The sequence below is a fragment of the Sinorhizobium sp. 22678 genome (assembly GCF_052044265.1).
Classification (GTDB): Bacteria; Pseudomonadota; Alphaproteobacteria; order Rhizobiales; family Rhizobiaceae; genus Sinorhizobium; species Sinorhizobium meliloti_A.
Genome location: NZ_JBQEMS010000009.1, coordinates 109,927 through 225,269 on the forward strand (window position 1 = coordinate 109,927; position 115,343 = coordinate 225,269).

General features: G+C 63.4%; 85 protein-coding genes (1 of these 85 running past the window's edge). 43 read left to right on the forward strand and 42 right to left on the reverse strand.

Annotated features, from left to right (window positions below):
• Positions 1 to 109: 109 nt before the first annotated feature.
• From ACTJKL_RS15530 to ACTJKL_RS15540, 3 genes are all read left to right on the forward strand, one after another.
• A complete protein-coding gene (locus ACTJKL_RS15530) occupies positions 110 to 883 on the forward strand; it encodes an amino acid ABC transporter substrate-binding protein (protein ID WP_440853235.1) in 774 nt (257 codons plus the stop codon).
• Positions 884 to 1,028: 145 nt separating this feature from the next.
• Positions 1,029 to 1,709 (forward strand): amino acid ABC transporter permease, encoded by a 681-nt coding sequence (locus ACTJKL_RS15535; RefSeq protein ID WP_003535752.1) that lies wholly within the window; start codon positions 1,029 to 1,031, stop codon positions 1,707 to 1,709.
• A complete protein-coding gene (locus tag ACTJKL_RS15540) occupies positions 1,706 to 2,467 on the forward strand; it encodes an amino acid ABC transporter ATP-binding protein (protein WP_440853236.1) in 762 nt (253 codons plus the stop codon). The genes ACTJKL_RS15535 and ACTJKL_RS15540 overlap by 4 nt, the downstream gene beginning before the upstream one ends.
• A 15-nt stretch (positions 2,468 to 2,482) precedes the next feature.
• Here ACTJKL_RS15540 and pyc read toward each other — a convergent pair whose 3' ends face one another.
• Both pyc and ACTJKL_RS15550 read right to left on the reverse strand, forming a co-directional pair.
• Entirely contained in the window at positions 2,483 to 5,941 is a 3,459-nt protein-coding gene (pyc, locus tag ACTJKL_RS15545) for a pyruvate carboxylase (RefSeq protein ID WP_440853237.1), read from the reverse strand.
• Between the two features lie 131 nt (positions 5,942 to 6,072).
• Positions 6,073 to 6,813, reverse strand: a complete 741-nt coding sequence (locus tag ACTJKL_RS15550; protein ID WP_003535227.1) for a helix-turn-helix transcriptional regulator — start codon at positions 6,811 to 6,813, stop codon at positions 6,073 to 6,075.
• A gap of 378 nt (positions 6,814 to 7,191) precedes the next feature.
• Here ACTJKL_RS15550 and ACTJKL_RS15555 point away from each other — a divergent pair, with 378 nt between their 5' ends.
• Entirely contained in the window at positions 7,192 to 8,949 is a 1,758-nt protein-coding gene (locus ACTJKL_RS15555; RefSeq protein WP_440853238.1) for a glucan ABC transporter ATP-binding protein/ permease, read from the forward strand.
• 192 nt (positions 8,950 to 9,141) lie between these two features.
• On the opposite strand, the gene ACTJKL_RS15560 is transcribed toward ACTJKL_RS15555, so the two are convergent.
• The 3 genes from ACTJKL_RS15560 to ACTJKL_RS15570 all read right to left on the reverse strand — a co-directional run bounded on the left by ACTJKL_RS15560 (position 9,142) and on the right by ACTJKL_RS15570 (position 20,410).
• Positions 9,142 to 10,299 (reverse strand): OpgC family protein, encoded by a 1,158-nt coding sequence (locus ACTJKL_RS15560; RefSeq protein ID WP_018098744.1) that lies wholly within the window; start codon positions 10,297 to 10,299, stop codon positions 9,142 to 9,144.
• 287 nt (positions 10,300 to 10,586) lie between these two features.
• Positions 10,587 to 19,085 (reverse strand): cyclic beta-(1,2)-glucan synthase, encoded by an 8,499-nt coding sequence (gene ndvB / locus ACTJKL_RS15565; RefSeq protein WP_440853239.1) that lies wholly within the window; start codon positions 19,083 to 19,085, stop codon positions 10,587 to 10,589.
• A gap of 419 nt (positions 19,086 to 19,504) precedes the next feature.
• Positions 19,505 to 20,410: a LysR family transcriptional regulator gene (locus ACTJKL_RS15570; RefSeq protein ID WP_018098742.1), complete on the reverse strand. Its 906-nt coding sequence runs from the start codon at positions 20,408 to 20,410 to the stop codon at positions 19,505 to 19,507.
• Positions 20,411 to 20,523: 113 nt separating this feature from the next.
• Here ACTJKL_RS15570 and hglS point away from each other — a divergent pair, with 113 nt between their 5' ends.
• Genes hglS through ACTJKL_RS15590 form a run of 4 tightly spaced genes read left to right on the forward strand, consistent with a single transcriptional unit; the run spans position 20,524 to position 26,172 of the window.
• Positions 20,524 to 21,924 (forward strand): 2-oxoadipate dioxygenase/decarboxylase HglS, encoded by a 1,401-nt coding sequence (gene hglS / locus ACTJKL_RS15575; RefSeq protein ID WP_440853240.1) that lies wholly within the window; start codon positions 20,524 to 20,526, stop codon positions 21,922 to 21,924.
• Between the two features lie 10 nt (positions 21,925 to 21,934).
• Positions 21,935 to 23,356 carry an FAD-binding oxidoreductase gene (locus tag ACTJKL_RS15580; protein ID WP_440853241.1) on the forward strand — a complete coding sequence of 474 codons (1,422 nt, stop codon included), beginning with the start codon at positions 21,935 to 21,937 and terminating at the stop codon, positions 23,354 to 23,356.
• Between the two features lie 34 nt (positions 23,357 to 23,390).
• Entirely contained in the window at positions 23,391 to 24,923 is a 1,533-nt protein-coding gene (gene amaB / locus ACTJKL_RS15585) for an L-piperidine-6-carboxylate dehydrogenase (protein WP_440853242.1), read from the forward strand.
• A gap of 16 nt (positions 24,924 to 24,939) precedes the next feature.
• On the forward strand, positions 24,940 to 26,172 hold the full coding sequence (locus tag ACTJKL_RS15590) for a pyridoxal phosphate-dependent aminotransferase (RefSeq protein ID WP_440853243.1): 1,233 nt from the start codon (positions 24,940 to 24,942) through the stop codon (positions 26,170 to 26,172).
• Positions 26,173 to 26,247: 75 nt separating this feature from the next.
• Here ACTJKL_RS15590 and relB (ACTJKL_RS15595) read toward each other — a convergent pair whose 3' ends face one another.
• Complete coding sequence (relB, locus tag ACTJKL_RS15595; protein ID WP_018098737.1) at positions 26,248 to 26,796, reverse strand: type II toxin-antitoxin system RelB family anti-toxin; 549 nt, start codon at positions 26,794 to 26,796, stop codon at positions 26,248 to 26,250.
• 145 nt (positions 26,797 to 26,941) lie between these two features.
• Here relB (ACTJKL_RS15595) and aptA point away from each other — a divergent pair, with 145 nt between their 5' ends.
• Entirely contained in the window at positions 26,942 to 28,279 is a 1,338-nt protein-coding gene (gene aptA, locus ACTJKL_RS15600) for an omega-aminotransferase AptA (protein WP_440853244.1), read from the forward strand.
• A 75-nt stretch (positions 28,280 to 28,354) separates the two neighbouring features.
• Here aptA and ACTJKL_RS15605 read toward each other — a convergent pair whose 3' ends face one another.
• The 13 genes from ACTJKL_RS15605 to ACTJKL_RS15665 all read right to left on the reverse strand — a co-directional run bounded on the left by ACTJKL_RS15605 (position 28,355) and on the right by ACTJKL_RS15665 (position 44,346).
• Entirely contained in the window at positions 28,355 to 29,626 is a 1,272-nt protein-coding gene (locus ACTJKL_RS15605) for a glycerate kinase type-2 family protein (protein ID WP_338283682.1), read from the reverse strand.
• Positions 29,627 to 29,732: 106 nt separating this feature from the next.
• On the reverse strand, positions 29,733 to 31,388 hold the full coding sequence (locus ACTJKL_RS15610) for a GMC family oxidoreductase (protein WP_440853245.1): 1,656 nt from the start codon (positions 31,386 to 31,388) through the stop codon (positions 29,733 to 29,735).
• A 237-nt stretch (positions 31,389 to 31,625) separates the two neighbouring features.
• Positions 31,626 to 32,399 carry a 3-ketoacyl-ACP reductase gene (locus tag ACTJKL_RS15615; RefSeq protein ID WP_440853246.1) on the reverse strand — a complete coding sequence of 258 codons (774 nt, stop codon included), beginning with the start codon at positions 32,397 to 32,399 and terminating at the stop codon, positions 31,626 to 31,628.
• A complete protein-coding gene (locus tag ACTJKL_RS15620) occupies positions 32,396 to 33,916 on the reverse strand; it encodes a GMC oxidoreductase (protein ID WP_440853247.1) in 1,521 nt (506 codons plus the stop codon). Before ACTJKL_RS15620 ends, ACTJKL_RS15615 begins: the two co-directional genes overlap by 4 nt.
• Complete coding sequence (locus ACTJKL_RS15625) at positions 33,913 to 35,025, reverse strand: ABC transporter ATP-binding protein (protein ID WP_440853248.1); 1,113 nt, start codon at positions 35,023 to 35,025, stop codon at positions 33,913 to 33,915. The genes ACTJKL_RS15620 and ACTJKL_RS15625 overlap by 4 nt, the downstream gene beginning before the upstream one ends.
• A 3-nt stretch (positions 35,026 to 35,028) precedes the next feature.
• Positions 35,029 to 35,910: a carbohydrate ABC transporter permease gene (locus ACTJKL_RS15630; protein ID WP_018098731.1), complete on the reverse strand. Its 882-nt coding sequence runs from the start codon at positions 35,908 to 35,910 to the stop codon at positions 35,029 to 35,031.
• Positions 35,910 to 36,788: a carbohydrate ABC transporter permease gene (locus tag ACTJKL_RS15635; protein WP_018098730.1), complete on the reverse strand. Its 879-nt coding sequence runs from the start codon at positions 36,786 to 36,788 to the stop codon at positions 35,910 to 35,912. Before ACTJKL_RS15635 ends, ACTJKL_RS15630 begins: the two co-directional genes overlap by 1 nt.
• Positions 36,789 to 36,999: 211 nt before the next feature.
• Entirely contained in the window at positions 37,000 to 38,244 is a 1,245-nt protein-coding gene (locus ACTJKL_RS15640; protein WP_018098729.1) for an ABC transporter substrate-binding protein, read from the reverse strand.
• Between the two features lie 158 nt (positions 38,245 to 38,402).
• A complete protein-coding gene (locus ACTJKL_RS15645) occupies positions 38,403 to 39,911 on the reverse strand; it encodes an aldehyde dehydrogenase family protein (protein WP_100672662.1) in 1,509 nt (502 codons plus the stop codon).
• Positions 39,911 to 40,690 carry an enoyl-CoA hydratase/isomerase family protein gene (locus ACTJKL_RS15650; RefSeq protein WP_440853249.1) on the reverse strand — a complete coding sequence of 260 codons (780 nt, stop codon included), beginning with the start codon at positions 40,688 to 40,690 and terminating at the stop codon, positions 39,911 to 39,913. Before ACTJKL_RS15650 ends, ACTJKL_RS15645 begins: the two co-directional genes overlap by 1 nt.
• Entirely contained in the window at positions 40,683 to 42,305 is a 1,623-nt protein-coding gene (locus ACTJKL_RS15655; protein WP_018098726.1) for an acyl CoA:acetate/3-ketoacid CoA transferase, read from the reverse strand. The genes ACTJKL_RS15650 and ACTJKL_RS15655 overlap by 8 nt, the downstream gene beginning before the upstream one ends.
• A complete protein-coding gene (locus tag ACTJKL_RS15660; protein WP_018098725.1) occupies positions 42,305 to 43,306 on the reverse strand; it encodes a 1,5-anhydro-D-fructose reductase in 1,002 nt (333 codons plus the stop codon). The genes ACTJKL_RS15655 and ACTJKL_RS15660 overlap by 1 nt, the downstream gene beginning before the upstream one ends.
• Positions 43,303 to 44,346, reverse strand: coding sequence for a LacI family DNA-binding transcriptional regulator (locus ACTJKL_RS15665; protein WP_100672658.1), 1,044 nt, complete (start codon positions 44,344 to 44,346; stop codon positions 43,303 to 43,305). Before ACTJKL_RS15665 ends, ACTJKL_RS15660 begins: the two co-directional genes overlap by 4 nt.
• Positions 44,347 to 44,623: 277 nt before the next feature.
• On the opposite strand from ACTJKL_RS15665, the gene ACTJKL_RS15670 reads away from it, so the two are divergent.
• On the forward strand, positions 44,624 to 45,793 hold the full coding sequence (locus tag ACTJKL_RS15670; protein WP_440853250.1) for a dihydrodipicolinate synthase family protein: 1,170 nt from the start codon (positions 44,624 to 44,626) through the stop codon (positions 45,791 to 45,793).
• A gap of 211 nt (positions 45,794 to 46,004) precedes the next feature.
• Here the strand turns inward: ACTJKL_RS15670 and ACTJKL_RS15675 are convergent, their stop codons facing one another.
• Positions 46,005 to 48,068, reverse strand: coding sequence for a M3 family metallopeptidase (locus ACTJKL_RS15675; protein ID WP_440853251.1), 2,064 nt, complete (start codon positions 48,066 to 48,068; stop codon positions 46,005 to 46,007).
• A gap of 333 nt (positions 48,069 to 48,401) precedes the next feature.
• Here ACTJKL_RS15675 and leuB point away from each other — a divergent pair, with 333 nt between their 5' ends.
• Positions 48,402 to 49,514 carry a 3-isopropylmalate dehydrogenase gene (gene leuB, locus ACTJKL_RS15680; protein ID WP_440853252.1) on the forward strand — a complete coding sequence of 371 codons (1,113 nt, stop codon included), beginning with the start codon at positions 48,402 to 48,404 and terminating at the stop codon, positions 49,512 to 49,514.
• Between the two features lie 130 nt (positions 49,515 to 49,644).
• A complete protein-coding gene (locus ACTJKL_RS15685) occupies positions 49,645 to 50,352 on the forward strand; it encodes a phosphatase PAP2 family protein (protein ID WP_275597109.1) in 708 nt (235 codons plus the stop codon).
• A gap of 98 nt (positions 50,353 to 50,450) precedes the next feature.
• Here ACTJKL_RS15685 and ACTJKL_RS15690 read toward each other — a convergent pair whose 3' ends face one another.
• The gene (locus ACTJKL_RS15690; RefSeq protein ID WP_275597108.1) at positions 50,451 to 52,340 is read right to left on the reverse strand and encodes an MFS transporter; all 1,890 of its coding nucleotides are present in this window, start codon (positions 52,338 to 52,340) and stop codon (positions 50,451 to 50,453) included.
• Positions 52,341 to 52,612: 272 nt separating this feature from the next.
• Between ACTJKL_RS15690 and ACTJKL_RS15695 the strand changes: the two genes are divergently transcribed.
• From ACTJKL_RS15695 to ACTJKL_RS15705, 3 genes are all read left to right on the forward strand, one after another.
• Positions 52,613 to 52,783: a hypothetical protein gene (locus tag ACTJKL_RS15695; protein ID WP_018098718.1), complete on the forward strand. Its 171-nt coding sequence runs from the start codon at positions 52,613 to 52,615 to the stop codon at positions 52,781 to 52,783.
• 113 nt (positions 52,784 to 52,896) lie between these two features.
• Positions 52,897 to 53,931 (forward strand): aspartate-semialdehyde dehydrogenase, encoded by a 1,035-nt coding sequence (locus ACTJKL_RS15700; protein ID WP_003531790.1) that lies wholly within the window; start codon positions 52,897 to 52,899, stop codon positions 53,929 to 53,931.
• Between the two features lie 172 nt (positions 53,932 to 54,103).
• Positions 54,104 to 54,925, forward strand: a complete 822-nt coding sequence (locus tag ACTJKL_RS15705; RefSeq protein WP_275599935.1) for a lytic murein transglycosylase — start codon at positions 54,104 to 54,106, stop codon at positions 54,923 to 54,925.
• A gap of 95 nt (positions 54,926 to 55,020) precedes the next feature.
• Here ACTJKL_RS15705 and ACTJKL_RS15710 read toward each other — a convergent pair whose 3' ends face one another.
• The gene (locus ACTJKL_RS15710; protein ID WP_440853253.1) at positions 55,021 to 55,704 is read right to left on the reverse strand and encodes a carbonic anhydrase; all 684 of its coding nucleotides are present in this window, start codon (positions 55,702 to 55,704) and stop codon (positions 55,021 to 55,023) included.
• A gap of 159 nt (positions 55,705 to 55,863) precedes the next feature.
• Positions 55,864 to 56,745 (reverse strand): pyridoxal kinase PdxY, encoded by an 882-nt coding sequence (gene pdxY, locus ACTJKL_RS15715; protein WP_100672649.1) that lies wholly within the window; start codon positions 56,743 to 56,745, stop codon positions 55,864 to 55,866.
• Positions 56,746 to 57,028: 283 nt separating this feature from the next.
• Here pdxY and ACTJKL_RS15720 point away from each other — a divergent pair, with 283 nt between their 5' ends.
• On the forward strand, positions 57,029 to 61,816 hold the full coding sequence (locus ACTJKL_RS15720) for an NAD-glutamate dehydrogenase (protein WP_440853254.1): 4,788 nt from the start codon (positions 57,029 to 57,031) through the stop codon (positions 61,814 to 61,816).
• A 125-nt stretch (positions 61,817 to 61,941) separates the two neighbouring features.
• On the forward strand, positions 61,942 to 63,333 hold the full coding sequence (locus ACTJKL_RS15725; RefSeq protein WP_440853255.1) for an MFS transporter: 1,392 nt from the start codon (positions 61,942 to 61,944) through the stop codon (positions 63,331 to 63,333).
• A gap of 335 nt (positions 63,334 to 63,668) precedes the next feature.
• Here the strand turns inward: ACTJKL_RS15725 and purH are convergent, their stop codons facing one another.
• The 4 genes from purH to htpX form a co-directional block, all read right to left on the reverse strand.
• The gene (gene purH / locus ACTJKL_RS15730; protein WP_440853256.1) at positions 63,669 to 65,279 is read right to left on the reverse strand and encodes a bifunctional phosphoribosylaminoimidazolecarboxamide formyltransferase/IMP cyclohydrolase; all 1,611 of its coding nucleotides are present in this window, start codon (positions 65,277 to 65,279) and stop codon (positions 63,669 to 63,671) included.
• A 141-nt stretch (positions 65,280 to 65,420) separates the two neighbouring features.
• Positions 65,421 to 67,106, reverse strand: a complete 1,686-nt coding sequence (locus ACTJKL_RS15735) for a heparinase II/III family protein (protein ID WP_379938366.1) — start codon at positions 67,104 to 67,106, stop codon at positions 65,421 to 65,423.
• A 167-nt stretch (positions 67,107 to 67,273) separates the two neighbouring features.
• Positions 67,274 to 68,686 carry an RsmB/NOP family class I SAM-dependent RNA methyltransferase gene (locus ACTJKL_RS15740; protein WP_440853257.1) on the reverse strand — a complete coding sequence of 471 codons (1,413 nt, stop codon included), beginning with the start codon at positions 68,684 to 68,686 and terminating at the stop codon, positions 67,274 to 67,276.
• Positions 68,686 to 69,645 (reverse strand): zinc metalloprotease HtpX, encoded by a 960-nt coding sequence (gene htpX / locus ACTJKL_RS15745; RefSeq protein ID WP_440853258.1) that lies wholly within the window; start codon positions 69,643 to 69,645, stop codon positions 68,686 to 68,688. Before htpX ends, ACTJKL_RS15740 begins: the two co-directional genes overlap by 1 nt.
• A gap of 130 nt (positions 69,646 to 69,775) precedes the next feature.
• Between htpX and ACTJKL_RS15750 the strand changes: the two genes are divergently transcribed.
• On the forward strand, positions 69,776 to 70,030 hold the full coding sequence (locus ACTJKL_RS15750) for a DUF1674 domain-containing protein (RefSeq protein WP_324762554.1): 255 nt from the start codon (positions 69,776 to 69,778) through the stop codon (positions 70,028 to 70,030).
• A gap of 169 nt (positions 70,031 to 70,199) precedes the next feature.
• On the opposite strand, the gene acs is transcribed toward ACTJKL_RS15750, so the two are convergent.
• Entirely contained in the window at positions 70,200 to 72,149 is a 1,950-nt protein-coding gene (acs, locus tag ACTJKL_RS15755; RefSeq protein ID WP_100672642.1) for an acetate--CoA ligase, read from the reverse strand.
• Between the two features lie 276 nt (positions 72,150 to 72,425).
• On the opposite strand from acs, the gene ACTJKL_RS15760 reads away from it, so the two are divergent.
• Positions 72,426 to 73,124 carry a DUF1013 domain-containing protein gene (locus ACTJKL_RS15760; protein ID WP_440853259.1) on the forward strand — a complete coding sequence of 233 codons (699 nt, stop codon included), beginning with the start codon at positions 72,426 to 72,428 and terminating at the stop codon, positions 73,122 to 73,124.
• 102 nt (positions 73,125 to 73,226) lie between these two features.
• Here ACTJKL_RS15760 and ACTJKL_RS15765 read toward each other — a convergent pair whose 3' ends face one another.
• The gene (locus ACTJKL_RS15765) at positions 73,227 to 75,134 is read right to left on the reverse strand and encodes a propionyl-CoA synthetase (RefSeq protein ID WP_440853260.1); all 1,908 of its coding nucleotides are present in this window, start codon (positions 75,132 to 75,134) and stop codon (positions 73,227 to 73,229) included.
• Between the two features lie 111 nt (positions 75,135 to 75,245).
• Positions 75,246 to 75,905 (reverse strand): YggS family pyridoxal phosphate-dependent enzyme, encoded by a 660-nt coding sequence (locus ACTJKL_RS15770; protein ID WP_100672640.1) that lies wholly within the window; start codon positions 75,903 to 75,905, stop codon positions 75,246 to 75,248.
• A 266-nt stretch (positions 75,906 to 76,171) separates the two neighbouring features.
• On the opposite strand from ACTJKL_RS15770, the gene leuS reads away from it, so the two are divergent.
• From leuS to holA, 3 genes are read left to right on the forward strand one after another with little or no spacing between them, the layout of a single operon-like run.
• The gene (gene leuS / locus ACTJKL_RS15775; protein ID WP_100672639.1) at positions 76,172 to 78,802 is read left to right on the forward strand and encodes a leucine--tRNA ligase; all 2,631 of its coding nucleotides are present in this window, start codon (positions 76,172 to 76,174) and stop codon (positions 78,800 to 78,802) included.
• The gene (locus tag ACTJKL_RS15780; protein WP_100672638.1) at positions 78,789 to 79,334 is read left to right on the forward strand and encodes an LPS assembly lipoprotein LptE; all 546 of its coding nucleotides are present in this window, start codon (positions 78,789 to 78,791) and stop codon (positions 79,332 to 79,334) included. The genes leuS and ACTJKL_RS15780 overlap by 14 nt, the downstream gene beginning before the upstream one ends.
• Positions 79,335 to 79,346: 12 nt before the next feature.
• Positions 79,347 to 80,378, forward strand: coding sequence for a DNA polymerase III subunit delta (gene holA / locus ACTJKL_RS15785; protein WP_440853261.1), 1,032 nt, complete (start codon positions 79,347 to 79,349; stop codon positions 80,376 to 80,378).
• Between the two features lie 9 nt (positions 80,379 to 80,387).
• Here holA and ACTJKL_RS15790 read toward each other — a convergent pair whose 3' ends face one another.
• From ACTJKL_RS15790 to hemE, 8 genes are all read right to left on the reverse strand, one after another.
• Complete coding sequence (locus ACTJKL_RS15790; protein ID WP_100672636.1) at positions 80,388 to 81,278, reverse strand: ParB/RepB/Spo0J family partition protein; 891 nt, start codon at positions 81,276 to 81,278, stop codon at positions 80,388 to 80,390.
• Positions 81,279 to 81,310: 32 nt separating this feature from the next.
• Positions 81,311 to 82,105 (reverse strand): ParA family protein, encoded by a 795-nt coding sequence (locus ACTJKL_RS15795; protein ID WP_100672635.1) that lies wholly within the window; start codon positions 82,103 to 82,105, stop codon positions 81,311 to 81,313.
• 14 nt (positions 82,106 to 82,119) lie between these two features.
• Positions 82,120 to 82,761, reverse strand: a complete 642-nt coding sequence (gene rsmG, locus ACTJKL_RS15800) for a 16S rRNA (guanine(527)-N(7))-methyltransferase RsmG (RefSeq protein ID WP_440853262.1) — start codon at positions 82,759 to 82,761, stop codon at positions 82,120 to 82,122.
• A gap of 8 nt (positions 82,762 to 82,769) precedes the next feature.
• Positions 82,770 to 84,647 carry a tRNA uridine-5-carboxymethylaminomethyl(34) synthesis enzyme MnmG gene (gene mnmG / locus ACTJKL_RS15805; RefSeq protein ID WP_440853263.1) on the reverse strand — a complete coding sequence of 626 codons (1,878 nt, stop codon included), beginning with the start codon at positions 84,645 to 84,647 and terminating at the stop codon, positions 82,770 to 82,772.
• 109 nt (positions 84,648 to 84,756) lie between these two features.
• Entirely contained in the window at positions 84,757 to 86,076 is a 1,320-nt protein-coding gene (mnmE, locus tag ACTJKL_RS15810) for a tRNA uridine-5-carboxymethylaminomethyl(34) synthesis GTPase MnmE (protein ID WP_440853264.1), read from the reverse strand.
• 345 nt (positions 86,077 to 86,421) lie between these two features.
• A complete protein-coding gene (gene rho, locus ACTJKL_RS15815; protein WP_010970587.1) occupies positions 86,422 to 87,687 on the reverse strand; it encodes a transcription termination factor Rho in 1,266 nt (421 codons plus the stop codon).
• Between the two features lie 196 nt (positions 87,688 to 87,883).
• Positions 87,884 to 88,426 carry a protoporphyrinogen oxidase HemJ gene (hemJ, locus tag ACTJKL_RS15820; protein ID WP_275597096.1) on the reverse strand — a complete coding sequence of 181 codons (543 nt, stop codon included), beginning with the start codon at positions 88,424 to 88,426 and terminating at the stop codon, positions 87,884 to 87,886.
• A 10-nt stretch (positions 88,427 to 88,436) separates the two neighbouring features.
• A complete protein-coding gene (hemE, locus tag ACTJKL_RS15825) occupies positions 88,437 to 89,468 on the reverse strand; it encodes a uroporphyrinogen decarboxylase (RefSeq protein ID WP_440853265.1) in 1,032 nt (343 codons plus the stop codon).
• A gap of 405 nt (positions 89,469 to 89,873) precedes the next feature.
• On the opposite strand from hemE, the gene ACTJKL_RS15830 reads away from it, so the two are divergent.
• From ACTJKL_RS15830 to dnaQ, 5 genes are all read left to right on the forward strand, one after another.
• A complete protein-coding gene (locus ACTJKL_RS15830) occupies positions 89,874 to 90,695 on the forward strand; it encodes a pyruvate, water dikinase regulatory protein (protein ID WP_440853266.1) in 822 nt (273 codons plus the stop codon).
• 48 nt (positions 90,696 to 90,743) lie between these two features.
• Entirely contained in the window at positions 90,744 to 91,343 is a 600-nt protein-coding gene (locus ACTJKL_RS15835) for a Maf-like protein (protein ID WP_440853267.1), read from the forward strand.
• Complete coding sequence (locus ACTJKL_RS15840) at positions 91,336 to 92,196, forward strand: shikimate dehydrogenase (protein ID WP_100672627.1); 861 nt, start codon at positions 91,336 to 91,338, stop codon at positions 92,194 to 92,196. Before ACTJKL_RS15835 ends, ACTJKL_RS15840 begins: the two co-directional genes overlap by 8 nt.
• Complete coding sequence (coaE, locus tag ACTJKL_RS15845) at positions 92,193 to 92,777, forward strand: dephospho-CoA kinase (RefSeq protein ID WP_440853268.1); 585 nt, start codon at positions 92,193 to 92,195, stop codon at positions 92,775 to 92,777. Before ACTJKL_RS15840 ends, coaE begins: the two co-directional genes overlap by 4 nt.
• Positions 92,778 to 92,990: 213 nt before the next feature.
• Positions 92,991 to 93,719 (forward strand): DNA polymerase III subunit epsilon, encoded by a 729-nt coding sequence (dnaQ, locus tag ACTJKL_RS15850; protein WP_440853269.1) that lies wholly within the window; start codon positions 92,991 to 92,993, stop codon positions 93,717 to 93,719.
• A 167-nt stretch (positions 93,720 to 93,886) separates the two neighbouring features.
• Here the strand turns inward: dnaQ and secB are convergent, their stop codons facing one another.
• Positions 93,887 to 94,396: a protein-export chaperone SecB gene (gene secB, locus ACTJKL_RS15855; RefSeq protein ID WP_026169012.1), complete on the reverse strand. Its 510-nt coding sequence runs from the start codon at positions 94,394 to 94,396 to the stop codon at positions 93,887 to 93,889.
• Between the two features lie 166 nt (positions 94,397 to 94,562).
• Positions 94,563 to 95,129 carry an FxsA family protein gene (locus tag ACTJKL_RS15860; protein ID WP_440853270.1) on the reverse strand — a complete coding sequence of 189 codons (567 nt, stop codon included), beginning with the start codon at positions 95,127 to 95,129 and terminating at the stop codon, positions 94,563 to 94,565.
• Positions 95,130 to 95,263: 134 nt separating this feature from the next.
• Between ACTJKL_RS15860 and ACTJKL_RS15865 the strand changes: the two genes are divergently transcribed.
• From ACTJKL_RS15865 to gyrB, 5 genes are all read left to right on the forward strand, one after another.
• Positions 95,264 to 95,965, forward strand: coding sequence for a Tim44/TimA family putative adaptor protein (locus ACTJKL_RS15865; protein WP_018098687.1), 702 nt, complete (start codon positions 95,264 to 95,266; stop codon positions 95,963 to 95,965).
• Positions 95,966 to 95,982: 17 nt separating this feature from the next.
• Positions 95,983 to 97,101, forward strand: a complete 1,119-nt coding sequence (gene mltA, locus ACTJKL_RS15870; RefSeq protein WP_440853271.1) for a murein transglycosylase A — start codon at positions 95,983 to 95,985, stop codon at positions 97,099 to 97,101.
• Positions 97,094 to 97,660, forward strand: coding sequence for a Smr/MutS family protein (locus ACTJKL_RS15875; protein WP_100672620.1), 567 nt, complete (start codon positions 97,094 to 97,096; stop codon positions 97,658 to 97,660). The genes mltA and ACTJKL_RS15875 overlap by 8 nt, the downstream gene beginning before the upstream one ends.
• On the forward strand, positions 97,657 to 98,034 hold the full coding sequence (gene relB, locus ACTJKL_RS15880; protein ID WP_003531717.1) for a type II toxin-antitoxin system RelB family anti-toxin: 378 nt from the start codon (positions 97,657 to 97,659) through the stop codon (positions 98,032 to 98,034). The genes ACTJKL_RS15875 and relB (ACTJKL_RS15880) overlap by 4 nt, the downstream gene beginning before the upstream one ends.
• Before the next feature lie 135 nt (positions 98,035 to 98,169).
• Positions 98,170 to 100,605, forward strand: coding sequence for a DNA topoisomerase (ATP-hydrolyzing) subunit B (gyrB, locus tag ACTJKL_RS15885; RefSeq protein WP_324762569.1), 2,436 nt, complete (start codon positions 98,170 to 98,172; stop codon positions 100,603 to 100,605).
• Positions 100,606 to 100,702: 97 nt separating this feature from the next.
• On the opposite strand, the gene ACTJKL_RS15890 is transcribed toward gyrB, so the two are convergent.
• Positions 100,703 to 101,299 (reverse strand): nitroreductase family protein, encoded by a 597-nt coding sequence (locus ACTJKL_RS15890; protein WP_127710510.1) that lies wholly within the window; start codon positions 101,297 to 101,299, stop codon positions 100,703 to 100,705.
• Positions 101,300 to 101,464: 165 nt separating this feature from the next.
• Here ACTJKL_RS15890 and gabD point away from each other — a divergent pair, with 165 nt between their 5' ends.
• Both gabD and hpaI read left to right on the forward strand, forming a co-directional pair.
• Positions 101,465 to 102,919, forward strand: coding sequence for an NADP-dependent succinate-semialdehyde dehydrogenase (gabD, locus tag ACTJKL_RS15895; protein ID WP_440853272.1), 1,455 nt, complete (start codon positions 101,465 to 101,467; stop codon positions 102,917 to 102,919).
• Positions 102,920 to 103,052: 133 nt separating this feature from the next.
• Positions 103,053 to 103,853 (forward strand): 4-hydroxy-2-oxoheptanedioate aldolase, encoded by an 801-nt coding sequence (gene hpaI / locus ACTJKL_RS15900; RefSeq protein ID WP_100672616.1) that lies wholly within the window; start codon positions 103,053 to 103,055, stop codon positions 103,851 to 103,853.
• A 258-nt stretch (positions 103,854 to 104,111) separates the two neighbouring features.
• Here the strand turns inward: hpaI and ACTJKL_RS15905 are convergent, their stop codons facing one another.
• Positions 104,112 to 104,990, reverse strand: a complete 879-nt coding sequence (locus ACTJKL_RS15905) for a GntR family transcriptional regulator (RefSeq protein WP_100672615.1) — start codon at positions 104,988 to 104,990, stop codon at positions 104,112 to 104,114.
• A gap of 137 nt (positions 104,991 to 105,127) precedes the next feature.
• Here ACTJKL_RS15905 and ACTJKL_RS15910 point away from each other — a divergent pair, with 137 nt between their 5' ends.
• From ACTJKL_RS15910 to ACTJKL_RS15950, 9 genes are all read left to right on the forward strand, one after another.
• The gene (locus ACTJKL_RS15910; RefSeq protein ID WP_440853273.1) at positions 105,128 to 106,663 is read left to right on the forward strand and encodes a UxaA family hydrolase; all 1,536 of its coding nucleotides are present in this window, start codon (positions 105,128 to 105,130) and stop codon (positions 106,661 to 106,663) included.
• Positions 106,664 to 106,723: 60 nt separating this feature from the next.
• Complete coding sequence (locus ACTJKL_RS15915; RefSeq protein ID WP_411922073.1) at positions 106,724 to 107,743, forward strand: aldo/keto reductase; 1,020 nt, start codon at positions 106,724 to 106,726, stop codon at positions 107,741 to 107,743.
• A gap of 106 nt (positions 107,744 to 107,849) precedes the next feature.
• Positions 107,850 to 108,839, forward strand: a complete 990-nt coding sequence (locus ACTJKL_RS15920) for an ABC transporter substrate-binding protein (protein WP_018098677.1) — start codon at positions 107,850 to 107,852, stop codon at positions 108,837 to 108,839.
• Positions 108,840 to 108,951: 112 nt separating this feature from the next.
• Positions 108,952 to 110,505: a sugar ABC transporter ATP-binding protein gene (locus tag ACTJKL_RS15925; RefSeq protein ID WP_440853274.1), complete on the forward strand. Its 1,554-nt coding sequence runs from the start codon at positions 108,952 to 108,954 to the stop codon at positions 110,503 to 110,505.
• A gap of 33 nt (positions 110,506 to 110,538) precedes the next feature.
• A complete protein-coding gene (locus tag ACTJKL_RS15930) occupies positions 110,539 to 111,513 on the forward strand; it encodes an ABC transporter permease (protein WP_029958994.1) in 975 nt (324 codons plus the stop codon).
• 46 nt (positions 111,514 to 111,559) lie between these two features.
• On the forward strand, positions 111,560 to 112,576 hold the full coding sequence (locus ACTJKL_RS15935) for a zinc-binding alcohol dehydrogenase family protein (protein WP_440853275.1): 1,017 nt from the start codon (positions 111,560 to 111,562) through the stop codon (positions 112,574 to 112,576).
• Between the two features lie 265 nt (positions 112,577 to 112,841).
• The gene (gene phaZ, locus ACTJKL_RS15940; protein ID WP_411922069.1) at positions 112,842 to 114,116 is read left to right on the forward strand and encodes a polyhydroxyalkanoate depolymerase; all 1,275 of its coding nucleotides are present in this window, start codon (positions 112,842 to 112,844) and stop codon (positions 114,114 to 114,116) included.
• Between the two features lie 149 nt (positions 114,117 to 114,265).
• Complete coding sequence (locus ACTJKL_RS15945; protein ID WP_026169010.1) at positions 114,266 to 114,691, forward strand: DUF2852 domain-containing protein; 426 nt, start codon at positions 114,266 to 114,268, stop codon at positions 114,689 to 114,691.
• A gap of 88 nt (positions 114,692 to 114,779) precedes the next feature.
• Positions 114,780 to 115,343 carry the 5' portion of a M48 family metallopeptidase gene (locus ACTJKL_RS15950; RefSeq protein ID WP_275597086.1) on the forward strand. It continues 192 nt past the right edge of the window, so the window shows 564 of its 756 coding nt (coding positions 1–564); it begins with the start codon at positions 114,780 to 114,782; the stop codon falls past the right edge of the window.

A 115,343-nucleotide genomic window follows, 5' to 3' on the forward strand; every position in this document is an offset into this window, starting at 1 on the left:
CATCGAAACCGTTCGGAATTGGTCTTTTATACGCTTGGAAACTGGCGGGTTTATGCGAAATTCGCTGCAATCCGGATGACGGCCGGAGAACCAGAACTGGAAAACAACCATGAAACTCCTTCCGATGCTTTTTGCTGCCGCCCTCCTGCAACTCGCCGCCTTCGTTCCCGCTGAGGCGGGGCAGAACCTGGACGAGGTCAAGTCCGCAGGCGTGCTGAAGATCGGCACCGAGGGCACTTACGCCCCCTTCACCTATCATGACGCGAGCGGCGCTCTCGTCGGCTTCGACGTCGAGATCGGCCAGGAAGTCGCCAAGCGCCTCGGCGTCAAGCCGGAATTCCTGGAAGGCAAGTGGGATGGCCTGATCGCCGGCCTCGACGCAAACCGTTACGACGCGGTCATCAACCAGGTCGGCATCACCGAGGAACGCAAGAAGAAATACGACTTCTCCGAACCCTATATCGCCTCCAAGGCGGTGCTGATCGTCCGCGGCGACGACGAGGAGATCAAGGACTTCGCCGACCTGAAGGGCAAGAAGTCGGCACAGTCGCTGACCAGCAACTTCGGCAAGCTCGCGCAAGCCTCGGGCGCAGAGCTCGTCGGAACCGACGGTTTCGACCAGTCGATCCAGCTCGTGCTGACGGGCCGGGCCGACGCGACCATCAATGACAGCCTTTCCTTCCTCGACTTCAAGAAGCAGAAGCCGGATGCGAATGTGAAGATCGCCGCCGAAAAGCCCGATGCCGATTATTCGGGCATCATCATCCGCAAGGGCGAGCCGGAGCTGCTCGAAGCGATCAACAAGGCGCTGGCCGAGATCAAGGCCGACGGCACCTATGAGAAGATCTCGCAGAAATATTTCGGCGCCGACGTTTCGAAATAGGGCCTGCGGAAGCGCGACCGGTCGAACAACCGCCCCCGCTCTTCAAGTTGCACGGATGTGGGCTTCACACCTTTCCCCATCCTGCTTATGAATCGCGATCCGTCCCGGCATCCGGGACGGATCGCGTGTTTTGAAAGGTTCTCCCTTGCCCCACTGGCTTCAACTGATGGCGGATTCGTTGCCGGCCCTGCTCTGGGCGGGGCTGATCTTCACGATCCCGCTAACGCTCCTCTCCTTCACCCTCGGCCTGGCTCTCGGCCTTGTCACCGCCGTCGTCCGGCTGTTTGCTCCGGCTCCTTTCGCGGCCGTGGCCCGGTTTTATGTGTGGGTGATCCGCGGCACGCCGCTGCTCGTGCAGCTCTTCGTCATCTTCTACGGCCTGCCGAGCATGGGCATACTGCTCGACGCCTTTCCCGCAGCGCTGATCGGCTTCACGCTCAATATCGGCGCCTACAGTTCCGAAATCATCCGCGCGGTGATCTCGTCGGTTCCGAGGGGGCAGTGGGAAGCGGCCTATTCGATCGGCATGAGCTGGAGCCAGGCGATGCGCCGGACGATCCTTCCGCAGGCGGGCCGCGTCGCCGTTCCGCCGCTGTCGAACACCTTCATCTCGCTCGTCAAGGACACCTCGCTCGCCGCCGCGATCACGGTGCCGGAGCTATTCCAGACGGCGCAGCGCATCGTCGCCACCAGTTATGAACCCTTGATCCTCTACATCGAAGCCGCCCTGATCTATCTTGTCATGAGTTCCGTCCTTTCGGCGCTGCAGGGGAAACTGGAGCAGCGCTTCGCCCGCTATGGCGGCTTCCTGGAGGCGCGCGCATGATCGAGCTCTTCCACATCGTCAAGCGCTTCGGCACCAACACCGTGCTGAACGACATCAGCGTCTCGCTCGCGGAAGGCAGCGTGACTGCGCTCGTCGGACCGTCCGGCGGCGGCAAGAGCACGCTGCTGCGCTGCGTCAACCTGTTGGAGATCCCGACGGCGGGGGCAATCCGCCTCGGCGACGACCGGCTCGAATTCGCGGAAGGCCGGAAGGTCGGCTGGCAGGCGATCCAGAGACTGCGCCGTCAGACGGGAATGGTGTTCCAGAACTTCCAGCTTTTCCCGCACCAGACGGCGATCGGCAATGTGATGGAAGGCCTCGTCACCGTCCTCAAGTGGCCGGCCGACCGGGCCCGCACCCGGGCGCTCGAGCTGCTGGAGAAGGTCGGAATGGCGCATAAGGCGGATGCCTGGCCGGCCACGCTATCCGGCGGCCAGCAGCAACGCGTCGCGATCGCCCGGGCACTTGCTCCCTCGCCGCGCGTGCTCCTTTGCGACGAGCCGACCTCGGCGCTGGATCCGGAACTGGCGGAAGAAGTGGTGGAGGTCCTGAGCCGCCTTGCGCGGGAAGGCACCACGATGATCATGGCGACCCACGACCTTCGCCTCGCCTCCCGCGTCGCCGATCACGTCGTCTTCCTGGATGGCGGCGTCGTCGTCGAAAGCGGTCCCCCGCGCAAGATCTTCTCGACGCCGGAGCGCGAGCGGACGAAGCGATTCATCGCCTCCCTGAGCGCGCCGATGAGCTATGACATTTGAGGCATCGGGCGGTGCTTAACCCCCGAACACGACCAGCAGATCTTTCGCATCGATCTGATCGCCGGCCCTTACCAGCACCTCGGAAATCACGCCGTCCTTCTCGGCATGAAGCGCCGTCTCCATCTTCATCGCCTCGATGGAGAGCAGCACGTCGCCGGCCTTGACCGATTGGCCGGAGACCACCGCGACGGTCGAGATCACGCCCGGCATCGGCGCGCCGAGATGGGCGGCGTTGCCGGCTTCCGCCTTGCGGCGGACGGCGGCCGAGGCGCCGCGATTGCGGTCGGGTACCTTGATGGACCGCGGCTGACCGTTCATTTCGAAGAACATCTTGACCATGCCCTTCTCGTCGATCTCGCCCTGCGCCTGATTGAGGATGACGAGCGTCTTGCCCTTTTCGATGTCGGCGAAGAGTTCCTCACCCGGCGCCATGCCGTAGAAATAGGCGGGCGTCGGCAGCACGCTGACCGGGCCGTAGGTTTCGCAGGCTACCGCATAATCGGTGAAGACCTTCGGATACATGAGGTAGGAGGCGAACTCGAAATCGGTCACCTCACGGCCGAGCTTCTCCTCGATGCCCTTGCGCTCGGCGTCGAGATCCGCGTCTTCGAGAAGCGAGCCCGGACGCGCGTCATAGGGCTCTTCGCCCTTGAGCGCCTTCTTCTGCAGCGCCTCCGGCCAGCCGCCCGGCGGTTGGCCGAGATCGCCCTTGAGCATGGAGACGACCGATTCCGGGAAGGCGATGTCCTTGCCCGGATTCTCGACATCGGCGACCGTCAGATCCTGGGAGACCATCATCAGCGCCATGTCGCCGACGACCTTGGAAGACGGCGTCACCTTGACGATATCGCCGAACATCCGGTTGGCGTCGGCATAGGCCTGCGCCACCTCGTGCCAGCGGGTCTCGAGGCCGAGCGAGCGGGCCTGCTCCTTCAGATTGGTGAACTGGCCGCCCGGCATCTCGTGCAGATAGACTTCCGAAGCCGGTCCCTTGAGGTCGCTTTCGAAGGCCGCATATTGATGGCGTACCGCCTCCCAATAGAAGGAGATGCGGCGGATCCATTCCGGATCGAGGCCCGGGTCGCGCTCCGAGCCGGACAGCGCCTCGACGATCGAGCCGAGGCAGGGCTGAGAGGTGTTGCCGGAGAGCGCGTCCATCGCCGCATCGACGATGTCGACGCCGGATTCGACCGCCGCGAGCACGGTGGCCGCGGCAATGCCCGAAGTGTCGTGGGTGTGGAAATGGATCGGCAGATCGGTCGCTTCCTTCAGCGCCTTGAACAGCACCCGGGCGGCGGCCGGCTTCAATAGCCCGGCCATGTCCTTGACGGCGATGATATGGGCGCCGGCCTTTTCCAGTTCGGCGGCGAGCGCCGTGTAGTATTTCAGGTCGTATTTCGGCCGGGCGGAATTGAGGATGTCGCCGGTATAGCAGATCGCCGCCTCGCAGATCCTGTCCTCCTCGGCCACCGCATCCATCGCGACGCGCATGTTCTCGACCCAGTTCAGGCAGTCGAAGACGCGGAAGACGTCGATGCCGCCTTTCGCGGCCTGGCGGACGAAATATTTGACGACATTGTCCGGATAGTTCTTGTAGCCGACGCCGTTGGCGCCGCGCAGAAGCATCTGCAGGAGCAGGTTCGGCGCACCCTCGCGCACCATCGCCAGCCGCTCCCACGGGTCCTCTGTCAGGAAGCGCATCGAGACGTCGAAGGTCGCGCCGCCCCAGCATTCGAGCGAGAAGAGGCTCGGCAGCGCCCGCGCATAGGTGCCGGCGATGCGGGCGATATCGTAGGTGCGCATGCGTGTGGCGAGCAGCGACTGGTGGCCGTCACGCATCGTGGTGTCGGTGATCAGCACCTCCGGCTGCGCCTTCACCCATTCGGCGAATTTCTTCGGACCGAGCTGATCGAGGCGCTGCTTCGTACCGGGCTTCACCTCGCCGCCGATGAACGGCACGACCGGCGCGGCGATATCGTCGGAGGGCTTCGGCCGGCCCTTGACTTCCGGATGGCCGTTGACGGTGACGTCGGCGAGATAGGTGAGAAGCTTGGTGGCGCGGTCCTGGCGCTTGACCTGCTGGAACAATTCCGGCGTCGTGTCGATGAAGCGCGTCGTATAGCTGTTGTCCTGGAACTTCGGGTGGCTGATGATAGCCTCGAGGAAGGTGAGGTTGGTCGCCACGCCGCGGATGCGGAATTCTCTCAGCGCACGGATCATCCGCTGGATCGCTTCGCCCGGGTTCGGCGCCCAGGCAGTGACCTTCTCGAGCAGCGGATCGTAGTAACGGGTGATCACCGCCCCGGAATAGGCCGTGCCGCCGTCGAGGCGGATGCCGAAGCCGGTGGCGCCGCGATAGGCGGTGATGCGGCCATAATCCGGAATGAAGTTCTGCTCCGGGTCTTCCGTCGTGATACGGCACTGCAGCGCATGGCCGTTGAGGCGGATGTCCTCCTGGCGCGGCACGCCCGATTCCGCCGCACCGATGGCGAAGCCGTCGAGAATGTGGATCTGCGCCTTGACGATGTCGATGCCGGTGACGACCTCGGTGACCGTGTGCTCGACCTGGATGCGCGGATTGACCTCGATGAAGTAGAACTTGCCGGTGTCGGAATCCATCAGATACTCGACGGTGCCGGCGCCGACATAGTTGGTCGCCCGGGCGATCTTCAGCGAATAATCCGCGAGTTCCTGGCGCTGCGCATCATCGAGATAGGGCGCCGGCGCCCGCTCCACGACCTTCTGGTTGCGACGCTGGATCGAGCAGTCGCGCTCGAAAAGGTGGACGACGTTGCCGTGCGTGTCGCCGAGGACCTGGCTTTCGACGTGACGGGCGCGCTCGACCAGCTTTTCGAGATAGACCTCGTCCTTGCCGAAGGCGGCCTTGGCCTCGCGCTTGGCCTCGGTCACCTCGCGGATCAGGTCCTTGGGGTCGCGGATCGCCCGCATGCCGCGGCCGCCGCCGCCCCAGGACGCCTTGAGCATGACCGGATAGCCGATCTCCTCGGCCAGTCGCTTGATCTCTTCCGGATCGTCCGGCAGAGGCTCGGTCGCCGGTACGACCGGCACGCCGATCGAGATCGCCAGGTTGCGGGCCGCGACCTTGTTACCGAGCTGGCGCATCGTCTCCGGCTTGGGGCCGATGAAGGTGATGCCGTTCTGAGCGCAGGCTTCGGCGAATTCCGGGCTTTCGGAGAGCAGGCCATAGCCCGGGTGTATGGCGTCGGCGCCGGACAGCTTGGCGACGCGGATCACCTCGTCGATCGACAGGTAGCTCTCGATCGGGCCGAGGTCGCGGGGAAGGTGCGGCCCGCGCCCGACCTGATAACTCTCGTCCGCCTTGAAGCGGTGCAGCGCCAGCTTATCCTCCTCAGCCCATATCGCGACCGTTTTAAGCCCCAGCTCATTGGCCGCGCGGAAGACGCGGATGGCGATTTCGGAACGGTTGGCAACAAGGATCTTGGAAATGGACAAGTCGGACTCCTCATAGACTTGGACACGCGGGAATGCTGCACCCGCGAAAAGAACTATTAGCGAGTCAAGGAATGAAGCGCAATTTCAGATGCGACACGAATGCTGACCCATTCGGTCAGGAGCGCGGGTCGTCAGGAGATCAGTCCCAGGCGGAAGGCGATCGCCACGACGTGATGCCGGTTCTTCGCCTTCAACTTTTCCTGGATGCCGTTCATGTACCAGTCGACCGTGTGGCTGGAAATGTCGAGGACCTTGCCGATGTCGTTCGATGTCATGCCGTCGGCGAGATAGTGGAGCGCCTCCATTTCGCGCCGCGTCATCTGGACTTCGACGCGCGAGACGAGTTCCGCCATGATCTCCGGATCGGTGAGTTCGAGCAGCTTCCAGAACAGCCGCTTGGCGATGGCGTCGAAAAGGCTCAACTCCACCGGGCTCAGGTCGACCACCCGGCCGCCCACGGTCAGGTTGCCCATGAGCCCGCGCCGGCCGTGCACCGGAAAGATATAGCCGTCGAAGAGGCCGTGATTGCGGGCCTCGACCATCATGCTTTCCATGCGCTTGCGGTGCGGGTCCGAGCGGAAGGCCACGAGCGTGTCGCGCCAGCGGAAGCCGCGCTGGGCATGCCCGAGGAAGCGGATAGTCGGATCAATGACGACGTATTTCTTGCGGATGTAGATCTGCGGCCAGCCCTCCGGCCAGCGTCCGGCCAGAAGAAGTCTCAGCGGATTCTCGTGCGGTTTCGGCTGACGCACGATGCCGTAGAAGTCGAAACCGCACCGGTCGAGCAGCCGCTCGAACTCAGGCAGGATCTCCTCGCGCGTCTTCATCTCTTCCAGTAGCGCCAGAAACTGTACGAGCAACGTAATATTCATAGAGCATCCTCGAATCAAAAACGCGCCGCGCAACCCGCCAGGCCATATGAATACGCCGTTCAGAAGCCATTCATGTTGCAACCGCGATAATTCTTCATATCACGCCCGGTCTTGCAGGAAACCTGCAAAAACTCGGAGTCGAGGCATCAAGATAGCCAACGATGGATCATCCCGCCAACCCTCCCATGGTATCGGATGATCCTTCTCGCTGATCCGCCCCGTCTACCGCGTTTTTTGGGAAGAACGCAAAGGCCGTCACCCGCGGCTTTGCCGGCACGCAAGGTGGATGAAAATCATCTTGCCGTCGGTTCAAGACGCAACGCATCGCCGCATCGTGCCGTTGCGGCGCCAATTCCGATACCCGAAAGGGGTGAGACAGTGTCCTTGTTTCAGGTGTATGCAAGAGCGCTTCAGTATCTTGCTGTCCACAAGTTTCGCGTCGGGGCGATCGTCATAGCCAATATCGTCCTGGCTGCCATCACCATTGCGGAGCCGATTCTGTTCGGCCGAATCATCGACGCGATCTCCTCACAGAAGGACGTCGCGCCGATGCTGCTCCTGTGGGCGGGCTTCGGCGTCTTCAATACGATCGCCTTCGTGCTCGTTTCCCGCGAGGCGGACCGTCTCGCCCACGGTCGCCGCGCTTCGCTCCTGACCGAAGCCTTCGGCCGGATCGTCTCGATGCCTCTCTCCTGGCACAGCCAGCGCGGCACTTCGAACGCGCTGCACACGCTCCTGCGAGCCTGCGAGACGCTCTTCGGTCTCTGGCTCGAATTCATGCGGCAGCATCTGGCGACGGCAGTGGCGCTCGTGCTTCTCATTCCGACCGCCTTTGCCATGGACGTCCGTCTGTCGCTCATCCTCGTCGTGCTCGGTGCTGCCTATGTGATGATCAGCAAGGTCGTGATGAGCCGCACGAAGGAGGGTCAGGCTGCCGTCGAGGGACATTACCACACGGTCTTCTCGCACGTGTCCGACTCGATCAGCAACGTTTCGGTGGTTCACAGCTACAACCGCATCGAAGCTGAAACGCGCGAGCTGAAGAAGTTCACGCAGCGCCTGCTGTCGGCCCAGTATCCGGTGCTCGACTGGTGGGCTCTGGCGAGCGGCCTCAACCGTATTGCCTCGACCATCTCGATGATGGCGATCCTCGTCATCGGCACCGTTCTGGTGCAGCGCGGCGAGCTCGGCGTCGGCGAGGTGATCGCTTTCATCGGCTTCGCCAATCTGCTGATCGGCCGCCTCGACCAGATGAAGGCCTTCGCCACCCAGATCTTCGAAGCGCGCGCCAAACTCGAAGATTTCTTCCAGCTCGAGGATTCCGTGCAGGACCGCGAGGAGCCGTCCGATGCCGGGGAACTGAAGGGTGTCGTCGGCGAGGTCGAATTCAAGGACATTTCCTTCGACTTCGCAAACTCCGCCCAAGGCGTGCGCAACGTCTCGTTCAAGGCCAGGGCCGGCCAGACGATCGCCATCGTCGGCCCGACCGGTGCCGGGAAGACTACGCTCGTCAACCTCCTGCAGCGGGTCCACGAGCCGAAGCACGGCCAGATCCTGATCGACGGCGTGGACATCGCGACCGTCACCCGCAAATCGCTGCGCCGGTCGATCGCCACGGTCTTCCAGGATGCCGGCCTCATGAACCGCTCGATCGGCGAAAATATCCGCCTCGGCCGTGACGACGCCTCTTTGGACGAGGTGATGGCAGCCGCCGAGGCCGCCGCCGCGAGCGACTTCATCGAGGACCGCCTCAATGGCTACGACACGGTCGTCGGCGAACGCGGCAACCGGCTGTCGGGCGGCGAACGCCAGCGCGTCGCGATTGCCCGCGCGATCCTGAAGAACGCGCCGATCCTGGTGCTCGATGAGGCGACCAGCGCGCTCGACGTCGAGACCGAGGCCCGCGTCAAGGATGCCATCGACGCCTTGCGCAAGGACCGGACGACCTTCATCATCGCCCACCGCCTGTCGACGGTGCGGGAAGCCGATCTGGTCATCTTCATGGATCAGGGCCGGATCGTGGAAATGGGCGGCTTCCACGAACTCAGCCAGAGCAACGGCCGCTTCGCGGCACTGCTTCGCGCCAGCGGTATCCTCACGGACGAGGATGTCCGCAAGAGCCTTACGGCGGCGTGATCGCCTCACCGCTCACCGGATCTACAACGAAATCCCCCGGATTCCGGGGCATTTCTATGTGACCGGGAAGGTCGCGACATCCGCGAGCGTCATGAGCGCCAGGGCAAATCATCGAACGGTTGTGCGGTCTGTGATGACCGCCGCCGCGCCGGGAGGGGGCGACTCTCCTCCCGGCGTGCGGATAAGGGTCCCTCACGCCGCCTTCAGCGGCGGCGCCACGGAGACCTCCTTCAGCCATTCGAGGTAATAGGCATAGGCGAAGTGCAGGCCGATGCCGCCGATGACGAAGATCGTGCCGATGATCCGGTCCCGGTCGGTGACGAGAAGCAGCACCTGGCCCGCCATTGCGAGGATCGTCCCGAAAATGAAGACGGCAAGCGAATGGCGCCCGATCATCACCAGGGGGTGGTTGCTTCCGACCCGCGTCAGCCGGCTGAAGACGGGGACGGTTGCGAGAATATAGGCAAGCGCCAGCACATGCAGCAGCCGCGTCAGCGACAGGAAGGTCTTGTCGAAGCCCGTCAGCACCGCAGGCAGGCCGAAGGAGAGATCGATGTTCCACCAGGAAAACAGCACCCAGAAGGCGGAAATCGCGAGATAGGCGACGGAAAGGCCGAGAAGCCAGGGGCTCCGCGGGAGACTCCCGCCCCGCCGCACATGGCTCATGCACAGAATGCCGATCACGAACAGGAACTGCCAGGACCAGGGATTGAGGAACCAGTAGCCGTCGTCGAGAAAGTTATAGGGCACCATTTTGAAGCAGCCGGCAGCGAGCCAGAGCGTCGCGGAAAACGCGAACAGCAATCGGGGGCGCACGGCATTCAGCCACAGAAACCCGGGCAGCAGCAGGAACAGCACCGCATACATCGACAGAATGTTGTTGTAGCCGAGCTGGTGCCCGAGCAGCACCATGGCGACGATCCCTTGCTCCGTCTGCTCGACGATCGGCCGGATGTTGATCTCGCCGATCAACTCCTGACGGCCGAAATAGAGAGCGCCGCCGGCGAAGATCGCAAGCGTCACCACGCTCGTCATGATGTGCGCGACATAGAGCGCCAGGGCGCGCCGCCATATCTTCAGCGTGAGGGCGAGCCGGCCGCCGGCCAGGAACTTGCCGGAATAGGCCGCCCCCACCGACAGGCCGGAAATCAGCACGAAGGCCTCCGCCGAATCGGAAAAGCCGAAGTTCTTGTGGGTCAGATATTCGAGATACTGGCCCGGTACATGGTTGACGAAGATGGTCAGCAGGCAAAGTGCCCGAAAAACGTCGAGGCGTGTGTCGCGCCCGGTCGGCATCGGAGGGGCGACCCCTCTCTGATCGTTGCCGCCCTCAAAGGTCTTCTGCAGCATGCGCGTTGATATCCGGGATTTGGCGCCCCGCCCCACCCCTGTTGAAACCGGCGCCGCCGTGCCGCCCCGATGCGGGCGGCGCCGACGCCATGAATGAATGGCGAACCTGACACGGCAAAGAAAAGCCGGCCTTGCCTCCGAGCGGGACGAGGAAATGTGTGTACCGTTTTGCGCCCTGCATTCCGCTCGACTTGTTGGATCGGATCACGATTGCTTTGGGTCGTTCGATCCAAGTCATCGTGATCCAGGAAAACAAAGCCGGTTCAGCTCGTGCTTCAAGCCGGCAGCTACAGCAAAACCCCTTCATGCGCGTTTTCTGTGACACTATTATTTACGCTTACGACCGGTTCGCCACTTTTTGGATCGCGGCTGACGGAAATCCGGTGCGTGGTGCCGTTCACGCGCACTTCGGCCGAATAGCCCGGCCATTCGGAGGGTAGGACGGGCCGGATCAAGAGCTTGTCGCCCCGCTTGCGGATGCCGAGAATCCCCTCGACACCGGCGCGGTAGAGCCAGCCGGCGGAGCCCGTGTACCAGGTCCAGCCGCCGCGGCCGGCAAGCGCGCCTTCTCCATAGATATCGGCAGCAACCACATAGGGCTCGACACGATAATGCTCGGCGTCCTCCTGGCTGAGAGCATGCGACACGGGGTTGAGCATGCTGAAGGTGCGCCAGGCCTCTTCCGCCCGCTCCTGGGCGGCGAATGCCAGCACCACCCAGGTGGCCGCGTGGGTATATTGCCCGCCATTCTCCCGCACGCCCGGGGGATAGGCCTTGATGTAGCCCGGGTCCTGCTTCGTCGTCTCGAGCGGCGGCGTGAACAGCCGGATGATGCGCTTTTCGGGATCTACGAGCTCCGCCATCACCGCGTCCATCGCGCGCAGCGAGCGCTCCTTGTCGCCCTCTCCCGAAAGCGTGCTCCAGGATTGCGCGATCGAATCGATGCGGCACTCGCCGTTCTCCGCCGATCCGAGCGGCGTGCCGTCGTCGTAATAGCCGCGGCGATAGTAATCGCCGTCCCAGCCTGCCTGTTCGAGCGCATCCTTCAGTGCTTCCAGATGCCGCTCCCATAGGGCCAGGCGCGGCTTGTCCTTGCGGGCACGGGCATAGGGCAGGAACGCGCGCAGGGTGCCTGCCAGGAACCAGCCGAGCCAGACGCTCGTGCCCTTTCCGGCCTCCCCGACACGGTTCATGCCGTCGTTCCAGTCGCCGCCGAGAATGAGCGGCAGACCGTTGGCGCCGGTCCGGCGAATGGCGAGATCGACCGCACGGGCGCAATGCTCGTAGACGTCGCCCACCTCGTCGGCCACATCCGGCTTGTAGAAGCTGTCGTGCTGGCCTTCTTCCAGAGCCGGCCCGGTGATGAAAGGAACTTTCTCCTTGAGGATGTCTTCCTCGCCGGTGACGGCGCAATAATGCGCAACCGCATGAGCGAGCCAGACCACGTCGTCCGAGATCATCGTGCGGACGCCCGCGTCCGTGCCGGGCAGCCACCAATGCTGCACGTCGCCTTCGACGAACTGCCGCGCCGCGGCATTGAGGATCTGCGCACGGGCAAGCGCCGGCCGATGGATGAGGAAGGCAAGCGTATCCTGCAGCTGATCGCGGAAACCGAAGGCACCGCTTGCCTGGTAGAAGGCCGAGCGTGCCATGATCCGGCAGCCGAGCGCCTGGTAGGGAAGCCAGTGGTTGATCATGTGGTTGAAGGCGCGATCGGGCGTCTCCACCTTCACGACTCCGGTGAAATCACCCCAGAACGCCTTCGCCGCCTCGAGCGCAACGTCGAAACTGTCCGCCCTGAGTTCCTCCAGCACCGCCCGCACCTGATCGGAATTGTCGGCATCACCGAGGAAGAAGGTGACCTGTCGCTCCACGCCCGCCTCGATCGTCAGATCCGTCGCGAGCGCCGCGCAGGCATCCCCGTCCACATCCGTCGATCCGGTGAGCTCGGCGCCGGCGATCACTGCCTGCGGGGCGAGGATTCCTCCGGCCCGGCCAAGGAATTCCCGCCGGCTCGCCGTATAGCCGGCGATATCTCCGTCGCTGGCGAAGAACGCGCACCGGCCCGGATAGTCGATGCTGTAGGGATTGGTGGCGACGAGCGTCTTCGCGCTTTCGTCCCACTCGCTGAGGACGAAGGGCGCGGTACGGCTGCGATTGTTGCCGAGCACCCATTCCGCGTAGCCGTAGATGCGCAACTTGCGAGCGGCCGAACTGCGGTTGCGGATCGTCAGCCGGACGAGCTTGGCCGGAAGGCTCCTGTGGACCGTATGCATGGCCTCGATCTCAAGCTCGTCCTGCGTGCTGAGAAAGCGCGAATAGCCGAGGCCGTGACGGGTCTCGAACCGGGCGGACTTGCGTCGCGACAGTGCGGCATAGGGCGTCAGCACCGCGCCGCTTGCCATGTCGCGCACGAAGATCGCCTCGCCCGGACGATTGACGACCGCGTCGTTGGTCCAGGGCGTCAACTGATAGTCGCGCGAATTGCGGCTCCAGGAGAAGGCCGCACCTTCGGCGGAGATATGGAAGCCGAATTGCTCGTTGGAGATGACGTTGATCCAGGGTTGCGGCGTCGCCTCGCCTCCGCGCAGCCGCACGGCATATTCGCGGCCGTCCTCGGCAAAGCCGCCGAAACCGTTCCAGTAATCCAGGTCGCCGCCGTCGAGTTCGACCGCCACCGGCTCGTCGGTCTCCCGTATCACCGGCAGCAGCATCTCGGCGCCCTCCTCCTTCTTTTCGGAAGGTTTGGAGTAGAGCGATGTGGCGCGGGCTATCTGATCCGAGATCGTGCCGTTGCGGGCATGGAAGACGGCCCGCGATGCCGAGATCAGCGTTGACCAGGTTTCCGGTTCCATCAGGTCCCGGCGCACCGCAAAGATGTGCTGGCGCGGGCCGTCCGAAAGGCCGCGAAGCCTCAAATTCTCGCACATGGAGTCGAGCGTGTGCTGCAGATCCTGCGCATAGGAGGAGGCGCGCTCGTTGACCACCACCAGATCGGCGGTGATGCCGCGAGCTCTCAGATATTCCTGCGCCCGCAAGGCCTCGCGGGCGATGCCCAGATCGCCGTCGTCGTTGATCCTGAGGCAGAAGATCGGGAAATCGCCGGAGATCGCCAGCGGCCACAGCGCCGATTGCGAGGCAAGCCCGGTCTTGACGGTCTCCGCGTCGGCGCGAAGGTGCATATCCGGATAGACGAGATAGCGGCCGAGCATCTGGAAGCTCGCGGCCTCCTTCGAGGTGATCCCGACATGGCGCATCTGCACCTGGCTGCGGGTCCAGGCATGGATGAGCTCGTGATTGAAGGTTTCCGGATGCCGGTAACGGTCGATCGCCCGATCGACGCCTTCCCTGTCCGGGGCGGCGATCGTCCAGAAGATGACGCTCACCTTCTTGCCCGCCGGCACGCGTACGACGCGACGGAGCGACACGATCGGATCGAGCGTGAAGCCGTCGGTACCGGAAAGCGTGGCGCCCGGGTCGAATGCGGCCGCCTCGGCAATCGTGCGGCCCTGGCCGAGGAAGCGCCGGCGATCGGTCTCCGCCTGCGTGTGGCGCTCGCTGCCGGCATTGTCGGTGACGAGATGGGCGACCTCGATGTCCGGATCGCCGGGGCTGCGCTTGTTGCGCGAGACCCATATCACGTCTCCGTGACGGCTGATCTCGGTGCGGATGAACATCTTCGAGAAGGTCGGGTGCGAGCTGTCGGCATCGTCCATGGCAAGCACGGGCTCGGCATAAGACGTCACCTCGATGAACCGGTCTTCCGTACCCGTGTTGAGCAGGATAACCCGACGGCCTTCGGCATCGTGCTCGGTGGCGACGATGCATTCCACCTCGCTTGTCAGATCGCCGACGGTCTTGACGTATTCGGCCTTGTCGTCGCCGAAGCGGGTAACGGTCTTTTCGCCCGGCGCACGCCGGGGTTCGGCCGTCGCCGACCACCAGTCGCCCGTCACCGTGTCGCGAAGGAAGATGAAGGTCCCCGTCCTGTCCTCGACCGGGTCCGGAGTCCATCTCGTGACCGCCTGGCCGTTCCAGCGGGCATAGCCCGCCCCTGTCGCCGTCAGCATGACGGAGTAGTGACCGTTCGACAGCAGAACCGTCTCGCGATCCTGGTTGATCGGGTCTTCGACGACGCGGACTTCGGGGCGCAGGAGATCGGCCTGGCCCTTGCCCAGCGCTTCCGGCTCGCGCTTGGCGGCCATGACCGGGATGTCGCGCGGCGCCTTCTCCTGCAGGAGGAGTTCGGCGGCCTCGATGACGGGGTCGGCATGGAACCACTCGCGTAGCTGCCCGTTGAAGACGACATTTGCGACCGCGGCGACCGACATGCCGTGATGATGGGCATAATAGTTGCGCACGACGGCGCATTTCTGCCCTTCCGGCACGCGCGTCGGCGTGAAGTCGACGGCGTCGTGATAGCCGTAGGCCCCAAGGGCGCCGACCTCCCGGAGCCGCGCCAGGTTGGCGAGCGCCGATTTCGGATCGTACATGCAGGCGAGAATGGACGCGTAAGGTGCGATGACGGCATTCTGCCCGAGGCCGCGCTTCAGACCCAGCGTCGGCACGCCGAAGTTCGTATACTGGTAGGTCAGCTCGTGGTCGCGCGCATTGAACGCCGCCTCGGAAATGCCCCAGGGCGTCCCGAGCCGACGGCCGTGATTGATCTGCTCCTGGACCACCAGATTGTTGGTCTGGTTGAGGATGCCGCCCTGCCGCTCCTGCATGACGAGCGGCGGCATCAGATATTCGAACATCGAACCCGACCAGGAGACGAGCGCACCGCGCGCGCCGATCGGCACGATCGGACGGCCGAGCTTGTACCAGTGCTCGGTCGGCAGATCCCCCTTGGCGATCGCGAAAAGGCTCGTCAGCCGCGCCTCGGAGGCGAGCAGATCGTAGCAGGCCTCGTCGAGCTCGTTGGCGTTGACCCGGTAGCCGATCGACAGCAGCCGCCGCTCCGGCCGGAACAGGAAGCTGAAGTCCATGGAGAAGGCGATGTCGCGTGCGCGCTCCTTGAGCACCAGCAGACGCTGGCGCAGAGCCTCGATGGCACCGAGGTCGAAGACGCCGTCGGCGATATGTGCCTCGCAGGCGGCCACCAGCGAGCCCGCCCATGTCGCCACTTCGCCGCTGGGGACGGTGCGCACCTCATGGTCGAGATTGACCGTCAGCTTGTGCATGTCGCGTGCGAGCACCGCGAGGTTGATCACCCGGATGGAGGCGAACTCGCGCTCGCGCTTGACCGCCGCAAGCGCATTCTGGAAGCCGGCGATGCGCTCCTCGATCAGGCGCCTCAGCGGCCGTACGGTCTTGCGATCGTCGGGAAGCTCGCTCAACACCTCCTTGAGGATCGCCGCGACGTCGCCGATGCCGTCGAGATTGCCCTGGACGTGGGCGGATGGCGCTTCGGCCCATTCGCGGCACATGGACGAGACCGCGATCAGGTGTCCGGCGAGGTTGCCGCTGTCGACCGAGGAGACATAACGCGGCTCCATCGGTTCGAGCCCGCGCGTGCGATACCAGTTGAAGAGATGGCCGCGATATTTCGGCATGCGGTCGATCGTGGCGATCGTCTGCTCGAGGCGCGTGATCGTCTCCTCGAAACCGATCCAGCCGAAGGAGCGCGCCGACATGACCGACAGGAGATAGACGCCGATATTCGTCGGCGAGGTGCGCTCCGCGAGTACCGGCTGCGGCGTTTCCTGGAAGTTGTCCGGCGGCAGGAAGTTCTGCTCGGCGGTGACGAATGCCTCGAAGTAGCGCCATGTCCGCCGGGCGATCTTGCGCATCTCCTCGATCGCCTCATCGGAAACGGCGAGCTGGTCTTCGGTCTCGGCGGACTGGCTCACGAACCAGGCGACCGCGGGCGAGGCGGCCCAGATAAGGGCAAAGGGCAGCCCGATGAAGGGCAGCCCCGTATCGGAGATGGCGGCAAGCGCCAGCGACACCAGTGCAAGCGCCGGTGCCGTCCACATCGCGCGGAAGTAGTCGCCGATCGAACCGTGGCCGGCGCTCTGCACCTGCGCGGCGGTGCGCCATTCGAGCATCAGCTTGCGGCTGACGAAGGTGCGATAGAGCGAGCGCACGATCGCATCGGCCATCATCGCCGCATTGTGCGCGATGAAGACGATGCGCAACGCGACCTGCGCGTTGGCGGCGCGGATGTCCGACAACACCGTGTGGAGATGCGCACGCGCGACGATGTCGTTGCGCCGCGGCATGATCCCGGAGATCAGCGACAGCGTCGGCGCGACGAACAGGCTGAAAATCAGCACGAGCTGCCAGATCAGCGCCGGGGTCGGCTCCATGTAGTACCAGCCCATGACCGAGGCGGCGAGCCAGGCGACGGGAATGAGCGAGCGGCGCAGGTTGTCATACATCTTCCAGCGCCCGAGCATCGAAAGGCCGTTCTTCGGATTGAAGATGTACGGCAGGAGCTGCCAGTCGCCTCGCGCCCAACGATGCTGACGCGACATCTCGACCTCGTAGCGGGTCGGAAAATCCTCGACAAGCTCGATGTCGGTCACCAGCGCGCAACGCGCATAGGAACCTTCGAGAAGGTCGTGGCTGAGCACCGCATTTTCTTCGATCCTGCTCTTGAGAGCAGCCCCGAAGGCGTCGACGTGATAGAGGCCCTTGCCGGTGAAGCTGCCTTCGCCGGCAATGTCCTGATAGACGTCCGACACGGTGAAGACGTAAGGGTCGATGCCGCGATTGATGGTGAAGATGCGCTGGAAGGCCGAGGCCTCGCTGCCGGTGGTGAGCGACGGCGTCACGCGCGGCTGCAGGAGGCTGTAGCCGGTCACGACCTCCTGTGTCCTCGGATTGACGACCGGCCGGTTGATCGGGTGATAGAGCTTGCCGACGAGCTTGGTCACCGCGTCGCGCATGAGACGCGTGTCGGAGTCGAGCGTCATCACATATTGCACGCCCTCCGGCACCGTGTTGGCGCCCTGAAGGAAGGAGGTATCGCGGTCGCCGCGAAGCAGCAGATTCAACTCGTGCAGCTTGCCGCGCTTGCGCTCCCATCCCATCCACACGCCCTCGGCCTCGTTGTAGAGGCGGCGGCGGTGCAGCAGGAAGAAGCGCGTCTTGCCGTCATAGGCATAGCGGGCCGAGAGAGACGCGATCTCGCGCTTGGCATATTCGAGAACATCCGTGTCGGCAGGCGCCTCCTCCGACTTGCTGTCGGCCCAATCGCTCAGGAGCGCGAAATAGATCTCGCCGCGCGGATTGGCGAGATAGTGAACCTCGAGGTTGCGCACGAGCTCGTCTACATGATCGCGCTTGGCAATCAGGCAAGGCACCACGACCAGCGTGCGTCCATCCTCGGGTATTCCGTCGAGAAACTCGTAACCGACCAGCCGCGAGGGTTTGGCAAACAGCGTGAAGACCGTGTTGAACAGGCCCATCGCGCCTTCGGAGGCAGGCAGCGCGAAGAGCAGAAGCATGATCAGCTTCGCGCCGCTCGGAATATCCATCGGGCTGACGAAGGCATAGACGACGATCATCGCCAGGATCGTCAAGAGAATGTTCGGCCCGGCTATGGCGAACCAGTCGAGCTTGCGGACCGACCGGATGAGGTGCTGGAAGATCGAGGGCGAATAGCCGATCCTCTTCTCGAGGGCCAGGCGCTGCTTGCCGACGAGGAAGGAGCCGACATTCGGCTCCTGCAGAGGCGCTTCGACGGCCGCGGCGGCCTTTGCCTCCTCGACCATCTCGATCGCGATCTTCGTGACTTCATGCTCGCTGTGGCCGGACCGGCGGGCAAGCTTCTCGATCGTGTCGCGATACGTGTTGCGCGATCCGAAATCGAGCGCCGCATAGTCGGACCCTTCGCGCAGCGTCGCATCGATCTTGCTGACGCTTTCGAACCAGACGGCCCAGTCCGTGTCGTCGATCTCGCGCAGGCTGCGGATGATATTGCTCATCGTCGCGTTGCCGGACGAAAGGCGGTTCTGCTCCGCTACCAGCGCCTCCTCGACGTCGGTGCCACGCCTCTCCAGCCTCTCCTCGATCCAGGCGATGACGGCACCCGAACTCTGGGAACCGTCACGCATGCGGTAAAGGAGCTGTGCGATGAAGGTGTTATCGGCGGCAAGCGCCTCGGACTCCACCAGAAGCGTCCGGCAGCCTTCCGGATCGTTCAGCCGGATGAGCTGGTCAGCGACCTCGTTCGCTTTCCGCCGCATGCCGCGCGAGCGCTCGACGCGGATGGCGATGCGCCTCAGATTTTCGATGAGGACGAAACGCAGGATCGACGGCAGCGCCCACAATTCGCCGATCTTGAGGGTCTCGTGCTCCTGGAAGCCCTCCACCATCGCGGTGATGCTTTCCCGCGTGACGGTACTGTGGGTATGGGCAACGTAAAGCCAGGCAAGGGCCATCGTGCGCGGGATGACGGTTCCGGAGACCGATAGCGTCGGCAGTTGCCGGTAGAAACGGCGTGGAAAGTCGCGCCGTACCTCCTGGATCGCCTCTTCGACGACGTGGTGGTTGTCGAGCAGCCATTCGGCTGCAGGCGTGATCGAGGCGCCGGCTTCCACGTCGGCCGCGGTCGCCCGGTAGACGCGCAGGATTTCCTTCTCGTTCTCCCGGTGGCGGACGCGAAATTCGAACGGAAAGAAGCCCGGCAGAGCGGAAGTGCCGTGTTCGGCGAGGCTCGCGCCGCATGCTCGCAGGTCGTCGATCGAGAAATAGGTCGAGCGGATCGAATCGTTGTAGTCGATCTGCTTCGCTTCCGGTTCGCGCGGTAAATTGGGCTGCGTTGTGTTCTGGAGCATGGGTACGGATTCTGGTTCCACTCGGGACTGATCGGCCCGGTTGTCGTTGTTCTGCCGGTGTGGCTGCGACCCCGAGGATGCAGACGGCGCCGGCGCGTTTCTAGACACGGTCATGTGCCCTCCTTCGCCGTCATTGTCCCGGGAAGAGAGTATCGGTGAAGGCAGGCGCCGAACGCAAAGCCGGCGGCGCGCTGGATTTCACGGCCGCGTGGTGCATGAAGATGGCATTTTTTAGCCGTGATGTCAGCAGCTTGCAAGGAATGCGAGCATCGCCCGCAGCCGGCTCCGGAGACCCGTAGCGCGAGGGGCCGGGCTTGCCGGCGAGTTCCCTCGATTCGATGGATATCTCTGTCAAAGTCCGCCCCTTCCTGGTGTAAGCCTATCCGCAGGCTGAGATCGTAGGCCCTCAACCGGACTTGCTACTGCGACCGATCACCGACCTGTTCGGTGATCCACTCCCGGAAAGCGCGACTGATCGGATTTTCGAGCTTGCCTTCCGGAATGGCGAGATAATAGCTGTTCTCCGTCTGCATCGGTCGATCGAGAACGATCCGCAGGGTGCCTGCGGTAAGTTCCTGCTCGATCAGATAGCGAGGCAAAAGGGCAAAACCGAGACCTGCAGTCGCCGCCTCGATTACCATCGAGAATTGATCGAAGCGGTTGCCGCGATAGGCGCCGTCCTGCTCGACGCCGTTTACCTCGAACCATTGCGCCCAGAGCTTGGGCCGCGTCGCCAGATGCAGCAGCGGGCCGCCGCCGATGTCCGCAGGCGCCTCCACCGGATGCATCGAAAGGAGGGTCGGGCTGGCGGCCGGCACGATGACTTCGCTGCAGAGATAGTTGCAAATGGCGCGCGCCCAGACGGGCTGGCCGTAATGGATCGCGAGGTCGAAGTTCTGCTCTTCGAAGTCGAACGGCTCCGAACGGGAGGCGATATTGACGACGGTGCCCGGGTGGCGCCTCAGGAAATCGGGCAGGCGCGGCACCAGCCAGCGGCTGCCGAAGGTCGGAAGCGATGCGATGGAGAGGCTCGAGTCGGCCCGCGCCGACGCCATGGCGCGCACCATCAGCTCTTCGGTCTGGTTCAGAAGCCGGCGCACCTCGGGCAGGAATTTCTGTCCCGCATCGGAAAGAATGACCCGCTGGCGCACCCGCTCGAAGAGCAGCACGCCCAGCTGGTTTTCGAGATCCTTGATCTGACGGCTGACGGCGCTCTGGGTGAGATTGAGCTCCGCGGCGGCCTGGGTGAAACTGCCATGGCGCGCCGCGCATTCGAAGGCCTGCAGCGTCGTCACGTCGGGAACCAGTCGGCGGCTCAACTTCATTCCAGCCTCGCATCAACATAGTCAGAAGCAGCGCGATCCAAGCTCACAGCCTTCCGATATGATCAGAATTAAGAATGACCTTGTCCTTCATCCATAGCGCGAGGCGAGCCCCAGTGAAAGAGAATAGTTTCGTATCCGCCGACGATATCCGCGCGGCCTTTTCCGCTGCGATGTCGTTGATGTACCGCGAAGAAGTACCCGCCTACGGCACGCTGATGGAGCTCGTCGCAAGGGTCAACGGCGAAACGCTCTCGGTCGACGCCACCCTCAAGGAGAGGCTGGAGGCGACGGATTCGCTCGAACGCATTTCCGAGGAGCGTCACGGCGCGATCCGTCTCGGCACGCCGGCGGAGCTTTCGATGATGCGCCGTGTATTTGCCGTGATGGGCATGTATCCGGTCGGCTACTACGATCTGTCGACCGCCGGGGTGCCGGTCCACTCCACGGCCTTCCGGCCGGTTGGAGACGCGGCCCTGAAGCGCAACCCCTTCCGCGTCTTCACCTCGCTTCTGAGGCTCGACCTCATTGCCGACGAGGCCCTTCGCGCCGAGGCGGAGGCGATCCTGAAAGAGCGCCGGATCTTCACATCCGGTGCGGTCGATCTTACCGAAAAGGCCGAGCGCGATGGCGGCCTCGACAAGGCCGATGCCGAGCGTTTCGTCGCCGAAGTGCTCGAGACCTTCCGCTGGCACGACGAGGCGAATGTCAGCGCCGACATGTACGAGCGCCTGCACGATGCGCACCGGCTGATCGCCGACGTGGTCTCCTTCAAGGGGCCGCATATCAACCATTTGACGCCACGTACGCTCGACATCGACCGCGTCCAGGCGCTGATGCCGGAATATGGCATTGCCCCGAAGGCCGTGGTCGAAGGGCCGCCGACACGCAAGTGCCCGGTCCTGCTTCGCCAGACCTCCTTCAAGGCGCTCGAAGAGCCGGTTTCCTTCCGTAGCACCGATGGCGGATGGAGGACCGGCTCGCATACCGCCCGCTTCGGCGAGATCGAGCAGCGCGGCATCGCCTTGACGCCGAAGGGCCGCGGTCTCTACGACCGGCTGCTCGACGAATCGCGCAAGATCGTACGTCCGGCCGCCGATGGTTCAAACGCCAGAGAATACGAAGCGGCCTTGACCCAGGTCTTCGAGGCCTTCCCCGACAGCTGGGCGGAAATCCGCCAGGCGGGCCTCGGCTATTTCAGCTACTCCCTGACGGAGAAGGGCCGGCGGACGAAGCTGCCGGGCCGGCGCGATCTCAATTCCCTGATCGCCGACGGCCTCATTCGGTTCGATCCGATCGTCTATGAGGACTTCCTTCCCGTCAGCGCCGCCGGTATCTTCCAGTCGAACCTCGGCGACGGTGCGCAGCAGGAATTCGAGGCGAGCCCGAACCAGAAGCGCTTCGAGACCGATCTCGGCGTCGCCGTACTCAACGAATTCGACCACTATGCCGGCATCGAGCAGGCATCGATCGAAGGCTGCCTCAAGGCGCTTACCGCCGCCATGGCAGCGGAGTGATACGCCGGCGATGATTGACGAGCACCATATCGACGCATTGACGAAGCTCCTTGGCGACAAGGGCGTCGTCACGCGTCGGGAGGACATGGAGGCTTACGAGACCGGCGCACGCTACGACCGCGGCCGCGCGGCGGCCGTCCTGCGTCCGGCAACGACGGAAGAGGTCTCGTCCGCCGTCGGTTACTGCGTCCGCAGCGGCATCGCCCTCATCCCCCAGTCGGGCAATACGGGCCTGGTCTCCGGGTCGACGCCGGACGAGTCGGGCAGCGAGGTCGTCGTCAGCCTCGACCGGCTGACCCGCCAGTTCGCGCTCGACGTCGACAATCGCTCCGTGCGCGTCGACGCCGGCTTTCGCCTGTCCGAGCTCAACCGGCGGCTGGAGGAACACGGCCTGTTCTTCCCGATCGATCTCGGCGCCGACCCTCGGATCGGCGGCATGACCGCCACCAATACCGGCGGCTCGCGCTTCCTCAAATATGGCGACGTGCGCCGCAACATGCTGGGTCTGAAAGTGGTCCTCGCCGACGAAGCGGGCACGGTGCTCGACCTCGGCTCGGACCTGCGCAAGAACAATACCGGCATCGACTGGAAGCAGATCTTCATCGGCACCTCGGGCGCCTTCGGCATCGTCACCGAATGCGTGCTCAATCTCGAGCGCCTGCCGAAGCAGACGGCGACCGCCTTCCTGGTGCCGGCGAGCGGCGCGCATGTCCTGCCGCTCCTGAAGGCCATGGAAGAGCGGCTCGGCGCCTATCTCTCGGCCTTCGAGGGAATGTCGGGGAACGCGATCGCCGCGGCCTTCGCCCATGTGCCGGCGCTGAAGAACCCCTTCCAGGGCGGCAAGGTCCCCGACTACGTCATCCTTGCCGAAATCTCCCGCACCTCGAGCCCGCGCGAGGGCGAGCAGCCGCTCGACGCGGTTCTCGAAAGCGTGCTCGCGGAGATATGGGAGATGGAAGAGGCGCCGCTCGCCGATGCACTCGTCGGCCCGCCGCACGAGATCTGGGCGCTGCGCCATGCGCTTTCGGAGGGCGTAAAACACCTCGGCAAGCTGATCGCCTTCGATCTCTCCTTCCGCAGGGGTGACATCATGGTCTTCTGCGACCATATGAAGGCGGAAATGCCGGAAAAATTTCCGGGCGTCACGGTCTGCGATTTCGGCCATATCGGCGACGGCGGCGTTCACTTCAACCTGGTCGTCGCAAAGGATAGTCCGCTACTGAACGATGCGACCTTCGAGCAGCGTCTGCGCGATTGGGTCTTTGCAGTCGCGGTCGAGCAATATCACGGCAGCTTCAGCGCGGAACATGCGCTCGGCCGCCGTAATCAGGCTTATTACGATCTCTACACGCCGGAAAAATTGAAGAACATGGCGGCCGGCCTCACGACGCTCACCTCGCCGGGCAAGCTCGGCAGCGTGCGCTTCGGTTAGGTCATCGCGCCAGCTACAAGACGGGAGTCACCACATGAACATTGCAGCCAAGAAAATCGACGTCGCGAGCGAGGCAGCCGCGCTCCTCGAGAAAATGGGCGTCGCCAAGGACCTCTACACCGGCGGCGACATGACGTCCTTCAGCCCGGTCACCGGCGAGATGATCGCCAGTCTCAAGACCGTGTCTGCCGCTGAAGCCGCCAGGAAGATCGAGAAGGCCGACGAGGCTTTCCGCGTCTGGCGTCTCGTGCCGGCGCCGAAGCGCGGCGAGCTCGTCCGGCTTCTCGGCGAGGAACTGCGCGCCTTCAAGGCCGATCTCGGCCGCCTCGTCTCGATCGAAGCCGGCAAGATCCCGTCCGAGGGCCTCGGCGAAGTGCAGGAGATGATCGATATCTGCGATTTCGCCGTCGGCCTTTCCCGCCAGCTCTACGGCCTGACGATCGCCACCGAGCGTCCCGGTCACCGGATGATGGAAACCTGGCACCCGCTCGGTGTCGTCGGCATCATTTCCGCCTTCAACTTCCCCGTCGCGGTCTGGTCGTGGAATGCGGCGCTCGCGCTCGTCTGCGGCGACGCCGTCGTCTGGAAGCCGTCGGAAAAGACGCCGCTCACCGCGCTCGCCTGCCAGGTGATCCTGGAACGCGCCATCGCCCGTTTCGGCGACGCTCCGGAAGGCCTGTCGCAGGTCCTGATCGGCGACCGTGCAATCGGCGAGGCCCTCGTCGACCATCCGAAGGTGCCGCTGGTCTCGGCGACCGGCTCCACCCGCATGGGCCGCGAGGTCGGTCCGCGGCTTGCCAAGCGCTTCGCTCGTGCGATCCTGGAACTCGGCGGCAACAATGCGGGCATCGTCTGCCCGTCCGCCGACCTCGACATGGCGCTGCGCGCCATTGCTTTCGGGGCTATGGGCACCGCCGGCCAGCGCTGCACGACCCTGCGCCGCCTCTTCGTCCATGAAAGCGTATACGACCAGCTCGTGCCGCGCCTGAAGAAGGCCTATCAGTCGGTCTCCGTCGGCAACCCGCTGGAATCGGCCGCACTCGTCGGGCCGCTCGTCGACAAGGCGGCCTTCGACGGGATGCAGAAGGCGATCGCCGAGGCAAAGAGCCATGGCGGTGCCGTCACCGGCGGCGAGCGCGTCGAGCTCGGCCACGAGAACGGCTATTACGTCAAGCCGGCACTGGTCGAAATGCCGAAGCAGGAAGGCCCGGTTCTCGAAGAAACCTTCGCGCCGATCCTCTACGTCATGAAGTACAGCGACTTCGACGCGGTGCTCGCCGAGCACAATGCGGTTGCGGCCGGGCTTTCCTCCTCGATCTTCACCCGTGACATGCAGGAATCGGAACGTTTCCTCGCAGCCGACGGCTCGGATTGCGGCATCGCCAACGTCAACATCGGTACCTCCGGCGCCGAGATCGGCGGCGCGTTCGGCGGCGAAAAGGAGACCGGCGGCGGCCGCGAATCCGGCTCCGACGCCTGGAAGGCCTATATGCGGCGCGCCACCAACACGGTGAACTATTCGAAGGCTCTGCCGCTGGCGCAGGGCGTCTCTTTCGACATCGAATAATCGAACAGGATCGGCCATGACCATCAATGCAACGGTCAAGGAGGCGGGCTTTCAGCCCGCCTCGCGGATTTCCTCGATCGGCGTTTCGGAAATCCTGAAGATCGGCGCCCGCGCCGCCGCCATGAAGCGCGAAGGCAAGCCGGTGATCATCCTCGGCGCCGGTGAGCCGGATTTCGACACGCCGGAACACGTGAAGCAGGCCGCCTCGGATGCGATCCACCGCGGCGAAACGAAATACACCGCACTCGACGGCACGCCGGAATTGAAGAAGGCGATCCGCGAGAAATTCCAGCGCGAGAACGCGCTGGCCTACGAGCTGGACGAGATCACGGTCGCGACCGGCGCCAAGCAGATCCTCTTCAACGCCATGATGGCGTCGCTCGATGCGGGCGACGAGGTCATCATTCCGACGCCCTATTGGACCTCCTATTCGGACATTGTCCAGATCTGCGAGGGCAAGCCCGTTCTGATCGCCTGCGACGCCTCTTCCGGCTTCCGCCTGACGGCGGAGAAGCTGGAGGCGGCCATCACGCCGCGGACCCGATGGGTGCTCTTGAACTCGCCCTCCAACCCGTCGGGCGCCGCCTACAGTGCGGCCGACTACCGGCCGCTGCTCGAGGTACTTCTGAGGCACCCGCATGTCTGGCTGCTCGTCGACGACATGTATGAGCACATCGTCTATGACGATTTCCGCTTCGTCACCCCGGCGCAGCTGGAGCCGGGCCTGAAGAACCGCACGCTGACCGTAAACGGCGTTTCGAAGGCTTATGCGATGACCGGCTGGCGGATCGGCTATGCCGGTGGCCCGCGCGAGCTCATCAAGGCGATGGCCGTCGTCCAGAGCCAGGCGACCTCCTGCCCCTCTTCGATAAGCCAGGCGGCTTCGGTCGCGGCGCTGAACGGACCGCAGGACTTTCTGAAAGAACGGACAGCCAGCTTCCAGAGCCGCCGCGATCTCGTGGTCGACGGCCTGAACGCGATCGACGGCCTCGACTGCCGCGTTCCCGAGGGCGCCTTCTACACTTTCTCCGGCTGCGCCGGCGTTCTCGGCAAGGTGACGCCATCGGGCAAGAGGATCGAGACGGATACGGATTTCTGCGCCTATCTTCTGGAAGACGCCCATGTCGCCGTCGTCCCGGGCTCGGCTTTCGGCCTCTCACCCTTTTTCCGCATTTCCTATGCAACCTCGGAGGCGGAGCTGAAAGAGGCGCTCGAACGTATCGCGGCGGCCTGCGAGCGGCTTGCGTAAGCGAAGGGCGGGAGTCGCCTCAGAAGGCCCCCTCCCCAACCCCTCCCCACAGGTGGGAGGGGCGTTCTCTCCCGGTCAAAACGTCGGCGGCGTACAGGCGCTGATCACTTCGCAGGGCACCGGCCCGATACAGCGAAAGCGGTGCGGGCGCCGGCTTTCGAAATAATAGGCATCACCCGGCCCGAGGATGCGCCTCTCGTCGTCCACGGTCACTTCCAGCCGGCCTGAAAGCACGATCCCGCCTTCCTCGCCCTCATGCACCAGCGGCACCTTGCCGGTATCCGCGCCCGGCTGGTAGCACTCCTTCAGTATCTGAAGGCTGCGGCCGAAAAGGTTGTCGCCGATCTGGCGGTAGGAAATCGGTCCCTTGCCGATCTCCACCAGCTCCTCCGCCGCATAGAAAGCCCTGCGCGGCTTCTCCGGCTCGAAGGAGAAGAACTCCGCAAGGCCGATCGGAATGCCGTCGAGGATACGCTTCAACGCGCCGACCGAGGGGTTCGATGCATTCGATTCGATCAACGAGATGGTGGAGTTGGTAACCCCCGCCCGCTTGGCGAGTTCGCGCTGGGAAAGCTTGTGCCTCAGCCGAACATGCCGCAGGCGGTTGCCGATATCGACGCTCATAGCGAACCCCGGTGTTGACCTTGTTTGAAATAGCGAAATTCTAGCAAACTGACCTATGTAAATACAATGGCTTAGATGGCTCTAGAAAAGGACTTGTTCGGAAATCCAAATCATGGCGTCAATCAGCTAACGACAGGAGGATGCCATGAACGCCCACAACAAGCCCAACGCTCCGGTTCTCGACAGCTACTGGATGCCCTTCACCGCCAACCGTCAGTTCAAGGCGGCGCCCCGGCTGCTCGCCGCCGCTGAGGGCATGCACTATACCAGCGTCGACGGCCGGACGGTTCTCGACGGCACCGCCGGCCTCTGGTGCGTGAATGCCGGGCACGGCCGCCGGCAGATCGCCGCCGCGGTCGAGCGGCAGCTTTCGACCATGGACTTCGCGCCGTCCTTCCAGATGGGACATCCGATCGCCTTCGACTTCGCCGAGCGGCTGGCCGAGATCGCGCCCGGCCCGGTCGGCGCCAAGCTCGACCGGGTGTTCTTCACCGGCTCGGGCTCGGAATCCGTGGACACAGCGCTGAAGATCGCACTTGCCTATCAACGTTCGATCGGCAAAGGCACGCGCACCCGCCTCATCGGCCGCGAACGCGGTTATCACGGCGTCGGCTTCGGCGGCATCTCCGTCGGCGGCATCGTCAACAACCGCCGCGTCTTCCCGCAGCTTCCCGGGTCCGACCATCTGCGCCACACCCATGACCCGGCGAAGAACGCCTTCGTCAAAGGGCAGCCGGAGCATGGGGCCGAGCTTGCCGACGACCTCGAAAGGCTCGTGGCGCTCCACGGCGCCGAGACGATCGCCGCCTGCATCGTCGAGCCCGTCGCCGGCTCGACCGGCGTGCTGATCCCGCCGAAGGGCTATCTCGAGCGGCTGCGCGCGATCTGCGACAAGCACGGCATTCTCCTGATTTTCGACGAGGTGATCACCGGTTTCGGCCGGCTCGGTGCGGCCTTCGCGACCGACTATTTCGGCGTCACGCCGGACATCGTCACCACCGCCAAAGGGCTTACCAACGGCGCGATCCCGATGGGCGCTGTCTTTGCCAGCCGCAAGGTGCACGACGCTCTGATGCACGGCCCGGAAGGCCAGATCGAGCTCTTCCACGGCTATACCTATTCCGGCCATCCGGCCGCCTGTGCCGCCGGCATCGCCACGCTCGACATCTATCGCGACGAAGGCCTGATGACGCGCGCCGCCGAAATCGAGGGCGACTGGCACGAGGCGATGCATTCCATGAAAGGCCTGCCGCATGTCATCGACATCCGCACCATCGGCCTCATCGCCGGCATCGAGCTCCAGTCGCGCGACGGCGCGCCCGGCGCTCGCGCCTATGACGTCTTCGTCGATTGCTTCGAGCGGGGCCTGCTAATCCGCGTCACCGGCGACATCATCGCCTTTTCGCCGCCTCTGATCGCGGAGAAGCAGCATTTCGGCGAGATCGTCTCGATCCTTGCCGATGCGTTGAAGCGGGTGAAATAACGGCGCTTGAGATAGTTTAAATGCCCCCTCCCGACGCCTTGGAGGGGGCATTCTCGCACTCATCCAGGCGCCGCTTCAGCGTATCAGGATCGCCCGCAGATCATTGACATTCGTCCCCGTCGGCCCGGGTACGAAGAGGTCGCCGCTGGCCGCGAAGGCCGTCCAGGCGTCATGGCGCGCGAGGTGAGCGCGGGGATCGGCGCCTGCCGCCCGCATCCGGCCGACGCTTGCGCCGTCGGCAAAGGCGCCGGCATTGTCCTCGGATCCGTCGATGCCGTCGGTGTCGGCGGCAAGCGCATCGATACCGCCGATGCCGTCGATGTCGAGCGCGAGCGACAGGAGGAATTCGCTGTTGCGTCCGCCCTTTCCGTAACTTTCGCCGGAGATCGTCACCGTCGTCTCGCCGCCGGAAAGCAGCACGACCGGCTTCGAAAAGGGACGGTTGCGCGAGGCCACTTCCCGCGCGAGCGCCGCATGCATACGGCCGATGTCGCGCGCCTCGCCCTCGATCGCATCCGACAGGATCATCGCCTCGATGCCGCTTTCCCGCGCCCGTGCCGCCGCCGCTTCCAGCGAAACGGCCGCCGAGGCGATGACGTGCACTTCGTTGCCGCCGAAAGCAGCATCGTCGGGCCGGGGTGCCCGCGCCGCTTCGGAAGCGAGATGCGCCGTCACCCGCTCGGGCAGGGCGATAGCGTATCGCGCGACGATCTCGCGCGCTTCTTCGAGACTGGACCGGTCGGCCACCGTCGGGCCGGAGGCGACGAAGGCCGGATTGTCGCCGGGCACGTCGGAGACGACGAGGCTCACGACTCGCGCCGGGGCGGCGGCAAGTGCAAGCCGCCCGCCCTTGATCCGCGAGGCATGCTTGCGCACCACATTCATGGCGGAAATCGGCGCTCCGGAGGCAAGCAGCGCCTTGTTGACGGCGATCTCGTCCTCCAGGGTCAAGCCGCCGGGCGGGGCCGGCAAAAGAGCGGAGCCTCCGCCGGAAATGAGCGCCACCACGAGATCATCCGCCGTCAGTCCCCCGACGGTTTCGAGGAGCGCCGAGGACGCGGCAAGCCCCGCCTCGTCCGGCACCGGGTGAGCCGATTGCAGGACCCTGATCCGCTCGCATTTCTCAACGGGTCCGTGGCGGGCAACGACGGCGCCTGCAAGCGGCCCGTCCCAGAGCCGCTCGAAAGCGGCCGCCATCTGGCTCGCGGCCTTGCCGGCGCCGACCACGATCGTGCGGCCTTTCGGCCGCGCCGGAAGGTGCGCCCGAATGGCGGCTTCAGGATCGGCCGCGGCAACGGCGGCCTCGAAAAGCGATATGAGAAAAGGGCGCGGCTCTATTGACGTCATGGAATCAGACCGAAGTTTCTGGATAGGGAGGCACCTTGAACGCCGCCTTCAGCCGCCGCAACGTTTTTCGATCGGCCGTCCGAAACTGCAACGCCCGATCGCTCCTTCAGCGGACCTCCGCGCGCGCCCGGGGGCGCGCGTCGTTACGCTCGTGCTGGAACACGGCCGGGGCCAGCGGCGGCAGTCCGCGGATGATGTCGGCCCCCTTCTCGCCCATCATGATCGTCGGGCCGTTGGTGTTGCAGGACGGGACCCGCGGCATCACCGAGCTGTCGCAGACGCGCAGCCCCTCGATCCCGCGAACCCTGAGCTCCAGGTCGACCACCGCCGCCGCGTCGGTCCCCATCCTGCAGGTGCCGACCGGGTGGTGGTCGGTCTTGGCGTTGGCGCAGCCATAGTCGAAGAGCTGCTCCTCGGTGCACACGTCCTTGCCCGGCAAACGTTCGTCGAGGACGAAGGGCTTCAGCGCAGGCTGCTGCATGATTTCCCGCGCGATCTTCAAACCTTCGAGCGACATCTGCCGATCGTGCGGATCCTCCCAGTAGTTCGGATCGATCAGGGGCGCCGCCGTCGGGTCGGCCGAGGAGAGCCGGACGGTGCCGCGCGAGCGCGGGTGCAGATAGGCGGAATTGAGTGTGACCCCGGCATTCTTGAGCCGCGCGACGCCGGCCTCGATGCCCGAACCGAGGCCGAGATGGAACTGGATGTCCGGCGAGCGGGCATTCGGATCGGCATACCAGAAGCCGCCGGTCTCGAAGAGAGACGAGGCAACCGGGCCGGAGCGGAAGAGCACATATTGCAGCCCGGCCCAGAGCGTGCGGTGCAGCCTGGCGACGCCGTCGTAAGTGTGATCGCCGGTGCATTCGGAGATGACGAAGAGATCCAGATGATCCTGGAGATTGCCGCCCACACCGGCGAGATCGTGCCTGACCTCGACGCCGACGGAACGAAGGTGATCGGCCGGGCCGATACCGGACTGCAACAGAAGCTTCGGCGAGCCGATCGCACCCGACGAGACCAGCACCTCGCGATCGGCGCGGATGATCTCGACGCCCCTCTTCGTCGCGACTTCCACCCCGACGGCGCGCCTGCCCTCGAGCACGATGCGCGCGACGCGGGCACCGGTGCGCACCGTCAGATTCGGGCGATCCCTGATCGGCGAGAGATAGGCGAGCGAGGCGGAGGACCGGCGGCGGTTGCGCTGCGTCAGCTGATAGAAGCCGACGCCCGCCTGCTGTTTGCCATTGAAGTCGTGGTTGTAGGGAATGCCGAGTTCCTGCCCGGCGCGGATATAGGCGTCGCAGATCGGCAGCGCCGAAACCGGCATGGAAACGCCGAGCGGGCCACCATAGGAATGATAGTCGTCGGCGAAGCGCTGATTGTCTTCGGCGCGCTTGAAATAGGGAAGCACGCTGCGATAGTCCCAGCCGGCGCAGCCCTCCTCACTCGCCCAGAGGTCGTAATCGGCCGCATTGCCGCGGGTATAGAGCTGCGCATTGATGGAAGAACCGCCGCCGATCACCTTGGCCTGGGTATAGCGCAGCACCCTGCCCTTCATGTGCTTCTGCGGCACCGTGTGCCAGCCCCAACTGGCGACCCCCTTCGTCATCTTGGCGAAGCCGGCCGGCATGTGGAACAGCGGATTCCAGTCGCCGCCGCCGGCTTCGAGCAGCAGCACCCTGACGTCCGGATCCTCGCTCAGACGATTGGCAAGCACGCAGCCGGCCGGACCGGCCCCGGTGATGATGTAGTCGTAGGTCATTCACATGTCCTCAATGTCACGCGCTTCGGGCGCGGTATCAGCTGTCTCGCAATGCCCCTCATCCGCCTGCCGGCACCTTCTCCCCGCAGGCGGGGAGAAGGGACTCGCGGTGGCCGCATTCGCAACCATGACCACGGGCGTTTCGGTGGGCACGTCCCCTCTCCTCGCGCGCGGGGAGCGGGTTAGGGTGAGGGGCAAATCTCGACGACCGGGTGACGGGAAACGCCCGCACACAATTCACAACCGCCCGATCGACAATCCCCCATCCGCCTGGATCACCGAGCCCGTGGCGAAACCGAACTGCCCACCGGCAAGCCCGGCGACGATATTGCCGATATCCTCGGGTTCGCCCCAGCGCCGCATCGGCACCAGGCCACTCGCGATCAACCCGTCATATTTGCCGGAAACCGCAGCCGTCATGTCCGAGCGGATGATGCCGGGACGGACTTCGAAGACCGCGATGCCGGTCTCTGCGAGCCTCAGCGCCAGGCCCTGGCTGAAGGCCGCAAGGCCTGCCTTGCTCATGCAATAGTCGAGCCGCTCGGGCGACGTCATCGCCGCCGAGACCGAGGTGATGTTGATGATTGAGCGCCGCGCCTGAATCTCGCTCGCGAGCATCGCCTTCAGCACGGCCTGCGTGAAAAACACCGTGCCGCGCAGATTGACGCCGACGATCGTGTCGAAATTCTCCGGCTTCAGATCGAGAAAATCGCCACGCACGATGGAGGCGATGCCGGCATTGTTGACAAGGCAGTCGATCCGGCCAAATTCCGCGACGGCCGCGTCGACGGTCGTCTGATGGCTCGCAAGGTCGGCCAGATCGGCGCGCAGGAAGATCACCCGGGCGCCGAGCCCGTTGAGTTCGGCGATTACGGGAGCGACACCCTCCGCATCGCCAATGCCGGTGATGGCGATGTCGAAGCCGCTCGCCGCGAGTGCCCGGGCGATCCCTAGCCCGATGCCGCGGCGGCCGCCGGTGACGATCGCGACGGGGCGTGCCATATCGGTCATGACCGCAGATCCTGTTTTACGATATGATCGGCGACACGCAGCGCCTGGGCGGCGACGGTCAGCGCCGGATTGACGGCGGCGGAGGTCGGCAGGAAGCCGGCATCGACGACGAAGAGATTCGGATGATCGAAGGCGCGGCAATAGACGTCGAGCGGCGCCTGGCCGGGATCATTGCCGATCCGGACCGTGCCGCACTGATGCGAAGGCGTCCGCTTGTCGAAGGCCCGCGCGAGCACGACCGGGAAGCCGGCTTTCTTCAGCACCGCCTTCAGCTTGGCGACGAGATCGAGATGGGCCTGCCAATTGGTGCGCACCCATTTCAGCACGACGCGCTCGCCGTCGACCGTGACGCGGCTCTCCGGTGACGGCAGGTCCTCGCTCATGGCATAGAAGTCGATGCCGCGGGCGGACATCCGGTTCAGCAGCCATTCCGGCATGGCCGGCATGTTCGCCTTCAGGATCGCGCCGGAGATGCGGCCGAGAAGCTGGATATTGCCGAGCGGCGGCCCGCCCGCACCGTCGGAGAGATAGAAGTCGTTGAGACCGAAGGTCTTCTGATAGACCGAATCGTTGCGGTACCAGGGGCTGAGCGCGATGACGGCGCTCGAATTATGGTTCATGAAATTGCGGCCGACCTGATCGGACCGGTTGGCAAGTCCGGTCGGGTTGCTGTCGTCGGCAGAGCGCAGGAGCAGTACGGCCGACTGCACCGCGCCGGCACTGAGAATGACGAGCTTCGGCGAAAGACGGTGCTCCGCCCCGTCCTTGGCGTAGAGCACGGTTCCGATCGCCTTTCCGTCCGGCCCGGTTGCGAGCCGCGTCACCCGCGAGCCGGTCTGCAGCCGCACGTTCGGGAATTTCAGCGCCGCCGCCAGCGCCGCCGTTTCGGCATCCATCTTGCCGTCGGATGAGTTCGGATGCGCGTCCCACGGCGTCTTGCCCTTGGCGAGCCAGCGCTCGATATCGACGCCCAGCGGCAGCGAATAGGGATGGAGGCCGATCTCGGCCAGGCGCTCACGGACCATGGCGATCGCAGGCTCGTCCGGCACCGGGCCATGGGGATAGCCGCTCGAATGAGCGGGTTCCGTCGGGTCCTCGCCCAAACTGCCTCGCACTTGGTAAAGCTGCTCTGCCTTGGAATACCACGGCTCGAGCTCCTCATAGGAAAACGGCCAGGCGGGCGAGACGCCGTCCCGGTGCTGCATTTCCTCGAAATCCTCGCGGCGGTAGCGGGTCAGCACCGCGCCGTAGAATTTCGAATTGCCGCCGACATTGTAGTAGTTGCCGGGATTGAAGCCGGGGCCGCCCGCCTCGTACCAGGTCTCCTTCGGGCGGAAATGGCCGCGCTGGAAGATCGCCCGCTGGTCGCGATTGACCGGCAGATCCTCGATATGTGAGCCCGCTTCGAGGATCAGGATCTCGGCGCCCGAGGCGGCAAGGCCCGCAGCGACGGTTGCGCCGCCGACCCCAGATCCGATGATGACGATATCCGGCTGGCTCTCCATCGTCTTCCTCATGCAATCCGCTTTTCGCTTTGCGGGTCGAAGAAGACGGCCTTGTCGAGATTGAAGGCCAGCCGTGACGTCTGTCCGGGCGCAATGCGCGCATCGGCCCTGAGCCTTGCGACGATTTCCTTGCCGCCGAGCCTCGTGACGGCGAAGGTATCGGAGCCGGCCGGCTCGACCACCTCGATCAGGCATTCGCCTTCGGCGACGAATTGCGCATTGCGATCCGCCCCGTCCGGGTCGGTGAGCGCTTCCGGACGGATGCCGAAGACCACCTCCCTGCCGGCATAGGCGGAGAGCGCGCCGTTATGCGGCACGGCTAGTCTCAGGGGTTCGGCATTCGGCCGCGCCAGCGTCACCGAGACTTGAGAGCCTGCGGTTTCTATCTGCGCTTTGAGCAGGTTCATCGCAGGCGATCCCATGAAATCGGCGACGAACATATTGGCGGGGTTGTTGTAGATCTCCGCCGGCGTTCCGAATTGCTGCAGGACGCCGTCCTTCAGGACGGCGATCTTGGTCGCGAGCGTCATCGCCTCGATCTGGTCGTGCGTCACATAGACGATGGTCGTCTTCATGCGGTGATGCAGCCGCTTGATCTCGGTGCGCATGTCGACGCGCAGCTTCGCGTCGAGGTTCGAGAGCGGCTCGTCGAAGAGGAAGACCTGGGGATTGCGCACCAGCGCCCGGCCCATGGCGACGCGCTGGCGCTGGCCGCCGGAAAGCTGGCTCGGCTTGCGGTCGAGTAGATGGCCGATCTGCAGCATGTCGGCCACCTGCTTGATCGCCTTCTCGCGTTCCTCCTTCGGCACGCCGCGGATCTCCATGCCGAAAGCGATGTTCCCGGCCACCGTCATGTTCGGATAGAGCGCATAGGACTGGAATACCATGGCGATGTCGCGCTTCGACGGGTGCAGCCCCGAAACCGAGCGGCCGTTGATGGCGATGTCGCCCGAGGTGATCGGCTCCAGGCCGGCGATCGTGTTCAGAAGCGTCGACTTGCCGCAACCGGAGGGGCCCACGAGCACGAGGAAGCCGCCTTCTGAGATCTCCAGGTTGATGTCCTTCAAGATCTCGAGAGCGCCGTAGGATTTGCGCAGATTGGTGATCTTCAGAAACGACATGGCTTATCCTTTCACGGCGCCAGACATCAGTCCGCGGACGAAATAGCGGCCGGACACGATGTAGACGATGAGCGTTGGCAGGGCCGCGAGGATCGCGCCCGCGAAGTGGACATTGTATTCCTTGACCCCCGTGGACGAGCTCACGAGATTGTTGAGAGCCACCGTCATCGGCGTCGAATACGGCCCGGAGAACGAGGCCCCGAACAGGAAGTCGTTCCAGATATTGGTGAACTGCCAGATGACCGAGACGACGATGATCGGCCCTGACGACGGCAGCAATATCCGCCGGAAGATCTGGAAGAAGCTGGCGCCGTCGATCTGTGCCGCACGCACCAGCTCGGTCGGGAAGGCCTCGTAGTAGTTACGGAAATAGAGCGTCGTGAAGCCGATACCGTAGACCACATGCACCAGGATCAGACCCCAGATCGAACCGGCGATGCCGAGAATGCCGAGAATGCGCGCCATCGGGATCAGCACGATCTGGAAGGGAATGAAGCACGAGAGAAGCAGCATGCCGAAGAAGATGTTCGCCCCGGGGAAGCGCCATTTCGTCAGCACGTAGCCGTTGAGCGCGCCGATGATCGTGGAAATCGCCACGGCCGGGACGACCATCAGGATCGAATTGATGAAGAAAGGCCGAAGGCCGGTGGGCTGCACGCCGATCTGGGCGGTCGACCAGGCAGAAAGCCATGGCTCGACGGTCCAGGTCCGAGGCAGGTTCAACATGCCGCCCTGCCGGATCTCATCCAGCGGCTTCAGGGAATTCACCAGCATCACATAGAGCGGCAGCAGCGAATAGAGTGCGAAGAGGATCAGCGCCGAATAGATCAGAGCGCGCGTCAGCCGGTTGTGCGAAATGACGTTTTCGGAATTGGGAGCGCCCATCAGCGTTTTCCTCCCCGGACTTCGGAATAGAGATAGGGAACGATGATCGAGAAGATCATCACCAGCATCACGATCGCCGACGAGGCGCCGATCGCCATCTGGTTTCGGGTGAAGGTGTAAGAATACATGAAGGTCGCCGGCAGCTCGGTCGCCTGCCCCGGCCCGCCGCCCGTCAATGCGATGATCAGATCGTAGGCCTTGATGGCAAGGTGGGCGAGTACGACAAAGGCCGAAAGGAAGACCGGCCGCATCAGGGGAATGATGATCCGCCGATAGATGGTTGGGGTCGTCGCCCCGTCGATCTGGGCGGCTTTGATGATCTCGTTGTCGACGCCGCGCAGGCCCGCCAGAAACATCGCCATGATGAAGCCGGTCGACTGCCAGACGGCCGCGATGACGACGCAGTAGATCGCGTAGTTGCGGTCCTTGATCCAGTTGAACGAGAAGCTTTCCCAGCCCCAGAGATGCATGGTGTTCTCAAGCCCGATACCGGGATCGAGGAACCACTTCCACGCGGTGCCGGTGACGATGAAGGAAAGCGCCATCGGATAGAGATAAATCGGACGAAGGAAACCTTCGGCGCGGATCTTCTGGTCGAGCAGGATCGCCAGCCCGAGACCCAGCACCGAGCAGACCACGATATAGAGAGTCGCGAAGATCGCCAGATTGCTGACCGCGCGCCACCAGTGCGGCAGGGCCCATAACCGGCTGTAATTGCTCAAACCCACGAAGTTGTAGGACGGCAGCATCTTACTGTCCGTCATCGACAGGAAGCCCGTATAGGCTATGAAGCCGTAGACGAACACCAGAACTATGAGAAAGCTGGGGGCGAGCACGAGCTTTGGCAAAAGCTCCTGCAGCCGGTTGCGGCTATCCATGTTTGCTACCACCGTATGTTTCGTTCGTGGAGGGGATTGCCCCTCACCCTAGCCCTCTCCCCGCATGCGGGGAGAGGGGACTGAGGCGTAGCGGCTCAAGCTCTCATCTCAAGGCGAGAGGACGCCGGAGCTCACCGCTTGTCCCTTCTCCCCGCACGCGGGGAGAAGGTCGCGGCAGCGGGATGAGGGGCTTTTCCCCTCCTCGGTGCCTCTACTTCGCAGCCTCGACCGCCGCCACGAGTTCCGTCACCGCCTCTTCCGAGTCGAGTTCGCCGTTGAACTGGCGTGTGACCACGTCGTAGATCGCGTTCTTGACGGCAGCCGGATTGGCATGGCCGTGGGCCATGGAGCCGAAGAGCGTGCCGTTGGTATTTGCTTCCGCGAGGTCCTTGATGCCCTTCTTGCCGCAGGCGTCGAAATCGGTATCCGGAACGTCGGTGCGGGCGGGAACGGAACCCTTGACGACGTTGAAGGCCGACTGGAAGGCCGGGCTCTCGATTGCCGAGGCCATCTGCAGCTGTGCCGGAACCTTGTCTTCCGAAACCTTGAACATCGCGAACTGGTCGGAATTGAAGGTGACCGAACCTTGCGTTCCGGGGAAGCGCATGCAGACGAAATCGGTGCCGGGCACCTTCTTCGCCTTCAGGAACTCGCCCTTCGCCCAGTCACCCATGAACTGCAGGCCGGCCTTGTTCTCGATGACCATCGCCGAGGCGAGGTTCCAGTCGCGGCCGGAGAAGTTGTCGTCCACATAGGAGCGCAGCTTCGTCATGCGGTCGAAGGCTTCCTTCATCTTGTCGCCGCCGAGCGCCGCCGGATCGAGATCGATGAAAGCCTGCTTGTAGAAGTCGTTGCCCAGCGAAAGAACGACGGCGTCGAAGATCGTCGCGTCCTGCCAGGGCTGGCCGCCATGGGCGACCGGCGTGATGCCCTGCTCCTTGAACTTGTCGAGGAGTGCGATCAGCTCTTCCCAGGTGGTCGGTTCCTTGCCGCCGGCCTTGTCGAGGGCGGCCTTGTTGATCCAGACCCAGTTGGTCGAATGGACGTTGACCGGCGCGGCGATCCAGTGTCCGTCATATTTCGAGAACTGCTGCAGTGCCGCCGGAATGACCTTGTCCCAGCCCTCCTTGGAGGCGACCTCGTCCAGATTGCCGAGCGCGCCTTCCTTCGCCCAGTCGAGAATGTCGAAGCCGAGCATCTGCACGGCCGTCGGCGCGTTGCCCGCGGTGACGCGGGCACGAAGCACCGTCATCGCTTCGGTGCCGCCGCCGCCGGCGACCGGCATGTCGGTCCAGCTGATGCCCTTGCTCTCCAGGTCCTTCTTGAGGACGTCGAGGGCCGCGGCTTCGCCGCCGGACGTCCACCAGTGCAGTACTTCCACATTCTCGGCTGCACGCGCAGCTGTCGCCGCCAACATCAGTGCTGCAACAGCAGTCGTCGTCATGAACTTGCGCATCGTTATCCTCCCGTTTGCAAGTTTCCGAAGCGGAACCTCCTCCGCTCTTTTCCGGTGCCGCCCGTTCCCGCGGACGGCTGGCCTGCGACTGACGTCACCCGGCCAATTCAAGACGTTACACCCTTTCGACGATTACGAAACCTCGCCCCTTCCCTTCTTCAGCGCGGCATCCACCAGTTGCTGCGCCGGCCGATATGCATGTTGAGCGTCTTCGTCTCCGTATAGTCCTCGACCGCATGGCGACCGAGCTCGCGGCCGAGCCCGGATTGCCGGTAGCCGCCGAAAGGCAGCTCCGATGCGCCATCCATGAAGGTGTTCATCCACACAGTGCCGGCGCGTACGCGCCGCCCGATCGTCAGGCAGGTGTCGAAGTCGCGGCTCCAGACCCCGGCGGAAAGCCCGTAATCGATCGAATTGGCGATCCGGATCGCCTCTTCCGTCTTCTCGAAAGTCAGAACGGAGAGAACCGGCCCGAAGACTTCCTCCCGGGCCACGGCCATTTCGGGCCGAACGGCCGACAGAATGGTCGGGGCCATGAACTGTCCCATGCCGAGATCGAGCGTGGTGCCGCCATGGGCTATTCTCGCGCCTTCGTTCGACGCCGAAGAAACATAGCCGGCGATCTTTTGCAGATGCTGCGGCGTGATGATTGCGCCGACCTGCGTTTCAGGGTCGAGCGGATCTCCGACCTTGACCTTGGCCGAGAGGCTGGCGATGCGCGTCGTCACCTCCTCGGCGATATCGCGATGCAGGATCAGCCGCGAGCCGGCATTGCAGCATTCGCCGGCATTGAAATAGGCGCCGAAGACGGCCGCATCGATGAATTCGTCCAGGTTTGCGTCCGGAAAGACGATCTGCGGATTCTTGCCGCCGAGTTCCAGCGAGACCTTCTTCAATGTCTGCGCCGCATTGGCCATGGTCAGCCGGCCGATTCCGGTCGAGCCGGTAAAGGAGACCATGTCGACATGCGGGTGAGTGGTGAGCGGCGCGCCGGCCTCCGGCCCCGTGCCGACGATGATGTTCACGACGCCCTGGGGCACGCCGGCCGCTTCCAGAATTTCGCCGAGAACCAGCGTCGAGGCCGAGGTGAGTTCGGAGGGCTTCACCACCGTCGTGCAGCCGGCGGCAAGGGCGAAGGGAAGCTTCTGGCTGACGATCAGGAAAGGGAAGTTCCACGGCGTGATGATCGATACGACGCCGATCGGCTCGCGCAGCACGACGCCGAGCGTACCCTCCCCGAGTGTGTTGTAGCTTTCGCCCGAGAGTTCGCGGGCAAGTGCTGCCGCATAGCGCCAGATGTCGGCGGCGCCCGCCAATTCGCCCTTCGCCTGGCTGATCGGCTTGCCGGATTCGACCGCATCGAGAAAAGCGAGCTCATCCGCGCGCGCGGCAATCATGTCGGCGGCCCTGAGCAGGATCAGCGACCGTTCCGAGGCTGTCATGCGCGGCCACGGACCTTCGTCGAAGGCGCGCCGCGCGGCGGCGATCGCCCGTTCGGCATCCGCTTTCGCGGCCGCCTGATAGCGGCTGACGACGACGCCGTGACCCGGCGCCACGCGCTCGATCGAGCGGCCCTCGGCGCCATCCACCCACTGACCGTCGATCAGCATCCGGAATTCGCGGACCTCGTAATCGCCGAGCGCCTTCGGCCTCACCACCGCCGTCATCACCATTCTCCCTTGAAGCGAGCTTCACGCTTTTCACTGAAGGCGGCTACGCCTTCCTTGAGATCGCCGGTCTTGGCGACGAGGATCGATCCCAATGCTTCCACCGCCGCGCCCTTGTCTTCGCCGCTGGCCGCGGCGATCATCAACTTCGATATTTCGAGCGCCGCCGGCCCGCGGCCGGCGACCCGCGCGGCGTAGTCGCGCGCCGCCTGCATGACCGCGCCGGTCTCGACCACTGCGTCGATAAGCCCCTCGGTCTTGGCATCCGCCGCCGAGAACATCTCGCCGCCGAGCACCATGCGGCGAACGATCTGCGCGCCGAAGCGCGCGACCAGGCGCTGCGTCCCCGACCAGCCCGGAACCATGCCGAGGCTCGTCTCCGGCAGGCCGATCTTCACCTGTTTCTCGGCCAGTCGTATATCCGCCGCCGCCGCAAGCTCCAGACCGCCGCCAAGCGCATGGCCGTTGAGTGCCGCGATCACCGGCATGCGCAGCGTAGCGAGCCGTTCGAAAACGCGGTGGCCGAAACGCACCCAGTCATGGCCGAAGGCGGCTGGCTCCATGCCGCCCCAGGCCTTGATGTCGCCGCCGGCGGAAAAGGCCTTGCCCTCGCCCGTAAGGATCACGACGCGCACGTCGCGCTTCGCCTCGGCCGTATCGCAGGCCGCGTCGAGCGCCTTCAGCATGCCGATGTCGAAGGCGTTGAGCTTTTCCGGGCGCGCGACCGTCATGATCGCTATCGGACCGTCGAAATCGATGCGGATGCGTTCGTCAGTCATCGTCGCCTCCCGTGAGGCGGCGCGGCCCCTTGGCGGGCAGCGTCAGGCCGATCGGCCCCTCGCCGAACAGCGCCGGATCCATCGGCTTCAGCGCGTCGGAGACGATCAGCGGAAACTCCGACTGACCAAGGATATCCGTTTCGAGATCGACGCCCGGGGCGATTTCGGTGAGCACCACGCCTTCCGGGGTCAGTTTCATCACGCAGCGCTCGGTGACATAGGTGATGTCCTGCCCCTGCTCGACGGCCCGGCGGCCGGAGAAAGTGACGTGCTCGACGGTGTTGACGAGCTTCTTGAGCTTGCCTTCCTTCTCGATCACGAGCCGCCCGTCGCCGACCGCCAGCTTCGCACCCGCATTGAACATGCCGGAGAAGACGATCTTCTTCGCCCGCGCGGTGATGTCGACGAATCCGCCCGCCCCCGCCGTTACATGCGGGCGGAAGCTGAGCTTCGAGACGTTGACGGAGCCGGTGCGGTCGATCTCCAGGAAGGAGAGCAGAGAAGCATCGAAGCCTGCGCCCTGGAAATAGGTGAACTGGTATGGCGACGGCATGAAGGCGTCCGCATTCGAGGCGCAGCCGAAGGCGAAATCGAGGAGCGGCACGCCGCCGACGGCGCCCTGTTCGATGACCCAGGTCACTGCGCCGTGCAGACCCTCTTCGATGAGGATGCGCGGGACGTTTGCGGAAATGCCGAAACCGAGATTGACCGCACTGCCCGCTTCGAGCTCCTTGGCGACGCGGCGCGCGATCACTTTCTGGATATTGAATTCCGGCAGTCGGAAGCTGTCGAGCGGACGGAATATCTCGCCGGAAATGGCGGGGTCGTAGAGCGTCTGCGTCGTCTGCTTCTGTTCGGGGTCCACGACGACATAGTCGACCAGAACGCCCGGTACACGCACATCATGGGGCTTCAGCGAGCCTTCTTTGGCAATGCGTTTCACCTGGGCAATGACGATGCCGCCATTGTTGCGGGCGGCAAGCGCCTGGTCGAGGCCGCCTAGATAGGCGCCCTCGTGCTCATAGGTGAGATTGCCGCGTTCGTCGGCGGTCGTCGCGCGGATGATCGCCACCTGAGGCGCGATCGCCTTGAAATAAAGCCAGTCCTCTCCCTCGAAGGAGATCTTCTTCACCACCGGTTCGGCGGCGGCTGACGCATTCATGGCGCAGCCTTCGCGCGAGGGGTCTACGAAGGTGTCGAGCCCCACCTTGGTCATGACGCCCGGGCGCTTGGCCGCCGCCTCGCGATGCATGTCGAAGAGAATGCCCGAGGGGATATTATAGGCGGCCACCTCGTTCGCGCCGATCATCTGCCAGATCAGCGGCGGTTCGGCGCTCGACGGGCCTGAGGGATAGGAGCCGCCGATGATCTTCTTCAGGAGACCCTTCCTGGCGATATGATCCACACCCTTGATGCCGCTCATGTCGCCGGCGGCGATCGGATGCAGCGTCGTCAGATCGCGCGGGTGTCCGGTCGCCTCGAAGCGCTCACCGATCGCCTTCAGCATCAGGTCCGGGCAGCCAAGCCCGCTGGAGGAGGAGACCGAAACGATTGCGCCGTCCGGAATCAAGCCGGCAGCTTCCGCAAGCGAAATATGTTTGCCCGTCATGCGCATCAAAGTCCCGTTTCGATCTCGACAGCACCGCCGGTAGCCGCCGCCTTTACCACCGCAAGCCCGGTGGCGAGCGACCAGACGCCATCCTCGCCGCTCGCCGACGGACGGCCATTGCCCCCGATCGCGGAATGGAATGCCTCGAGCGCCGTCTCGTAGAGATTGCGGTGGTCGAGCGGCAATTCGCTCTCGCCCTCTTCATTGCGCAGCACGACCGTGCCGACAGGGCGCTGCGTCATCACGTTGCGACCGATCAGCGATCCCGCGGTTCCGTGCACTTCGAGACCCGTCTCGGCAAATTTCGTGGTGAAGGCATCATGAAACTGGGCGATGACGCCGGAGCGGAAGCGGAGCACGCCCATAACCCCGTCCTCTAGTCCTTCCTTGCCCATGCCGGCGCTGTGACTGATCGCGACGGCCTCGATCGGGTCGTCGTTCAGAACGAAGCGCAGCGTGTCGGCGTCGTGCACGGTGATATCGAGAATGACGCCGCCGCCCGCCTCCGGCCTGTCGAGCCGCCAGCCCTGGAGGTGCGGCGGCAGATAGACGGCATGGAAGACCCGCGCCGCGATCGGCCGGCCGATCCGGCCCGCGGCGATCGCTTCCCGCATGGCCCGATGGGTGGCGGCGTTGCGCAAGTGATGATTGGTGCCGAGCACGACGCCGGCCTCGCAGGCCTTGAGCACCATTTCACAGCCGTCATTGAGATTCATCGCCAGCGGCTTCTCGCAGAGAACGTGCTTGCCGGCGCGGATCGCCGCGAGCGCCTGATCGTGGTGAAGCTCGTTCGTCGTGGAGATGTAGACGGCGTCCACGTCGGGATCGCCGACGAGATCGTCGACGCTCGTGACAGCCTTTACGATCCCGTTCTCGGCGGCATAGGCCTCTCCTCGTTCCGCGCTCGAACTCATCACCGAGACGACGTCGCCGCCTGCGGCGCGGATGGCGCCGATCACCCATTCGCGCGCGATCGTGCTCGCGCCGATCAGTCCCCAGCGAATCATGACGAAATCTCCTTCACTCTGCGTCCGACGGCAGCACCGCAGCTCTGACGAATGGCGAGCCGGACCGGGCTGACGATCGCTTCCGGCTCGACACGGCCGCTATTGATCTGTTTCAAGAGCAATTCCGCCGCACGCTCGCCCATGCCATGCGGATCGACCGAGACCGTGGTCAGCGCCGGCACCGCGGTCTTGGCCTCGATCACGTCATCGAAACCGATCACCGCGAAATCCTCGCCGGGCTCCAGCCGGCGCGCACGCAGCCCGTCGCAGACGCCGAAGGCGACGGCATCGTTGAAGCAGAGGGCCGCGGTCGGCCGCTCCTTCAGCATCATCGCCTGCTCGATCGCCGTCACCCCGCCGGCGCGCGAGGGCGCCGAACCGATGACCAGGTCGTCTGAGACCTGGAGGCCGGCCTCCCGAAGGGCATCGCCATAGCCGCGCATGCGCGCTTCGAAGACCGCGGTATCGGCGAAGCCTCCGAGGAAGGCGACGCGGCGATGGCCACGCTCGACCAGATGGCGCACGGCGGCAACGGCGCCGGCATGATTGTCCGAAGTCAAAGAGGATACACCGGCGCCGGGAATGTCGCGCACGACGAGCACGACCGGAATGCCGGCGGCAACGAGCGGCGCGAGATCCGCGGCTTCCGTTCCGCGCGCCGGGGATATGATGAGCCCCGACACCCCGTGCTCGCGCATCGAGGCGATGACCTCGCGCTGGCGGTCGAGCTTCTCGCTCGTATTGGCGAGGAACTGCACGAAACCGGCGGCCTGCACGACCTCATCGACGCCGACCGCGAGCTCCGCAAAGAAGCTGTTCGTGAGATCGTTGACGACGATGCCGATGATCTTCGATCTCGCCTGGCGCAGATTGGCGGCGCTGCGATTATACACGTAGCCGAGCTCACGGATGACTGCATTGACTTTCGCCCTCGTCGATTCGTTGACGAGCGGACTTGCCTGCAGGACGAGCGACACGGTCGACTTCGACACGCCGGCGGCGCGCGCGATGTCGACAACCGTCACCCGCTCCTTCCCCATGAACATCCTCCCCGAAATTTCATCTCTCTCGTCCTTAATAATTGGAACGTTCCAATTTCGTCAAGAGGCTCCTGTTCACATTTTTGCCGGCGCCTTGGCAACGCATGGCACTGCATTTGTCCCCGTAAGCGGCTGTTATAGCTAATTCGAGAGGACTACCTCATTCCGGACTCCACAGGGGAGCGCTGCTGCTGCGAGGAGAGAGTTTGATTTTCGTCTTGAAATTTGGAACGGTCTAAATTATTCGATGCGATGACGTAGAGGAGGACATAAGCCGATGACCAGCGTTTTTCTGCCGCGCCAGGACGGTTCGCTCGAAGAGTACCGGCTTCGGGGCGAACCGATCACCCGACCCGGAGCGGCCCCGACCTTCAACCGCATCGCCTATGCGGCCGCGCATGTCGTTTCCGATCCGCTTCGCGACAGCGACCCTTGGGGCAATCCGGCAATCGACTGGGAAGCGACAATGGCCTTCCGCCATCACCTGTGGGGCCTCGGCTTCCGGATCGCCGAGGCGATGGATACGGCGCAACGCGGCATGGGGCTTACATGGGCGGCGGCGCAGGAGCTGATCCGCCGCTCGCTCGCCGAAGCGCGAAGCGTTCCGGGCGCCGATCTCGCCTGCGGCGCCGGCACCGACCACCTTTCGCCGGCCGACGCGCGCTCGATTGACGATGTCATCGCGGCCTACGAGGAGCAGGTCGGCTTCGTCGAAGCCGAGGGCGGCCGCGCGATCATGATGGCGAGCCGGGCGCTCGCGCGCGTGGCGCGCTCCCCCGACGACTACCGGCGTGTCTACGGCCGCATCCTGTCCCAGACCAGGGACAAGGTCGTACTCCACTGGCTGGGCGACATGTTCGACCCGCAGCTCAAAGGCTATTGGGGCTCGGAAAACTTCGGGCAGGCGCTCGAAACGGTGCTGGCCATCATCGGCGAGAACAGCGCCAAGGTAGAGGGAATCAAGATTTCGCTGCTCGACAACGCCAAGGAATTGGCGCTGCGCAGCCGGCTCCCCGAGGGCGTGCTCTGCTTCACCGGCGACGATTTCAACTATGCGGAACTGATCGAGGGCGACAGCAAGAAGTACAGCCACGCACTGCTCGGCATCTTCGACGCCGTCGCGCCGTCGGCCTCGAAGGCGCTCGCGGCCCTCGCCGAGGGCGATCTTGCGACCTTTCGCGGCGTCATAGAGCCGACCGTGCCGCTCTCGCGCAAGATCTTCGAGGCGCCGACGCAATACTACAAGGCCGGCGTCGTCTTCCTGGCCTGGCTGAACGGCCACCAACGGCATTTCACCCTGCCGGCCGGCCTGCAATCGGCTCGCGGATTGCTCCACTATGCCGATATCTTCCGCCTGGCGGATCAGGCCAATGTGCTCGACAAGCCGGAGCTGGCTACTGAGCGGATGCACAATCTGCTGGCTGTGCTGGGGGTGGAGCAGGCGTAGATCTCACCTGTCTTCATCGGGGAGGTTATGCCCCCTCATCGCCTTCGCGACCTTCTCCCCGCAAGCGGGGCGAAGGGGCGACGGCGCGCGCGGTCCCCCTCCACACCACAGGCGTAGCCGCAATGAGATCGCCCGTGTGGCGCGTCCCCTCCCGCCGCTTGCGGGGAAAGGATCGGGGGCAATCACCCCCTATATTTTCAAAGACAAGACCCTAAGCCGCCAGCCCCTTCTTCGCCAGCATCGCATCCGGGCTCGGCAGCTTGCCGCGGAAGGCCTTGTAGGCGTCTTCCGGATCGACGGAGCCGCCGACCGAGTAGATATTGTCCTTCAGTCTGGCCGCCATCGCCGGGTCGAAGGGATCGCCGGTCTCCTCGAAGGCCGCGAATGCATCGGCGTCGAGCACCTCCGACCACATGTAGGAGTAGTAGCCGGCCGAATAGCCGTCGCCGGAGAAGACGTGAAGAAAATGCGGGCTGCGGTGGCGCATGACGATCGACTGCGGCAGGCCGATCTTCTCGAGCGTCGCCGCTTCGAGCGCCATCGGATCGCCGACCTCTTCCGCCGTGTGACAGGCCATGTCGACGAGCGCCGAGGCGGTAAACTCGACCGTCGCGAAACCGGAATTGAACGTCCGGGCCGCCAACACCTTGTCGAGCAGCGCCTGCGGCATCGGCTCGCCGGTCCTGTAGTGCACCGCATATTTCCTGAGAATGTCCGGCACCGTCAGCCAATGCTCGTAAAGCTGCGAGGGCAGCTCCACGAAATCGCGCGCGACGCCGGTACCCGAAACCGAGGGATAGGTGACATTGGAAAGCATGCCGTGCAGCGCATGGCCGAATTCGTGGAAGAGCGTGCGGGCGTCGTCGATCGATAGGAGCGCCGGCTTGCCCTCGGCGGGCTTGGCGAAGTTGCAGACATTGTACACGATCGGGATTTCGCCAATTGCGCCGTTCTCGAGCTTCAGCCTGTGCTGCGACTGAAAGGAGCTCATCCATGCGCCGGAGCGTTTCGAGGAGCGCGCGAAATAATCACCGAGGAAAAGGGCCGTGAGCCTGCCTGAGGCGTCGCGTATCTCGAAGACGCGGACGTCCGGGTGATAGGCGGGAACGCCATTCTTCTCGGTTGCGGTGATGCCGAAGAGGCGGCCGGCGACGGCGAAGCAGGCGTCGATGATCTTCTCCAGCTGCAGATAGGGCTTCAGTTCGCTTTCCGAAAAGCTGAATTTCCGGGCCCTGAATTTTTCCGCATAGTGTCGCCAGTCCCAAGGCATGACCTCGTGGTTGCGGCCCTCTTCGGCAATGAGCGTGGCGAGTTCCGCCTCCTCTTCCCGGGCCCGCGCCACCGCCTTTTCCCATACCTGCATCAGCAGGCCGTTCACGGCTTCAGGGGTCTTCGCCATGGTGTTGTCGAGCTTCAGCGCCGCATAATTCTCATAGCCGAGCAGTTTCGCCTTCTCCGCCCGGAGAGCGAGCGTTTCGGCGATGATGCCGCGATTGTCGGTCTCGCCGCCATTTTCGCCGCGCGCCGTCCAGGCCCTGAAAGCCTGTTCGCGCAGTTCCCGTCTTTCGGAGAAGGTCAGGAACGGCTCGATGATCGAGCGCGACAGCGTGACCGCATATTTATCTTCCTCGCCGCGCTCGCGCGCGGCCGCCGCCATCGCATCTCTCAGGAAATCCGGAATCCCCGCCAGGTCCTCTTCGCTCGACAGGATGAGCGCCCAGTCCTTCTCGTCTGCGAGAACGTTCTGCCCGAACCTGGCGCCGAGGCCGGCGAGCTTCTCGTTGATCGCCGCGAGACGCTCCTGCTCGGGCTTGTCAAGCTTGGCGCCCGCTTTCACGAAGCTCTTCCAGTGCCGTTCCAGAACGCGCATGGCTTCGACATCGAGGCCGAGCTCTTCCCTTTTCTCCCAGAGTGCGTCGATGCGGCCGAAGAGTGCCGGGTTGGTGCCGATCTTCGAATAATGGCGCGACATTTTCGGTGCGATCTCGCGCTCCAGCGCCTGAATCACCTCGTTCGTATGGGCGCCCGCCTTGCTCCAGAAGAGAGCGGAGACGCGCGAAAGTTCATCGCCGGCGATTTCCAGCGCGGCGACGGTGTTGTCGAAGGTGGGCTCCTCCGCATTGTTGGCAATGGCCTCGATCTCCGCCTCGTGACTCGCCAATGCCGCATCGAAGGCAGGCGCGAAATCCTCGTCCATGATCGCCTCGAACCGGGGCAGGCCCTCGTGTCCGGTCCAGTTGACGAGGGCGGGATTGAGCGAAGCGCTGTCGGTCATCAGGATTCCTTTCGAATGCGGGAGCGCGGCGAAAACCGCAAAGCAGGTGCTTGAAGTGGTCGATCGGCGCCGGACCGTCAAGGTTTGCGCAGGGCGAAAAGGCCGGGCGCTGCTTGCCAGGCCGCCTGCGGAAAGGCGCCGAAAAGAAGCGTTTCCGACATGGTGAAATCCCCGGTTGAGTTCAGCCATTCGAGCGCCGGCGCGCGATTCCGTCAAGCGGAAACAGGGTAGCGGTGACACCGGAGCACGCACAATTCTTTCGCAGACGCAATTTCCCTTGATACGAAGTTGCGCTAAGAACCCGGCCGAGTTTTCACGCGAGAAGGACTATCCATGACTGTGCGCAATCTCTTCCTTCTGCCCGGCGACGGCATCGGCCCGGAAGCCATGGCGGAAGTCCGCAAAATCATCGCTTACATGAATGCCGAGCGAGACGCCGGCTTCGTGACGGACGAGGGGCTTGCGGGTGGCTCGGCCTATGACACCCATGGCGCGGCGATCTCCGAAGCGGATATGGCGAAGGCGCTTGCCGCCGATGCGGTGCTCTTCGGCGCCGTCGGCGGACCGAAATGGGATGCGGTGCCCTATGAGGTGCGGCCGGAAGCCGGGCTCCTGCGCCTGCGCAAGGACCTCGAGCTTTTCGCCAACCTTCGCCCCGCCATCTGCTACCCGGCGCTTGCCAACGCATCGTCGCTGAAGCCCGAGCTGGTCGAGGGCCTCGACATCCTCATCGTGCGCGAGCTGACGGGCGGCGTCTATTTCGGCGAGCCCAAGGAGATCATCGATCTCGGCAACGGCCAGAAGCGCGGCATCGACACGCAGGTCTACGACACCTACGAGATCGAGCGCATCGCCGGGGTCGCCTTCGAACTCGCCCGCACCCGCAACAATCGCGTCTGCTCGATGGAAAAGCGCAACGTGATGAAGTCGGGCGTGCTCTGGAACCAGGTCGTGACCGAGACGCACAAGGCGAAGTATTCCGACGTCCAGCTCGAGCACATGCTGGCGGATGCCGGCGGCATGCAGCTCGTGCGGCAGCCGAAGCAGTTCGACGTGATCGTCACCGACAACCTTTTCGGCGACATGCTGTCCGACGTCGCCGCCATGCTGACAGGCTCGCTCGGCATGCTGCCCTCCGCCTCGCTCGGCGCTCCGGATGCCAAGACCGGCAAGCGCAAGGCGCTCTACGAGCCGGTGCACGGCTCGGCGCCGGACATCGCCGGCAAGGGGGTCGCCAATCCGATCGCCATGATCGCTTCCTTCGCCATGTGCCTGCGCTACTCCTTCAACCTCGTGAAGGAAGCCGACGGCCTGGAGAAGGCGATCGCCAACGTGCTCGATCAGGGCATCCGCACCGGCGACATCATGGCGGAAGGCTGCCGGAAAGTCGGTACGGCCGAGATGGGCGACGCGATCCTCGCCGAGTTCAAGAGCCTCTCGGCCTGACGACTGCGCCTTCGCTTGCGGCCCGAATAGTCGAACCGCACCTCCGGCCTTGCCGGGGGTGCTTCGCGTTTACGGGGTCTTGATTTTGCCGGCCGAGCCTTCACATCCATAAGGCGAAGGAAGGAGCAAAATGAACCGACCGCTTTCACTGACCGTCTGGATCTGGCTGATGACGGTCGTCCTCGTCGTCGCCTTCACCCCGTTCGACCCGCATCTTTCCGAATGGGCGCAAGGTCTGCCGGAGGAGATCGTCGGCTTCAACCGCGCCATCACCGATATCGGCACCTTCGCCTGGATGATCTACAGCTCGGCCCTGCTGCTGCTGATCGCCTTCGTCGTCCGCCGATCCTCCGCGCGCGACACCTTGCGGCAGAGGGCGCGCGCGGCCCGCAATCTGTCCGCCTATTTCCTGCTGACGATCGGCACGGCGAGCGCGCTGGTGCACGGCCTGAAATTTCTGATCGGCCGCGCCCGTCCCGAGCTCCTTGCAGATTACGGCCCCTACAGCCTCACGCCCTTTACCGGCGACACGCTGTTCGAAAGCTTCCCGTCGGGACATTCCACGGCGGCCGGCGCCTTCTTCGGCGCCTTCGCGATGGTGATGCCGCAGCTTCGGCCGCTGTTTCTGCTGCTGGCCCTGCTTGTCGGCATCTCGCGCGTCGTGGTCGGCGCGCATTACCCGAGCGATGTCGCCGCCGGCCTGCTGCTCGGGCTCTGGGTCGCGCTGATGATGGCTTTCCTCTTTGCCCGGCAGGGCTGGCTATTCAAGCGCGGTGCGGCCGGCTGGCCTGTGCTGAGGCATGTGGAGCACGAGGCCGAGGAAAGGGAAGCCGAGTAAATCGAAAAAAAGCCGGCGCGGAAGCCGCGCCGGAGTCAGGAGAGCTGTTGAGTTGGCGGAATGGGAAACACGCTCCCATCCCGCTCCCGTCCGCCGGCTCATTCCATCGTGTGGATATCCCGGTCCTTCGTCTCGGGCAGGAACAGAAGACCGATCACCAGCGTGATGCCCGCGAAAACGATCGGGTACCAGAGGCCGTAGTAGATATCGCCCTTTGCCGCGCTCATCGCGAAGGCCGTTGCCGGGAGCAGCCCGCCGAACCAACCATTGCCGATATGGTAGGGCAGCGACATGCCGGTATAGCGGATGCGGGTCGGGAAGAGTTCGACGAGCAGCGCCGCAATCGGGCCGTAGACCATCGTCACATAGATGACGAGCACGGTCAGTACAGCAATGATCACCGTCCAGTTGACGCGGGCCGGGTCGGCCACCATCGTGAAGGCGCCGCCCTTGTCTATGCTGTAGACCGCCATTTCGGTGGCGCTGCCGACTTCTTCCTGGGTGAGCAGCTTGTCGGCGACGAGCTTGTCGGCCGGCACCATGGCCTTTTCGCCGGCGCGCACGGCAGCGGCGTCGAGGCCAAGTTCCGGATTGGCAGCGACGAAGGCGTCGAGCTTCGATTCCGGAACCTTGGCAACGCCGCGCACCAGCGGATAGCCCGCGGCCTGCAGCGCCATGTTGATCTGCTTGCCGAAAGCCGCTTCCTCGGCCTTCGCCTTGTCGCCGGCCGCAACGGCGTCAAAGCTGGTGATCGTCGTTTCGCCGATCTTCACCGTCGCCGGTGTCCCCGCAGCCGCCGTGGTCACGACGTCATAGGGAACCGAGTTCTTGGTCAGGAAGGCGGTGGCGATGTCGCAGGAGGTGGTGAACTTCGCCGTGCCCGTCGGGTTGAACTGGAACCTGCAGTCGCCCGGAGCCGCGGTGACGGTGGCGCGAACGTTCTGCTGCGCTTCCGCAAGCGCTGGGTTGCCGGCCCAAGTCATCGCCTTGAACAGCGGGAAGTAGGTGAGCATGGCAAGCAGGAGACCCGCCATGATGATCGGCTTGCGGCCGATCTTGTCCGACAGCCAGCCGAAGAAGACGAAAAAGCCTGTGCCGATAAGGAGCGAGGCGGCAACCATCAGGTTTGCCGACTGGCCGTCAATCTTCAGAATGCTCTGCAGGAAGAACAGCGCGTAGAACTGGCCGGAATACCAGACCACAGCCTGGCCAACGACCGCGCCGAAGAGCGCCAGAAGGGCGATCTTGGCGTTGCGCCACTGGCCGAAAGCTTCCGTCAGCGGCGCCTTCGAACCCTTGCCCTCTTCCTTCATCTTCTTGAAGGCAGGAGACTCGTTCATCTTCAGGCGGATCCAGACGGAGACGCCGAGCAGCACGAAAGAGAGCAGGAAGGGTATGCGCCAGCCCCACTCGGCAAAAGCTTCCTTGCCCAGCATGTACTGGACCAGAAGGATAACCACCAGCGAGAGGAAGAGACCAAGCGTCGCCGTCGTCTGGATCCACGAGGTGAAATAGCCGCGGCGGCCGTGCGGCGCATGCTCTGCCACATAGGTCGCGGCACCCCCGTATTCACCGCCGAGCGCAAGACCCTGCAGGAGGCGGAGCCCGATCAGGATGATCGGAGCCGCAATGCCGATCGAGGCGGCACCGGGCAGGACGCCGACGAGGAAGGTCGACAGGCCCATGATCAGAATGGTGACGAGGAATGTGTATTTGCGGCCGACGAGGTCGCCCAGGCGACCGAAAACCAGCGCGCCGAACGGCCGGACAAGGAAGCCGGCGGCGAAGGCGAGAAGCGCAAAGATGTTGCGCGTGGTCTCGGGATACTGGCTGAAGAAGGTTGCACCGATATAAACGGCAAGCGAACCGTAAAGATAGAAATCATACCATTCGAAGACGGTACCGAGCGACGAGGCGAAGATGACCTTCTTCTCCTCGCCGGTCATCGGGCCGGCTTTTGTGCCGCCCGCTGTCACGACGTTTGCCATTTTGATTCCTCCACTCCAAAATCGGTCTATTGGAGCGCCCATTCCCCGGTCCGGACATTCCTCCCTGAACGTCGGGTCCCCTTTGACATCCGGGCGTGGTGCGCCTCGCAACAAGATGTCAGAAAAGTGGCACGCGAGGCAGGGATGCTTTGGGCTTATGACTTTCGTCTAATGCCGGGATCACCATGCTCGCGCCCGCACATCATGAAGTCTTCAATCGTGCAACGGGCCAGCCCTGCCTTCCGTGACGACCGCTCGGGAGCCTCCGCGGCTTGACTCTTGCCGAAAAGCCGGTAAGAGCAGCGGCGAACGAGGAAACCGCCATGGGACCGAAGGGTTCGTCCATCGCTGCGCTGAATTTGCCGGCCCATACCGCCGGGCGGATAAGCCATTTCTCGCTCGCGCGCAAAACCACGGCCAAAACGACGACGAAAACCGTCTGACGTCTCTGGCCCTCCGCTCTCTCCCCGGTAAGGCCGGGGACAGGAACTTCGCGGTCGCACCGCGCAGTTTCCCCCTCCACCAAACGAGGAGAGACAGAAAGAGAGCTTAGATCATGGGTTTCAAAATTGCTGTCGCAGGCGCCACCGGCAATGTCGGCCGGGAGATGCTGAACATTCTTTCCGAGCGCGGCTTTCCGGCCGACGAAGTGGTGGCGCTCGCCTCCTCGCGCTCGGTCGGCACCGAGGTCTCCTACGGCGACAAGACGCTGAAGGTGACGAACCTCGACACCTATGATTTTTCCGACACCGACATCTGCCTGATGTCGGCCGGCGGCGCCGTCTCGCAGAAATACTCGCCGAAGATCGGCCGGGAGGGTTGCGTCGTCATCGACAATTCCTCGGCCTGGCGCTACGACGCCGATGTTCCGCTGATCGTACCGGAAGTGAACGCGGACGCGATCGCGCAGTTCTCCAAGAAAAACATCATCGCCAATCCGAATTGCTCGACGGCGCAGCTCGTGGTGGCGCTGAAGCCGCTGCACGACCATGCCAAGATCAAGCGCATCGTCGTTTCCACCTATCAGTCGGTTTCCGGCGCCGGCAAGGACGGCATGGACGAGCTCTTCAACCAGACCCGCGCTGTCTTCGTCGCCGATCCGATCGAGAGCAAGAAGTTCACCAAGCGCATCGCCTTCAACGTCATTCCGCATATCGACGTCTTCATGGAGGACGGCTACACCAAGGAAGAGTGGAAGGTACTGGCCGAAACCAAGAAGATGCTCGACCCGAAGATCAAGGTGACCTGCACGGCCGTGCGCGTCCCGGTCTTCATCGGTCATTCGGAATCGGTCAATATCGAATTCGAAAACGAGATCACCGCCGACGAGGCGCGCGAGATCCTGCGCGAAGCGCCGGGCTGCCTGGTCGTCGACAAGCATGAGAACGGCGGCTATGTGACGCCTTACGAATGCGCCGGCGAGGACGCGACCTACATCTCGCGCATCCGCGAGGATGCGACGGTCGAAAACGGCCTCAACATGTGGATCGTCTCGGACAACCTGCGCAAGGGCGCGGCGCTCAACGCGGTGCAGATCGCAGAGCTGTTGATCAACCGCGGCCTGATCAAACCGCGCAAGCAGGCGGCTTGATCGGCCTCGGTCGGGCAAATTTTAAGCCCCGCCTGCTTCGTTACGGCGACAGGCGGGGTTCGCAGTTCGTCGGCGGGCAATGGATTCACGTGAAACCATCGTGCCGGCGACGAGCGGATGACGAAGCGGGAATTTCGAAGGCAACAAATTCGGGCAATCGACGGGGTAATCCATGCATAGGGTGAAGAGCGCAGCAGCGGGCCTGGCGGCCCTGATCTCAACCGTAGTTCTTCCGGCGGACGCCTCTGCGGCGCAGTGCGGCAATGACGGCAGCGGCTTCTCCGCCTGGCTGTCGGAATTCAAGCGCGAAGCCGCCGGGAACGGCATCAGCCCTTCGGTGGTCGACCAGGCGCTCGCCAACGTCTCCTACAGCAGGGCGACGATCCGGGCCGATCGCGGCCAGAAGAGCTTCAAGCTGTCGCTCGACCAGTTCATGCAGAAGCGCGGCGGTCAGGTGATCATTTCGCGCGGCAAGAAGCTGCGGGCGCAGAATGCCAGGCTCTTCCAGAGCATCGAGCAGCGCTACGGCGTTCCCGCCGGCCCATTGATCGCCATCTGGGGCATGGAGACCGGCTTCGGCTCGTTCCTGGGCAAGGAACACACGCTTTCCGCCGTCTCGACGCTCGCCTATGATTGTCGCCGCTCGGATTATTTCACCAACCAGCTTTACGCCGCCCTCCAGCTCGTCGAGCGCGGCGACCTCAGCCCGGCCGCCCGCGGGGCGGCGCACGGCGAGATCGGGCAGACGCAATTCCTCCCGGTGAACGTGCTGAAATACGGCGTGGACGGGGACGGCAACGGCCATGTCGACATGGTCCGCTCCAAAGCGGATGCGCTTGCCTCAACCGCAAATTTCCTGCGCGGCCATGGTTGGCAGCCGGGCGGCGGCTATCAGCCGGGCGAGGTCAACTTCGCCGCCATCCAGGGCTGGAACGCCGCCAGCGTCTATCAGCAGGCGATCGCCATCATCGGCGCCGAGATCGACGGCGGGTGACAGCGGTTTTGCCCCTCACCCCGCTGCCGCGACTTCTCTCCCGCTAGCGGGGGAGAAGGGACAGGCAGGCGGACGAGGGGCCTGACTGGCGACCGTTACATTCCCGGTCGGGAAAAATCGCCGGTCTTCGCGTCCATGACCCAGAGCTCACCGGTCGAGATGTCGAACCATGCGCCGTGGAGACGAAGCTTTCCCTTCGACTCGAGAACGTTCACGCAGGGGAACGTCCTCAGATTGGCGATCGAATTGCGGATGGAGACCCGCTCGAGCGCACGCTGTCGTTCCGCCGGAGTCATCACGTCATTGCTCTGGATCTGCTCGGCGGCCGGTTTCAGGAGGTTCATCCAGCGGCCGATGAAATCGCCGGGGGAGAGGGGCTCGGCGTCCGGGTCGAGTGCCGCCTTGATGCCGCCGCAGCGCCCGTGGCCCATGACCACGATGTTGGTGACCCGCAGCGACTGGACCGCGAATTCGAGCGCGGCCGAGGTCGAATGATAATGTCCGTCCGGTTCATATGGCGGCATCATGTTGGCGACGTTGCGCACGACGAAGAGTTCTCCCGGGCCGGCATCGAAGATTGTTTCGGGCGCGGCGCGGGAGTCGCAACAGGCGACGACCATCGTCCTCGGTTTCTGACCGCTCTCGGCGAGCGTTTTGTAGCGCTGCTGCTGTTCGGTGAAGCGACCGCTCATGAAATTGCGGTAGCCGGTCAGAAGATGTTCCGGAAAGCCCTGTATATCCATCGGTAACCCCGTTTCATCCACTCGTTCCTGCTGCATCGTCCTGGTGCTCCTGTCTTTGATCGGGATTCAAGGAAACATGCGGGTAGCGTGTCTGAAAGACGCACCGGGAACCATGAAGCGTCGAACTGTTACAGCGTGCTCCGGCCATCCGAAAGGGCGAAATGCGCCTATGAGGCAATTCTTCCATATCTGACGCTATTTCTTCCGCGCCTGGCTCGGATGCATGAGGCGGCGCATCTGCACCATTGCCATCGGCGTCGCCAGGCTCGATGCATCCTGTTCGAGCGTCAGTTCGTCGGAATCGCGCTTGCGGCTTCTCGCGATGATCTCGTAGACGCTGGCGGTCGCCATCTGCAGCGCGCGTTCCTCCGGCAACCCTTCCAGCAGGCGCGCCAGGAATACGGCCGAGAGCAGATCGCCGGTGCCGTTCGGAGGATTGTCGATCAGTCGGTGCTCGGCAAGCAGCGCATGGCGTCCGGACAGGTAAAGATTGCCCGTGCCGCCGCTCATCATCGGTATCGCCGACGTCACCAGCACGCGTGACGGCCCGAGGTCGACCGCCGCGTCGAGGATGGCCGCATTCGTCTCGAGCGAAGCACCTGCCAACCAGGAAAGCTCGAACCGGTTGGGCGTGGCGAGCGTCGCAAGCGGCAGCAGCAGGTCGCGGATGGCGCTGGCGATCTCCACCGGGACGTAGAGGCCGCCCGCATCGCCAAGAATCGGATCGCAGGCATAGAAGAGCGCGGGATTGCGCTGGCGCAGCGCCTTCACGAGGCCGGCAACGGCCGCCGCCTGTTCGGGGGAACCCAGATAGCCGGACAGCACCCCGCGCACCTCGCCGATCCAGGGCGCAGCGACGAGATCGCCGATGATCGAGCGGAAGTCCTCGTCCGGCATGGTCACCCGCGTCGACCGACCGTGTCCCGGATGCCAGGGAAGCACGACCGTCGGCAGGGCCCAGACCCGGTGGCCGAGCATTTCCAGCGCGAAGACGGCAGCCCGGTTGCCGACCGCGCCGCGCACCACATGACTCGAAATGACGATGACGGCACCGGGCGCGGCAGGCGTGTCGGACATTGGGAGACCCCGTTATTCGCTTTCGAAGTGTGATCGCCCGCCCCTCACGGACTGTCAACTGCTGCTCGTGCAGACCCCCGTGACAGAATCTTCGGCGTTTTCGTTCGTTTTTGCGGTTTTTCGGGAAATTTTTGCAAAATTGGCTTCGATTTAAATGGATTTAGGTCGAATCTATGTGATTTTCTCCAAAATTCGGCTCCATTTTGCCGAAATCCTTCATAAAAACGGTCGCCATTGGGCATGGTTCTGCTAGGTTCAACCATCATGAGTGGAGAGCGATTTCATGGGCGTGAAGCATAATCCGAAGCGGGACCGGCACATCGATGCGGCCCGGGCGGCAGGGTCCAGATTCGGGGCCGAGACACTGCCACCGGAAATCCTCTTCGGCGGAGCGAGCAACGACGACCTCGACCGTTACACGCCTGAGATGCTGGCGCTCACCGCTGCCCACGCACGCAGCGAACTCGCACGCTGGGACGGCGGCAAGCCCCAGGTCTCGGTGGAGACGGTAGCAGGGGTCGCACCGGGTGGTATCGAGGTTTCGATCATCGCGATCACCGAACGCAACATGCCCTTCCTTTACGATTCGGTGATGGGAGAGGTGACGAGTACCCACCGCGACATCCACCTGGCGATCCACCCGATTCTGGTGATGGAGCCCGGCAAACCCGTGAAGCTGTTCGATCCGGACGAGGAAAGCGCGCCCGAGCACCGCGTCAGCCACATTCAAATCCACTTGAGCAGGCTCACTCCGCTGGAGGCACGCTCATTGAGCAAGCGCATCTCGGATGTGCTGGAGCAGGTTCATCAAGCCGTACACGACTGGCCGGCGATGACCGCTCTGCTCGACCAGGCAATGCGGGAGCTCGAAGAATACAACGCTTCCCGCAAGAAGAGCGACCGCGACGAGGCGCTGGCGTTCCTTCGCTGGCTAAGAGATAACAACTTCACCTTCCTCGGCATGCGGGAATATACCTATTCCGGCAAGGGCGAACGGGCGACGGTCGAGCGCGGCAAGGGCAGGGGCCTCGGCATCCTGTCCAATCCGGACGTGCGGGTCCTGCGCCAGGGCAAGGATGCGGTGCTGACCACCCCGGAAATCCTCGCCTTCCTCGAGGGGCCTGACTTCCTGATCGTCACCAAGGCCAATGTGAAGTCGGTCGTCCACCGGCGTGCCCACATGGACTATATCGGCATCAAGCGTTTCGACGCCTCCGGCAACGTCGTCGGCGAACTGCGCATCGTCGGTCTGTTCACCTCGACGGCCTACACGCGGCAAGCGTCGGAGATCCCGCTGCTCAGGCACAAGATCGAGAAGATCGTCGATCATTTCGGCTATGATCCGCAGAGCCATTCCGGCAAGACGCTGGCGAACACGCTGGAAGCCTATCCGCGCGACGACCTTTTCCAGATCGACATCGGGCTGCTCGCCGCCTTCTGCGAACAGATCAACGAACTCGGCGACCGGCCGCGGGTGCGGGTGCTGCCGCGCATCGACCACTTCGACCGCTTCGTCTCGGTCATCGTGTTCGTGCCGCGCGAACAATACGATTCCGACGTCCGCGAAAAGATCGGCGACTATCTGAAGACGGTCTATGACGGCCGGGTCTCGGCCTATTACCCGGCCTTTCCCGAAGGCGGGCTTGCACGCGTCCATTTCATCATCGGCCGCTCGGGCGGCAAGACGCCACGGGTTCCCCAGGCGAAGCTCGAAGAGGCGGTCCGCGCAATCGTCACCCGCTGGATCGATCGGTTCAATCTGCTCGCCCGCAAGGAGGGCACGGAGATATCGGTCGGTGAAGCCTATCAGGCGGCCTTCACGCCCGCGGAAGCCTATGCCGACCTCGGAGACATCGCCGCCTGCACGGCCGGCGACCCGATCCGCATCTCCTTCTACCACCGACACCAGGAGCGGCCGGATACGCTGGAACTGAAGATCTTCCATGCCGACACGCCCGTTTCGCTGTCGCGCCGCGTGCCGCTTCTCGAAAATCTCGGCTTCCGTGTCATCAGCGAGCAGACCTACGACATCGGCGTGCACGTCCATGGGGACGAGCCCCGCGAGGTCGTCCTTCACGACATGGAGCTGATCCATCGCGACGGGCACACGCTCAACCTCGCCAGGATCGGCCCGGCCCTGGAGGAGGCCTTCCTGGCGGCCTGGAACGGCACGGCGGAGGACGACAATTTCAACAGGCTGGTCCTGCTTGCCGGGCTCACCGCCCGCGAAATCACGGTGCTGCGTGCCTATGCACGCTATCTGCGCCAGGCCGGCATCACCTATTCCCAAGGCTATATCGCCGATACTCTGAACAAATATCCGACGATCGCCGCCGACATCTTCCGCCTCTTCTCCACGCGCATGGATCCGACGACGGAGGGGAAAGCGCGCACGAAGAAGTGCAACGCCTTGCTGACGGGCATCGAGGAGGCGCTGTCGGCCGTGCCCAGCCTCGACGAGGACAGGATCCTGCGCCGCTACGTCAATGCGGTCCAGTCGACGCTCCGGACGAACTATTTCCAAAAGGACGCCGAAGGCAGGCCGCGCGCGGTTCTTGCCTTCAAGCTCGATCCGAAGCAGCTCGAAGGCCTGCCGGAACCGCGGCCTTTCCGCGAGATTTTCGTCTACGGCACGGAAGTGGAAGGCGTCCATCTGCGCTTCGGCAAGGTGGCGCGCGGCGGCCTTCGCTGGTCCGACCGGGCACAGGATTACCGGACCGAGGTGCTCGGCCTCGTCAAGGCGCAGCAGGTGAAGAACGCCGTCATCGTTCCGGTCGGCGCCAAGGGCGGCTTCTACCCGAAGCAGCTGCCTGTCGGCGGCAGCCGCGACGAGGTCTTCAAGGCGGGAACGGAAGCGTACAAGACCTATATCCGGACGCTGCTCTCCGTCACCGACAATATCGTCGGCCAGGACGTCGTTCCCCCGGAGGACACGCTGCGGCTCGACGGCGACGACCCCTATTTCGTCGTTGCCGCCGACAAGGGAACGGCAACCTTCTCCGACACGGCGAATGCGCTCGCCCAGGAAGCGGACTTCTGGCTGGACGACGCCTTCGCTTCAGGCGGCTCCGCCGGCTACGACCACAAGAAGATGGGAATCACCGCGCGCGGCGCGTGGGAGGCCGTCAAGCGGCACTTCCGCGAAATGGACGTCGACATCCAGACGACGCCCTTCACCGTCGCCGGCGTCGGCGACATGTCGGGCGACGTCTTCGGCAACGGCATGCTGCTTTCGGAAAAGATCCGGCTGATCGCCGCCTTCGATCACCGCGATATCTTCATCGATCCCGAGCCGGATATCGATCTCTCCTTTGCCGAGCGCAAGCGAATGTTCGCGCTTTCGCGCTCCAGCTGGCAGGACTATGACCGTAAGACGCTCTCGCCCGGTGCGATGATCATTTCGCGTTCGGAAAAACTGGTGACACTCACCCCCGAAGCGATGGCGGCGATCGGCATCGACAAGTCGAAGGCGACGCCCTTCGAGATCATGAGCGCGATCCTGAAGAGCCCGGTCGACCTGCTCTGGTTCGGCGGCATCGGCACCTATGTGCGGGGCACCAACGAGACGGATGCGGAGGTCGGCGACCGCGCCAACGACGCGATCCGCGTCTCCGCCGAGGACGTGCGGGCGCGCGTGATCGGCGAGGGCGCCAATCTCGGCGTCACCCAGAAAGGCCGGATCGGCTTCTCGCTCAATGGCGGGCGCTGCAACTCCGATGCCATCGACAACTCGGCCGGCGTCAATTCCTCCGACGTCGAGGTCAACATCAAGATCGCGCTTGCCTCCGCCATGCGCGAAGGCCGCCTGACCCGCCCCAAGCGCAACACGCTTCTGGCATCGATGACGGACGAGGTGGGACATCTCGTGCTGCGCAACAACTACCAGCAGTCGCTGGCGATCTCGCTCACCGAGATGCAGGGCCTCGCCAACCGCACGCCGCTGGCGCGGCTGATGGCGCGGCTGGAGGCCGACGGCCACCTCAACCGCAAGGTCGAAACCCTGCCGACCGACCAGGCGATGAGCGAGCGCTACCAGGCGGGCCGGCCGCTCACGCGCCCGGAGATCGGCGTGCTGCTCTCCTATGCGAAACTGGTGCTCTTCGACGAGCTGATCGTCAGCGAGCTTCCGGACGACCCCTATTTCACCGCGACCCTGGAGCGCTACTTCCCCGCAAAGATGCGCAAGGCCTATGCCGGCGACATTCACGGGCACCGGCTGCGCCGCGAAATCGTCGCGACCGTACTCGCCAACGAAACGATAAACCGCGGCGGCCCCGCTTTCGTTTCGACGCTGACGGATGCCACCGGCTTCCTCTCCGCCGATGTCGTGAAGGCAGCGGTGCTGGCCCTGGATGGCTTCGATCTGCCGCGCATCTACGGCGAGATCGACGCGCTCGACAACAGGATCAGCGGCGTGATCCAGAACCGGCTCTATCATGAGGTGGGGCGTATCTTTGCGCTCGTCGCCGAACGGGCGCTGCGCACCCGCGCCTCCGAGGGCTCCGTGGCCGAAGCGGTTGCCCGGCTTCGCGACGGACTGCAGAAGCTGCGCGGCACCATGCGGGCGGCGATATCCAGGGAGGGGGCCGAGGAAGCGCGCCTGAGGGCCGCCGGCTTCATCGAAAACGGCGTGCCGGCAAAGCTTGCCGAGGAAATCGCCGAACTGTCGCTCATGACCCTGGTCCCTGAGATCATGCAGATCGCCACGGTCACCGGCGAGCCGCTGAGCCGCACCGCCCAGGCCTATTTCACCGTCACCGAGAGCCTGAGGATCAACCGCCTGCTGGCGGCCGCCGACCGCGTGCCCGCCACCGAGCAGTTCGAGTCGATGGCGCTCTCGCGGGCGGTCGGCGATATCGGCACCGCACGCCGCGATATCACCATCGCCGCCCTGGTCGAGCATAAGGGCGAGCGAAACCCCGTCCTCGCCTGGCAGGATCGCGATCGCCAACGCGTCGCGACTGTCGGCGACCAGCTGAGGCTCCTGACCGAAAAGGGCGAAACGACGCTCGCCAAGGTCACTGTCGCAGCCGGTCTCCTCAGCGATCTTGCACGCGGCTGGACGAAATGACACAGTCCCTCCGGCCATAACTCGGCCGGAGGGACCAATTCCGCTCCGGTCGAAGGTTGTTCTTCATTGCCCTGCCCGCCGCCCACGAACGCGGCGCGCTTGCGCAAATGCCGGGGAGGGATGAAGTGGATATCGCGGCTGGGCGAATGGAGGAGCGGCCTCGGACTTCCCGTCTCGGAATTGCCGGCTGGATGCTGTTCGACTGGGCCGCGCAACCCTTCTTCACCGTGATCACCACCTTCATCTTCGCACCCTATTTCGTTTCCCGGCTAACGGCCGATCCCGCCCAAGGGCAGGCGGTCTGGGGCTATACGCTGACCATTGCGGGGATCGTGATCGCCCTGCTTTCGCCGGTCCTCGGCGCCATTGCCGATGCGGCCGGCCCGCGAAAGCCGTGGATCGCCTTTTTCGCCGCCGTGAAGATCATCTCGCTCGCCCTGCTCTGGAACGCGGCGCCGGGCTCGTCCCTGATCTATACGGCGGTCTTTCTTGCGCTGGCGACCGTGGCCGCCGAATTTTCCATCGTCTTCAACGATTCGATGATGACGCGGCTCGTCAGCGAAAAGGAAGTGGGGCGCATCTCCAACATTGCCTGGGGCCTCGGCTATCTCGGCGGCATGATCGTGCTGATCGCCGTGGTCGCGCTGATTGCCGGAAGCCCCCAGACCGGCAAGACGGCGATCGGACTCGAACCTCTGTTCGGGCTCGATCCGGCAGAGGGCGAAGACGCCCGCATCACCGGCCCCATTTCCGCCGTCTGGTATATGGTTTTCATCCTGCCGATGTTCCTCTTCACGCCGGATGCGACCAGGGCAACGATGTCGATGGCGAAAGCAACCGCTCGGGGCTTCGAGGAACTGAAGGGCACGCTTGCCGAACTCAAGGAGAGGACCGGCATCTTGCGGTTCCTGATTGCCCGGATGATCTTCCAGGACGGCGTCAACGGGCTGCTCGCGCTCGGCGGCACCTTCGCGGCCGGGATGTTCGGATGGCAGACGATGGAGCTCGGGCTCTACGGCATCATCCTGAATGTCGTGGCGATTTTCGGCTGCCTTTATGCGAGCAGGCTCGATGCACGGCTCGGCTCCAAGACGATCGTCGTCGCAAGCCTCGTCTCACTGACGATCGCCACGCTCGGCATCGTCTCCACGGGGCCCGGTTTCACGCTCTTCGGGCTTGTCCCGCTTGGCTCGACGGACTCGGGCGGCCTCTTCGGCACCGCCGCCGAAAAGGCCTATATTCTTTACGGCCTGCTCGTCGGCGTCGCCTTCGGGCCGGTCCAGGCATCGTCCCGATCCTACCTCGCGCGCAGTGTTTCGCCCGACGAAGCCGGGCGCTATTTCGGTCTTTACGCCCTTTCCGGCCGCGCCACCTCGTTCCTGGCGCCCGCCTCGGTCGCGACGATCACGCTTATGACCGGTTCGGCCCGGATCGGCATGATGGCGCTGGTGGCCTTTTTCGGCGTCGGTCTCGTGATCCTCCTGCGGACTCCCTATCCGGCGCACCGGCCGCGATAGGTAGTCGAGCAGGAGGCCGGAGCGGGATGCGGTTTTCCTCCGCATCCGGCGTCTTAACGTCTTGGAATCGATCACGTTCATGTTTCAGGTCGAACCGACCTAAGTAGGGTTTCAACTTCTCCTCATCCTCATCCCTGTACTTGTCACAGGGATGAGAGCAGCGCCGCGTCTGCGGCGCGGGAAGCGTTCTTTCAGCCCAAGAACTTGGTCTGGCTGGATTTCTGTGACGGGCACAGGAATGAGGAAATCAAATAAGCCGCGGCGGTATCTTAAGGCGTTAGAGCACTTCCAGGTGTCACGGTTTTCCGCCCGGAAGTGCATTAGACAAAAGGGCTCTAGTGCCGGAAATGCCGCATGCCTGTGAAGACCATCGCGACATTGTGTTCGTCCGCCGCCGCGATCACTTCTTCGTCGCGCATCGAACCACCCGGCTGGATGACGGCGGTTGCGCCGGCCGCGATGGCTGACAGAAGACCGTCGGCGAAGGGGAGGAAGGCTTCCGAGGCGACGGCCGACCCGCGCGTCAGCGGCTCGGCGAGGCCGAGCGCCTTGGCCGCTTCTTCTGCCTTTATGGCAGCGATGCGGGCGGAATCGACGCGGCTCATCTGGCCGGCGCCGATGCCCGCCGTCTGGCCGTCCTTGGCATAGACGATGGCGTTGGACTTGACGTGCTTCGCCACCTTGAAGGCGAACTTCATGTCTTCGAGCTCCTGCGCCGTCGGCGCGCGCCTGGTGACCACCTGGAGCTCCAGGTCCTCTACCATACCGTTGTCGCGCGTCTGGACGAGCACACCGCCGGCGACGGTCTTCGCCGTCAGGCCGGGCGTGCGCGGATCCGGCAGGCCGCCGGTCGCAAGCAGCCGCAGGTTCGGTTTGCGGGCGATGACGGCTTTCGCCTCGTCGCTGGCCGACGGCGCGATGATGACCTCGGTGAAGAGTTTGACGATCTCTTCCGCAGTCTCGGCGTCGAGTTCCTGGTTGAGCGCGATGATGCCGCCGAATGCCGAGGTCGAATCGCAGGCGAGCGCCCGGCGATAGGCTTCCGCGAGCGAGGGCGCGGTCGCAACGCCGCAGGGATTGGCATGCTTGATGATGGCGCAGGCCGGTGCCTTTTCCGGCAGGAATTCCGCCACCAGTTCGAAGGCGGCATCGGTATCGTTGATGTTGTTGTAGGAGAGCTGCTTGCCCTGCAGCAGCGCCGCCGTAGCCACTCCCGGCCGTTTCTCGCCGGTCACGTAGAATCCGGCTTTCTGGTGCGGGTTTTCGCCGTAGCGCATCTCCTCCCTGAGCACGCCGCCGAGAACGCGGTGGCGCGGCATGGGCGTGTCGAGCACCTCGGCAAACCAGTTGGAGATCGCCGCATCATAGGCGGCCGTGCGGGCATAGGCCTTGGCCGCCATCTTCTGGCGGAAGGCGTAGCGCGTCGTCCCGTCTGCGATTTCCTCCAGCAGCGGCGAATAGTCCGCCGGGTCTGTGACGATCGTCACATAGGCATGGTTCTTGGCCGATGCCCGGATCATTGCGGGGCCGCCGATGTCGATATTCTCGACCGTGGTCGGGTAGTCGCCGCCTTTGGCGCGGACGTCTTCGAAGGGATAGAGATTGATGACTGCGAGATCGATCGCGGTGATGCCGTGCGCGCTCATGGCGTCCGCATGCTCCGCGTCGTCGCGGATCGCGAGAAGACCTCCATGGACGCCGGGGTGAAGCGTCTTGACGCGCCCGTCCATGATTTCCGGAAAGCCGGTCAGCTCCGAGACGTCGCTGACGGGAAGGCCGGCATCGGCAAGCGCCTTGTGCGTACCGCCGGTCGACACCAGCCGTATGCCCTTGTCGTTGAGGGCGCGGGCGAGTTCGACGATGCCCGTCTTGTCGGAGACCGAAAGGAGGGCGGTTTTGATCCGGACCTCGTCCGGGGCGGGGATCTTCTTGGAGGCGACAGCCATCGACCTTGCTCCTTTGGCAGCGCCGGACGCGTAGGGAGGAAGTTCCGGCGATTGGGATGGCTGCCCGTTAGCATAGCTTGTTGCCGGAAGGAACCTTCGGCGCCGCAACGACGGGAAAATAGGCCCGGCGCAGTTTCGGGGTCATCCCTCGCGCGTGAAAGTCCACTGGATCTCCGGCTGCGAGGCGGCGGAGAAGGTCACGCTTATCTGCGACGATGCGCGAACGCCGGAGGGATCGGCGAAGAAGATATCCTCCTCGATCGCGAGCGCACCGTCGCGGCAGGCGAAGAGCCATGTCTCTCCGTCGGGCGCCGTCAGATATATCTCGCTCTCGCTGTGCTGGCGCATGCCGATTGCCGGATGGATGTGGAAACGGGCGACCGCGGCCGCGTCGTCGTCATTTTCCGGATCGCTGCCATCCTCCAGCAGCAGGCGGTCGCGGCCGCGGATCAGTCGCCCGCCATTGAGAATTCCGATGTCGCGCTCGTGGATCAGGCCGAAGGGCGCAAGGTAGCCGTCGTGACTCGCTTTGACCTGCTCGATGCTTCCCGGCTCGTCCTTTCTCTCGACCGCGACGCGCGAGGGGCCGCTGATCATGATCGGGCCCAGAAACCGCGACTGCAAAAAACGGCAGGAAGAGGTGTCGTCGACGGTGACGGTGGAATGCGCAGCGGTCGTGCGCGCCATCTGCCTGAATCGTTCGCCGGCGAATTTCGGCGCGCCGGAGTTGACGACGAAGCGATTCCTGCCGGAGGACATCTCGAAGGAGAGGCAGCCGGCATGGGCGGTTCGCGACAGGTCGACCGAAAGCGGACGCCCAGTGTCCATGATGATGACGGTATCGCCCATCGACAGGCGTTCGTAATGGGCGTGTGGCAACGACCGGAACGGCTCGCCGGACGTCTCGTCATATCTGAGCACCGAGGCGAGCTCATGGGCGAGAACCGATGTCGCGCCGTTGAAGAGAGCGAGCTCCCCGCTCTGGTGGCGGAAGAAGCGGAGCGCCGGATACATGCGGTCGATGCAGGGGATGAGCCTCGAAGGCACGTCGTGGCCGAGATTGACATAGGTCTGGCGCAGCGGCAGCAGATCGAGCAGCAGCTCGAGCCCGGCCCGGGGGTTTCGGGAGAAATGCGCCCCGTCAGGCAGAAGCTGCCGCTCCAGCTCCAGATCCAGATTGCGCGACGCCTTGCGGATAGCCGAAGCCGTAGCCGGCATCGAAACGGAGGCCATGGCGAGTGCCAGGCGAACCCTCAGGCGCGCCTCTCCGTCGGTCACGGTCTCGGCGACATTCCGGAGGTGGCGGACCTGAAGGGCAAGGCTTCTCAGGAAGCGGCGATAGAAACCGTGCTCGGCATTACGCAGCACCACCGGCGAATGGGACAGCCAGGCGATGACGCGCTGCGCAACCACATCCGCTTCCCACGAGATTTCGCCGATGCTTCGGCCATGGCAGCCGATCCAGTCGTCCATGATCTGGCGCAGCCTGATCGAGCCGGCTTCGTCCTGGATCGCCCGCATGTGCCGCAGCCAGCCGAAGGAATGAAGGCGAACCGCGAACTCGTGCGACGGCAGGTCGATTTCGAAAGGCGACTCGCCTTCGGTATCCAGAACGCGGCCGGCGAGCGGAAAGCGACCCGCGAGAATCTCTTCGGCGGCGAAGGGATCGATGGCCCGAAGATCCGTGGGTGCGACGATCAGACGGGCGGGCGTGGAGCCTGCAACGCGCAGCGCCGCCGTCTTCCCGCGCGAAAGCAGGCGCGCCAATCGGCGTTGGCCTTCGCGCAAATACAAATATAGGAGCCTTGTTTTACTGGAAAACGTCATCGGCGCCCGTGGGTTTCCTCTTCAACCGGAGCCGATTCGAGGATCATGCAGAAGATCGGAATCGTGCGGGAAAGATCATTAAATATTTATCAACCCTGTCGCCATTGATAGGCGGGCCGTCCGAGGGCGTCAATTGTCAAAGCAAAACAGTCTGTTGATGAGCGCCCTCAGGCTCCCTCACGGCGCAGCACGGCGGCATAAAAACCATCGAGGCCACCGGCGAAGGGCGGTTCCAGTGGAAGCATCGCAGGTGTCGTGCGGAACTCTCCAAGCGGGGTGATCGCCTTTTCGAGCCCCGGCCAATCGGCTGCGTCGATCGGCACCCGTTCGCATCCGCCGTCGGCGACGACGCGGGCGACGACCTCCTCGCCCTCCAGCGGGTCGAGCGAGCAATTGGAAAAGACGATGAGGCCGCCGGGCTTCACCAGGGTAAGCGCATGCCGCAGCAGCCGTTCCTGCAGCCTGGCAAGCTTCTCGACGTCCGACGGGCCTTTCGTCCAGAGCACGTCGGGATGCCGCCGGGTGGTGCCCGTCGAGGAGCAGGGGGCGTCGAGAAGGGCCGCGTCAAAGAGCTCTTCCGGCCGGAACTCGGCCATGTCGCTCTCCTTGGTCCGGGCCTCGAAGCCCAGCCGCACGAGGTTCGCCTTGAGCCGCCGCAACCGGCTTGACGACTGATCAAGCGCGGTCACCTCGGCCCCCGCGAGGACGAGCTGCGCCGTCTTGCCGCCGGGCGCAGCACAGAGATCGACCACCTTTTTCCCGTGAATATCGCCGAAAAGGCGGGCCGGAATGGAAGCAGCCGCGTCCTGGACCCACCAGGCCCCTTCCGAAAAGCCTGAAAGCGACGGGATCGAACCGGAGAAGTCCTGAAGACGAACGGAGCCGGTCGGCAACACGGTGCCAGCGAGCCGTTCCGCCCAGGACGCCGCATCGGATTTCACGGTCACGTCGATGGCGGCGGGAACGAGCTGCGCCTCGGAGATGCGCTCGGCCTGGTCGGGACCGTAACAGGCGACGAGCCTGTCGAAGAACCAGCCGGGCATCGCCGGCACTTGCTGCAGCTTTTCGAGAATTTCGTCCTTTTCACGCGAAAGCCGCCGCAATACGGCATTGACGAGGCTTGCGAAACGGCGATTGCGCGGGTCGGACTGGGCCTGTTCCACTGCAAGATCGACTGCCGAATGATCCGGAACGTCGAGATAGAGAATTTGCGCGGCGGCAACGGTCAGCACGTGTTCGAGAGCCCGCGCACCCTCGGGGAGAGGCGTTTGCAGAAGCGAGTCGATGGCCGCGCGAATGCGCGGCAGATGGCGGAGTGCCGAGTTGAGAATGGCGCGCACCAGCGCGCGATCTGCTTCGCTCAACTCGCGATAGGCCGGGTTCCCGCGCTCCGGATCGAGCATTCCGTCGAGCGGCGTCTTGCGGTCCACCACCGCCGCCAGGATCTTCGCAGCCGCCTGGCGGCTCTTCAGGCCCGGTTTGGCCGCGGCATCCGCGTCGGGCCGGGCTCCTCCCGCTCTTGAGCGATTGTGCTCGCGGGATCGTTTCGGACGTGAATCGTTCTTGCGGTTTTCGGGCATCAGGACCAGGGGCCTTTCGGCGGTTCGGAACCACCGCGACCCCAGCCGGTTCTCGGGACAGAGCGCGATTTGCGCCCTGCATTATCAGGGCGGACCGGCGCCGTCGAGCCCGTGGACGCCTCGCGGGCCATTCTCTCCAGAGCCGCCACCCGGTTCTCCGTGTTCGGATGGGTCGAGAACAGATTGTCCATCCGCTCGCCCGAGAGGGGATTGATGATGAACATATGCGCCGTCGCCGGATTGCGCTCGGCGTCATTGTTATGGATGACCTGCGCGGCACCGGCGATCTTGCGAAGCGCCGAGGAAAGCCAGAGTGGATTGCCGCAGATCTCCGCGCCGCGGCGGTCGGCGGAATATTCGCGTGTACGGCTGATCGCCATCTGTACCAGCATGGCCGCGAGCGGGGCGACGATCATCGCGATGAGTACGCCGATGAAGCCGAGCGGATTGTTGTTCTCGCGGTTGCCACCGAAGAAGAAGGCGAAATTGCCAAGCATGGAAATCGCACCGGCGAGCGTCGCCGTCAGCGTCATCGTCAAAGTGTCGCGATACTGGATATGGGCGAGCTCATGCGCCATCACCCCGGCAACTTCCTCGTAGGAAAGCGAATGCAGCAGTCCCGTCGAAGCGGCGACCGCAGCGTTCTCCGGGTTGCGGCCGGTGGCGAAGGCATTCGGCTGGGGGCTGTCGATGACGTAGACGCGCGGCATCGGCAGGCCGGCATTCTTCGCCAGATCGCGGACGATCCCGTAATATTCCGGCGCGCTTCGCTCGTCCACCTCCTGCGCCCGGTACATCCGCAGGACCATCCGGTCGGAATTCCAGTAGGAGAAGAAGTTCATGCCCGCGGCGATGACGAGGGCGATCATCATGCCACCGCGGCCGCCGATGACATAGCCGACGGCCATGAAGAGGACGGTCATGAAGGCAAGCAGCATTGCCGTGCGCATGAGGTTCATGAATGAGCTCCAACCATATCGGTGTCCTTTCCGCGCCTCCTGGAAAGCCGCTTGCAGCCGCTTCGTTCCATTCGGTACGCGCAAAGGTTTCACGTGAATCAAGCTTTTCCGTTCACACGGAAGTGCCTATATGATGGGTATAGACGGCCAGCTCTTCAATATCGTTACGGAAACCGCGACCGGTATGCAGAACGACAACGACAATTCTCCCGACCGCCCCAAACGTCCGCTTTCCCCGGCAGCGCTGCGCGCTTTGAAGGAGGCCGAAGAGAGGCGACGTGCCGAAGCGCCGAAGGATATGCCGGCGGAACTGGGCGGGCGCGGCGGCCTCGACCCGGCTCGCTTCGGCGATTGGGAGATCAAGGGCCGCGCGATCGATTTCTGAGGCAGGTCGTTTCAATTTCGTTTCGGTAGCGAATCGAGCGCTGCGTCGCGGCTGGTAGAGGGCGGGGTTGAGCCCCTCATCCTAACCTTCTCCCCGCAATGCACCCTCGCCCCGTTTGCGGGGCGAAGGTGCGGCAGCGGGATAAGTGGCTCTCGCCACCCAGCTCACATCACGCGCGGTTCTGACGATTGGCGATCAGGTCGTCGACGACACCTGGATCTGCGAGCGTCGACGTGTCGCCGAGCGAACCGAAATCGTCCTCGGCGATCTTGCGGAGGATCCGGCGCATGATCTTGCCCGAGCGTGTTTTCGGCAGGCCGGGCGCGAACTGAATCTTGTCCGGCGTCGCGATCGGCCCAATCTCCGAACGCACGTGCTTGACGAGCGCCTGGCGCAGTTCGTCGTCTCCGACCTCGCCGGCCATCAGCGAAACGTAGCAATAGATGCCCTGACCCTTGATCGGATGCGGATAGCCGACGACCGCCGCCTCGGAAACGAGGTTGTGCGAGACGAGCGCCGATTCCACCTCCGCCGTGCCGAGCCGGTGGCCGGAGACGTTCAGCACGTCGTCGACACGGCCGGTGATCCAATAGTAGCCGTCCTCGTCGCGGCGGCAGCCGTCACCCGTGAAATACTTGCCCTTGTAGGTGGAGAAGTAGGTCTGGATGAAGCGTTCGTGGTCGCCATAGACCGTCCGCATCTGCCCGGGCCAGCTGTCGGTGATGCAGAGGTTGCCGTCGGCCGCGCCCTCTACGACCTTGCCGTCGCTGTCTACGATCTGCGGCTGGACGCCGAAGAAGGGCCGCGTCGCCGAGCCGGGTTTGAGATCGGTGGCCCCCGGCAGCGGCGTGATCAGTATGCCGCCCGTTTCAGTCTGCCACCAGGTATCGACGATAGGGCAACGCTCGTCGCCGACAACGTGATAGTACCACTCCCAGGCTTCCGGATTGATCGGTTCGCCGACCGTTCCGAGCAGGCGCAGCGAAGAGCGTGAGGAGCGCTTGACGAAATCGTCGCCCGCTCCCATCAGCGAGCGGATCGCGGTCGGCGCGGTGTAGAAGATGTTGACCTTGTGCTTGTCGACCACTTCCCAGAATCGTCCCGCGTCGGGGAAGTTCGGCACGCCCTCGAACATCAGCGTCGTCGCCGCATTGGCGAGCGGCCCGTAGACGATGTAGGAGTGGCCGGTGACCCAGCCTACATCGGCCGTGCACCAGTAGATGTCGCCGTCCCGGTAGTCGAACACGTATTGATGCGTCATCGAAGCGTAGACGAGATAGCCGCCGGTCGTGTGCAGCACGCCCTTCGGCTTGCCGGTAGAGCCGGACGTATAGAGGATGAAGAGCGGGTCCTCCGCGTTCATCTTTTCCGGCGGGCAATGCGGCTCCACCGTCGCGGTCTCCTGATGATACCAGAGATCACGCCCCGGGGCCCAGCCGACTTTGCCGCCGGTGCGGCGCACGACCAGGACCTTGCTGACCATTACGTGCTGCCTGGCAGCGATATCGACCGCCGTATCGGTATTCTCCTTGAGCGGAATCGGCTTGCCGCCGCGCAGGCCCTCGTCGCAGGTGATCACGAAGGTGGACTCGCAATCGACGATTCGGCCGGCCAGCGCCTCGGGCGAAAAGCCGCCGAAAACGACCGAATGGATCGCGCCTATGCGCGCGCAGGCGAGCATCGCATAGGCCGCTTCGGGGATCATCGGCATGTAGATGGTGACGCGGTCGCCCTTCTTGACGCCGTGCTTTTTCATGACGTTGGAAAGACGGCAGACCCTGTCGTACAGCTCGTTATAGGTGATCTTCTTGTCGAGATAGGGATTGTCTCCCTCCCAGATGATCGCGGTCTTGTCGCCGTGCGTCTTCAGGTGGCGGTCGATGCAATTGTAGGACACATTGGTCAGTCCGTCTTCGAACCACTTGATCGAGACATCGCCCTCGAAGGAGGTATTCTTGACCTTTGTATAGGGCTCGAACCATTCGATCCGCTTGCCGTGCTCGCCCCAAAACTTCTCCGGATCGGCAACGCTCTCGCGATACCATTCGAGATAGGTGGCATTGTCGAGCAGCGTGCGGTTCTTGGCCGCTTCTAGGACCGGGTAGGTCTTGACGTCCATAATTTTCCTCCCTGCGCATTTCTGGTCAGATCATGGGCGGATGCCGGCGGAAAACTGCGCACAGAGTTCCTCATTCCGCCCTGGATCGGCTCCCACCGGTCCTTTGCGACAATTCATAAGCAGGTCGCTTCCGGTCCGCAATTAGACAAAAGCACATTTGAAAGTGAAGAATTGCAATTTCGAGACAAGAACGGTATAGAACCCCCAATTCCCGGAAATGAGTGGTAGACTCCACGGCCCGCGACACCGGCGCGGACGGACAAAAGGACTATATCCATGGCTCAGCAACTGCTTATGCCCAAGGCAACAGCCGTCTGGCTGGTTGACAACACCGCACTCTCGTTCGACCAGATCGCGCAGTTCTGCAAGCTGCACCCGCTCGAGGTCAAGGCGATTGCCGACGGTGAATCGGCGCAGGGTATCAAGGGCCTCGATCCGATTGCTACCGGCCAGCTTTCGCGCGACGAGATCGCACGCGCCGAAGGAAATCCGAATCACAAACTCAAGCTTTCGGAGCCGAAGGTCCGCGTCCCGGACTCCAAGCGCAAGGGCCCGCGCTACACGCCGGTCTCCAAGCGTCAGGACCGCCCGAACGCCATTCTGTGGCTGGTCCGCAACCATTCGGAACTGAAGGACGCGCAGATCTCGCGTCTTGTCGGCACGACGAAGGCGACGATCGAGCAGATTCGCGAGCGCACCCACTGGAACTCCGCCAACCTGACGCCGATGGACCCGGTGACTCTCGGCCTCTGCTCGCAGATCGACCTGGACCTGGAGGTCGAGCGCGCCTCCAAGGGGCGCCCGCTTCCTTCCGCAGCCGAGACCGGCGCGACGCTCGAATCCGCGCAGGAGACCGAGAAGCTCGACTACGGCCACGATCGCGAAGAGGAGAAGGAAATCGACGCCGATGCCGTCTTCGCCAAGCTGAAGTCGCTGAAGTCGGACCGCAAGGACGACGAGGAAGACGACTACTGATCGGTTCGCCATCTGCGAGATGAGAAAACCCGGATCGCAAGATCCGGGTTTTTTATTGACCGTCGCTGACGGAAAACCGTTACACGCTTTCGTGGAAGTGCTCTAAACGCCAATCCCCTTGGACCGCAACAGTTCGGTAATCTCGTCGAGGATCGACGGATCGTCGATCGTCGCCGGCATCGTCCAGGGCTGGCGGTCGATGATCTTCTGGATCGTCGAGCGCAGGATCTTGCCGGATCGCGTCTTTGGCAGCCGCTTGACGCAGACCGCCGTCCTGAAGGCGGCGACCGGCCCGATGCGCTCGCGCACGAGGCCGATGACCTCCTTCTCGATTTCTTCTGTTTCACGGGAAACATTGGCGTTGATGACCAGGAAGCCCGCCGGCACCTGCCCCTTGAGGGGATCGGCGATGCCGATCACGGCGCATTCGGCGACATCCGGATGGCTGGCGCAAACCTCTTCCATGGCCCCCGTCGACAGCCGGTGTCCCGCAACGTTGATGATGTCGTCGGTCCGCGCCATGATGAAGATATAGCCGTCCTCGTCGAGATAGCCGGCATCCGCCGTTTTGTAGAAGCCGGGATATTCCTCGAGATAGGCCGCATGGAAGCGGTGATCGGCATTCCAGAGCGTCGGCAGGCAGCCGGGCGGCAAAGGCAGCTTGATCACGACATTGCCGAGCGCGCCGGTTTCCACCGGGTGGCCCGCGTCGTCGACGACCTGCACGTCGTAGCCGGGGAGGGGAACCGCCGGGGAACCGTATTTTACCGGCAGGAGGCCGAGACCCAATGGATTGCCGGCGACGGGCCATCCTGTTTCCGTCTGCCACCAGTGATCGATCACCGGAACCTTCAGCGCCCGTTCCGCCCAGCGGATCGTGTCCGGGTCGGCCCGCTCGCCCGCAAGATAGAGCGCCCGGAACCGCGACAGGTCGTAACGGCCTGCATGGACAGCTTCCGGATCCTCTTTCCGGATCGCTCGCAGCGCCGTCGGCGCGGTGAACATGACGGCGACGCCGTGTTCGGAAATCACGCGCCAATAGGTTCCGGGGTCGGGCGTCCCGACTGGCTTTCCTTCGAAGAGGATCGACGTGCAGCCGTTGAGGAGCGGCCCGTAGACGATGTAGGAATGACCGACCACCCAACCGATGTCGGAAGCCGCCCAGAACACGTCGCCGGCATTGACGCCGAAGAAGTTCTCCATCGACCATTTGAGCGCGACCATATGGCCGCCATTGTCCCGCACGACGCCTTTCGGCTGGCCGGTCGTCCCGGACGTATAGAGGACATAAAGCGGATCGGTGGAGGCAACCGGCGTGCAAGAGGCTTCCTCACCGGCGTCTCTGGCCTGCGCAAGCGCCTCGGCGAAATCGATGTCGCGGCCGCGAATCATCGAGGCGGCGAGCATATAGCGCTGATAGATCAGGCAATGGGCGGGCTTGTGCCTGGCCGTTTCGATCGCCTGATCGAGCAGAGGCTTGTAGGCGACGGTCCGACCGGGCTCCAGCCCGCAGCTTGCCGAGACGACGAGCTTTGCCTGGCAATCATCGATGCGCATGGCGAGTTCGTTGGCGGCAAAGCCGCCGAAAACGACAGAATGCACCGCGCCGATCCGTGCTGCCGCGAGCATGGCGATCGCCGCCTGCGGAATCATCGGCATGTAGATGATGATGCGATCGCCCTTGTCGATGCCCAGCTTGCGGTAGATTGCAGCCATCGCCTTCACATCGGCGAGCAGCTCCGCATAGGAGATCCTCTCGATCCGGCCGGTGACGGGGCTGTCATAGATAAAGGCCGGCTGCTCGCCTCGGCCGGCCTCGACATGCCGGTCGAGGCAGTTGTGGCAGGTGTTGGTGACGCCGTCCGGAAACCAGTGGCCATAGGTGCCGCCGGCAGGCTCGAAAATGCGCGCCGGCCGCTCGAACCAGTCAATCGCCGATGCGGCATCTGCCCAGAAGCCGTGCGGATCGGCCTTCCACGCGGCATACACTTCGGAATAGCGGCTCGCCATATCCGTTTCCTCCCACTCGCTCTCCGGACGAGAAGCCCGGTTCCTCCACTTCGCAAGATAGGCGAACGGAGGTAAACGGGAACCCCGACCAAAGGGTAATGGGATTGGAACTCAGCGCGCTCCGAAAATGGCGGAGCCTACCCGCACGCCGGTGGCGCCGAAGGCGATTGCCGTTTCGAAATCGCCCGACATGCCCATGGAGAGCCTGGAAAGGCCGCACTGATCGGCAAGCTTGGCGAGCAGGGCGAAGTGCGGTCCCGGATTTTCGTCCAGCGGGGGAATGCACATCAGTCCTTCGATGTTCAGAGCCAACTCGTCACGGCAAAGCCCGACGAAAGCGGCCGCGTCGTCCGGCGCGATGCCAGCTTTCTGCGGCTCGAGACCCGTGTTCACCTGAACATAGAGGCGGATATCGCGCCCCTGGCGCTGCATTTCGGCGGCGACCGCGCGCGCGATCTTCTCCCTGTCGATCGTCTCTATGACGTCGAAGAGCGCAACGGCGTCTGCAGCCTTGTTGGATTGCAGCGGACCGATCAGGTGCAGCTCGATGTCCGGGGTCTCACGCTTGAGCGCGGGCCATTTCGCTTGCGCCTCCTGCACGCGGTTCTCGCCGAAGAGGCGCTGGCCAGCCTCAATCACCGGCCGGATCGTCTCGGCGTCGAAGGTTTTCGACACGGCCACCAGACTGACGGCATTTTCCGAACGCTTCGCCGACTTCTCACTTGCGCGAATCCGGCTCAGCACTTCGTTCAGCCGTTCCTCGACTTCCATTCCACGCTCCCGTTCAAGATCGTCTAGACATCTTCGCTTGCGGCTTATTGAAACTTGCAACGCTTGCCAAGTCCAGCGCAACCCGGAGCGGGCGGGTTCGCTTTGGGCGCGGCGTTATCCTTCCCGCGCTTGAAATGCCAAATCGAAGGGATCGCCCGGCGAATCCTTCAAAACTTGACGCTTGGGGCGTTTCGTGGTGAAGGTCACGCCAGCTATCACGCGCGGGCGCTCGCGCCCGGCAGAATTTCCGGAACATCGACAAAGACATGGCTACCGAACGATATAATCCGCGCGATGCCGAACCGCGCTGGCAGCACCAATGGGAAGCGGGCAAGGTCTTCGAGACGAAGAACGACGATCCGCGCGACAAATATTACGTCCTGGAGATGTTCCCCTATCCGTCCGGGCGGATCCACATGGGTCACGTGCGCAATTACACGATGGGCGACGTGGTCGCCCGCTACAAGCGCGCCCGCGGCTTCAACGTGCTGCACCCGATGGGCTGGGACGCCTTCGGCATGCCGGCGGAAAACGCTGCCATGGAGCGCGGCGTTCATCCGGCGAGCTGGACCTACCAGAACATCGCCTCGATGAAGGCGCAGCTCAAGGTCATGGGGCTTTCGCTCGACTGGAGCCGGGAGTTTGCGACCTGCGATCCCGAATATTACCAGCGCCAGCAGCATCTTTTCCTCGATTTCCTGGAAAAAGGCCTGGTCTACCGAAAGCAATCGAAGGTCAACTGGGACCCGGTCGACAATACCGTGCTCGCCAACGAGCAGGTGATCGAAGGCCGCGGCTGGCGCTCCGGCGCGCTCGTTGAACAGCGCGAGCTGACGCAATGGTTCTTCCGCATCACCGACTTCAGCCAGGATCTGCTCGACGCGCTCGACACGCTCGACGAGTGGCCCGAAAAAGTGCGGCTGATGCAGAAAAACTGGATCGGCCGTTCGGAAGGGCTGTCGGTGCGGTGGGAGCTCGATCCGGCGACGGTCCCCGGCGAGGAGAAGGAAGTCACCGTCTATACGACGCGGCCCGATACGCTGTTCGGCGCCTCCTTCCTGGCGATCTCCGCCGATCATCCGCTCGCCAGGGATGCCGCGGCCAAGAACGCCGAGATCGAAGCCTTCTGCGAGGAATGCCGGCGCGCGGGCACGTCGCTCGCCGCACTGGAGACGGCGGAGAAGAAGGGCATCGACACCGGCATCCGCGCGCGACACCCCTTCGATCCGAACTGGGAGCTGCCGGTCTACATCGCCAATTTCGTGCTGATGGACTACGGCACCGGCGCCATCTTCGGCTGCCCTTCGGGCGACCAGCGCGACCTGGATTTCGCCCGCAAATACGATCTGCCGGTCGTTCCGGTGGTGATGCCGAAGGATGCCGATCCGCAGACCTTCACGATCGGCGACGAGGCCTATGACGGCGACGGCGTGATGATCAATTCGCGCTTCCTCGACGGGCTTTCGGCGCAAGAGGCGTTCGAGACCGTCGCCTCCAGACTCGAAAACGATCTGCTGAACGGCACGCCGCGTGGCGAGCGCAAAGTCAATTTCCGCCTGCGCGACTGGGGCATTTCCCGCCAGCGCTACTGGGGCTGCCCGATCCCGGTCATCCATTGCGACGACTGCGGCGTCGTTCCGGTGCCGAAGGCAGACCTGCCCGTGACGCTGCCGCCGGACGTGACCTTCGACAAGCCCGGCAATCCGCTCGACCGTCACCCGACCTGGCGTCACGTCGCCTGCCCGCAATGCGGCAAGGACGCACGCCGGGAAACCGACACGATGGATACCTTCGTCGACTCCTCCTGGTACTTCACCCGCTTCACGGCGCCCTGGGAGGACAACCCGACGGATCCGAAAGCGGCCAATCACTGGCTGCCGGTCGACCAGTATATCGGCGGCATCGAGCATGCGATCCTGCATCTGCTCTATTCGCGCTTCTTCACCCGCGCGATGAAGGCGACCGGCCACGTGGCCCTGGACGAGCCTTTCAAGGGGCTGTTCACGCAGGGCATGGTCGTCCACGAGACCTATAGCCGCGGCGAAGGCGCGCAGCGGGAATGGATCACGCCCGCCGAAATCCGCGTCGAGGAAACAGACGGACAGCGGCGCGCGGTCCACATCGAGACCGGCGAGGAAATCGCCATCGGATCGATCGAGAAGATGTCGAAGTCGAAGAAGAACGTCGTCGACCCGGATGACATCATCGGCTCCTACGGGGCCGATACTGCACGTTTCTTCGTGCTCTCCGATTCGCCGCCGGATCGCGACGTTATCTGGTCCGAAGCAGGCGTCGAAGGCGCCCATCGCTTCGTGCAGCGCGTCTGGCGACTTCTGACCGAGGCCGCGGAGAAGCTGCGTGCCGTCGATGCCGCACCGGCAAGCGGAGGCGAGGGGCTTGCCGTGTCCCAGGCCGCGCATCGCACTCTCAAGGCGGTAGAGGCCGACTATGACAAGCTCGCCTTCAACAAGGCGGTCGCTCGCATTTACGAACTGGTGAACGCCATGGCCGCTCCGCTGACGCAGGTCGCGAGCGGCAAGGCGGACAACGCTCTGACTGCTGCGGTAAAGGACGCCGCCACGATCCTGATCAACCTGATCGCGCCGATGATGCCGCATCTTGCGGAAGAATGCTGGCGGGAGATCGGCGGCAAAGGTCTGATCGCCGAGATGCCCTGGCCGAAATTCGATGCTGCGCTCATCGTCGAGAACGAGATCACGCTACCGGTCCAGGTCAACGGGAAAAAGCGCGCCGATTTGACAATCGCGCGCGACGCAGATCAGAGTGCGATCGAAAGCGCCGTGCTCGCGCTCGACGCCGTAAAAGCCGCGCTCAACGGCGGCAGCCCGAAGAAGATCATCGTCGTGCCTCAGAGGATCGTCAATGTCGTTGTCTGATATAGCTGGCTTCCGTCTTCGGTCCTTGGGCTTCGTAGCCGGCGCATTGTCGCTCGCGGCACTTGGCGGCTGCCAGGTCAGACCCCTCTACTCCGACGGTCCTACCGGTGCGACCTCTGTCGCGCTTGCCGCGATCGAGATTTCGGAAGCCGACGATCGCGTCGAGCAGGAAGTCCGAAATGCCCTCGTCTTCCTGACGTCGCGTGGTCAGGGCGAACCGGTCAATCCGCAATATCATCTGGCGCTCAGCGTCTCGCACCGGACGATGGGCGTGCTCTACGAGAGCACGGATCTCGACAATGACGACGACGACGCCGGAGCCGGCCGCATTGTCGTGAAAGCGGACTACAACCTGACCAAGACCGCCACCGGCGAGACCGTGAAGTCAGGGAACCGGACGGCCGTCGCTTTGGTCGACTTCCCCCAGCAGGAATTCGCCAAGATACGCGCCGTGCGCGATGGCGAGAATCGCGCCGCCAAGGAACTGGCGGAGATCATCGGGGCCGACCTCGCAGCCGCTCTCGGCCGCTGATCCGTTCGTCAGATGAGCGAGGTCAAGTCGCACGAATTCGATAATTTCCTGCAGCGATCTGCGGCGATCTACCGGCTTTTCCTGCTCTACGGTCCCGATCGCGGCCTCGTCTCGGAACGCGCGTCCGAACTCGCGCGCAGCTTCGGCCTTCCTCTCGATGATCCTTTCGCCGTCGTCAAGCTTGATGCCGGGTCATTGCAGGGCGCGGGAAGCGTGCTGGACGAAGTCAATGCCATCGGTCTTTTCGGCGGCGATAAGCTGGTCTGGGTGCGCGGTGCGTCCGCTGAGAAGGCGCTCACCGAAGCGCTGCAGATTCTCGCGACCGACCCGCCCGCCGGCGCCCGGCTCATCATAGAAGCGGGCGACCTCAAGAAGGGGGCGGCGCTCAGGAAAGTGGGCGAGACTTCCCGCTCCGTCGCTTCGATCGCCTGCTACAGCGACGACGTCAGGGGCCTGCAAGCACTTGTCGACAAGGAACTTTCGGAAGCGGGCCTGCGCATCGGTCCCGCCGCACGCGAACGTCTGGTGGAGGCGCTCGGGGGCGACCGCATCGCATCGCGCAACGAGCTCCGGAAACTCGCCCTCTATTGCCGCGGCAAGGATTTGGTCGACGAGGACGACGTTCTCGGCATCGTCGGCGACGCCAGCGCCATTTCGGTCGATGATGCGGTCGATGCGGTATTGAAGGGCGACGCCGACGCGCTGCTGCACGCGATGAAGAAGATCACGACATCGAAGACGCCGCCTTTCCTCGTGCTTCAGGCCTGCCTGAGGCAATTCCAGCAGCTCGACGTGATGCGTGCCGAAATGGATGCGGGCCGCCAGTCCGCGGGTCAGGTCGTCGCAAGCCTTGGCCGCGGCCTCCACTTCCGCCGCAAGCCGGTTGTCGAAGCGGCGCTGAAACACTGGACTGCTCCGGCGATCCGGCGCGAATTGGGCCGCCTTCAGGCGACCATCTATCAAAGCCGCAGCCGCCAGAGCCTCGAGGAAAGTCTGGTGATCCAGAATCTCCTGGCGATCACGATCCAGTCTGCGCGGCGTTGAGGGTGTTCGTCAACGCCGCTCGAGCAGCCGGCAAATCTCTTCCAATTGGTCGAGCGTCTTGTATGTAATCTTGAGATGCCCGCCGCTGGCCTTGTGGTTGACGCTCACTTCCAGGCCGAGGCTATCGGACAGGGTGCGCTCCAGCGCCAGCGTATCGGCGTCCTTCTCCTCACGCTGGCGGCCCTTTGCGTAGTTGGGATCGTTCTGCGATTTGATGTCGTTCTGCGCGAGCCGTTCGGCCTCGCGGACCGAAAGACCTTTCGAGACGACCGCACGCGCCAAGGCCACCGGGTCCGATGTGGGTATAAGCGCGCGGGCGTGGCCCGCGGAAAGGCTGCCATCGGAAAGCATGTCGCGCACGGGCTCCGGCAGCTTCAGAAGGCGAAGGCTGTTCGCAACATGGCTCCGGCTCTTGCCGATGATGTCGCCGAGATCGTTCTGCGTGTAGCCGTGTTCCGCGATCAGTTGCTCGTAGCCCAGGGCCTCTTCGAGGGGATTGAGGTCGGAGCGCTGAACGTTCTCGACAATGGCGATCTCCAGCGCCGTTCTGTCGTCGACATCGCGCACGATGACCGGTATTTCGGTGAAGCCCGCAAGTTGCGCCGCGCGCCAGCGCCTTTCACCGGCAATGATCTCATAGCGGTCGTGACCGACGGTGCGCACGACGACCGGCTGAACGATCCCGTGCTGGCGGATCGAGCTTGCAAGGTCCTGAAGCTCAGCCTCGTCGAACTGCCGGCGGGGGTTGCGAGGATTGCGGGAAACGAACTCGATCGGGATCCGCCGATCGGCGCTGATTGCGGCGGCCGGAGCCGCGCCGGTGTGCAGCGGCTGGTCCATTTCGCCGATCAAGGCGGCAAGGCCGCGACCCAGACGCCTCTTGGAGCTGTCATCGTTCATCTGACACCTGATTAGTTACGCTACCGAAACGATTAGGCGGCCTTCCGCTGCCTCTCGCGCTGAATGACTTCCGAGGCCAGTTGGAGATAAGCCTGACTTCCGGCGCATTTGAGATCATAAAGAATGGCCGGCTTGCCGTAGGAAGGGGCCTCGGACACCCGCACGTTGCGGGGAATGAGGGTATGATAAACCTTATCTCCCAAATGCAAGCGAACGTCACTGACGACTTGCTGGGCAAGATTGTTCCGGGAATCGAACATGGTCAGCACGATTCCCTGAATATCGAGGCCTGGATTCACCGTCTGCCGCACCTGCTCGACCGTCTCCAGCAGCTGGCTCAAGCCTTCGAGGGCAAAAAACTCGCACTGCAATGGTACGAGAACCGAATGCGCGGCTGCCATTGCATTCATCGTCAAAAGATTGAACGATGGCGGGCAGTCGACCAGCACATAGGAATAAGCAAGAGCATCCACCGAAGCCAAAGCCTTACGGAGCCGGAAAACCCGATCCGATTCCTTGGAAATCTCCATTTCGACGCCGAGCAGATCCATGGTCGAAGGCACGATGGCCAGATTTGGCACCGCCGTATCCTGAGCAATCTGGCCGATCGAATGGGTCCCCATCATCAGCTCGTAGGAAGACAGATGCCGGGCACGACGCTGGATACCGAGCCCGGTGCTGGCATTGCCTTGCGGATCGAGATCGACGATGAGCACCCTTTCACCGATGGCGGCCAGCGCAGTAGCAAGATTGATGGCCGTCGTCGTTTTGCCGACGCCGCCCTTCTGATTGGCAATAGTGATGATCCGATTCTTTGGGCCAAACATGTTTCGCTCGCCTATCACTTCGTCCGACGTGAAAGATTTGCAATCTCGAGCACAACCGAATCCGGCTCGACGACACTTGCATGTTTTATCAGATTGAATTGAAAGCGGCTAACGGCTTTGTCGACTTCCTGCTGATAATCCCGGCCTTTGTGAAAGAATGCCACCGTTTTGGAGCCTTCCATCAGCATCCATGGCGCACAATGATCGAGCAATTGGCTCAGATCGGCGAGCGCACGCGCCGAGATCGCGTGGCAATAGGGGATTTCAGCGGGTGCCGCTTCGATTCGAATCGGGTGAACGGAGCCCCTGGCACCGGTTTCCCTGAGCGCGACGCGTAAAAAAGCGGCCTTCTTGTTATTGCTCTCGACCAGGTGAACCCATCCGTTCTCTGCCTCGGAAAGGCAAATGGCCGTGATGACGCCGGGGAATCCACCGCCGCTTCCGAGATCGACCCAAGTCTTCGGGGCAGGGGAGAGTTGATAAAGCTGGAGGCTATCGAGGATATGGCGCTGCCATAGATCCCCCAGCGTCGAGGGGGCGACGAGATTGATCGATCGCGCCCATTTCTGGAAGAGGGAGGCAAAATGCTCGAGCTTTTCGACCGTTTCACGTGAAACACGCAATCCGTTCAGTGCCGGAACTAGACTCGCTTGCATTGTAAACCCTATCCACCCACACGTTGTGCCTGGCGATCCTGCCTTCGTAGCCAGGACAGAATGAGAGATATAGCCGCGGGCGTCACGCCATCGACCTTCATAGCCTGAGCGAGGTTTCGCGGTTTGTGTTGTGCCAATTTTTGCTTCAGCTCGTTCGAAAGCCCGGGAAGCACGTCGTAATTGAAATCATCCGGTATGGTCGTATTTTCGTCACGCCTTACACCGGCAATGTCAGTGGCCTGGCGATCCATATAGACAGCATAGGCCGCATCGATCTCCAGCGCCTCGACCACCCCGGCCGGAATGTTTTGAAGTTCGGACCATACCGGTTTCAAAGCGGCTATCGACTGATCCGGATAAGAGAGGATATCGAAAGCGGTACGACGCTGGCCGTCCTGATTGAGCTTCAGGCCGAAACGCTTGCCCTCGCTTGGCGTAACCGAAAGTGACTGCAGGAGCCTGCGTCCCGTCTCGAAGGAATGCTTCCATGCCTCGAAGCGTCGACGGCGCGCGTCGCCGACACATCCGAGCGCTACACCCGCCGGCGTCAACCGCATATCGGCATTGTCTGCGCGCAGCGACAGCCTGTATTCCGCCCGCGAAGTAAACATGCGATAGGGTTCGCTTATGCCCCGCGAAGTCAGGTCATCAATCATCACGCCGATATAGGAGTCCGTGCGGCTGAAGACATAGGGAGCCCGTCCGCTCGCGCGAAGCGCGGCATTCAAACCGGCAACGAGCCCCTGAGCTCCGGCTTCTTCATATCCCGTCGTGCCGTTTATCTGACCCGCAAGATACAGTCCGGGCATTTTGCGCACGCCCAGGGTGAGTTCCAGCTCGCGCGGATCGACATGATCGTACTCGATCGCGTAACCCGGCTGGAGAATCTTGACCTGCTCCAGACCGGGAATCGTACGAATGAAGGCGTCCTGCACATCCTCGGGAAGGGAGGTCGAAATCCCGTTCGGATAGACGGTGTCATCGTCTAGTCCCTCCGGCTCCAGAAAGATCTGGTGTCCATCTCTCTCGCCGAAGCGGACGATCTTGTCCTCGATAGAGGGGCAGTAGCGTGGGCCAACGCCTTCGATCTGTCCCGAATACATCGCGGACTGGTGGATGTTATCGGCGATAATCTTATGCGTCGCATCCGTGGTCCGCGTCACGCCGCAATCGATCTGGCGATTGATGATCGCATCGGTCATGAAGGAGAACGGAACCGGATTTTCGTCCGGACCTTGACGCCCCACGCGGTCCCATTCGATCGTGCGTCCGTCCAGGCGCGCCGGCGTGCCGGTCTTCAATCGACCAAGTTGCAGGCCGAAGCGCCGCAGTGTTTCAGAGAGACCCAGGGACGGTTCCTCGCCCGCGCGACCGGCCGGTATCTTGCGCTGGCCGATATGAATGAGGCCCTTTAGAAATGTGCCGGTCGTGAGGACGACGGCTGATGCACGAAAGACTCGGCCGTCCTTCATAACCGCGCCACGAACCACACCGTCTTCGGTCAACAGGTCGAAGGCATCCCCTTCGACCACCGAGAGGTATTCGATCCCTTCGATCTCCCGCTGCATCGCCTCGCGATACAGCTTTCGATCTGCCTGGGTGCGGGGACCGCGCACTGCAGGCCCCTTACGCCGGTTGAGAAGCCGGAACTGAATACCCGCGGCATCGGCCACACGTCCCATGAGGCCGTCGAGCGCATCGATCTCCCGAACGAGGTGGCCCTTGCCCAACCCGCCGATCGCGGGGTTGCAGGACATTACCCCGATCGTATTCCTTTTATGCGTGATGAGAACTGTACGGGCGCCGAGCCGCGCGGAAGCAGAGGCAGCCTCGCAACCTGCGTGGCCTCCACCGATCACAATGACATCATAGTCCATCTCATACATGCTCCAGCTAGCTTTGCTCAGCTTCCGCCTTGATTGTCAGTCATGCCGTCGAGTCAAGGGCGTTTCACGTGAAACGCCCGAGGCGCTCGCTTGCGTTGTATCCGTCTCGTTATTTTCCGATACAGAACTCGGAGAATATCACGTCCAAAAGGTTCTCCACATCGACCCGCCCAGTAATCCTACCCAGGGCATCTCCTGCTTGCCGAAGCTGCTCGGCACGCAGCTCAAGTTCAGAAGAACTCAGGCTGCGCTCCAGCGCCGCACTGGCCTGTCGCAGACAATCGACATGGCGCTTCCGGGACGGCATCGCCAGGGCTGTCTTACCGGCCAGATCGGGGAGATGCGACTGCAGTGCCGTCAATAGATCGGCCATGCCCTCACCGGTCCTCGTGGACAGGAAAATGTCCGCATCCGATGCAGCCCATCGTGGTGAGGGGCGGTCGACCTTGGTTGCAACCCGAATGACGGGGACCGTTTCCGGAAGAGCCTCATCAAGCCGGAATGATCCCGGTTTTTCCGATAACAGAAGGACAAGATCGGCATCGGCGATAACCTGCCGGGCTCTCCGAATACCCTCCCGCTCCACAAGCTCATCCGTTTCACGAAGTCCCGCCGTATCGAAGAGTTTAACGGAGAATCCGGCTAACGAAAGATCTACGGACAGAACGTCGCGTGTCGTTCCTGCAGCCTCCGTCACGATAGCGATGTCCCTTCGGGCCAGTGCATTCAGCAAGCTCGACTTGCCTGCGTTCGGCTCACCTGCAATGACGATCTTGAGCCCGTCCCGGATGATTTCGGCAAGGCCGGCGCGCGCGATATGTCCATCGATTTCCTGCCGGAGCCTGCCGATATCCTCCCAGATCGCGGCGCTGACGGAACCCGGCACATCTTCTTCATCCGCAAAGTCGAGCTCTGCCTCGATCATTGCCCGCGAATGGGTCAGCCGTCGGGCCCAGCCGGCATAGAGTGCGGATTGTCCGCCGCCGGAATGCTCTATGGCGAGACGACGCTGCATTTCCGTCTCTGCAGCAATCAGGTCGGCCAGCCCCTCCACCTCCACCAGATCAAGCTTGCCGTTCTGAAAGGCCCGCCTTGCGAACTCTCCGGCCTCCGCATGCCGTAGCCCCTCAGTTCCGGCGAGCTCCTCGAGGATGGCGCTTACCACGGCTCGTCCGCCGTGAACCTGCAATTCGCAGCAATCTTCACCGGTGAAAGACGCCGGCGCCGGGAAATAGAGCACCAGGCCGCTGTCCAGCGTTTCACCGTTTCGAGTCCGAATCGTTCTGAGCGCCGCGATGCGCGGCGCCGGCAGGGCTCCGCAAAGTCGCACCAGCGCATCAGCGGTCGCCGGACCGCTCACACGTATAATGGCAACGCCCGCAGGCGGCGAGCCGCTCGAAAGAGCGTAGATCGTATCGGTGGATGGCATCGGCTTACCGGTTTACGCATGACGAGCAGGTTTAACGCCATACCCGCCATTTCGGCATTTTGAACATTGGGGATCGGGCAGAGCCAATCGGAAGCGCAATTGGTGCGACACTCGTCCGGCTATCGCGAAGCCGCCTTATGCACCGAGCCGCGCTCGAAATCAAGTGTCGCCCTTTTGGGGCGCATGTCCACCCGGCGTTTCACGTGAATCACTCCCGTCCCGGGCTTGACCAGGGATCACGGTCGGTAGGGGAAAAATGGCGGCAGGAGGAGGTGCCGCACCTAGATACGCGAAGAGGCCGGCGCTGGGCGGCGCCGGCCTCTCCAGAAAAAGAGAGTCTCGCTCTTACGTATTCATCGAGTCGAAGAAGTCGCCATTGGTCTTCGTCTGCTTCAGCTTGTCGATGAGGAACTCGATCGCGTCGGTGGTGCCCATCGGCGCGAGAATGCGGCGCAGCACGAAGATCTTCTGCAGATCCTGACGCGGGACAAGGAGGTCCTCCTTACGCGTGCCGGACTTCAGAATGTCCATGGCCGGGAAGATGCGCTTGTCGGCGACCTTGCGGTCGAGGACGATTTCCGAGTTGCCGGTGCCCTTGAACTCTTCGAAGATGACTTCGTCCATGCGGCTCCCGGTGTCGATCAGAGCCGTTGCGATGATCGTCAGCGATCCGCCTTCCTCGATGTTGCGGGCCGCGCCGAAGAAGCGCTTCGGACGCTGCAGGGCGTTTGCGTCGACACCGCCGGTCAGTACCTTGCCCGATGAGGGAACGACCGTGTTGTAGGCGCGGCCGAGACGGGTGACCGAGTCGAGCAGGATCACCACATCGCGACCGTGTTCGACGAGGCGCTTGGCCTTTTCGATCACCATCTCGGCGACCTGGACGTGGCGTGTCGCCGGCTCGTCGAAGGTCGAGGAGACCACCTCGCCCTTGACCGAGCGCTGCATGTCCGTCACTTCCTCCGGCCGCTCGTCGATCAGGAGGACGATCAGGTAGCATTCCGGATGGTTCGCAGTGATCGAATGGGCGATGTTCTGGAGAAGCACCGTCTTACCGGTGCGCGGCGGCGCGACGATCAGGCCACGCTGGCCCTTGCCGAGCGGCGCGACCAGATCGATGACGCGCGCGGAGAGATCCTTGGACGTCGGGACTTCGAGTTCCATCTTGAAGCGCTCGTTCGGATAGAGCGGCGTCAGGTTGTCGAAGTGAACCTTGTGGCGGATTTTTTCCGGATCGTCGAAGTTGATCGTGTTGACCTTCAGAAGTGCGAAATAGCGTTCGCCTTCCTTCGGCCCGCGGATCGGGCCCTCGACCGTGTCGCCGGTCTTCAATGAGAAGCGGCGGATCTGCGACGGCGAAATGTAGATATCGTCGGGACCGGGGAGATAGTTCGCATTCGCCGAGCGCAGGAATCCGAATCCGTCCTGCAGGACCTCGACGACGCCTTCGCCGATGATCTCGATCTCCTGCTGAGCCAGCATTTTGAGGATCGCGAACATCAGCTCCTGCTTGCGCATCGTGCTGGCATTCTCCACCTCGAGCTCTTCGGCAAAGGCCAGGAGGTCGGTCGGCGTCTTGTTCTTAAGTTCTTGAAGCTTCATTTCAGCCATGAAGGGTCCATGCTTGATAGGGGATTGGGAGCCGGCGCGATTTGTCAGGGAGCTGCGAGGGGGGAAGAGGCAGGCTCTAAAACTTCGTCACAGGCCACAGGAAGAAGGAGATGAGGGAAAATAGCGATTCACGTGAAGCGCCGCAAGGGGTAGCGGCAAATTAGCAGCAACTATTGCAGCTGCGAATCGATTGAATTCAAAATGGTTTCACCACGACGAGGATGACGATGGCGATCATCAGCAGGGTTGGCGCCTCGTTCATCAGCCGCCAATAGCGCGCGTCGCGGCGATTCTCGTCCCGCTGGAAGGCTTTCACCGCGCGGCTGAAATGCACATGCACCAGCGTCAGCAGAAGAACGCAGAGAATCTTCGCATGCAGCCAGCCGCCTATAAAGCCGTAGACGCTCCAGGCGAGGTAAAGTCCGAGCACCCAAGAGATCATCATGGCCGGATTCATGATGACCTTGAGCAGTCGCTGTTCCATCATCTTGAAAGTCTCGGACTGTTCCGACCCGGGCGCTGCATCGGTGTGATAGATGAACAGACGCGGCATGTAGAGCAGCGCCGCCATCCAGGAGATCACCGCGATGATGTGGAGCGCCTTGATCCACAGATAGAGGTCGTCCGGCTGCCCGGCGAAGAGGCCGATCAGCAAAGCCGCAAAGGCCGCGACCGCGATCGCCGCACGAAGGCGCGCCCGTTTACCCGGAACGCTGTCGGTTTGGCGTTCCCCTCTCATAGCTGTCCTTTCATCGCGATCCTCGAACGCGGGCGACGAGTGCGGCAACGTGATCCGGATCGGCGTCCGGCGTTATGCCGTGGCCGAGATTGAAGATCAGCGGCCCCTGGCCGAGGACGTCCAGGATGCGATCGGTTCCATGCTCCAGCGCCGCGCCACCTGCCACGACCCGTACCGGATCGAGATTGCCCTGAACGGGCCCGTCCTTCTGCAATTCGGCGGCGAAGGAGAGCGGCACCGACCAGTCGAGGCCGATCGCATCCGCACCGGTCGCCTGCCGATAATTCTTCAGCAGAAGGCCCGCACCTTTCGCGAAAGCGATGATTCTCGCCGAGGGGCGGCGCGCGCGGACGGATGCGATCATCCGCCGGACGGGCTCGATCGCGAAACGCTGAAACTCCTCCTCGCCGAGCACACCGGCCCAGGAATCGAAGATCTGCACCGCATCGGCGCCGGCATCGATCTGCTCTACCAGATAGTCGGCGGAAATGTCGGCGAGCAGCGTCAGAAGCCGCTCGAAAGCCTTGGGATGACGGTAGGCGAAAAGACGCGCAGGCGCCTGGTCCGGCGTCCCGCGGCCGGCGATCATATAGGTCGCCACCGTCCAGGGCCCCCCGCAGAAACCGAGGAGCGTGGTGTCCGTCGGCAGTTCGCGTCTCAACCGGGCGACGGTCTCGAAAACAGGAGCCAGATGAGCGATGACGCCATCGGGTCTCAGCCGGCCAATCCCGTCCTCGTCGATCGGGTCCATCCGTGGCCCTTGTCCCTCTTCGAAGCGGACATTGCGCTTGAGCCCATCGGGCACCACGAGAATATCGGAGAAAAGGATCGCGGCGTCAAAGCCGTAGCGGCGGATCGGCTGTAAGGTCACTTCGACCGCGAGATCCGGCGTGTAACAGAGGTCGAGAAAGCTTCCGGCCTTCGCACGCACCGCCCTGTATTCGGGGAGATAGCGTCCTGCCTGTCGCATCAGCCAGATGGGGGGAGGGGTGAGCGTTTTGCCGCTCAAAACCTCCAGCACTTTGCGATGCGTTCCGCTCACTTGCCGCTTCCTAATCTAAAAATAAAACTGAATTTATAAGGTTTCTATTTCTTAGAGTCGGTGGGTATCAAGGATTAAAATCGATCCTCATCCTATCCAGTCCGCCTCAATCTCCGGCAAAGAGGCGGGAGGGATTCCGGCCAATTTGCGCGTTGAGCGGGGAAACCCGGGAAAACACTGCAGAGTCAGTCCTTTGCCGGCGGTCTGGAGTTTGCGGTTCCTGTGGATGAGGAGTCGATCCGCGTGACAATTTGTCGTGGCCATGAGTCTTGTCCACATGCCTGGGCAAGAGATTTCCGGTTCGGTGTCAGATGTGAACAAGTCGCCGCTTTTCCACTTGCCTGAAGCCAGGCGCCGCCGTTAGCTGTTTTTGTCCCGCCTTATCAACAGACCGCGGAGAATTGCGTGGAGAACCGCAAAAACTACTTCCATCTGCATCTGATCTCCGATTCGACCGGCGAAACTCTGATCGCCGCCGGTCGAGCGGCTGCTGCGCAATTCCAGTCCTCCCATGCGCTGGAACACGTCTATCCGCTGATCCGCAACCGGAAGCAGCTGATGCAGGTCATGGACGCGGTCGACGGGGCACCGGGGATCGTCCTCTACACGATCGTCGACCGGGAACTTGCGGGCCTCATCGATCAGCGATGCCGCGAGATCGGCGTGCCCTGCGTCTCGGTCCTCGACCCGATCATCGAACTTTTCCAATCCTATCTCGGCTCGCCCTCGCGCCGCCGCTCCGGCGCGCAGCATGTCATGGATGCCGAATATTTCGCCCGGATCGAGGCGTTGAACTTCACGATGGATCATGACGACGGTCAGATTCCCTCCGATTTCAACGAGGCGGATGTGGTCCTTGTGGGTGTGAGCCGCACGTCGAAAACACCGACGAGCATCTATCTCGCCAATCGCGGTATAAAGACGGCGAACATTCCGATCGTGCCGGGCGTGTCCCTGCCCGATGCGCTCCTGAAGGCGACGAAACCGCTTATCGTCGGGCTCATCGCTTCGGCCGAGCGCCTCTCCCAGGTGCGCCAGCATCGCGTGCTCGGAACGACTCAGAACTTCCACGGGGAAGATTATACCGACCGGGCGGCGATCGCCGAGGAGCTGAAATATGCCCGCTCGCTTTGCGCGCGCAACAACTGGCCGCTGATCGACGTGACGCGGCGCTCGATAGAGGAGACTGCCGCCGCAATCGTTGCCCTGCGGCCGCGGCTTAGATAGAGCGAGCCGCAAGAACAGCTTGCAGACCGCGAACACGGAACCGGAAAAATGAAATCCTTGCTCGTATTGGCCTCGGCCAGTCCTTTTCGTCGCACTCTGCTTGCCAATGCAGGACTGGCCTTCGAGGCCCGGGCCGCCGCGATCGACGAGCGTGCGCTCGAGCAGCCGCTGGAAGCATCTGGCGCTTCGCCGGCCGATGTCGCCCTGGCGCTTGCCGAAGCCAAGGGGAAGGATGTCGCACGGTATTATCCGAATGCCCTTGTCATCGGTTCGGATCAGACGATGTCGCTTGGAACCCGCGTCTATCACAAGCCCCGGGACATGACGGAAGCCGCCGAACATCTCCGGTCGCTCTCGGGCAGGACGCACAGTCTCAACAGCGCGATCGTTCTCGTGCGCGGCGGCGAGGTCGTTTGGCGGCACGTCTCGACTGCGAAGATGACCGTGCGGCCATTGAGCGATGGCTTCATAGATCGACATCTTGCAAGGGTGGGCGAGAAGGCGCTGACAAGCGTCGGCGCCTATCAGCTCGAAGGCGAGGGCATCCAGCTCTTTGAGACCATCGAGGGCGACTATTTCACCATACTCGGCCTGCCGATGCTGCCGCTTCTCTCCAAACTCCGCGAACTGGGTGCGATCGATGCATGATTCACGTGAAACATTTGTTAACCATGCCTTTGTAACCGGCTATCCGGTGAAGCATTCGCGATCGCCGCTCATTCATGGCCATTGGCTGAAGCAGTTCGGAATTCGGGGAAGCTACCGGGCCCACGAGGTCACGCCCGAGGCCTTTCCCGATTTCATGCGGCAGATCAAGGAAGGAAGAACCGACTTCTGCGGCGGAAATGTCACGATTCCGCATAAGGAGGCCGCCTTCCGGCTGGCTGATCGGCCGGACGAGCTCAGCGCCGAACTCGGAGCGGCCAATACCCTCTGGCTCGAAAATGGAGAAATCCGCGCGACGAACACCGACGGGCGTGGCTTCGTCGCCAATCTGGACGAGAACGCCAAAGGATGGGACCGCATCTCGGCCGCGGTGATTCTCGGTGCCGGCGGCGCCAGCCGAGCGGTGATCCAGGCGATCCGGGACCGAGGGGTCAAGACGATCCATGTGGTGAACCGCACCCCCGAGAGGGCGAGGGAACTGGCCGATCGCTTCGGCACGGCGGTGCACGCACATTCGATGGCGGCGCTTCCCGAGGTCGTTTCAGACGCCGGCCTCTTCGTCAACACGACCTCGCTCGGCATGAACGGCGAGCCGGCGCCGGCGATCGACTTTTCGGGCCTGGCGCCAGACGCCGTCGTCACCGACATCGTCTACGTGCCATTGAAGACACCGCTGTTGCGGCAGGCGGAAGAGCAGGGCTTCCGCACCGTCGACGGACTTGGCATGCTTCTCCATCAGGCAGTGCCCGGATTCGAGAAATGGTTCGGTCTGAGGCCGGTCGTCGACGAAACGCTAAGACAGATCATCATCAGCGATATGGACAGGCACGCATGATCATCGTCGGGCTTACCGGCTCCATCGGAATGGGAAAATCGACCGCTGCGGGCATGTTCCGGGAACTCGGCGTGCCGGTGAACGATGCCGACGAAGTGGTGCATATGCTCTATAGCGGCGAAGCGGTGGCGCCGGTCGAAGCGGCCTTTCCGGGCATCGCCAAGGGCGGCGTCATCGACCGGGCCGAGCTTTCGCTTCGGCTTGTTGCGGCGCCCGAGCGGCTGGCCGAGCTGGAACGGATCGTCCATCCGCTGGTGCGCGCCAAGGAGCAGGAGTTCGTTGCGCGGCACAGAGCGGACGGTGCGCCTTTCGTGCTGCTCGATATTCCGCTCCTCTTCGAGACCAAGGCCGAGGCGCGCCTCGACCGCATCGTCGTCGTGACCTGCGATCCGGAGATGCAGAGGGAACGCGTCATGAAGCGCCCGGGAATGACCGCCGAGAAATTTGCGATGATCCTCGAGCGGCAGGTGCCCGACAGCGAGAAGCGCGCCCGCGCCGACTATATCGTCGACACCAGCGACAGCTTCGACGTCACACGGCAGCAGATCCGTGCGATCGTCGATGATTTGCGGGCGACTTAACCTTCGCAAACCCCCCTGACCCTAGCCGTCTCCCGAATGCGGGGAGAGGGAATCGACGCTGCCGCGAGTTTCCTTCGTCCCGCTTGTGGGGAGAAGGTGGCCGGCAGGCCGGATGAGAGGCGGCGATGGCCTTCAATTGCGCAGCAAATGACATTAAGAATGAAGGTCAGCTTCGGGTGATTCGTCCCGAAAAATCCTCCACAGGGCTCCCGCATGCGTGAAATCATCTTCGATACGGAAACGACCGGCCTCGACAACCGCGAGGACCGGGTAATCGAGATCGGCGGAATCGAGCTCGAGAACCAGTTTCCGACGGGGCGCACGATCCATATCTATATCAATCCGGGGGAGCGCAAGGTTCACCCGGAAGCCCTGGCCGTCCACGGCATCACCGACGAGTTTCTGAAAGACAAGCCGCCCTTTGCCGATGTCGCCCGGGAGATCGTCGATTTCTTCGGCGATGCCCGTTGGGTCGCCCACAACGCCACCTTCGATATCGGCTTCATCAATGCGGAGTTCGAGCGGCTCGGCCTGCCGCCGATCGGCAGCGACCGGGTTATCGACACTCTGGCTCTTGCCCGCCGCAAGCACCCGATGGGACCGAATTCGCTCGATGCGCTCTGCCGTCGCTACGGTATAGACAACTCCCATCGAACCAGGCACGGGGCCCTGCTCGACTCCGAACTGCTGGCCGAGGTCTATATCGAGATGATCGGCGGGCGCCAGGCCGCGCTTGGTCTCGTGATGACGGAGACGGGTGGCCGGTCGATGGAGGCCGACGACGGACCGGTCGTCGTCATCAAAAGGGAGCGGCCTTTGAGGCCACGATTGACGGAGGCAGAAATCGCTGCCCATGCGGCGCTCGTCGCGAAGATCGGCGCGAATGCGATCTGGGAGAAATACAGCGAAGCCGACTATGCCCTCAGATCGGAAGCGGTCTAGAGCCCTTCCAGGAAAGCGTGTAACCCGTTTTCCGTCCGCAAGTGCGTGGGGTCAAATGCTCCAGGCCTGTCCGTATCGCGGCGCCGCGGGGTCCCTCAAGCGAATCGCGCAGGCCGGGCATAAAAAACCCGGCTCGGTGAGCCGGGTCTACCAGTCATTCGGACCGATCAGTTGGCCGTGTCGTTGGTATTGGCCACCTGCGCGCGGACCTTTTCCTCAGCCATGCGCTGGGCAAACATCTGCGCGAAATCGATGGGATCGATCATCAGCGGCGGGAAGCCGCCGTTGCGGGTGGCGTCGGCCACGATCTGGCGCGCGAAGGGGAACAAGAGGCGCGGGCACTCGATGAAGAGCAGCGGCAGCATGTGCTCCTGCGGGAAGCCGGCGACGCGGAAGACGCCGCCATAGGCGAGTTCGACGTTGAAGAGCATCTTGTCGCCGTCCTTGGCCTGGGCGCTCAACGACAGGACAACGTCGAAATCATTCTCCGCCAGCGGATTGGCATTGACATTGACATTGATGTTGATCGAGGGGGAGCGGTCGCGAGCCTGCAGCGAACGCGGTGCGCCGGGGTTCTCGAAGGAGAGGTCCTTGACGTACTGGGCCAGGATATTGAGCGACGGGCTCTGCTGCTGCTGGGCACTGCCGTTGCCGTTGGATGCGGTATCAGTCGTCATAAGAGTTTCCTCGGACTTCGAAATGGTGAGGCCATCTAACATTTAGGGCTTAGGCTTACAACCCTCGTGGCCCGGCCCGGCCCGACGCAAGAGCACATCCGGCCCTTCTTTGGAAACCGGATTATAGACCCTATTGGAGCCGGGATCAGAAAAAGTGAAGCTCGGATCAATGAGGCAGACGATCCGGTGGCGGCGGCGGGTCGTCTTCATCCTCTGTCTTGCGCGAAAATTCGTCCTCGTCGAGATCGATCGTCAGCGGCCCGCGGCGCTCCTCGCGAGGGGTGCCAGCGGACCGGGGCCCAGCGGATTGAGGGCCAGAGGACCGGGAACCGGAGGATTGGGGACTGGAGGCACGATAGAAGCCGGTTGCGCTGCTCAAAATGGTCATCCGGCTGCGCAGGAAGCCGGCGATGGCGCGTCGGACCGGGGGCAGAAAGATCAGAAGGCCGACGAGGTCGCTGATGAAACCGGGCACGATCAGGAGGATAGCGGCGATGAAGATCAGCACACCGCCGAGAACGTCCAGCCCCGGATCGTTGCCAGTCCGTGCCGCCTCCTGAACGCGCCGGAGCACGCCGAATCCCTGGATGCGCAGGAGCATGATGCCGGCGACGGCACTTGCGAAAACGAGAAGAAGCGTCATCGCCACGCCGATCTCGCGCCCGACGGCGACGAAGCCGGCGATTTCCGCAAGCGGCAGCCCGAGAATGACCAGCGGGATCAGGAAACGCATCGCCCGTGCTCGCAAGAAGGTGAGTGCAATTGTCCGGTCTCCGGTTTATGGGTGCGACATCGTCGTTTGAATGGTCTATCCTTCCGGACTATATGGAACAGTACGAGAAATTCTAACAGCGGTTCCGGGTGGAAATGGGCTCTTTTGATTTCATCACATTTTTTTTCCTGATCGCTGCCGTGGTCATCTTCCTGCAATTGCGTAGCGTTCTAGGTCGCAGGACCGGCAGCGAGCGGCCTCCTTTCGATCCCTACTCTCCACGGGATATCGCCCAAGGGCCGGAAGCCAAGGATAACGGCAAGGTCGTTCAGCTTCCCCGTCGTGAGACGGCGGAAGACGAGTCGCGCTATGCCGCGATTGAGACCGTCGCCAAGGCCGGGACTCCGCTGAATGCCCAACTCCGGGCGATGACCGACGCGGATCCCAACTTCAATCCCACCGAATTCCTCAACGGTGCGAAGATGGCCTACGAGATGATCGTCATGGCCTTTGCCGATGGCGATCGTAAGACTCTTAAGGGTTTGCTGTCCCGCGAAGTCTATGAGGGCTTCGAGGCCGCGATTGCGGAACGCGAGGCCAAGGGCGAAGTTGTCAAGTCGACCTTCGTCGGCATCGATAAGGCCGATATCGTGCACGCGGAGATCAAGGACGCCGAGGAAAACATAACGGTCAGGATCATCAGCCAGCTTATTTCCGCGACCTACGACAAGCAGGGCAAACTGGTCGACGGAGACGCCGATTCGGTTGCCGAAGTGAACGACCTGTGGACGTTTGCGCGCGATATCCGTTCACGCGACCCGAACTGGAAGCTGATCGCCACCGAATCGGAAAACTGACCGGGAAGCGGGCGGCCATGACTTTTCATCTCGAGCCGGTCTCCTATTCGGAGCTGCCCGGCTGGTCTGCGGACGACCCGGCACCGGTGATCGCTTCGCTTCGGCGCTGTCACCGGCACGTAACGGAGGTGAAGCCGTACAAGACCGGCTCGCTCGGTATTTCGGTCGCAGACCTCCTGCCCGCCTTCGACGCGGCGGGCAGCGATTTTTCCGATGCGGCCGCCGCACGCGGATTTTTCGAGGCCCAGTTCGTTCCGTTCCGAATCCGCCCGGAAGAGAAAAGGACCGGCTTCGTCACCGCTTTCTACGAACCCGAGGTCGAGGTACGGACTGAGCCGGATGCGGAGTTCCGCTTTCCCTTCTACCGGCGTCCCTCGGACCTCATCGATATCGACGACATAAACCGGCCGGCAGGAATGGACCCATATTTCGCCTTCGGCCGCCGTCGCGACGGCAAGATCGAGGAATATCCGGACCGACGCGCGATCGAAGAAGGATTTCTCGCCGGCCGCGGTCTGGAAATCGCCTATGCCCGCTCCAAAGTCGACGTGTTCTTCGTCCATGTGCAGGGCGCCGCGCGGCTGATCTATCCGGACGGATCGCGCCGCCGCATCACCTATGCCGCCAAAACCGGGCATCGCTTTTCCGCCGTCGGGAAACTGTTGATCGATCGCGGCGAGATCGACGCCGCCACCGTGTCGATGGCGAGCATTCGCGACTGGCTGGCGGCCCATGCCGACAAGGCGGACGAGGTTCTGTGGCATAACCGGTCCTTCATCTTTTTCCGCGAAGCGCCGGTCGAGGAAGAGGGGCTCGGCCCCGTGGCGGCTGCCAAGGTGCCGCTGGAGCCGGGACGCTCGCTTGCTGTCGACCGCCTCATCCACACATTCGGCGTTCCTTTCTACGTCGCGAGCGAAACCCTGCTCCATCTCGACGGCGGACATCCCTTCGGGCGCCTGATGCTCGCGCTGGACACCGGCTCGGCCATCGTCGGCCCGGCGCGCGGCGATATCTTCACGGGCTCCGGCGACCGGGCGGGGAAACTCGCGGGTTCCGTGCGCAACGACGCAGACTTCTTCATTTTCGTGCCCCGCGCGGCCGCGGCCCGATATCGCGCGCAGTCCAGCCATGGCTAAGGACAAGAAGCTTTCCACCGAGGACCGCATTCTCTGGGGGAAGGTCGCGCGCTCGGCGCGGCCCATGCCCGGGCGGTTGGACGCTCTCGAGGAGCTGCTGGGCGGGACCGCGGAAATCAAGGCTGTACCTGGCCCGGAGGCGACGCCTCCCTCGAGCACGCCCGAAAGGGCCGGCAGGGGCTTTTCACTCAGCCGCGACAAGGCAGAGCACCCCCCTCATCATCCGCTGGAGCGGCCGGTCAAACGCAAACTGGCGAAGGGCCGGCTGACGCTCGAGGCGAGGATCGACCTGCACGGCATGATCCAGAGCGAGGCGCACGGACTGCTGCTGCAGTTCCTCCTGAGGGCGCGCGACCGCGGCTTGAGGCATGTCCTCGTCATCACCGGCAAGGGGACGTCGCTCGGCAGCGACGGCGCCCTGAAGCGAGCCGTGCCGCTCTGGTTCTCGCTTCCCGAGTTCCGGCCCTTGATATCGTCCTACGAACCGGCCGCCCGCAATCACGGCGGCGAGGGCGCGCTTTATGTGCGGCTGGCGCGGGCGAAGGGAGGCGCCTCATGACTCCCTTCGGCGAGGCCGTGCGCGAACTTCGCCGGCGCAAGGGCGTGTCTCAGAAAGAGATGGCGGCTGCAATAGGGGTTTCGCCCGCCTATCTCTCGGCTCTCGAACACGGCAAGCGGGGAGCGCCGAGCTTCGACTTCCTCCAGCGCGTTGCCGGCTATTTCAACGTGATCTGGGATGAGGCCGACGAACTCTTCCGGATAGCGCATCTTTCAGATCCGAAAGTCGTGCTCGACACGTCCGGCCTTCCGCCCGGTCACACTGCCTTCGCCAACCGTTTGAGCATGGAGATTCGCGGACTGTCGGCGGAGACGATTCGGGCACTGGAAGATGTTTTGGAAAAAGCCACATTTCCTGATAAGGACAGGGGATGAAAGCCCATCCCGGCCGCGATCTTCGCGTCCGGGATTTGGAACAATTGGACAAATTTTCTATAGTCCGCGAGGCATCTCGCGCTGTGATTCGCAATGAATCGCGACGTCCGAAAACCTGGAAAGATCTGAGCCCGAATGACCGATATTTCTGAGACCGAAGCCGGCGCAATCGCCGAATATGGTGCCGATTCCATCAAGGTGCTGAAAGGCCTCGATGCAGTGCGCAAGCGCCCGGGCATGTATATCGGTGACACCGACGATGGCTCAGGTCTGCACCACATGGTCTACGAGGTCGTGGATAACGCGATCGACGAGGCGCTTGCCGGCCATGCGGACATCGTAACGGTCACGCTCAATCCCGACGGTTCCGTCACGGTGACGGACAACGGTCGCGGCATACCGACGGACATCCACCGGGAAGAAGGCGTCTCGGCGGCGGAAGTCATCATGACGCAGCTTCATGCCGGCGGAAAATTCGACCAGAATTCCTACAAGGTCTCCGGTGGCCTGCACGGCGTCGGCGTTTCGGTTGTCAACGCCCTCTCCGTGTCGCTGAAGCTCAAGATCCGCCGGTCGGGCAAGATCCACGAAATGAGCTTCACCCACGGCGTTGCCGACGGGCCGCTCAAGGTAACGGGCGACGCCGGCAGCGAGACCGGAACCGAGGTCACCTTCACGCCGAGCGAACAGACCTTCTCGAACATCGAGTTCGAGTTCGGTACGCTCGAGCATCGCCTGCGCGAGCTCGCCTTCCTGAATTCCGGCGTCCGCATCGTGCTGACCGACAAGCGCCATTCCGACATTCGTCGGGAAGAAATGATGTATGACGGCGGTCTCGAGGCCTTCGTCGCCTATCTGGACCGGGCGAAGAAGCCGCTCGTGCAGAAGCCGGTGTCGATCCGCGGCGAGAAGGACGGCATCACCGTCGAAGTGGCAATGTGGTGGAACGACAGCTATCACGAGAACGTGCTGTGCTTCACCAACAACATTCCGCAGCGCGACGGCGGCACGCATATGGCCGGTTTCCGCGGTGCGCTCACGCGTCAGATCACCTCCTATGCCGACACATCCGGCATCACCAAGAAGGAAAAGGTATCGCTCACGGGCGACGATTGCCGCGAGGGCCTGACGGCTGTGCTGTCGGTGAAGGTTCCCGATCCCAAATTCTCCTCGCAGACCAAGGACAAGCTGGTGTCCTCGGAAGTCCGCCCCGTCGTCGAAAGCCTGGTCAACGAGGCCCTGAGCGTCTGGCTCGAAGAACATCCTTCCGATGCCAAGATTCTCGTGGGCAAGGTCGTGGAAGCGGCCGCCGCGCGCGAAGCCGCGCGCAAGGCACGCGAGTTGACGCGCCGAAAAGGTGCGCTCGACATCTCGTCGCTGCCCGGCAAGCTCGCCGATTGCTCCGAGCGCGACCCGGCCAAATCCGAACTCTTCCTGGTGGAGGGCGACTCGGCAGGCGGCTCCGCCAAGCAGGGCCGCTCGCGTGAAAACCAGGCGATCCTGCCATTGCGCGGCAAGATCCTCAACGTCGAGCGCGCGCGTTTCGACAAGATGCTGTCGAGCCAGGAAATCGGCACGCTGATCACCGCGCTCGGCACGTCGATCGGCAGTGACGAGTTCAACGCCGACAAACTGCGCTATCACAAGATCATCATCATGACGGACGCCGACGTCGACGGCGCCCACATCCGCACGCTGCTGCTCACTTTCTTCTTCCGGCAGATGCCGGTGCTGATCGAGCGGGGCCACCTCTATATCGCCCAGCCGCCGCTCTACAAGGTGGCCCGCGGCAAGTCCGTCCAGTATCTCAAGGACGAGAAGGCGCTTGAAGATTATCTGATCAACATGGGCCTCGAGGAGGCGTCGCTCGAACTCGCTTCGGGCGAAGTGCGCGTCGGCCAGGATCTCCGCGAGGTCATCAACGATGCGCTGCGACTGCGCTCGCTGATGGATGGGCTCCACTCCCGCTACAATCGCTCGGTCGTGGAGCAGGCTGCCATCGCCGGAGCGCTCAACGTGGAACTCAACGGCGAGCGCGACGAATATCAGTTGATCGCCGCCGAAGTGGCCCGCCGGCTGGATGTCATCGCCGAGGAGACCGAACGCGGGTGGGAGGCAACGGTGACGGCGGAAGGCGGGCTGAAGCTCGAGCGCATGGTGCGCGGCGTCAAGGAAGCGGCCGTGCTCGACATGGCGCTGATCGGTTCTTCGGATGCACGCCATATCGATCAGCTCAAGGCACGGCTGAAGGAGGTCTATGGCGCTCCGCCGGTGCTGCGCCGCCGCGACGGCACGCAGGAGATCAGCGGTCCGCGCGCACTTCTCGACGCGATCTTCGCCGCCGGCCGCAAGGGGCTCACCATGCAGCGCTACAAGGGCCTGGGCGAAATGAACGCCGAGCAATTGTGGGAGACGACCCTCGATCCGAACGTCCGTTCGCTGCTGCAGGTCAAGGTTACCGATGCGACGGATGCGGATGGTCTGTTCTCGCGCCTGATGGGCGACGAAGTGGAGCCGCGGCGCGACTTCATCCAGGAAAACGCACTGAGCGTCGCCAATCTCGATATCTGACGCGCAGGTATAGGCGCGGCACTTTGATCATGGTTCCGACGAGAGCAGGGCGATCCACGCCCTGCTCTCGTCTTACGGAAGCTCGATCGCTCGCGTGTCATTCGCCCGTGAAACGTCCTTCGAAGACGAATTCGCTGACGGGCTTGCGCTGACTTGGTTTTTCGCGTTCCCGCAGATCGTCCGGCAGGGTGGAAGGATCCGCAATCCTGCCGATCGCGACGGCTGCCTCGACCCGGTAGTGCTCCGGAACACCGAGCACCTGCATGGCCTTCTCTCTGTCGACCCCCGCCATCGCATGGGCATGCCATCCGGCGAGCTGCGTCTGCAGCGCGAGCGCGAACCAGGACGCTCCCGTGTCGAATGCGTGCGTATAGGCCGGCCTCAGCTCGCCCGTCGATGTGACCCTGTGAGTCTTCGAAAGGATGATGACCAGGGCAGAGGCGTTTTTCGCCCAGCGCTGATTGCCCTCGTCGAGCGTCGACAGCAGGCGAGCGAAATGCTCGGTGCCGTGGCGGGCGTAGACGAAGCGCCAGGGCTGAAGATTGCTGGCCGAAGGCGCCCAGCGCGCGGCTTCGAAGAGCGCGAGCAGATCCTTTTCTCCGATCTCCTCGCCTGTGAAGGCGCGCGGCGACCAGCGCTCCAGAAAGATCGAGTGGATGGGGTGATCGGCTCTTCTATGGTTGATTTCTGTCACGAAGGAACATCCTTATTTCTTGCAGATACGCACCTGTCCGACGCATCGCCATTCCTGCGCGTCAGCTCAGCAGGCGCGAAGGATCCGTAAACCGCAATCATGTGATTGTCGAACCGGCGAAAAAAGCTGTATAAGTTCTGTAGATTTTTTGAGGAAGGACTCGACATGAATCTGAAAGACCCGTCGCTGCTTCGCCAGGCTGCTCTCGTGGGCGATACCTGGATCGAAGCCGACCCGAAGAATGCGATCGAGGTGAACAATCCGGCGACCGGCGAAATCATCGGCCGCGTTCCGAAGCTCGGCGCCGCCGAGACCAGAACGGCGATCGAGGCCGCGGCGCGGGTGCAGAAGGAATGGGCGGCGCGGACCGCCAAGGAGCGCTCGGTGGTGCTGCGCCGCTGGTTCGAGCTGATGATCGAAAACAAGGACGATCTCGGCCGGCTTCTGACGATGGAGCAGGGCAAGCCGCTCGCGGAGGCGACCGGCGAGATCGTCTACGGAGCGAGCTTCATCGAATGGTTCGCGGAAGAGGCGCGGCGTGTCTATGGCGACCTGGTTCCCGGTCATCAGAAGGATAAGCGCATTCTGGTGATGAAGCAGCCGATCGGCGTCGTCGCCGCGATCACGCCGTGGAACTTTCCGAACGCGATGATCACCCGCAAGGCCGGGCCGGCCTTTGCCGCCGGTTGCGCCATGGTCTTGAAGCCGGCCGCGCAGACGCCGTTTTCGGCGATCGCCATCGCCGTGCTCGCCGAGCGCGCGGGCATGCCGAAAGGCCTTTTCAGCGTCATCACCGGCTCAGCTCGCGAGATCGGCGCCGAGATGACTTCGAACCCGACCGTCCGCAAGCTTACCTTTACCGGCTCGACCGAGGTCGGCGCGGAGCTCTATCGCCAGAGCGCGGCCACGATCAAGAAGCTTGGCCTGGAACTCGGCGGCAACGCCCCGTTCATCGTTTTCGATGATGCCGATCTCGATGCGGCGGTCGAAGGCGCGCTGATCGCCAAGTTCCGCAACAATGGCCAGACCTGCGTCTGCGCCAACCGCATCTATGTGCAAAACGGCGTCTACGAGGCGTTTTCGGAGAAACTCGCCCAGGCCGTCGGCAAGCTCAAGACCGGCAACGGGATGGAGGACGGCGTCATCCTCGGACCGCTGATCGACCAGCCGGCGCTGAAGAAGGTCGAGGAGCACGTGGCGGATGCGCTTGCGAAGGGCGCGCGCGTGGTGCAGGGCGGCCGTCGCCATTCGCTCGGCGGCACCTTCTACGAAGCGACGGTGCTGGCCGACGTGACCCAGGCGATGGCGGTCGCGCGGGAAGAGACATTCGGCCCGGTGGCGCCGCTCTTCCGCTTCAAGGACGAGTCGGATGTGATCGCACAGGCGAACGACACCGAATTCGGCCTTGCCTCCTATTTCTATGCCAAGGACCTCGCCCGCGTCTTCCGCGTGGCGGAAGCGCTGGAATATGGCATGGTCGGTGTCAATACCGGCCTGATCTCCACGGCGGAGGCACCCTTTGGTGGCGTCAAACTCTCGGGACTCGGTCGCGAGGGGTCGAAATACGGCATCGAGGAATTCATGGAGATCAAATATGTCTGCCTCGGCGGCATCGCCTGAGGCGGCGCTCCCTCGAAAAACCGGCCGGAAAGTTCTGGCCGGTTTTTTCTTTTGCCGGTAAGAGGCTGGGAAGCACTCGGTCGCCGCCGGCAGATTGCGGCAGACACACTCGGACGCAGAAGGAGAGCAATCGATGCCCGCCCCGAAAAACACCTTCAAAGCGGCGATCCGCGAAAACCGCTTTCAGCTCGGTCTCTGGGTGGCGCTCGCCAGTCCCTATGCGGCGGAAGTGGTGGCCGGCAGCGGTTATGACTGGCTGCTGATCGATGGCGAGCATGCGCCGAACGATATTCCCATGCTGGCGGCGCAGTATCGCGCCGTCGCCGGCGGAGGCAGTCATCCGATCGTCCGCCTGCCGGTCGGCGACGCGGTCATGATCAAGCAGATCCTCGATGCCGGCGTGCAGACGCTGTTGATCCCGATGGTCGACAATGTCGAGCAGGCGCGGCAGCTCGTGCGCGCCGTGCGTTACCCGCCGCATGGCGTTCGCGGTGTCGGTGCCGCTCTCGGCCGGGCAACGAACTTCAGCCGCATCGGCGACTACCTCGAAAACGCCAACGAAGAGATCTGTCTGCTGCTGCAAATCGAGAGCCGGGCAGGGCTCGAGGCGATCGACGCCATCGCTGCGCTGGACGGCGTCGACGGCCTGTTCGTCGGTCCGGCGGATCTTGCCGCGGACATGGGGCACCTCGGCAATCCGGGTCATCCGGAGGTACGTACAGCCATAATCGAGGCCTTCGCGCGGATCGAGCGTGCCGGCAAGGCACGCGGGATCATGACCCTCGACCCCGCCCAGGCGCGAGACTATCGCGAGCTCGGTGCCGATTTCATGGCGATCGGCACCGATGTCACCTTGCTCGTCAGCGCAACGGAGCGGCTGCGCCGGGAATTTCTTGGAGAGAGCGGACCGATACGGACGGAATCCGGCTATTGATCGATTCCTCACAAGGACTGGGAAGGGCGTCTCATAAGACGCGCGGGCTGTAGGAAACTTTTCGAAGGACGGCAATCTCTCCTCCGTCCTCGTCACAGGGATCCAGCAGCGCCGCGTCTGCGGCGCGGGAAGAGTTCTTTCAGCCCAAGGACTTGGTCTGGCTGGATCCCTGTGACGAGCACAGGGATGAGGCGATCAACAAGCGGCGAACGGAAAACCGTCACACACATTTCCTGGAAACGCTCCAGTCATCGTGACCTACGGAATCGACTGGAGCAGCGTCTCCCGCGCCGATTTCAGGTGTCGCCGGCAGGCCTGTTCGGCGAGCGTGGGATCGCGCGATTGCAGCGCGGCGATATAGTCGAGATGCTCCTCCAGCGCCCGGGCGTTGCGCTCCCGCGCATTCGCCTTGTTCCACTGGTAGTGATAGTGAAAGACGATGGCGATGACATCGTAGAAGTCGATGATGAAGCGGTTGCTGGACGATTTGTGCACCAGCAGGTGGAGGCGCTCGTCGAGTTCGGAAAATTCGCTGTAGCGCTTGTCGATGTCGGCGAGAATCTCCCGATGCACCGCCTCGATCTTCTTCAGCTCCTCCCAGGCCGGGTCCTGGTCGGGAAGGGAGACGAAGCGAGCGGCCGAGCGCAGTTCGAACATCTCCCTCACTTCCGTCAGTTCGAGCGCGAATTCGCGCGTGAACCCCTTGAGAACCCAATGGCTGTTCGGCCGTTTTTCGATCAGCCCGAAACGGCTGAAGCGGATCAGGAATTCGCGCACGCTGGTCGTTCCGGCACCGATCTCGCGGGCGAGCTCGAGCTCGTTGATCTGCATGCCGGGCTCGGCGCCGCCAGCCAGAATCCGGCGCATGAAGCTCCGCTCGATCCTTTCGGCCAGCGAATCGGTCTCCGCGGTCGGGAAGTAGTCCGAGGGCTCAGGTCGTCTCAGCACCGTCTTGCTGCGCTTGTCCCAGGCGATGAGGCTCAGTTCCTCGCAGCGCGTCAGGATGGCGCGCACGGTCGTGCGGCTGACGCCGAGCGCCTGCCCGAGCTCCGGTTCGGAGGGAAGCGTCGAAGTCTCCGCGAACAGCTCCAGGCAGCGGTTGAAGGCATCCTTGAAAACGGTGTTCTGCTTCGCCATGGCGAGGATCCGGCCCGGTTCGGGTTTCTCGTGTCGGCACGTCGAGGCTCCCGTTCCGCGACGGCCGCAATGGGCCCATAATAGCCATTGACGAACATCTGTCTATTGTAGATAAAAGACAGAACCAGTGTTTTCACATGTGGGGAACCGTTCGGGAGGAGCTTGATTTGCCCGCACCGTCTTCGATCCTTCTTTCGCCGGACGATAACGTCGTCGTCGCCACCGCTGCGATTGCGCCGGGCGACCGGCTGGCCGGCGGCGTGTCGGCGGTCGCGCGCATCGAGCCGGGCCACAAGGCCGCGATCCGCAGGATCGACGTCGGTGAGCCGGTGGTCAAATACGGCCAGGCGATCGGCCGCGCCACGTCCCCCATCGCGCCCGGCGAGCACGTTCATTCGCATAACCTTGCCTTCGATCAGGGTCGGCTCGCCATTGGTGCCGCCGTTCCGCCGGAGGCTGCCAGCGAGGCGGACAAAGCGCGCACGTTCCTCGGCTATCGACGGGCGGACGGCCGGGCCGCAACGCGCAATTATATCGGCATCGTCGCCAGCGTGAACTGTTCCACCACGGTCTGTCGCGCGATCGCCGACGAGGCGAACAGGCGCATTCTGCCGAAATATGAAGGCATCGACGGTTTCGTGCCGATCGTCCACGACCAGGGATGCGGCATGTCGTCCACGGGCGACGGAATGAAGAACCTGCACCGGACGCTCGCCGGCTATGCGCGTCACGCGAATTTCGGCGGCGTGCTGATGGTCGGGCTCGGCTGCGAGGTCAATCAGCTGACGCTCTACGGCCAGAGCGGGGCCGGGGCCGAGAAGCGGCATTTCAACATCCAGGAGGCCGGCGGCTCGCGCCGTTCCGTCGAGCGCGCGCTCGGCATTCTCGACGAGATCGCCAAGGAAGTCGCGGCCGCCAGGCGCGTGCCGATCCCGGTCAGCGAGATCATCGTGGGGCTGCAATGCGGCGGTTCGGACGGGCTTTCCGGCATCACCGCCAATCCGGCGCTCGGTGCGGCGGTCGACATACTCGCCGCCGCCGGCGGCACGGCGATCCTTTCCGAGACCTCCGAGATCTACGGAGCCGAACATCTCCTGCGCAGCCGTGCGGTAAACGAGACGGTCGCGGTCAAGCTCGATGGCCTGATCGCCTGGTGGGAGGACTATGTGGCGATGCATGGCGCGTCGCTCGACAATAATCCTTCGCCGGGTAACAAGCGGGGCGGCCTGACGACGATTCTCGAGAAATCGCTGGGCGCCGTGGCCAAGGGCGGCCGCTCGCCGTTGAAGGCCGTCTACAATTACGCCGAGCGCGTGAGGGAGCCCGGACTGGTCTTCATGGACACGCCCGGCTACGATCCGGTTTCGGCCACCGGTCAGGTCGCCGGCGGCGCCAACGTGATCGCGTTCACGACGGGCCGCGGCAGCTGTTTCGGCTGTCGGCCGGCGCCGTCGATCAAGCTCACCAGCAACACGGCGCTCTATCGGGCCATGGAAGAGGACATGGACATCGACTGCGGCGTCATCGCCTCGGGTGAAGCGACGATCGCCGATCTCGGCCGGGGGATTTTCGAGCTCATCATCGAGACCGCCTCGGGCCGAAAGACCAAGAGCGAGCTTTTCGGCTACGGCGACAACGAATTCGTGCCCTGGCATCTGGGGGCGACGCTTTAAGGCTGAGGGGCGAAGCGAGACGCATGTAAGGGCGCAATCCTTGGGGGAGGAAAACAAGGAATGCAGACGAGAAGGATAGGCCGGACCGCGCTTGCGGTGACGGAGTACAGTTTCGGCACCGCGGGACTGGGCGGTCTCTATCGGGAATGCACCCGTGAAGCGGCGATGGCGACGCTCGACGCGGCCTGGGAAGCGGGTATCCGCTATTTCGATACGGCGCCGTTCTATGGCCTTGGCCTTGCCGAGCGGCGGGTCGGCGACTTCCTGCGCGACAAGCCGCGCGACAGCTTCGTGCTGTCGACGAAGGTCGGTCGCCTGCTTCACCCGGTGCCCGAGAACCAGGTCCCTGACTATTCCTACGTCAAGCCGCTGAACTTCGACGTCACCTATGACTACGGCTACGACGCGATCATGCGTTCGGTCGAGATGAGTTATGCCCGTCTCGGTCTCAATCGAATCGATATTCTTTATGTCCACGACATTGGCGGCTACACACATGGTGCGGCGAAAAACGCCGTTTACCTGCGGCAGCTTCTGGATTCGGGCCTGAAAGCACTCGAGGAGCTGAAATCGAGCGGCGTCATTTCGGCCTACGGTCTCGGCGTCAACGAGGTGCCGGTCTGCCTCGACGTCATGCGCCAGGCCGACATCGACTGCATCCTGCTTGCCGGCCGCTATACGCTCCTGGACCGCTCCGCGGTTGCCGAGCTCCTGCCGCTCTGCGCGAAGAAGCACACCTCGCTGGTCGTCGGCGGCGTGTTCAATTCCGGCATTCTCGCGACCGGGCCGGTCGAGGGAGCGCATTTCGATTACATGCCGGCGACCGACGAGGTGCGCGCCAAGGTCGCGGCGATGGAAGCCATCGCCGGGCAGCGCGCCATGCCGCTGGCCGCCCCGGCCCTGCAGTTCCCGCTGGCCAATCCCAACGTCGCCTCGGTGCTGCTCGGAACCGCCAAACCGTCGAGCCTGAAACGGAACATGGAACTGACCCGCTACGGGATCGCGCCGGAAGATTACGCGGCCTTCGAACCCCATACACTTGTCGCGCCCGAGCTGGGGCCGGAGGCGGTAAGGGCCTGATGCTTCGCCGCCCTCAAGGGCGGCCGCCACTCTCCATAAGCAACCGGGCCGCATGCACCTGGCGACCCGGTCGATAACGGAACAAGGTGTAACTGAGGAGAACCCGATGAGCATAGCCAAGCGCATTCTTTCACGCCGTGCCTTCAATGCCCTGGCCGGCGCCGCTTTCGTCGCCGCAATGGTCCCCGCGACCTCTTTCGCGCAGGACGTCACCATCCCCATCATCGTCAAGGACACCACCTCCTTCTACTGGCAGATCGTGCTTGCGGGAGCGCGCGCCGCCGGCAAGGATCTCGGTGTCAACGTGCCGGAGCTCGGCGCCCAGTCGGAATCCGACATCAACGGCCAGATCACCATCCTGGAAAACGCCGTTGCGGGCGCGCCGGCCGCGGTCGTGATCGCGCCGACGGAGTTCAAGGCGCTCGGCAAGCCCGTCGACGAGGCCGCCAAATCGGTTCCGGTGATCGGCATCGATTCCGGGGCGGATTCGAAGGCCTTCACCTCGTTCCTGACCACGGACAACGTCCAGGGCGGACGCATAGCCGCCGACGGTCTTGCCGCCGCCATCAAGGAGGCGACCGGCAAGGAAGAGGGCGAGATCGCGATCATCACCAGCCTGCCGGGTGTCGGCTCGCTCGACCAGCGCCGCGAAGGCTTTCTCGATCAGGTCAAGACGAAATATCCGGGCCTGAAAGTGGTTGCCGACAAATATGCCGACGGTCAGGCGACGACCGGTCTCAACATCATGACCGATCTGATCACCGCCAATCCCAACCTCGTCGGCGTTTTCGCCTCGAACCTGATCATGGCGCAGGGCGTCGGCCAGGCGATCGCCGAGAACAAGCTCGGCGACAAGATCAAGGTGATCGGCTTCGACAGCGACGACAAGACCGTGGGCTTCCTCAAGGAAGGCGTGCTGGCGGGCCTCGTCGTCCAGGATCCCTACCGCATGGGCTATGACGGCGTGAAGACGGCTCTTGCGGTCTCCAAGGGCGAGAAGGTCGAAGCCAATGTCGATACCGGCGCGAATCTGGTCACCAAGGCCAATATGAGCGAGCCGAAGATCGACGCGCTTTTGAATCCGAAGGTCAACTGACGAGCGCGATTGCGCGGCGCCGTAGGACCGGCGCTGCGCATCGCCTTCAGGAGAACAGTGCAACGGCCGAAGGGAATCGGCCGCTGCGATCCCGGAAGTGGAGGACAATGCCATGATAGGGCTTCAAGAGGTCAGCCATCGTCATGACGAACAGGTGAGGGCGGCGGGCGCCCATCCGGTTCCGAAGGGCGAGCCCATCCTGGAACTCCGCGGCCTGCAGAAAAACTACGGCGCGGTCGAGGCTTTGAAGCCCGCGACTATGACCTTTCTATCCGGCGAAATCCATGCGATCGTCGGCGAGAACGGTGCCGGCAAATCGACGCTGATCAAGCTCCTGACCGGAGTCATCGCCCGCAGCGCCGGAGAAATCCGCTGGTGCGGCGAGCCAGTCGACCTGGCCACGCCCAACGAAGCGATCGCGCGCGGCATCAACGCGGTTCACCAGGAGGTGGTGCTTTGCCCGCATCTGAGCGTCGCGGCGAACATGTTCCTGAGCGACGAGATGAACCGGCGCGGGCTGATGCGCAAACGCGCGATGACCGGCGCGGCCCAGGGCGTGCTTGACGATCTCGGCTTCAACCTGCCCGCCAATGCCGAACTCGGCAGCCTGACGATCGGCCAGCAGCAGCTGGTCGCCACCGCTCGGGCGGCCATGCGTGGCACGCAGTTCCTCATCTTCGACGAACCCACGGCCTATCTCACGCGACAGGAATCGGCACAGCTTTTCCGCCTGATCCGCCGGCTGCAGGGCGAGGGCGTCACGATCGTCTATATCAGCCACAGGCTGGAAGAAGTGTTCGAGCTCGCGGACCGCGTCTCGGTGCTTCGCGACGGCACGCATGTCGGCACGCGCGCGATTTCCGAGACGAACGAGGCCGAGCTCATCACTCTGATGATCAACCGCACGATCGAACAGATCTACCACAAGGAACGTTTCCAGCCGGGCGAGATGATCGTCGAGACGCGCGGGCTCTCCGGTCCCGGTTTCCGCGACATATCGCTCTCGGTCAGGGCGGGTGAGATCGTCGGGCTCTACGGACTGATCGGTGCCGGCCGCAGCGAATTCGCGCTCGGACTTTACGGGCGCAACACGGTGAGCGAAGGAGAGATCTTCTGGCAGGGCCGAAAGGTCGAGATAGCCAATGAGCGCAAGGCCATGGACCTGGGGATCGCGCTCGCGCCGGAGAGCCGCCGCGATCAGGGCCTGTGCCTCAACCTGCCGATCGGCGTCAACATCAACCTGCCTGTTTTCAAAAGGCTGACGCGCGGCTTGACGATCAACCGCGCGCAGGAGGCCTCCAATGCCGAACGTCAGATCCGGGATCTGAAGATCAAGACGCCGTCGCGGCGCGTGCTTGCCTCCGCCATGTCCGGCGGCAACCAGCAGAAGATCGTGATCGGCAGATGGCTGAGCCACGGCGCGAAGCTCTTCATCTTCGACGAGCCGACCGTGGGCGTCGATGTCGGCACCAAGGCGGAAATCTACCGGCTGTTTGCGCGGCTTCTGGAGAAGGGGGCAGGGATCATCCTGATCTCCTCCTACCTGCCGGAGGTCTATGAGCTGGCCGATCGCCTGCATGTGTTCCGGCAGGGGCGGCTTGTGGCAAGCCACGACTACCGAGCCGCAAGCCATGAGGAAGTGCTGGCGCAGGCGATCAATGCCTGAGAGCCGGATGAGGAAGGACGCAGGGAGGAAGCGATGAGTGTGGAAACGGTTGAAAGCGCGGGACCGACGCCGAAGAAAGGCGTCAGCATCCTGTTCGGTCTTACGCTCGTGGGATTGCTGGTCGTCCTCTGGCTGCTCCTGGGCCTGGCGACCAATGCCTTCTGGACGCCCAACAACATCAGCAACCTCCTGCGTCAGGGGGCGATGACCGCGATTCTCGCCGTCGGCCAGACCTTCGTCATCATCACGGCCGGCATCGACCTTTCGGTCGGAGCCGTCGTCGGTTTCACCAGCGTCATCGTCGCCTGGCTGCTCGCGGCGGGGGTTCCGCTCTGGCTCGCGATCATCGCGACGCTGGCGATCGGCGTGCTGATCGGCGCCTTCCATGCCTTCGGCATCGTTCGCATGGGGCTGCCGCCCTTCATCATCACGCTTGCGACGCTGACCTCGCTTCGCGGCATCGGTCTCCTGATAACAAACGGCTCGACCATCTCGATCACCAACGACGCCTTCACCACTTTCTCACGCGCCGACTTCCTCGGAGTTCCCAGTCTTTTCTGGATGGTGATCGTCGTTGCAATTCCGGCTTACGTCTTCCTGCATCTGAGCCGCTTCGGCCGCTATCTCTTCGCCGTCGGCTCCAACCGCGAGGCGGCGCGTCTTTCCGGCGTCAACGTCAACCGAACGATCTATCTGGCCTATATCCTGTCATCGACCTGCGCCGCCTTTGTCGGGCTTCTGCTCGCCTCGCGCATCGGCATCGGCAACGCCACGCAGGCCGAAGGCTGGGAGCTGCAGGCGATCGCTTCGTCGGTCATCGGCGGCACGAGCCTTTTCGGCGCGGTCGGCTCGGTTCACGGCCCGCTGCTCGGCGCCTTCATCCTTGCCACGATCAACAACGGTGCCAATCTCCTGAACGTCAATTCCTTCTGGCAGCGCATCATCACCGGGCTGCTGATCATCGTGATCGTCTATTTCGACCAGTTGCGGCGGCGGGGGGCGCGGTGATGGCCGCCTGCCCGCAACCGGTCCCCAGCAAGCTTCGGAGCGCCGCATGAAAGCCGTCGTCTGTTCAGAGCCCGGCCGCCTCGCGCTCGTCGCCCGCAGCGGGCCCGAGGCACCGGCAACCGGTTCGGTCCGCCTTGCCGTCAGCCGCGTCGGGATCTGCGGCACCGATTATCATATCTTCGAGGGCAAGCATCCTTTTCTCGAATATCCGCGCGTGATGGGCCATGAGATCTCTGCGAGGGTGATCGAAGGGGGACCCGGCACCCGGTTCGCGCCGGGGACGCTCGTCGTCGTTAACCCCTATCTCTCCTGCGGGGAGTGCATCGCCTGCCGCAAAGGCAAGCCGAACTGCTGCACGGCGATCCGCGTCCTCGGCGTTCACACCGACGGCGCCTTCTGCGAAGAAATCGTCATGCCCGAGCAGAACCTCTATTCGGCCGAAGGCCTTTCGCCGGAAGCCGCCGCGGCGGTCGAGTTCCTTGCGATCGGCGCCCATGCCGTCCGTCGCTCGGCGGCTGGCCGAGGCGACCGTTCGCTGGTGATAGGTGCCGGACCGATCGGCCTGGGGACGGCCGTCTTTTCCCGCATAGCCGGCCACGACGTACGGCTGCTCGACACGAGCGAGGAGCGCCTGGCCTTCGCCACGGAAAAGCTCGGCTTTTCGCCCGGAATCCTGGCGGGCGACGATGCGGCGCTCGCGCAGGCGACGGGTGGGGAGGGTTTCGACGTCGTCTTCGACGCCACCGGCAACGCCCGGTCGATGGAAGGGGCGTTTGGCCATGTCGCCCACGGCGGCACGCTCGTCTTCGTCAGCGTGGTCAAGGAGGAGATCCGTTTCTCGGATCCCGAATTCCACAAGCGGGAAATGTCCCTCGTCGCCAGCCGCAACGCTACCCGCGAGGACTTCGATCACGTGATTCGGTCGCTTGCGGCGGGGCTGGTTCCGATCGAGGCGCTCGTCACCCACCGCACGACGCTCGAGGACCTCGTCCGCGATCTTCCCCGCTGGGCTCACGACAAGTCAGGGCTCGTCAAGGCAGTTGTGGCTGTGAGCGACGGGTGAGAGGCCTCGTTCCGCGCGCACGTCCTTCCCCAAAAAGTGAGGGGCGGGTTTGTTGCGCTGCACAAGAAAAATGCTAGTGTAGCAGCGATTGCGAACACCAGAGACGAACAACCGCAAGCTAGATCGTTCGCCGTCCCGGTGAAACGATCTTACTCTTCGTGACTACGCTTCCGACGGAAACCGATGCAACCGTTTCCTGAGGAGGCGCTCCGGCGTCGGACTGGGAGCGGCGTTTTCGTTGATTTGAGACAAGGGATACGCGCCCATGTTCTACCAGCTTTATGAGATGAACCATGCGATGATGGCTCCGTGGCGCACGGCGGCAGACGCCATGCGGCTGGCCTTCAGCAATCCGATGAATCCGGTTTCACATACCTATTTCGGCCGCGCCGCGGCCGCAGGACTGGAAGTTTTCGAGCGTGCCACCCGCCGCTACGGCAAGCCGGAATTCGGCCTTGCGGAAACCGAGATCGATGGGCAGCCCGTGCCCGTCCGTGAAAGGATCGTCTGGCGGGAGCCGTTCTGCAATCTCATCCATTTCGAACGCAGCCTGCCAAGGGACCGCGCTCCGGATCCGAAAGTCCTGATCGTTGCGCCCATGTCCGGCCACTACGCCACGCTGTTGCGCGGAACCGTGGAAGCACTGCTGCCCCATTCCGACGTCTACATCACCGACTGGATCGACGCCCGCATGGTTCCCTTGAGCGAGGGAACCTTCGATCTCGACGACTATATCGACTACGTCATCCAGATGCTGCATTTCCTCGGGCCGGATGCGCATGTGATCGGGGTCTGTCAACCGGCCGTTCCGGTTCTGGCGGCCGTCGCGCTGATGGAGGCGGCGGAGGATCCCCTCGCACCGTCGACGATGACGCTGATGGGCGGGCCGATCGACACACGCATCAACCCGACCGCGGTCAACGAGCTTGCGAAGGAACGGCCGATCGAGTGGTTCCGCGACAATGTCGTCATGCCGGTTCCGTGGCCGCAGCCCGGCTTCATGCGCATGGTCTATCCGGGCTTCCTCCAGCTCTCCGGCTTCATGTCGATGAACCTCGACCGGCACCTGATCGCTCACAAGGAATTCTTCGCCCATCTGGTCAAGAACGATGGCGACGCGGCCGAAAAACACCGTGACTTCTACGACGAATATCTGGCGGTGATGGATCTGACCGCGGAGTTCTACCTGCAGACCGTGCAGGTGGTGTTCATGCAACATGCGCTGCCCAAGGGCGAGATGATGCACCGCGGCAAGCGGGTCGATCCGACGGCGATCCGGCGCGTGGCGCTGCTGACCGTCGAGGGCGAGAACGACGATATTTCCGGCCTCGGCCAAACCAGGGCGGCGCAGACGATCTGCACCGGCATTCCCGATTCGATGCGGCAGCACTATATGCAGCCCGATGTGGGCCATTACGGCGTCTTCAACGGTTCGCGCTTCCGCCGCGAGATCGCACCGCGCATCGTCGCCTTCCAGCGCCGGCATTCACGCCATGCGAAGCCGGTCAAACAGCTCATCAAGGGTGGCAAATCGGCCTGAGCGAGTCATCGTAGCGCTCGATTTGCCGGAGGAAAGTCAGGGGGTTGTCCGATTCCTTGTTACAATGTCTTGCGCCGGGGCCGTGGCTTTCCCACATCGTTTTCATCGGGCCGCGAAGGGCGGCCCGCCGACTGCGAGGAATCCTGAAGATGAACCAATCTGCACTGATCCGTCCGGACTGGACGCCCGCGACCATTGCATTGATGGTGCTGGGTTTCATTGTGTTCTGGCCGCTCGGCCTGGCAATGCTCGCCTACATCCTCTTCGGCGACAAGCTGAGGGCGTTCAAGAAGGACGCCAATGAAGGAGTGGATCGCATGTGTGCCGGCTTCAAACGGAACCACCGGGGACATTGGGCACATCATCGTACCGGCAATGTCGCCTTCGACGACTGGCGGACAGCGGAACTTGCCCGTCTCGACGAGGAGCGCCGCAAGCTTGACGAGATGCGCGAGGAATTCGACGGCTATGTACGCGAACTCCGTCGTGCCAAGGACCAGGAGGAATTCGACCGCTTCATGCGCGAACGCAAGAACGGCCGCACCGGTCCGGAAGCCGGCTTCGAATCGAGCTGATCCCGCAAGGCATCCGGTGTTTCATGTGAAACGCCGGATGTCGCTCGTCCATCTGCCAAGTCCCCTGCGAATCGTCTAGAACGGCCTCATGTTTTCATCTCTCAAGCGGCACCGTGGCAGTGGACCGCCCCTTGATGTCGTCCGTGACATCGAGGTTGCCGGCAAGGTCCTTCCCCTGACCATTCGGCAAAATGCGCGCGCGACGCGGATGACGCTTCGCATCGAGCCCGGAGGGCGAGCGTTGAAGCTCACCGTACCGGAAGGCCTGCCGGAGCGCGAGGTCAGCGCCTTTCTCACCCGGCACCAAGGCTGGCTGATGACCAAGCTTGCCCGCTTTTCCGGTGAAAGCGAGCTCGAGGACGGCGGCACCATCCTTGTTCGCGGCGTCGCGCACCGCATCGAGAGAACGGGCCGCCTGCGCGGCTTGACCGAAGCGCTCGTGATCGACGAGGAGGCGGTTCTCAGAGTGGGCGGTGCCGAGGAGCATCTGCGCCGGCGCATCGCCGACTATCTCAAGAAGGAAGCCCGCAGCGAACTCGAGCGCCTGGTCGCCGTCTATGCCGGCAGGACGGGAAGCAGGGCACGCTCCCTCAGCCTGAAGGACACCCGCAGCCGCTGGGGATCCTGCTCCGCCGAGGGCGATTTGAGCTTT

Bases quoted from the DNA above. Each gene is read 5' to 3' on its own strand.
- ACTJKL_RS15530 (WP_440853235.1), top strand. From the start codon at position 110: ATGAAACTCCTTCCGATGCTTTTTGCTGCCGCCCTCCTGCAACTCGCC.
- ACTJKL_RS15540 (WP_440853236.1), top strand. From the start codon at position 1,706: ATGATCGAGCTCTTCCACATCGTCAAGCGCTTCGGCACCAACACCGTG.
- ACTJKL_RS15550 (WP_003535227.1), bottom strand. From the start codon at position 6,813: ATGAATATTACGTTGCTCGTACAGTTTCTGGCGCTACTGGAAGAGATG.
- ACTJKL_RS15560 (WP_018098744.1), bottom strand. From the start codon at position 10,299: ATGCTGCAGAAGACCTTTGAGGGCGGCAACGATCAGAGAGGGGTCGCC.
- ndvB (WP_440853239.1), bottom strand. From the start codon at position 19,085: ATGCTCCAGAACACAACGCAGCCCAATTTACCGCGCGAACCGGAAGCG.
- ACTJKL_RS15570 (WP_018098742.1), bottom strand. From the start codon at position 20,410: ATGAAGTTGAGCCGCCGACTGGTTCCCGACGTGACGACGCTGCAGGCC.
- ACTJKL_RS15580 (WP_440853241.1), top strand. From the start codon at position 21,935: ATGATTGACGAGCACCATATCGACGCATTGACGAAGCTCCTTGGCGAC.
- amaB (WP_440853242.1), top strand. From the start codon at position 23,391: ATGAACATTGCAGCCAAGAAAATCGACGTCGCGAGCGAGGCAGCCGCG.
- ACTJKL_RS15590 (WP_440853243.1), top strand. From the start codon at position 24,940: ATGACCATCAATGCAACGGTCAAGGAGGCGGGCTTTCAGCCCGCCTCG.
- relB (WP_018098737.1), bottom strand. From the start codon at position 26,796: ATGAGCGTCGATATCGGCAACCGCCTGCGGCATGTTCGGCTGAGGCAC.
- aptA (WP_440853244.1), top strand. From the start codon at position 26,942: ATGAACGCCCACAACAAGCCCAACGCTCCGGTTCTCGACAGCTACTGG.
- ACTJKL_RS15605 (WP_338283682.1), bottom strand. From the start codon at position 29,626: ATGACGTCAATAGAGCCGCGCCCTTTTCTCATATCGCTTTTCGAGGCC.
- ACTJKL_RS15610 (WP_440853245.1), bottom strand. From the start codon at position 31,388: ATGACCTACGACTACATCATCACCGGGGCCGGTCCGGCCGGCTGCGTG.
- ACTJKL_RS15615 (WP_440853246.1), bottom strand. From the start codon at position 32,399: ATGACCGATATGGCACGCCCCGTCGCGATCGTCACCGGCGGCCGCCGC.
- ACTJKL_RS15620 (WP_440853247.1), bottom strand. From the start codon at position 33,916: ATGAGGAAGACGATGGAGAGCCAGCCGGATATCGTCATCATCGGATCT.
- ACTJKL_RS15625 (WP_440853248.1), bottom strand. From the start codon at position 35,025: ATGTCGTTTCTGAAGATCACCAATCTGCGCAAATCCTACGGCGCTCTC.
- ACTJKL_RS15630 (WP_018098731.1), bottom strand. From the start codon at position 35,910: ATGGGCGCTCCCAATTCCGAAAACGTCATTTCGCACAACCGGCTGACG.
- ACTJKL_RS15635 (WP_018098730.1), bottom strand. From the start codon at position 36,788: ATGGATAGCCGCAACCGGCTGCAGGAGCTTTTGCCAAAGCTCGTGCTC.
- ACTJKL_RS15640 (WP_018098729.1), bottom strand. From the start codon at position 38,244: ATGCGCAAGTTCATGACGACGACTGCTGTTGCAGCACTGATGTTGGCG.
- ACTJKL_RS15645 (WP_100672662.1), bottom strand. From the start codon at position 39,911: ATGACGGCGGTGGTGAGGCCGAAGGCGCTCGGCGATTACGAGGTCCGC.
- ACTJKL_RS15650 (WP_440853249.1), bottom strand. From the start codon at position 40,690: ATGACTGACGAACGCATCCGCATCGATTTCGACGGTCCGATAGCGATC.
- ACTJKL_RS15655 (WP_018098726.1), bottom strand. From the start codon at position 42,305: ATGCGCATGACGGGCAAACATATTTCGCTTGCGGAAGCTGCCGGCTTG.
- ACTJKL_RS15660 (WP_018098725.1), bottom strand. From the start codon at position 43,306: ATGATTCGCTGGGGACTGATCGGCGCGAGCACGATCGCGCGCGAATGG.
- ACTJKL_RS15665 (WP_100672658.1), bottom strand. From the start codon at position 44,346: ATGGGGAAGGAGCGGGTGACGGTTGTCGACATCGCGCGCGCCGCCGGC.
- ACTJKL_RS15670 (WP_440853250.1), top strand. From the start codon at position 44,624: ATGACCAGCGTTTTTCTGCCGCGCCAGGACGGTTCGCTCGAAGAGTAC.
- ACTJKL_RS15675 (WP_440853251.1), bottom strand. From the start codon at position 48,068: ATGACCGACAGCGCTTCGCTCAATCCCGCCCTCGTCAACTGGACCGGA.
- leuB (WP_440853252.1), top strand. From the start codon at position 48,402: ATGACTGTGCGCAATCTCTTCCTTCTGCCCGGCGACGGCATCGGCCCG.
- ACTJKL_RS15685 (WP_275597109.1), top strand. From the start codon at position 49,645: ATGAACCGACCGCTTTCACTGACCGTCTGGATCTGGCTGATGACGGTC.
- ACTJKL_RS15690 (WP_275597108.1), bottom strand. From the start codon at position 52,340: ATGGCAAACGTCGTGACAGCGGGCGGCACAAAAGCCGGCCCGATGACC.
- ACTJKL_RS15700 (WP_003531790.1), top strand. From the start codon at position 52,897: ATGGGTTTCAAAATTGCTGTCGCAGGCGCCACCGGCAATGTCGGCCGG.
- ACTJKL_RS15705 (WP_275599935.1), top strand. From the start codon at position 54,104: ATGCATAGGGTGAAGAGCGCAGCAGCGGGCCTGGCGGCCCTGATCTCA.
- ACTJKL_RS15710 (WP_440853253.1), bottom strand. From the start codon at position 55,704: ATGCAGCAGGAACGAGTGGATGAAACGGGGTTACCGATGGATATACAG.
- pdxY (WP_100672649.1), bottom strand. From the start codon at position 56,745: ATGTCCGACACGCCTGCCGCGCCCGGTGCCGTCATCGTCATTTCGAGT.
- ACTJKL_RS15720 (WP_440853254.1), top strand. From the start codon at position 57,029: ATGGGCGTGAAGCATAATCCGAAGCGGGACCGGCACATCGATGCGGCC.
- purH (WP_440853256.1), bottom strand. From the start codon at position 65,279: ATGGCTGTCGCCTCCAAGAAGATCCCCGCCCCGGACGAGGTCCGGATC.
- ACTJKL_RS15735 (WP_379938366.1), bottom strand. From the start codon at position 67,106: ATGACGTTTTCCAGTAAAACAAGGCTCCTATATTTGTATTTGCGCGAA.
- ACTJKL_RS15740 (WP_440853257.1), bottom strand. From the start codon at position 68,686: ATGCCCGAAAACCGCAAGAACGATTCACGTCCGAAACGATCCCGCGAG.
- htpX (WP_440853258.1), bottom strand. From the start codon at position 69,645: ATGAACCTCATGCGCACGGCAATGCTGCTTGCCTTCATGACCGTCCTC.
- ACTJKL_RS15750 (WP_324762554.1), top strand. From the start codon at position 69,776: ATGATGGGTATAGACGGCCAGCTCTTCAATATCGTTACGGAAACCGCG.
- acs (WP_100672642.1), bottom strand. From the start codon at position 72,149: ATGGACGTCAAGACCTACCCGGTCCTAGAAGCGGCCAAGAACCGCACG.
- ACTJKL_RS15760 (WP_440853259.1), top strand. From the start codon at position 72,426: ATGGCTCAGCAACTGCTTATGCCCAAGGCAACAGCCGTCTGGCTGGTT.
- ACTJKL_RS15765 (WP_440853260.1), bottom strand. From the start codon at position 75,134: ATGGCGAGCCGCTATTCCGAAGTGTATGCCGCGTGGAAGGCCGATCCG.
- ACTJKL_RS15770 (WP_100672640.1), bottom strand. From the start codon at position 75,905: ATGGAAGTCGAGGAACGGCTGAACGAAGTGCTGAGCCGGATTCGCGCA.
- leuS (WP_100672639.1), top strand. From the start codon at position 76,172: ATGGCTACCGAACGATATAATCCGCGCGATGCCGAACCGCGCTGGCAG.
- ACTJKL_RS15780 (WP_100672638.1), top strand. From the start codon at position 78,789: ATGTCGTTGTCTGATATAGCTGGCTTCCGTCTTCGGTCCTTGGGCTTC.
- holA (WP_440853261.1), top strand. From the start codon at position 79,347: ATGAGCGAGGTCAAGTCGCACGAATTCGATAATTTCCTGCAGCGATCT.
- ACTJKL_RS15790 (WP_100672636.1), bottom strand. From the start codon at position 81,278: ATGAACGATGACAGCTCCAAGAGGCGTCTGGGTCGCGGCCTTGCCGCC.
- ACTJKL_RS15795 (WP_100672635.1), bottom strand. From the start codon at position 82,105: ATGTTTGGCCCAAAGAATCGGATCATCACTATTGCCAATCAGAAGGGC.
- rsmG (WP_440853262.1), bottom strand. From the start codon at position 82,761: ATGCAAGCGAGTCTAGTTCCGGCACTGAACGGATTGCGTGTTTCACGT.
- mnmG (WP_440853263.1), bottom strand. From the start codon at position 84,647: ATGTATGAGATGGACTATGATGTCATTGTGATCGGTGGAGGCCACGCA.
- mnmE (WP_440853264.1), bottom strand. From the start codon at position 86,076: ATGCCATCCACCGATACGATCTACGCTCTTTCGAGCGGCTCGCCGCCT.
- rho (WP_010970587.1), bottom strand. From the start codon at position 87,687: ATGGCTGAAATGAAGCTTCAAGAACTTAAGAACAAGACGCCGACCGAC.
- hemJ (WP_275597096.1), bottom strand. From the start codon at position 88,426: ATGAGAGGGGAACGCCAAACCGACAGCGTTCCGGGTAAACGGGCGCGC.
- ACTJKL_RS15835 (WP_440853267.1), top strand. From the start codon at position 90,744: ATGAAATCCTTGCTCGTATTGGCCTCGGCCAGTCCTTTTCGTCGCACT.
- ACTJKL_RS15840 (WP_100672627.1), top strand. From the start codon at position 91,336: ATGCATGATTCACGTGAAACATTTGTTAACCATGCCTTTGTAACCGGC.
- coaE (WP_440853268.1), top strand. From the start codon at position 92,193: ATGATCATCGTCGGGCTTACCGGCTCCATCGGAATGGGAAAATCGACC.
- dnaQ (WP_440853269.1), top strand. From the start codon at position 92,991: ATGCGTGAAATCATCTTCGATACGGAAACGACCGGCCTCGACAACCGC.
- secB (WP_026169012.1), bottom strand. From the start codon at position 94,396: ATGACGACTGATACCGCATCCAACGGCAACGGCAGTGCCCAGCAGCAG.
- ACTJKL_RS15860 (WP_440853270.1), bottom strand. From the start codon at position 95,129: ATGCGTTTCCTGATCCCGCTGGTCATTCTCGGGCTGCCGCTTGCGGAA.
- ACTJKL_RS15865 (WP_018098687.1), top strand. From the start codon at position 95,264: ATGGGCTCTTTTGATTTCATCACATTTTTTTTCCTGATCGCTGCCGTG.
- mltA (WP_440853271.1), top strand. From the start codon at position 95,983: ATGACTTTTCATCTCGAGCCGGTCTCCTATTCGGAGCTGCCCGGCTGG.
- ACTJKL_RS15875 (WP_100672620.1), top strand. From the start codon at position 97,094: ATGGCTAAGGACAAGAAGCTTTCCACCGAGGACCGCATTCTCTGGGGG.
- relB (WP_003531717.1), top strand. From the start codon at position 97,657: ATGACTCCCTTCGGCGAGGCCGTGCGCGAACTTCGCCGGCGCAAGGGC.
- gyrB (WP_324762569.1), top strand. From the start codon at position 98,170: ATGACCGATATTTCTGAGACCGAAGCCGGCGCAATCGCCGAATATGGT.
- gabD (WP_440853272.1), top strand. From the start codon at position 101,465: ATGAATCTGAAAGACCCGTCGCTGCTTCGCCAGGCTGCTCTCGTGGGC.
- hpaI (WP_100672616.1), top strand. From the start codon at position 103,053: ATGCCCGCCCCGAAAAACACCTTCAAAGCGGCGATCCGCGAAAACCGC.
- ACTJKL_RS15905 (WP_100672615.1), bottom strand. From the start codon at position 104,990: ATGGCGAAGCAGAACACCGTTTTCAAGGATGCCTTCAACCGCTGCCTG.
- ACTJKL_RS15910 (WP_440853273.1), top strand. From the start codon at position 105,128: ATGTGGGGAACCGTTCGGGAGGAGCTTGATTTGCCCGCACCGTCTTCG.
- ACTJKL_RS15915 (WP_411922073.1), top strand. From the start codon at position 106,724: ATGCAGACGAGAAGGATAGGCCGGACCGCGCTTGCGGTGACGGAGTAC.
- ACTJKL_RS15920 (WP_018098677.1), top strand. From the start codon at position 107,850: ATGAGCATAGCCAAGCGCATTCTTTCACGCCGTGCCTTCAATGCCCTG.
- ACTJKL_RS15925 (WP_440853274.1), top strand. From the start codon at position 108,952: ATGATAGGGCTTCAAGAGGTCAGCCATCGTCATGACGAACAGGTGAGG.
- ACTJKL_RS15930 (WP_029958994.1), top strand. From the start codon at position 110,539: ATGAGTGTGGAAACGGTTGAAAGCGCGGGACCGACGCCGAAGAAAGGC.
- ACTJKL_RS15935 (WP_440853275.1), top strand. From the start codon at position 111,560: ATGAAAGCCGTCGTCTGTTCAGAGCCCGGCCGCCTCGCGCTCGTCGCC.
- phaZ (WP_411922069.1), top strand. From the start codon at position 112,842: ATGTTCTACCAGCTTTATGAGATGAACCATGCGATGATGGCTCCGTGG.
- ACTJKL_RS15945 (WP_026169010.1), top strand. From the start codon at position 114,266: ATGAACCAATCTGCACTGATCCGTCCGGACTGGACGCCCGCGACCATT.